Consider the following 114,004-nt stretch of genomic DNA (forward strand, 5'->3'; position numbering starts at 1 on the left):
CCGCTTCTCAGCATCGAATGGGCCCGCGATCACCGCTCGCCGCCGACATGGGCGGAATGGGCCGCAAGCATCGGCGCGGTGCACCGCAGAACATCCGGCGAAGTGGCCTTTTCCCTGTCGAGCGCGGCGATCGATGCGGCGGCCAACGGAAGGGGCTTTGTGCTGGCGCAACTGTCGATGGCTGCCGACGATATCGCGTCGGGCAGGCTCGTCGCCCCGTTCGACAAGCGGATCAGGCTGCCGGAACCTTATTTTTTGGCTTGGGATCGGGCCATTCTTGAGAAGCCTTTTGGTCCTGAGCTGCGAGCCTGGATTGTTTCGATTTCCAAGCGACTGGGCGCAACCTTAGCCGGATAGTCGAACACCGATCTGGAGACACAAGTTTGCATCTGCCGAGTTCGCGCGCACCAGCGTCTTAAGAGATCCAGACATTGATCGGCGGTGTGCGGTCCCACGGATTGCTTCAGTTTGCCCTAAATATCTCGACAAAAGTCCGCTTTTTTCGCCCTTCTTGCACCGCTAGCCGTCGGGCGGCTTTGCGACCCAAAACAGCAGCGTTCGCGCCCTCAAGTCAACAGGGGTTCACTCAACTTCCCCGCTGTACGAGATCCCGGCGAACTCGGAGCCCCTGCTTGAGCAAATCCCGACGTACACGAAGTCCTGGCCCCGCCCCACCATCGTAACGCCGGCTTCCTCATCAGCGTCCTGTAACCGGCGGCGGGTCTCCAACGTGACCGTGTCGTCATTGCCTGTAACAATTAGATCAAAAGTTTTCTGGCCTGCGAGAGGCGGCCTGCTGTTTTGCTCGAATCACTTGCGATGGAAGGTGCGGCGTTTCGGTGGCAGCCCCAGCGCGCTTTGAAATGGGATAATCCCTCGCAGATCGCCTTTGCAACGGGGATACCAATCTCGGATCGCGAAAGATCGGCGAACCAGACCTGCGAACCACAAACTTCGCCGATTTCATTCAGCAGGTCGGTGACGTTGCTTTCGCCAGCGCTTTCCAGGCCGTCGGCAGGCTTGCCGATGGCGAAACGAAAGTTGCGCACGTCAGCGAAACGCTTCCAGCGGGTCATCCGACGATCGTCATCGCTCATCGTTTTATTACGGGGCCGTTCTGCCCTTTCGGCATGGGCCTGCATCGCAGCTTCGGATTGTATCAATTCCAAAAACGCGGACCGGGCGGCAGCAACCATATCGAAGCTGCACCCGAAACCCACCGCCATATGCTCGCCACTGTCTTCGCAGCTGATCGCCGCCGTCACGATGGCCGTGCGGAAGGACGAGATATCGAGAAGCCAGAGCCTGCGTCCCGTTTCTTGGCGATGCTGCTGGATGTGAGACGCCAAGCCTTGGTCATCAAGCCGCGCGATATCCAGCCGCTTTCTCAGGGAGCCTCGGTGCCACCATATCCCTGTGGCGTCTCGTTCGACGAGTTCAAGCAAGGCGCGGGTTCTTGCATCGGCCCGCGTTGTGCCAGCGGCGCAACCATTGGTGTCGACGTTCAAGCTGCAATCGCCATATGCGACGTCACCAAAGCGGCCATAGCAGAGAAACGCCGGACAAAGCGCGACCCTATCGTCATGGAAGCTGCGAACGGACGCCCATAGCTGGGGATTGTTCAGATGATCCGTTGAAGGGATACTGTCCCAGCCACGCCACACTCTGTTGAGCCGATCGCGATGTCGGATCTGTTCCAGCGAAAAGCCCAACACCTGAATCGCATCGATCCTCATTCCATCGCCTGGAGAGCCGATGCGTGCTGACGCCGTGATGTCTTCGGCTCTGCAGGCCCAGCTGGAAATCTCCGCGGCCTCTCCGAGGCAAGACAGCACGGCCGTGCCGGCATCAAAGCCTTTGCCACTTGCTGTGAATCGTTTCTCATTCCCTTCGAATGGAGCAATGTTGGACATAGCCAGGAATCCACCCGGAACATCGAACACTTCAACGCCAATGTCGTAGCGTGTCGCGAAGTGCAAAAGGGGCAGCCCATTCTCGGGCGCAGCGACAAGGGTCGCAGCCAGATTCTCCAAAACATCCAAATCATCTTCACTCGACTGGCGGTCCCAGGTCGGGTCGTCTTGGTTCACCGTCATCGGCCGGTCGTGATGCATCAGCAGAGCAAGCGTTATCCAATGCGACCCGCGCAACAGCATGTTGGCTCTTTCAATATCTTGGCTTCTGCTGTTTACGTAGGGTAAGCGGTGGGCGCCCGTTGGCGACCGAGACGATAGCCGGCGGAGTTGACAATTTCCACAGACGGTCTGGCGATTAGGCTAATCGGCGGTTTCGAGCTTCGCAAGGGCTCGGAGACGTTCTCGTTGGGCAAGCGGAAGGCCTGCGCGATTCTCGCCTATCTGTTACTGAGCGGCAGGTCACGCGAGACGCGCGGGCGACTGGCGGCATTGCTTTGGAGCGAGCAGGACGAGGAGCATGCGCGCGGATCACTGCGCCAGTGTATAAAGGATCTCCGACGCCTGGCAAGCGAGACCAGGCTTAATTACCTCGCGGTCGACAAGCTCGTCCTGGGAATCGATCCGACTGCAATCCGTTCCGACATCGATGAGCTTGAACGTGCGCTCGACGACCGCAATTATGACGGTGCGCTGCTCCTGCTGGCCAAAGCCAGGGATGGACTTTGCGCCGGGTTGGACGATTGCGATCCTGTCTTCGACAACTGGCTGAGAATGCAGTCGACGATGATAACCGACAGGCTGGTGACACGGCTCGCAGCCTGGCTGGCGGCCGAGACAGACCCGAGACAGCGCAAATCCATCGCTGCGTGCATCCTGCAACTTGATCCGTTTTTCGACGATGCCGTGGTGGAGACCATTCGGAGGGTCTGTGAGGAAAGCGGTTATGCCCGCGCCCTAGCGTTCTTCGACCGCTACGCGGCCGAACTCAAAGCGGACATGGATCTGCGACCACCGGCAGAAATCCTCCACCTTCTAGAGGCGCTCAAGCCGGGCAACGACGGTGAAAAGCGGGCGGCTGACCCCGACCTTGCGCAAGGCGATCACGACAGCCGCATCCCAGGGAAGCCGACAATCGCCATCATCATTGCCAGGCGCGAAGCAGAGAACGAGCACCTGCAATTTGCCTTGGCGACAGAGCTTCTGGCTTCGATTTCCCGATTTAGGCATTGGACAGCCGTGTCAACGGAGTTGCAAGCCGGCGAATTCTCACTGGATCAGATGCATCAGGCGGCAGGCGAACACGTGGATATCGGCGTCCTCATCCGTCTGATCGACACGGATGGACCAGCAGTGTTCCAAATTACCTGCTATGACTTCCTGCAAGAAGGAGAAGCCTTCGTTCTCACCGTTCCGTCGGATCCGTCTTCCTGGCGCTCGGCCTTCAATGAAGTTTGCGCACGCTTTTCCGCGCGCCTGCAGATTGCCTTGTCCAGTGCCAGGCTGCATCGCATATCGCAAGCTTCCCCGAACCATTTCTCGGCCTATGATTGCTGGCTGGACGGACAGCGGCTTTCGATCATGTGGCGAAAGGACACCGAAGAAGCTGCCATCGCCCGCTACGAGGAAGCCATCCGGCTTGATCCCGATCTGTCCTGCGCCTATTCCAGCCTCGCTGCGGTGCTCAACTCGCGTTGGATCGTCGTTCCGGGTGCATCGTCGATCGAGCAGGATCTAAAGCGCGCATTCGAACTGGCCAAGCGTTCGGTCCTGCTCGACCCATTCGACCACCGCAACCAGGTAAATCTGGCCTGGAGCCACCTTCTGGCGCGACGCTGGGAGCTGGCCGATTTTCACTTCAGCCTTGCACATGAGCAAAATGCCGGGAACCCCGCGACGTTGATTGCCTACGCGCTGGCCAGCTCCTTCATGGGTGATCATCAACGGGCATCGGAGCTTTCGAAGCGCAGTTTCGACCTCAATCCCATGCCCGACGCTCACTATCATGGCTACCAGGCGACCATTGCCTTTCTCGCCAATGATCTGGAGGGGTGCGTGGCCGCTGCGGTCAAGAGCGATCAACTGTTCGCCGACATCCACGGCTGGTCGGCGGCGGCACTTGCGTTGCTGAAACGCAACCGCGAGGCCGGGGATGAGTTCAGACGTTTTCTACGCAACCTAACGGCGGCGTGGCAAGGGCCGGGTAGGCTTGACCGCGCTGTCGCCGTGGAGTGGTTCAAGACCGCTTTTCCGATCCGGTTACCAGTCGATCAGGAGAAGCTGGCCCGTGGCATCGAATTGGCAGCCCAGTCGGGCTGACACGGCCGAACCGTTGCTCGCAATTGCGCCGGGTTTCACTTGCAGCGTGACATCACGTAGTCGCCGAGGCGCTTATGATATGCGCTCAAACGGTTTTTCTTTATTTGATCGGGCGGGCCGGCGTTCGGGTCGAGATTGTAGTGATCGGGAAATGTATAGTCCTCACCGGGTCCATCCGCCGGCGCAATGGTGGCGATCGTTTGCTCGACGTCGCCGGTGAAGGGAAAGGCGATGTTCACGATCAGGTCTTGGTCGAAGTATGGTTGGATGGTGATCTCCTCCCAGGTTTTGTCCCTGGGCGTCATGAACCCACGCAGCAGGTCCTTCATCGCCTCCTGATCTCCACTTCTGAAGATCGCTTGCTTGGCCGGATCCTTGATCAGGTCTCGGATGAATTCGCCAAGCGCCTCGAACTGCACATCTTTGAACTTCACCATGTCCACTTCCCCCGCTAAACCAGATTGAGCACTGTAGCGCTGCCGTTATCAGCGCTATTGAAAACCCTGACTGCCGAGCAGGCCGCCAAGCACTTCATCCGATACCTTCGCAGTATCATTGAGATCGAGCAGTCCTGCCAGCGTTTTTGGCTCTACGTCCGGAATGAGCCTGCGAGAGGTGATATCCGTATCGGCAGCCTTGAACAGTGCGGATGCGATCGTGGCGGCCACCACATAGGAGCCAACTGGGCCAAGATGGCTGCCGTCATTACCAAGAACGGACGCCTCCTGGATGATATAGTAGGAGAGAGGTGTTTGCCTCAGGAACTCCGGGTACCGTTGCAAAGCGGCCCGAAGTCGGCCGGCGTTGTAGACGTAACGTTTGGCGCAGGCGGCCGTGGGAAGCATGTCATTGCCCGTCAGGACCGGCACATCGATATTGTTGTCGCCCAGGGCGGTCTTCACCGCACCGGCCACGTCCTGCCCGGATGGCAAACCAAGGTCGTAACAGCGCCAGCAATCCATGAAGGCAACCGGCCGGACTGTGCCGTTCAATTCCGCACTCAGGCCGGCAATCGTCAGTTCTTTCGACAGGAATGGTCCTATGCGCCGGGCACTTTGAGCTTTCGACGGGGTGTCGGCTGAGGCAAACCGGTTCCAGTCGACAATCCAGTTCTCGGGTATTGGAATCTCCCCACCCGGGCGCAGGCTGGAAAAGGACAGCATTTTGCGCAGATTGGCTGGTTCTTCGACCGACCTGTCGTTCACGACATAGAACTGCCGGACCATGGCGTGGGCAAAGCGCGACGCACCGAAGGTGAATTCCAAAGGCAGCGCATTGAAAGTCTCAAGTGCCGAGACTCCGGCGCCAAGAAAATCGTCACTGGCGAAAAAATGGTCCCATATTTCCGGAGCCAGAACTTTTCTCAGATAGTCGTTGATGATCACAGTGCGGTAAACCGAGGTCAGATAGATCCTGGCACGCTTGTAAGCTTCTGCTGGGTCGGTGCCGATGCCAAGCAGTAGATCCACGATCCTGTTGTGGATGCCCATGAGTGTGCAGAGCAGTTGCGACAGGACAAGATTGTCGTCGTTTCGCGGATCCGCCACCAAGGGCCGATAAGGCGATCGTCGACCCTCGACACTGATAAACTTGCCCGAGAAGTCGATGCGCGGCAAATCACGGCCCTGCATGGTCTTACCGTCGACTGGAAGCATACTGTCTTTCATGCAAGGCAAGCCGATCGGAAAGCGGCAGGCCGACAGGTCCGCCCCATCCGCAACATCGTAGAGATGGGCGTCGACGATTGGCCCCCGCCCATAGAGCCCCGAAAGGTCAAGGCTTTGCGAGGACGCGTTCTTCAAATGATGGGTTTTGCCTGTCGGCTTGGGCAATCCGAATATTTGGCTGAAGACGATGTCATGGAACACGAATTGGCCGAAATAGGTAAAACCGGCTGGCGTAGGGCTGAGATCGCTGCCTTCAAGTCCATCGGTCGGGCCGACCATTTCCGCCGTGATGTCCAGCAAGCCTGCCTTGGTGCGGTCGATGGCGCTCTCGTCTTCGGTTGCGTCAAACAAGGCGATCGGCATGTCTGCCAGGGACGGGAAGAGCCTGATGCCTCGCAAGGTCGGCTTGTCGTTGAGGCCGTCGTCTGAATGCTGGTTTGACCGGTTCGGCACGTTAGCGGCTTCGAAGGAGGACGTTTCGCCGTGGAGCATCGAAGTAGACCTCGTTTTCCAGAAGGATGAATGCGGCCAGGCGAGTAGCTTGGCATGAATCCGAGAGTAGAAACAGACTTGCCCGTCGGTGGTTTGAATGGCGCGGCCCCAGAGCAGAACGACATTGCCGAGGCGATCATGACACTGACGGATCGAGCTTCGGGCCCGCCGAGACGGCGGTGAACAGCACACAGGACAGAATGACGCACGCACCCAGAAGCCCGTCGGGCGAAAGCCGTTCACCAAGCAGAGCGGCAGCGGAAATGGCGGCGAACACACCCTCTCCGCTGCAAATCACCGCCGCATGGGACGAAGTGGTGTAGCGCTGTGCAGAAGTCTGCAGGCAAAAGCCGACAGCGGTCGAGAACACACCAAGCATGATGAGTTCTGGCCATGCTGCCATAATTGCCTGAAATGTCATTGTGCCCTGCAGGGCGAAAGGTAGCGTGGCAACGGCCGTCCCGATGAACTGTGCGGCCGCCGTCGCGAAGGGATGGCCATGTGCCTGCACATGCCGCCCGAGTTCGACCGTCCACACTGCAAAACAGATTGCAGTCAGGACGGCGAAAGCGTCGCCGGCGGTTGCCGAACCATTGAAGCCGCCCGCCAGGAGAGCCGATCCCACGACCGTCAGAATTGCGACGAATAGGATCAGTGCACTTGGACGCTCCCTCATGATCAGCCACGCGGCGATCGGCGTGATAACAGTGGAAGCGCTGATAAGGAGGCTCGAGTTCGTCACCGTCGTGCTGACATAGGACAATTGCTGGACCACACAGCCGAGGGCAAAAAGTAGAACCACTCTCGCCACACTTGGAAACCAGCCGGTGTTGGTTTCGGGGTCGCGCTCCCGCACCGCGAATGGCAACGTCACCAGTCCGGCGATCACGCTGGTCAGGAAAACAACCGCCATGGGATCGAGGTGGGCCAGTATGGTCTTGTGGGACACATTGCCCACTCCCCAAATGAGCGCAGCAAGCATTAGCAAGGAATTTGCCTTGAATCTGGACATGATTGATCGCATCACCACAGCGGGCAATGGCTCCAACGGTTTGTGATCGGGTTTGAAAGCGATGATCGGGGCCGACGGACCCCGTCATTGTCGAGGTGGCTGGTGTTGCGCGGAAGAACGCGTCTTTTGGTTCGCGATCTATCCGGGGCCAGCACTCGATATATGTGATCTGCGCAAGACGGGGATGGTGGGCAGCAGGACGGGCTTTGGCGGTTCGTTCTGCTCGAAACTGACGCTGCGCTGAAGAAGCGGAAGGATGGCCTCCGGGGTTGCCGAAACCATTTGCGTGCATCGGGTTGACGAGTTCATGAAGCCAGCCTCAGACATGCTCTCGAAGACGCCGAGAAGTGGTGACCAGAAGCCTTTGAAATTCGCCAGGACCAGCGGCTTGCAGTGCCTTTCCAGCTTGCGAAGCGTCATGACCTCGGTCAGTTCCTCAACGGTTCCGATGCCGCCAGGCAAGGCTACAAATGCATCCGCGTAGTCAAACATGAGCTGTTTGCGGATACTCATGTCGGGAACTGAAATCGTCTGGCATCCCGATAATAGCATTCTCATCCGCTCGATCAGGAACTGCGGGGTGATCGCGATCACGGTTCCACCCCCTTCTGCTGCGGCAATAGCCACCTGGCCCATCAGGCCATCACAGCCACCGCCATAGACCAGGCGAATACCTGCTGCGGCTATCGTCTCGCCAAGGATGGTGGCGCAACGGGCGTGGTCGGGATCGTTGCCAAGCATGGCGCCGCCGAAAACGCAGATCGTGCCGATGCGTCGCTGCAAGGGATAGGAGCGGCCGATCTGTTCTGCGGAATTGTCGGATGATGATCCAAACATGGTGTCTCTCCAAATGAGGTTGGAATAGCGAAGCTTGATCAGCCGGCGGAATGATCGCGGGCTGCGCGAGGTTGGCTCGATCGGAACAGAAGCAGGTCAGCCCAGGACCAGAGCAGGTAACAAACGAGAAGGCTGGCGGGCGTAGACCAATGCTGTGGCTGTTCGACTTCGAATTTGAACAGCGATGCACAGAGTTCTGTCCCGGCGGCGATGAGGGCCGGCAGCCGGCTGAGAAGGACCATGACGCGAAACGGGTCGGGGCCGTATTCCGACAAGTTGAGGATCCGGACACCGGGTCGGTGGCAAGCACTGCCGAATTTTCCAACGGAATGAAGCAGGCCCGATGTCAACGCCAGCAACGGATGGCCAAGTTCAAACAGGGCCAGGCCAAGGCAAACGGCACCAACGCCGGACAGGAAATCACCCAGGCGGTTGAGATTTTCCCTAGGCTTGAGACGCCCGTTCCAGGCGCGATGGTAGATCTCGCCGCTGGCGAAGAAGATCGCCGTCGCCGAGGTCATTGCGATCGCAGCGAAATTGCCGGTCAAATAATGGCTGATGGCGGCCGGCGCGCCTGTCCAGAGGAGTTGGTTCAGATCGCCGGATACGAGAATCTGCGCCGTAATCCCCTGACAAAGACCAATGAGGTTGCCGACATTGTAGGCTCCCCCAGGGCCAGACATCCGTGCCGTTAACGCGCTGCGCCAAGCAAGGAGGCGCGGAGACCGGACCGTGAAGGATGAGGCTGTTTCGCGAGCTGAAATCTCGACTGGGGCTACACGCAGCGGCTTATTGATGTTGAGCGTCATGTCGGGTTCCTCCCTTATGACGCATGCTTTGCAGTGCTCCGCGTGATCTCAACGTGAATTGCGCTGGAATGGGTCCGTCCAGGCTAACAGGCAGATCGCATTGGCGGTCCCTGCAAGGTGACGGTTGATCTACTTCTCTCAATTGCCTCGGCCAGCCTTATCCCGCGGCGAGCTTCTGTGTCGGCGGGGCCTTGCAGCCCTGGCCGACGACATTGTCTAAGCGGGTCGCCTGCCGAGCCTCCATTGACAGCCATCCGGATGCACGGACCGCGAAGACCGGAAATCATCTCTCGACGATCATGCGAAGACACCGGGGAACGATGATCGTTATTTCACGCTGAATTACGCTGAGTTGCCCAACATCACAGCCGCAACGCCAGACTGACATCCGCAAAAGGCTGAGCGGTCGAACCTGAACCTCAACTGAATCCAAGGATGGAATTCGATCATGCTACGCAGCTTGACGAAAACATTCACCGCCATCTCGACAATCGCGGTTCTCATGGCACCTCTGATGACTCCCAATGCGGCCTACGCGAACAGCACCACCGTTCCGCGCAAATGCATAAACGGCGTGGCAAGGTGCGCATCTCGCTATCCAGCAAGCTTTCGAGACCACCCATTTCAATTCAGCGGGACAGTGCAACGCACCTTACTCCCGAGGTTGGCGCAACGCTCTCCGGGTCGGCATCCATCTCAAGCTCCTTCGAACGCCCGGCTTGTCTGAGGGTCTTCACAAAATGTTACGTAAGGGAACGTTCGCGCCTGACTCTTCTTAGGCAATCGAGGCGGTTGTCGCCTCGTGCATTGTGAAGGAGAAGAAGAATGCCCAATCAAGGTGGTAGCCACGAACAGCATGTGAAGGCAGGCCAGCAGAGCCACAAGAATGCCGACAATAAAAACCGTCAGCAACAGCAGGCCGCTGGTGGTGGTCAACGGCAGCAGGGCGATGGATCCGGCATGCGTGGTGGAACCCACGAACAGCACGTGAAAGCTGGCGAACAAAGTCACAAAAACCGCTGATCGCGGGTGATTTCAGCAGACCCACCCCGAAGTATCGGGGTGGGTCTGATTGCATCTGAAAGAGGTGCTATCGACGACGCTGCGGTTGGAGTCGCGAAAGTCGCCCCGGCGACTTTGCCGGGGCGACTTCAGTCAGGACGCCCAGTCAGGCAGCTTGCTCCAGGGCGCGCTCATTGACACCGCCTTCGCCCAGCCCGGAAAGCGCTTCGTCCGTCGCGACCTCCTCTTTCAATGTCTCGTTGAGGAGCTTGACGACGTCGCTCTTGCCAAGCTGTTCAGCCCACGCGACCAACGTGCCGTAGCGCGCGATTTCATAATGTTCGACGGCCTGTGCCGCGCCGACCAGCCCAGCATCCAGGGCTGGGTCGCCCTTGTATTCGTCGAGAATTTCCGACCCTTCCTCAAGAATGCCGTCGATCGCCGGACAGGTTTTGCCGCGAGCCGGTTTGTCCATAAGTTCGAACACTTGCTCGAGCCGATCAACCTGGCCTTCGGTTTCCATGCGATGTTTCTCGAAGGCCGCAGCCACCTCCTCGGATTCGGCGCCCTTTGCCATCTTCGGCAAGGCCTTGAGTATCTTCTTTTCAGCGTAGTAGATGTCCTTCAGCCCATCGAGGAACAAAGCCTCCAGTCCCTTGGTCGTCGCTCTTTTTGCAGTCGCCATGATTTGTCTCCCTTGGATCGTCGTGAAAGCTCACCGGCGGTGTAGCCATGGACTAACTTTCCATGGAAGCAGTTGTTCCCTGGGGGCGACGTGGAAGGGCAGCGCGTCGAACACCGCTTTTATCGAGGGCCGATCGACATCAAAAGGCGATGGACGATGACGGTGTGAGAACCGCCGGCAGGGGGGACGGAAAGCACCGGGGTTCGTCGCGCCGTATGGAGTAGATGGTGAAAAGAGATACTTCCGAGGGGTTCATATACGAAATCATATTTACATATAAAACAAATCATGATGATCTTGCTGTCGTGCAACGGCGGCTAAGGTGGTCGGTTCCGGCGTCCGTCGCCGAGCCTGAATGCCAGCAGATGATCGTGCACAATGAAATCAAAGATGATGTCGCGGTCGAGTGAGCCGTGCATTGGTCGGATGTAGGGAGTGCGGCATGCCCTTTGATGTCATCGTTGTCGGAGCCGGCGCAGCCGGGGCTGTCCTTGCCGCCCGGCTCACCGAAGATGCGGGCACGAACGTGCTTTTGCTGGAAGCGGGGCCGGACTTCCGGAGCGGCGAGCAACCTGCCGAGATGGCGAGTCCAAATCCCTTCAACCTGCTGCTTCCCGATCATTTTCAGCAACAGTATATGTACCCCGACCTGATGGCTCGCCGCACCAAGCGGCAGGAACACCGGGTCTACTGGCGCGGCAAGGGGCTTGGCGGTTCGACGGCCGTCAATGGGCAGATTGCCATTCGCGGCGTGCTCCATGCCTTCGACCGCTGGGAGGAAATCGGATGCAAGGGCTGGTCGGGAGCCGACGTGCTGCCCTTCTTCTGCCGGCTGGAGGATGACCCGATCGCGGCTAATTTTCACGGCAGCGATGGCCCGATTCCGATCTACCGCGCGCCTGTCGAAAGCTGGGGAAGCGTCGACAAGGCCATGCGCCAAAGCGCGATGGCCCTCGGCCATCCCTGGCATGACGATCTCAATGCTCCGGATGCCGAAGGGGCTTGCACCTATCCCATCAACAGTCGAGCCGGCAAGCGCGTGTCGGTCAATGACGGCTATCTGGAAGCTGCCCGCGACCGGCCGAACCTCACCATCATCGGGCAGGCGACGGTGGACAAGGTGCTTTTCGATGGCAAGAAAGCGATCGGCGTTTTGGCCATCGTGGCCGGTCAGGTTCGCAAATTCGAGGCGCCGCTGGTCATCGTCTCGGCCGGCGCCATCCACTCTCCAGTCATCCTGCAGCGCTCGGGCATCGGTCCGGCGGCTCTCTTGAATCGAAAGGACATCGAGGTGCTTGCCGATCTGCCGGTCGGCGAAGGTTTCTTCGACCATCCTTATTGCCGCATCGAACTGAAGCTGAAGCCGGAATTCAAGGCGACCGATGTCGACGCGCGGCATACCAACTGCTGTGTGCGGATGAGTTCCGGTGTGCCGGGTGCCGAGCGCGACGACATCCTCTACGTCGCCATGAACCATGGCGGTATCGGCGTGGAGTCCGACAGCGCCCAGTTCGGCGAGGCCATGGTCAATCTGATCCTGATGGAGGCCAAGAGCCGGGGCACCGTGCAGTTGCGTTCCGCCAATCCCTTCGACCAGCCGATCGTGGAAGAGAACATGCTGGACGATCCAATGGATCTTCAGCGCATGCGTATCGCCTATCGCCACCTTGGCGAGATTGCCCGGCAGGCGCCGATCCAGGCGATCGCCGAGCGCGTCCTGCTGGGGGATTCCGATCTGCCTTTGTCATGGCTCGAAACGGCAAGCGACGAGGAGGTCGACAATTTCCTGCTGGCGCAGTCTTCCGATGCGCAGCATGGGATCGGCGGCTGTTGCATGGGTAGGCCCGGTGAGGCCGTGGTCGATCCGGAATGCCGGGTCTACGGTTTTGAAGGGCTGCGGGTTATCGATGCGTCGATCATGCCGCTCGATTGCCAGGCAAACACCAACCTGACCTCGATCATGATTGGCGAGAAAATGGCCGACAGCCTGCGCCGGTCCATCTGACAGCTCGCTGCCGAACGGCATACGGTCGCACGGGAGGCCCGCGCAAAAGGCGCGGGCCTTGAATGTCAGCGAGTGACGTCCACGGTAATCGTCTTCAGGTCGCACATTTCCATCAGCGTGTGCCGACCCCCGGTGCGGCCGAGGCCGCTCTGCGTCCCGGCGGCGCCGCCGGCAGGAATATGCGGCTCCCAATAGCAGCTCATCTCGTTGATGTTGACGATACCGACCCTCAGGCTTTCAGCAAAGGCAAAGGCGTTCTTGATGGTGCTGGTGAAGACCGCGGCCGACAGGCCGTAGGGGCTGGACGCCGCAAGTTCCATCGCCTCCTCGTCGGTCTCGAAGGTCAGGACGGGTGCAACCGGCCCGAAGGATTCCTCGACGTTGAGCAGGCTTTCCCGGGTCAGTCCTGTGACGATCGACGGCTCGAAATAGAGATTGGTAGCAAAACCCGACGCCACATTGCCGCCGGTGACGATCTCGGCGCCACGAGCGCGGGCGTCCGCAATGTGGCTGAGCACCTTGTCGACGGCGACCGCATTGTTGATCGGCCCCATCGTCGTCGCGGGATCGAAAGGGTCGCCCATTTTCACCTTCGCGGCCGCTTTCACCAGACCTTCGATAAACTGGTCATGGATGGATTTATGCACCAGCACACGTTCGGTGGCCGTGCAGATCTGCCCGGCATTGGCAAAGCAGCCGGCCCCCACCTGGGCGGCGGCCATGTCGATATCGGCATCGGCTAGCACGATGGTCGGACCGTTGCCGCCCATTTCGAGCAGAAGCGGCTTGCCCGCGCCACGCCGGGCGATCAACGCGCCGGTGGCGGAACTGCCGGTGAAGCCGATGGCATGGGTGCCCGGATGAACGACGGCCTCGTCGCCCACCTCCGCACCATCTCCCAGAACGAGATTGATGGCGCCGTCCGGCAAGCCCGCCTCGATGAAGCATTCGACAAGTGCCGTGGCAATCAGCGATGTCGTCGGCGCCGGCACCCAGACAACGGTGTTGCCCGTTGCGACGGCCGGTCCGAGATAGTAGAGGCAGGGCAGGGCGAGCGGGAAATTCCACGGCGTGATGATGGCAAAGATGCCCTTCGGCTGCAGGAAGCTGAAGGCGCGCTTGTTGGCATCGGCCAGGGGAAACGCCGCCGTCTCCAGCCACTTCATCTGCTCTGCCGCATTGCGGAAACCGAGAGCTGCCGCCGATGCTTCGGCCTTTGCCTCGCTGTGGAAGGGCTTACCCTGTTCCAGGCAGAGCAGGTGGGCAAGCTCTTCGGCGCGCCTGTCGATCGCGTCGGCGATGCGCATGCACAATTGAGCGCGTGCGAAGGTTCCCATCTTGCGCATGGTCTCGCGTGCGCCTTCGGCGGCTTTCACCGCGCGACCGACATCGGCGCGGGTGGAAAGGGAGAGATAGCCGAGATGCTCGCCCGTCGAAGGACTATCGATTTTCAGGAATTTGCCCGAGCTGCCGGCAATCCACTCGCCGCCGATGCGGTTGATGCCGATGCGGGCGGCTGCTTCCGGCTCCGAGACGATCGCCATGCCACGCAGGTTGGGGCCTTCGAGAGAAGATTTGAAATGGACTGTCATCATGCGTTCCTTTGGCCGAATTCGGATTGGATGTTCAAAATGGCGGCGCGGCTGCGTTCCACGGCTGCGATGAAAAGTCTGCTGCCGGCCTCCGCGCTTGCCTGCGATGGCGTGCCGATGACGCCGTTGTCGCGGATGGCTTCGAAACGGCGCCAGACGGTGACGGCCGGCGCGGCGTAAAGGTGAGGATCCGGCCAGGATGGCGGAGTGCCGCCTGGCGGGATGAGATCGCGGCGAACGCTGTCGCCAAGCACATGCATCATCAACGACGTTTCAAGCGCGCAAGCGTGACCGGTGCCTGTGGCGGCATCGGGCAGGGCCTGCGCCGCCACGTCGGCGATGAGATCGAAATACGAGAAACCCGCGGTGACGATGCCACGCTTGCCAAGGGTGGTGATCGCCACCTGGATGGCGGCGCGGTTTCCGCCATGGCCGTTCAGCATGACCGGCAGGAAGCCGTCTTCGGCAAGGCAGGTGCAGAGATCGACGAGAACGGCGATGAAGATCTGCGGGCTGAGGCTCATGGTGCCGGAGAAGGAGCGATGATGCTCGGACGAGCCATAGGCGAAAGGTTCGGCGACACGGATGGAGGCCTGTCCTTCCGCCGCGGCGAGCGCAACCGCTTCCGCAAGCCAGCAATCGACGCCGAGCGGCAGATGCGGGCCATGTTGCTCGACAGCGCCGAGCGGTAGAATGACGACGGGTTTATGCACGCCGGCTGTCGCGTGTCTTTCCGTATCCGGGGAGGTCATCAGCGCAAAGCTGGATCCAGGCGGGATCGGCAAGGCCGGAGCTGGCTCGTTCATCGTGCTGCCTCGACAAGCCGGGCCTTGGCGTAGGTCATGCCGGAATCGGCCAGGAGAGCGACCATGATGATTGCTCCCTTGTAGAGTTCGAGGCTGGACGGGTCCGTGCCGAACACCCGAAGCGCCGTCGTCAGCAGGCTGACGATCAGCGCGCCGACGACCGCGCCCCACACCGTTCCCCTGCCGCCGAAAATACTGGTGCCGCCAAGTACGGCCGCGGCGATCGCGTCCAGAAGCAGCGAGGTCCCGCCGATGTTGGGCGTCACGACCGGCACCCGGCTGATCATGATCACGGCTGTCAGGAAGACGAAGATACTGGAGGCGCAATAGACGAGGATCGTGTGTTTCGTCACCGGGATGCCGGCAAGTTCCGCGGCTCCGGCATCCGACCCGAGCGCATAGGTACGCAGCCCGAAACGGCTGTGCCGCATCAGGATTGCTGCTACGGCGACGATCAGCAGCGTTGCGAAAATGACATTGGGAATGCCGAAGCTGCGTTCGATGCCGACCGCGCGAAGCGTCGGATCCTTCAGCATCAGGACGCCTTTGGAGGCAACGGCAAGCGTTGCGCCCTGCAGCGCGACCATTGTGGCCAATGTCGTCACGAAGGGCGGTATCTTCAACAGTGCGATAACGGCGCCGTTCGCGAGGCCGATCACCACCATCACGGCAAAGCCGACGAGCAAGGCAAGCGGCAGGCTGGCGCCGCCGTCGATCAGGCTGGCGATGAAGACGGCACAGAAGGCGACGCCGACGCCGGCGGACAGGTCGATGCCTGCCGTCAGCAGAACGATCAGGGCGCCAAGCGCCAGTATGGCGATCGGGGTCGCCTGGGCGACGATGTTGATGAGGCTGGCGGTTGAAACGATGCGGGCGTCGATGAGCGCGAAGATCGCCAGCAGGATGACCAGCAGGATCAACGGCGAGAGGTCGAGAAAGCGCCTGCACCAAATGTTCTGTTGGCGGGTCATGAGGGTTCTCTCATCGGATGTGCCAATCTTCGACCGGTTCGCGCAGGCCTGATTTGACGCTGCGCAGGATTGCATCATTGACGGCGACGGCGCGCAGGGCGTCGTCGAGCGGCATCACGAAAGGGGTTTCGTCGCGAACCGCGGAAATGAAGGCGTCGGGCTGCGACCACTGTCCATGCGATAGGATACGTAGACCGTGGTCGCGCACGTCGAGATCGATCATGCCTTCGGTGCCGATGATTTCCGTGCGTGCCCAGATGCCGGTCGGAATGGTCGGTGGCAGCGTCCAGCCGAAGTAGAGCTGTCCGCTCATTCCGTTCGACAGCTCGACGGTGGAGAAGATCGCATCTTCGGATCGAACCCCGAGCGAAGGCATGAGCTTGGCGACCGGACGGGAGTAGACGGCGATGATGTCCGAACCCGAGATCCATTGCAGCGCATCCACGTCATGCACGCCGAGGTAGAAGCAGACGCTCGAATTTCCGTTCATGCGAAGACCGACTTCGCGATTGGTGAACCGGCCGCTGCTGCCGTGGATCGGCTCGCCGATCCGCCCGGATTTCACCGCTGCCGCGGCTTCGCAATAGCGCGGGTCGAACCGCAGGATGTGGCCGACCAACAGACGCGCGCCGTTTCTCTCCGCCGCTTTCGCAATCGCCTTGGCAGCGGAAAGATCATGAGCCATCGGTTTTTCGAGCAGCACCGGCTTGCCGGCATCGAGCAGAGTGCGGCAGACGTCTTCATGCAGCGTATCGGGTGCCGCCACTATGTAGGCGTCGACGGCATTGGCAGTCAGCGCGGCGGCGGCATCGGTGAAATGCCGGACGCCGAAATCGGACGCGGCCTTGCTTCCCGAGGCAGCGTTCGGATCAACGAATGCCGACAGTTCCGCGACAGGGCTGGCGGCAACCACCTGCGCATGCAGGAGGCCCATGTAGCCGGCACCGACGATGGCGATCTTCAACTTGCTCAAAGGGTTTCTCCTCACAGGCATGGTGCAAGGTTGGATGCTGGCCGGGGTGAGCAGGCTGGTGGTGTGATCGTGCGATCACCAAAGGCCAGCGTCATTACGTCTTCTTCCGTCGCCCCACGCGCCAGCGTGCCGACAGAGTGGCCTTCGCGCATGACGACGATGCGGTCGGCCACGCCGAGAACCTCGGGCAACTCGCTCGACACCATGAGGATCGCCGCGCCTTCGGCCTTCAATCTTGCGATCAGGTGATGGAGTTCGGACTTAGCGCCGACGTCGACGCCGCGCGTTGGCTCGTCGAACAGGATGATCTTCGGCTTGGTGGCAAGCCATTTGCCGATGACGACCTTCTGCTGATTGCCGCCCGAAAGTTCGATGGTCATCTTGTCGGGCTGGGCCGGCCGCACGCCGAGTGAGCCGATGAGATCGCGCGCGAGAGCCAGGATGCGGCGAGGTCTGAGCAGGCCGAAGTGACTGTTGTCGCGAATCCAGGCGAGGGACAGGTTATCCCTGATCGACATCGTGCCGACGAAGCCTTCCAGATGCCGATCTTCCGGTATGTAGACGATGCCGGCGCGATTGGCGGCCTTGGTGTCGCCGCCGGTCTGCTGCCCGCCGAAAATTCTGAGCGTGCCGCCATGCATGGGATCGAGGCCGGCAATCAGCCTGAGCACTTCGGAGCGGCCGCTGCCCATCAGGCCGGCGAGCGCGACGATTTCGCCCCTGCACACGCTGAGCGTGGCCGACTTCAAGAGCTTGCCATCGGAAATGTTGCTGATCTCGACCGCGGTTTCGCCGACTTGCGCTTCGAGATAGGGGAAGATGTCGCCGACATCGCGCCCGACCATCATGGCGACGATCTCGGCCTCGCTGGTCTGGCTGGTCTGGCGCTCGCCGATGAAGCGTCCGTCACGCAGAACGACGACGCGGTCGCACTGGCTGAAGATCTCTTCCATCTTGTGCGAGATGTAGAGGATGCCGGCGCCGCGAGCTCTCAGCCTGTCGATCAGGTCGTAGAGCTGGTCGCGCTCGCGGTTGGAGAGCGCGCTGGTCGGCTCGTCCATGATGAAGAACCAGGCATCGGACAGAACGGCACGGGCAATTTCCACCATCTGCCGGTGCCCGACGGAAAGCGTTCGCAGCTCCGCGGCAATGTCGATATCGAGCGACAGCTCGTCCATGATGGCCTTCGCATCGCGCCGCATCCGGGCCCGGTCGAGAAATCCCAGGCGGGTGTGCGGTTCGCGGCCGATGAAGAGATTCTCCGCCACCGTCAGGTCCGGCGAAAGGCTGAAATGCTGATGGATGACGCTGATGCCCTTGGCATCGCTGGGGGAGTGGAACTGGACGGCGTTGCCGTCGATGACGATCTCACCCTCGTCCGGGCGATGCAGACCAGAAATGCACTTCACCAGTGTCGATTTCCCGGCCCCGTTCTCGCCGGCAAGTCCCACCACCTCGCCAGCCGAGACGGCAAAGCTGACACCGTCGAGTGCCTTGACGCCCGGAAAAGACTTGCCAAGCCCGCGCAAGGCGATGCTGTGTTTGCCGACCGATGTTGCGGCGGTGTTGCGGGGCGACGGGGTGGACTTGCGGCCACCGGTCTTGAACAAGGCGGCGACACTCTCCGGCTGGCTGGTGAGAACGGCCACCAGAATGAGGCTCGCGGTCACGAAATAGATCAGGATCTGCGGCACCTGCAGGAAGGACAGGCCGGTGTTGATGACGCCCAGCAGCAGCGCCCCGATCGCCGTTCCCCAGATCGAGCCCTGGCCGCCGGAGAGTTTCGTGCCGCCGATGATCGCGGCTGTGATGGCTGTAAATTCAAGGCCGGTGCCGGCAAGCGGCTGTGCCGAACCAAGGCGGCCGATGGTGAGGATCGCGCCGAGCCCGGCTGTCGCACCGGCAATCAGGTAGACGGAGATGCGCACGAGGTCGACGGGAACCAGAGAGGCCCGCGCCGCCCCCGCATTGCCGCCGATCGCATAGATCCAACGCCCGTATACCGTTCGATTGAGCACGAACCACCAGAGGCCCAGGCAGATGGCGGCGATGATGACGGAGACCGGCAGCAGGCCGATTGTCTCGCGTCCGGCGAAAAGCAGGACCGGATCGGCGACCGCGATGCTGGATGCGCCGGAGAGACTGAGCGCCAGGCCGCGCGCGAACGCCATGGTGGCGAGCGTTGCGATGAAGGGAGAGATGCCGGCAAAGCCGATCAGCGCTCCATTGAGCAGACCTATCGCGGCACCGCCACCGATCGCGGCGAGAAGGCTCAGGCTCGCCGAGCCGGTTGCCGTATAGGCAAGACCCGCGGCGATGCCGGAACAGGCGAGGTTGCTGCCGACGGAAATATCGATGCCGCGCGCGATGATCACGGCCGTCATGGCAAAGGAGATGAGGGCGATGACCGCACTCTGCTGCGCGATGCTGACAAGGTTGCCGGTCGACAGAAAGCGCGGATCGATCCAGCCGAAGACGGCGATGGCGACCAGCAGCACCGCGATGAGAACCGGTTCGTTGCGCCGTAGTAACGGAGAGGTCCAGGACTGGAACATGGGTCGGTCCTCTTATCGAGCATCATGCGCGGTCACCACGGAAGCGGCGACGGCGATCGTCAGGAAAAGGGGACGCCGGATGACATGTCATCCGGCGCTTGAGCCGCTTTAGGCTGTTACTTTGCCAGGGTCATGGCGGTCGCCGGAACCTTGGGACCGAGTTGCTCGGTATAGTTCTTGGCTTCCACCGCCTCCTTGTCGGTGTTGATGTATTCGAAGGTGAGGCCATCCGCCTTGAGCTTCGCCGCCGTCGCATCCGAGGTCACGAAATAGGTCGGCATGTAGAGATCCTGCGGCAGCTTTTCGCCGTTGGCCAGGCGAGCGGCAACGGCGATGTTCCAGTAGCCGACACGATAGGCGCCGGTCAGCACGTCCATCACCATCTTGCCGTCGTCGATCAGCGGCTTCATCTCGGCGTCGCCGTCATAGCCGCCGTAGAGCAGCTGGGTTCCCATCGAACTGGCAACGGAATCGGCTGCCAGGCAAAGGCTGTCGGAGATGCAGCCGATGGCCTTCAGGTCCGGATAGGTGGTGAGCCATGTCTGGGCGGCATTCGTTGCCTTGGCTGCGTCCCAGCCGGTCGGCTCGATGCCGACGACCTTGATGTCCGGAAACTCCTTTTTCAGGGTTTCGACAAAGCCTTTTTCGCGCGTGTCGGACACGAAGTTGCCACGCGAACCGACGAGCAGGGCGACTTCGCCCTTGCCGCCAAGCGACTTGCCGAGCGCGCGGGCAACCATCGACATGTTGTCGTAGTCCGGATAGAGCGTCGAATAGTTCGAGCCTGCCTCGACCTTGTTGCCCATGGTGATCACCGGAATGCCGGCGGCGGTGGCTTTCTGGATCACCGGAATGACCGCGTTCTTGTCGATCGGATCGATCAGGATCGCGCTGACGCCCTGATTGATGAAATTCTCGATGATGCTGACCTGTTTTTCCAGGCTACCCTCGGCACTCTGCCAGGTGGATTTCACCCCATAGTCGGCGGCAGCCACGTCGCCGGCTTCCTTCATGCGGACAAAGAAGGAGTTCTGCAAGTCGATTGCCGCAAGTCCAAGAACCTTTTCCGCGGCAAGCGAGGGCGTTGCGATGGCGAGTGCAAGCAGAGCAATGGATGCTTTCAGGGAAATGCGCATGTTTCAGTTCTCCTCTTGTTGCGACAGGACGATTCTTCGCCTCTTTTTCATGTCCCGCACGACGACCGTCCCAGCGACAGGCATTCCGGCGGTATTCCGCGGCACTCGTGCCGTATCCATGTCGGGCCGCGTCTTGCGTGGACCGGCCTTTCTCGACCTCAGCCGTTCAGGCCTTCGACACCGGCGCCGCAGACAAGCCCGGCGATGCGGGCGCCGCGCGGTGGCTTGAAAGCTCCGCTCATCAACGCGGCCAGCGATGCCGCGCCGCTGAGGTCGGCGGCGATGCCGAATTCGAACCAGAGCAATTCAGCGGCTTTCTGCATGTCCGCATCCTCGACAAGGACGATGTCGTCGACGTGCTTGGCGACGATCTCGTAGATACTTTCGTCCGTGCGGCCGCAGGCCATGGTCGCCACCTTCGTCGTTATCTCGGGCAAGCGAACGACACGGCCGGCAGTCAGGGAGGCGTGAAGGGTCGGTGAACCGGTCGGCTCGACACCAACGATCCTGGCGTCGGGTTTGACGTGCTTCAGGACTTCGGACATGCCACTGATGAGGCCGCCTCCGCCGATCGCGACGATGTAGATGTCGGCATCGGGAATCTGGTCGACCATCTCCAGCGCCACGGTTCCCTGGCCGGACACGATCTGCGCATCGGCGAAGGGATGCATGTAGAAGGCGCCGCGCGCTTTTGCCTCGGCCAATGCAGCCTCATGCGCTTCATCCCAGACCTTGCCTTCGAAGCGAACGTCAGCGCCCCATTTGCGCAGCTTTTCCGCCTTCAGCGGGCTTGCATTGTTCGGCAGGTAGATGGTGGCGGGAGCGCCGGCCCGGGCAGCCACATAGGCGGTGGCCAGGCCGTGATTGCCGCCGGATGCGGCGACCAGTCCGTTTTCGATCCGGCCCGGCTCGAGCGTTTTCACCCGGTTCGTGGCGCCCCGGATCTTGAAGGAGCCGCTCACCTGGAGGCATTCGAGTTTCAAATAGACATCATTTTGGAGGTTCGCGCCCGTGGCATGGTCGAGCTTGACGACCGGGGTGCGCCGTATGAAGGGGGCAATGCGCCGGGCAGCCGCCATGATGTCTTCATGGCTCATCGGTCAGTGCCTCCGGATATTCGTTGGCCAGCACGAAACAGCAATTCCCCGGGCGCACGCGGCCGGGTTGACGCTTGGCGAAAACGATGCCGTCGATGGGGTGAAGGAGATCGATGGGCGCGCGCGACGGCGTGTGGAGGAAGTGAATGCGTCCGGCAAGGTCGCCTTTGCTGACGGCACTGCCGAGCGGGCTCAAGGGTTCGAAGACACCGTCCTCCTCGGAAAGCAGATAGCCTTCGCTTCCGGGCACCTTGAGCACGCGTGCGTTGGCGCCAGGGGCAATGTCAGGCGCGCCCTTCAGGACGCCTGCATGTTTCAGCACATTGCGGATGCCCCTGCGGCAGATGGCCAACGCATCCGGACTGACAAGGCCGCCGCCGGCCATCTCGCTGCCGATGACGATCAGCCCCTGGTGATTGGCGGACGCGGTCGAGGTCCGGGTTTCACCGAGATTGTCGACCATGACAACGGTCGGCGCCCCGAAGGCGAGCGTCGCCTTGATGTTCTTGCGATGCCCCTGCGCGGTCGGGGAGGGCTCGATGATCGCGCTCGGCAGGATCATCAGGGACGAACCGCCGGAGTGGAGATCCAGGAAATAGTCGGCCTTCGGAAACAGGATGTCATGCACATAGGCCGCTATCTGGCTTGTCAGCGTGCCGTTGAAATCGCCTGGAAAACTGCGGTTGAAATTCAACCCGTCGATCGGGGAGGTGCGGGTGCCGGCCTCGACGGCCCGAATGTTGATGGCCGGAATCGCGATGATGCGACCGGCTATATCCCGTGGTTCGATCTCGCGCAGAAGCTCGCCGAGCGCGATCGGCCCCTCATATTCGTCGCCATGGTTGCCGCCCTCGATCAGGACCGTCGGACCGTCGCCGTTCTTGATGACGGCGAGCGGAACGCGGACCGTGCCCCAGGCATCGTCGTGCGGCGATTGAGGCACATGGAAGAAGCCGATCTGCTTGCCCTCGCGATCGAAATCGACCGACGTGTAAACACTGTTGTTCCGGGGCGTGATGGTCGCGCGGACAGTGTTTGCTGGTCTCTGTACGGTCATTGGTCGGCCTCGAAATTCATTGTCCCCGTCATCATGACAGTTTTATATATGGTGTCAAGTTTGGATATAAAACCAATGGCAATTCCGATTTCTTGTCTCTATCGTGCGTGGACCACCGGGGATTCTTCGAATGGCAGATGACGCAAAAGAGAGTGGCAAACCGACCTATTCGGCCCCGGCGCTGACGAAGGGTCTGGATGTCCTGGAGCTGCTGGCGGAGGCGCGGGCGCCCTTGACGATGAAGGAGATCGCGGAAGGCCTCGGTCGTTCGAAGAATGAGATTTTCCGGATGCTGATCGCGCTCCAGGAGCGTCAATATATCGAGCGCAACGCCGAGACCGACGCCTATTCGTTGACCGACAAGCTTTTCAAGCTGGGGCTGCACACGCCGAGCGCTCAGGATCTCATGTCCGCCGCAATGCCCGAGCTGACGCGGATTGCCGGGGACTCAAATCAGTCGCCGCACCTGGTCGTCTTCAATCATGGCTTGACCGTCGTGACCGCGGCCGTTCCCGGCGGCGAGGACATGGCGTTCACGCTGCGCCTCGGCTACGGCCGCCTGGCCACCGACGCGACCTCCGGCCATGTGATCCTTGCCTTCCAGCCGCCAAAGGTCGCGACGCGGATGATCGACGAATGTGCGGCACATTCGCCGGCGCCGCTGGATCGAGAGGCGCTGGAAAAGCAGCTTCGTACCATCCGCGCGGACGGTTACTGGATGCGCGAGAGCCGTGATTTCGTCGGCATCACCGATATCTGCTGTCCGGTCATCGGACCGGACGGCAGCGCCGTCGCCTCCATTATCGTCGCCTATATCAATCGCCATACGCGTGAAAGCCGCCATGCCTTTACTCTGGAGGTCCTGCGTGCTGCCTGCGATCGCATCTCCATGAAGCTGTCACCGCGGGTTCGCTGAGGGGTCGTGGTGCGCTGACGGCGCAGACGAGGCACCGCCCGCGGGACGTTTGCACCGGATTGATAATACCAGTATGGGTCCAGTCAGGAATGTTTTGATCCTGGGTGCTTCTCGCGCGGGAGGAAGAGCAATGACAACCGTGAACCTGATCGGGCTTGTCAGTCGGGAGATGGAAGCGACAGCCTCCGATGTGCCGCTTTACCGACGGTTGAAATCGGCGATCGAGGCAGCGATCCGTTCCAACGCTTTGAAGGCCGGCGCGGTTCTGCCGGGCGAGCGGGTTCTGGCGGAAGCCCTGTCGATCTCGCGTGTCACTGTGAGAAAAGCTCTGGCGTTGCTCGAAGAGGAAGGGCAGCTCAATCGCCGGCATGGTTCCAAAACCGAGATCGGGTCGCGGGTCGAAAAATCGCTTTCGACGCTGACGAGCTTTTCGGAGGACATTCTGGCGCGCGGCCTGAAGCCTGGATGCCTATGGCTTTCCAAACAGATAAGCCGTCCATCGCCAGCCGAAATGATGGCTTTGGGTATTGCCGCAAACACCAATGTAATCCGCATGCGCCGCGTGCGGACGGCCGATGGCGCGCCGATCGCCGTCGAGGTCTCGGCCGTGCCGGTTCGCTTCCTTCCTTCGCCCGAGATGGTTCAGGACTCCCTCTATGAAGCGCTAGATGCACGCGGCTTCCTGCCTCAGAGGGCAATCCAGCGCATGCGCTCGCGCGGCGCATCGCTGGAGGATGCAAGACACCTTCATTGCGAGATGGGCGCACCGCTGCTGATGACCGAGCGCCGCTGCTTTCTCGCCGACGGACAGATCGTGGAATACTGCGAGACACGCTACAAGGGAGACGTCTACGACTTCGTCTTCGAGCTGCAAAGATAATACCAGTTATGAACTGGTTGTAATCTGGTATTTTCCATTTATCGTGATGGCGACAGGGGAGTGCCGACGTGCAGCGGGAAGACATCGCCAACAGTCTCATCGTGTCCTGCCAGCCGGTTCCCGGCGGCCCGATGGACAGTGCGCAATTCGTGACGGGCTTTGCCAGGGCCGCTCTTGAAGCCGGAGCCAAGGCCCTGCGCATCGAATCCGTGCCCTATGTCGCGGCCGCCCGCCTGGCCGTCCGCGAGCCGATCATCGGTATCGTCAAGCGCGATCTGACCGACAGCCCCGTGCGCATCACGCCCTATCTGGCCGATGTCGAGGCGCTGGCCGAGGCGGGCGCCGATATCATCGCTTTCGATGCGACGGACCGTGTCCGTCCCATTCCTGTCGAAGCGCTTGTGAAAGCCGTCAAGGCCAGGAACAAGCTGACCATGGCCGATTGCTCTTGCCTTGACGATGCGCGCCGGGCCCTTGCCGCGGGTGTCGATTTCGTCGGCACGACGCTTTCCGGCTATGTCGGCGGGCCGGAGCCGGAGGATCCGGACATTGCCCTCATCGCTCAAATGCGAACCCTGAGCCCCTACGTCATCGCCGAAGGGCGTATCCGGTCGCCGGAGCAGGCGGCCGCCGCCGCGCGCGCCGGCGCCTGTGCCGTGGTTGTCGGATCGGCGATCACCCGTACCGAGCACGTCACCTCGTGGTTCCACCAGGCGATTTCCGGGGCCTATGCGGCAAGGGGCACGCAAACCGTGCTTGGCCCAACCGTGCTGGGCATCGACATCGGGGGAACCAAGACCATGGCCGCGCTGGTCAGCGGCGGCAAGGTGGTCGAGGACATGATCGTGCCTACCGCGCGAGAGGCTGGACCCGACGCCTGGCTGGCATCCCTTGCGCAAAGCACGTCAGCCTGGTCAAGCCGCTTCAGTCGTATCGGTATTGCGGTGACGGGGCTGGTGCACGATGGACGCTGGTCGGCGTTGAATCCGGCGACGCTTGGCATTCCCGACGGCTACCCGCTGGTCGAAAGGGCATCCGCTGTTTTCGGCAAGCCCGTCTGTGCGTTCAACGATGCCCAGGCAGCCGCCTGGGGCGAATACAAATTCGGCGCCGGGCAAGGTTGCGACATCGTCTTTCTGACCATCTCGACCGGAATTGGCGGCGGCATCGTTTGCAACGGCCGATTGCTGTCCGGTCTTGCCGGTCACTTCGGTCTGATCCGTGGTTTGTCTGCAGACCAGGCCCCACTCGAAGACAGCACCTCCGGCCGCTGGATCGCTTCGCAGGCCCTCAAAGCCGGCTTCAAGGCCGATGCCGCCGATGTGTTCGGGCGTGCGCTGAAGGGCGAGGCCTGGGCCGACGCCATCGTCTCGCGGAGCGCCTCGCGGGTCGCGACGCTGTGCCGGGACATTCAGATGATGTTCGATCCGAAATCGATCGTCATCGGCGGCAGCATCGGTCTTGCCGATGGCTATCTCGACCGGGTGCGCGCGCATCTGGGCGAGGTTCCACCGCGCCTTTCCTCCAATCTCGTTGCGGCGAAGCTCGCGGGCCACGCCGGCGTCATCGGTGTTGCCGATCTTGCCGAATGGGCAAGGTAGCGGCGCCGCCGGTCATGCCATGCAAAAATCATCAAAAAAGAAGGGAACGATCATGAAATTGAGCAGGACGTCTTTTGCGCTTATGGCCACCCTCCTCGCGGGGACAGCTTTGCCGACCTTTGCCAACGCAACCGTGACCGTGCTCGGCTGGCCTGGCGGGTCCGAGGAAACCGCACTGCGGGCAACCGTGGAAACCTATAACAAGCAGGCAAGCGATGCCGACAAGGTGGAGCTGCTGTTCTTCAACCGGGAAGGCTTTTACGACAAGCTGCAGGCTGACATGGCGGCCGGATCCAGTGCCTTCGACGTGAACCTCGTCGCCACCTACTCGCTCGGTCGCTACGCGCCCTATATGGAGCCGGTCGATCTTGGCACGGACGCGGTCAAGGTTTTCGGCGAATCCGTTCTCAAGACGATGCAGTTCGACGGCAAGCAATACGGCGTGCCGACAGACCTTTCGTTGCACTTCATGTACTACCGCAAGGATCTCATCGACGCCTTGATCGGGGATGACGCCGCCAAGAAGACCTATGGTGAAATCGCCCAGAAATATCTCGGCAAGCCGCTGCAGCCGAAAGACCCGGACAGCTGGACCTGGGACGACTGGGCGGCCACCGCCCTCTATTTCACCAAGCAGGTGAACCCCGACAGCCCGGTGCGTTATGGCACGGTCCTGCAGATGAAGAACCTGCTGTTCAACATGATGGTCTTCCAGTCCCTGCCGCGCTCCTACGGCGGCGACTGGATGAACAAGGACGGCAATGTCACGGTGGATTCCGATGCCTACAAGACAGGCCTCGAACTCTACAAGAAACTCTATGATGCCGGTTCTTCGCCCAAGGATTCGCTGAGCTACGAATATGCGGAAACCAACGCGGCCTTCGCATCCGGCCAGGCCGCGACGGCGCTGCAGTGGAATGCCGCGGCGGCGGATCTGACCAGCACCGAAAAATCCCCGGCCGTCGCCGAGGTGACCGGGATCGTCGCGCCACCGGCAGGTTCCGACGGACGCGCCGATCATATCCACGGCCTTGGTTTGGGCCTTAACAAGAACGCCAAGAACAAGGAAGGCGCCGTCAAGTTCCTGAAGTGGCTCGCCACCGAGGATGCGGCCTTGCTCTATGCGCGCAGCGGCGGTTCGCCGGCATTATCTCCCGATGTCGTCGCCAAGGTTGCGAAGGAACGTCCCGACCTCGTCAAGCTCGGCGAATTCGCCAGCAAGTACGGCTATGTCATGACCGGAGCGACGTCCGCGAGTGCGCTCCCGGTCTATGAACTGCAGGCAAAGGAGTTCACCGGCTACTGGTCCGGCCAGCAGAGCCTCGAGGATGCGCTCGCCCACACCAAGGCGGGCATGCAGGACCTTCTCAAGAAATGAACCATTTGCCGGACGCCGGGTCGAGGCTCGGTGTCCGGCGCGTTTGGCGGATCGACATGGCCCTTGTGACACGTGCCGAAGGCAGGATGTATCTGACGCCGCTGGTCGGCTTCCTGCTGCTGTTCCTCGGCTTTCCGGCGATCGTCAACCTGATCTATTCCGTTTCGACCGTTACATTCGAGACGCTGCGCAGTCCGGTGTTGAGTGGTTTCGCCAACTATGTCGCGGTGTTGAACGACCGCGAATTCTGGAGCTCGGCCTGGTTCTCTCTGCGCTTCGGTATTCTTACCGCATCAGCGGAATGTCTGATCGGTCTTTTCCTTGCCATCTTCCTGGCGCCGCTTCTGAGCAAGCGCCCAGTTCTGATGGCGCCGTTGATGCTGCCGCTGATGGTCGCGCCGGCCATGGTCGGTCTCATGTACCGGCTGGTGCTGCATGAATTCGCGGGCCCCGTCCCCTACTATCTCTTCGAATGGTTTGGCGACAGCCCGGCCTTCCTCGACATCGACAATGCCTTCCGCACCCTTGTCGTCGTGGAGACGCTGCAATGGACGCCTTTCGCCTTCCTGCTCTTCTACATGGCCTATTCGGCCATACCGCTCGACGTGCGCGAAGCCTCCTCGCTCGATGGCGCATCACCGTTTGAGATCGTCCGGTGGATCGACCTGCCATTGATGAAGCCGACGCTGGTCATCGCGTTTTTCATCCGTTTCATCGACGGTTTCCGGGTGTTCGACAATGTCTATGCATTGACCGGCAGTGGTGCAGGAGGTTCAACGACGTCCTTGTCGATCTACATCTACCAAGCCTTCTTCAAGGAAGGGGCTATTGGCAAGGCGGTCGCCGCCTCGGTTGTCCTGTTCATGGCGTCGTTCATCGTTCTCCACTGCCTTAACCGGCTTGCCGGCCGCAGGAAGCGTTGACGATGGCCGGGGCACTGCGCTGGATCGTTTTTGCCATCGCCGTGCTGGCGATGAATTTCCCCATTATCGTGACGCTGATCACATCGCTCAAAAGCCAGCGCGAGCTTTCGACGAACCCCGGTTTGTGGATCAGCCAGCCGACGCTCGACAACTATCTGGAGGTCCTGACGCAGACCAGCCGCTTCAACATCTATGCCTATCTGCTGAACAGCACCGTGGCGGCGCTGATCGGAACCGGCCTTGCGATCGTGCTCGCGTTCCCGGCTGCCTATGCGATCGCGCGCAGCGAGGCGGGAAAGCGCTTGGTCCTGCCGATCGTCATCAATCTTCGCGCCGTGCCGCTGATCATCTTCGCGATCCCGCTTTACATGATGTACCAGTGGCTGGGCCTGCTCGATACGCGGATCGGGCTCGGGCTCATCCTGACCATCGTCAACGCGCCGCTTGCACTCGTCATCCTGGTGAACGCGATTTCAGATGTACCAGTCGAACTCGACGAGGCGGCGAAAGTCGATGGCGCAAATTCCTTGCAGGTGATGATGATGATCGTCCGGCCCGTCATCCGACCGGCGCTGGTCACAACCTTCATCTTCGGCTTCATCACCGCCTGGAACGAATTCCTCTTCGGCCTCATGCTGACAACCAGTCGTGCCGTGCCGATGACGGTCGGCGCATCCTTCTTCTTCGCCGCGAGCGGCGGTGGCGTGAAATGGGGAACCGCTTCCGCGGTCATGATGCTGGGCGCCTTGCCGCCGGCATTGCTGGGTCTTGTGATGTATCGGCAGATATCGGGATCCATGACCGCTGGGGCGGTCAAAGGCTAAAGCAAGAAGAAGTTCGTCTTTCCGACAAATTGGACAACCCAATCCGACAGCGCCAGCGCACTTGTCAGGCCAGGTGACTCGATTCCGAAAAGACGGATCAGCCGTCCGGACGGATCAGCCAGAATGTCGAAATCGCCGAACTGCAACCCGTTCGTTAGGCCGTAGCCCACAATAGCTCGGCTCCAGTTCCCCCTCTCTCAGCCCCGGCCAATAGATGGCGCGTAAAATGGTGTGGCCTCGGGCTGGCCGAGGAAGGAAGAAATGGTGCAGCTTGCTGATGGCGAAATCGCGATGGCGCAGACGCAGCGCAGTCTGGTTAGGTCCAGCCTAAGCCGAACTACTGAAAATCATAATTTGTGCAGCGCACCCAACGTGCTTTGCTCCGCCATCGGCTGAAAGAAAACAAGAAAAGAACGTCAGGCGACAGGCTTCGGCGATGCCTCCGGAGCGGGTTTCGTTCGGGCCGGGATAACGCCCGACTTCAGAAAAACAGGGGAACGTGATGACGACAATAATCTCGAAGTTTCGCCGGGCCGCGCTGGTGGCCGGCATTGCGCTCAGCGCCATATCGGTGAGCCTCCACGCCGAAGCTGGCAGCTTGAAACTGGGCATGACGACCTGGGTGGGGTACGGACCGCTCTTCCTTGCCCGTGACATGGGTTACTTCAAGGAAGGTGGGCTCGATGTCTCGCTTGAGATCATCGAGGAAGCATCGCTGTATATGGCGGCTGTTGCCGCCGGCGAGCTCGACGGCAGCGCCTCGACCGTCGACGAGATCATGAAGTATCGTTCGAAGGATGTTTGCTTCAAGTCGGTCTATGCGCTGGATGACAGCCATGGCGGCGATGGCGTGCTCGCGCCCAGCGGGGTCAAGAGCATCGCCGACCTCAAAGGCATGGACGTAGCGCTGAACGAGGGTTCAGTGTCGCAGTTCTGGTTCAATATCCTGCTCAAGCAGGCCGGTCTCACCCAGGCCGATGTGAAGATCACCAACATGACGGCAGACGATGCCGCCGCCGCCTTCATGGCCGACCGCATTCCCGTTGCCGTCACCTGGGAACCGCATCTGACGCTGGCCAAAAAGGAAAACAAGGGACAGGTGCTGATCGACTCCTCCAAGACACCCGGCTTGATCGTCGATGTGGTGGCGCTCAACTGCGACTACATCACGAAGAACCCCGGAGATGTCGAGGCGCTGGTGAAGGGCCTCTACAAGGCCAACGAGTTCATCAAGGAGAATCCTGAGAAGGCGTATGAGGTGATGGCCAAAGGCGTCGGCGGCTGGCTGAAGGATCCGAAGGACTTCGCTTCCTCGGCCGCTGGCGTGAACTTCTACGGTAAGCAGCGCAATGCCGAATTCTTCGCCGGTGGCGAGACTGGCGAAGCCGGCAAGCTGATCAAGCTGGGCGGCGATATCTGGGGCGGCTTCGGCAAGCTCAAAATGGACGTCAAGTATGACGACCTCGTCGATACATCCTTCCTTGGGAAGTAGCTTGGCCTTGGAAAGTAGCTTGGCCTGCGAAGTAATTTGACCTTGCAAAGTGATTTGGCTGAACCGGAGGCGGACCTCGCGCCTCCGGTCCAAGCGGCCCAAAAGGGTATCCCGTGACACTAGCACCGAACACGAGCTCTCTGGTCAGCAATGGCGTGACCGCGAGAGTTGAAGAAGGTCAGGCCGGTCGATCCGTCCTGAAAGTCATCGCCACACCGTTTCGGGCTGTGCCGCGCTCTCTCTCCATTACGCTCGGCTTCATGGTCTGGATCGCCGTCATCGGCGGCTGGTTCGCGCTGACCTATTCCGGAGCGGTCAAGGAAATGTTCCTGCCTCGCCCCGAATCCGTGTTGTCCACCACCATCAGCATGGCGCTTGACGGGTCGTTGTGGGAGCATGTTTTCGCCAGCGTCCAGGTGGTGTTGATCGGCTTCGTCCTTTCGAGCATCGTTGCGGTGCCGCTTGGATTGACGATGGGCACCTATCGCATCGTCCAGGCCGTTCTCGAACCGTTGGTCAATTTCATACGCTATCTGCCGGTGACGTCCTTCGTGCCGCTTTTCATCCTGTGGATCGGCATCGGCATCGAGCAGCGCGTTGCCGTCATCGTCTTCGGCGTCTTCTTCCAGCAGCTCGTCATGATCGCCGACAGCGCTCGCAGCGTCCAGCGCGACCTTGTCAACGCAGCCTATACGCTCGGCACGAAACGAGGCGACACGGTCTTCCACATCGTCTTTCCGGCCACGCTTCCGAGCGTGCTGGATGTGCTGCGCGTCACCATGGGCTGGGCCTGGACCTATCTCGTCGTGGCCGAACTCGTCGCCGCCCGCAGCGGACTTGGCTACATCTCGCTCAAAGCCATGCGCGGCTTTCAGGTCGACGTGATCTTCATGGCCATCGCCATGATCGGCATCCTTGGTCTTTGCACCGACCAATTGTTCCGGGGCATCCGCCGCCTCGTCGCTCCCTGGGCCAATTGAGGAACACGCACACATGGACGCCCTGAATCTTACGACGAAACCAAAGAGTTCCGACATAGGCATCGACAATGTGGTCCTGCGCTACGGCAAGGGTGACAATGCGGTGCTGGCGCTGGATGGCATTTCCTTTCACGTCGTGCCCAACGAATTCTGTGTGATCGTCGGCCCATCCGGCTGCGGCAAGTCGAGCCTGCTTTATCTCGTCGCCGGTCTTGAGGAGCGCACCGGCGGCATGATCGTAGTCGGCGGCAAGCCTGTTACCGAGCCGGGCCCGGATCGCGGCATGGTGTTTCAGGCATATACGCTGTTTCCCTGGCTTACGGTGGCGCAGAACGTCGAATATGGCCCGAAGCGGAAGGGCATTGCGCCGGCCGAGCGCAGGGTCATTGTCGAGCATTTTCTCCACGAGGTCGGTCTGGCAAAGTTCGCCAACCATTACCCGTCTCAGCTGTCGGGCGGCATGAAGCAGCGCGTTGCGATTGCGCGAGCGCTCGCCAATGATCCGGACGTGCTGCTGATGGATGAGCCTTTTGGAGCGCTCGACAGCCAAACCCGTCACAGCATGCAGAAGCTTTTGCTGAGGATCTGGGATCATTCCAAGAAGACGGTCCTATTCGTTACCCATGACATCGACGAAGCGATCCTGCTGGCGGACAGGGTGCTCGTCATGTCCGGCCGGCCCGGTCAGATCAAGAAGGAAATCCGCGTAGGCCTCCCGCGTCCACGCAGCATGGATCTGGTCATGGAGCCGAACTTCATCGCCATGAAGCGGGAGATCCTCGAGCTCCTGAAGAATGACGAAGACGACGAGCACTAATGCATGTCGCTCAAAAGTGACCTCGGTTTTGGGCAGACGACATGCATGAAACAGACATCGGCAGTCTTCGGTGTGGATGACGAAACGGGCAAGGCATGAGCATCGAGGCGGCGGAATTTGACTATATCGTCATTGGCGCGGGTTCGGCCGGCTGTGTCTTGGCAAACAGGCTGAGCGCAGACCCGGCAGTTCGTGTCTGCCTGATCGAGGCGGGCGGCAGCGACGACCGCACCAGGGTGCGCGTGCCGGCCGGCATTCTCTCGCTCTACGGCAATCCGAACTTCGACTACGGCTACAAGGGCGTGCCGCAGCCGCTGCTCAACAACCGCCGCATACCGGTCAACCGGGGCAAGGTTCTTGGCGGGTCGAGTTCGATCAACTCGATGGTCTATATTCGTGGCGCCGCGCAAGACTACGATGAATGGGCAGCGCTTGGCTGCGCCGGGTGGTCCTATGCCGATGTCCTGCCGGTCTTCAAGAAATTGGAGCGGAACTGCCTGTTGCAGAGCCCCGCCTATCACGGATTCGACGGCGAATTGCTGGTCGACAATCCGCGCGATCCCAACGTGGTATCCAGCCTGTGGGTTGAGGCGGGCAGAGGCGTAGGCCTGCCCGAGAACCGCGACTTCAATGCCGGTGGCCAACTCGGCCTCGGCATCTACAACGTGACCCAGAACAGAGGCGAGCGCTTCTCGGCCTACAGCGCCTTTGTCCGGCCGGTTCTCGGCCGCTCGAATCTGCGGATATTGTCAGGCGTCGAGGTTCTTGATCTGGCGATTGAACGCGAGCGCGTCACCGGCGTCAACGTGATCAGGGAAGGCGCAACCCAACGGTTGGGGTGCCGAGCGGAGGTCGTCCTCAGCGCGGGTGCGATCGGATCGCCGCGCATTCTGCTTGCTTCCGGCGTCGGCCCGGCCGGGGAGCTGAAAGCAGCGGGGATTGAACCGGTCGCGAACCTGCCAGGCGTCGGTAAGAACTTGCGCGACCATGTCGATGGCATGATCACGGTGCGATCGAACAGCCGCAAGACGCTCGGCCTTTCACTTGCCAATCTTCCGGCGATGCTGGCGGCGCCGTTCCAGTATTTCGCCCGGCGCAAAGGCATGCTGACGACCAACTATGTCGAAGCCGGCGGCTTTGCCAGGACGAAGTATGCCGGGAGCATACCCGACATTCAGTTCCACTTCGTGCCGGGCTATCGCAGCCATCGCGGTCGGCTCGTCGAATATGGCCACGGCTATGCCGTGCACACCTGTGTGTTGAGACCGGGGAGCGTCGGCGAAATCACGCTTCAACGCGACGGCACCCGCCGCAATATGCTCATAGACCATCGCTTCTTCAGTGACGAACAGGATGCCCTGACCCTCGTCGAGGGCATAAAGGTCGCGCGTTCGATCCTGGCTTCGCCGGTTTTTGGCGGCATCCGCGGACCGGAAATCCTGCCTGGGCCCGACGTGAACACCGATGACGAGATTCTCGCCTATCTGCGTGCCGAGGCTCTTACCGTCTATCATCCGGTTGGCACGGCCAGGATGGGCAACGACGCCATGGCGGTGGTTGATCCCGCCGGTCTCAAGGTGCGCGGTTTCGACAATCTGCGCGTCGCTGATGCCTCCGTCATGCCGACATTGATCGGGGGCAACACCAATGCGCCATCCATGATGATTGGCGAAAAGGCGGCTATGGCAATACTGGCGTAGCCGTCTGCGCGCGGCCAATTCAGCATTTAGGAACAAGCTAACCACTGCCACATGAAATCGTAATTTTCGCTGCCCGGTCCCTCCAGTAAACCAACGATCAGACCTCCGCCGCATGCGCAGAAACTCTCGGGGAGAGCCAGAAAGGGCCGCTGAATGCCAGTCGAAACAGTAGACACGCTTGTTGTTGGCGGCGGCCAGGCGGGGCTGGCGATGAGCGAGCATCTGAGCAAGTGCGGCGTGCCCCATCTCGTGCTGGAGCGGGACCGCATCGCCGAACGCTGGCGTAGCGAGAGATGGGACTCGCTGGTTGCCAATGGTCCCGCCTGGCATGACCGTTTTCCCGGCATGGAATTTCCCAATGCCGGTCCGGATGCCTTTATCGGCAAGGAGAAGGTCGCCGACTATTTTGTCGCTTACGCCGACATGATCGCTGCCCCCATCCGTTGCGGCGTGGAGGTCAGGAAAGTGGAAAGGCTTGTCGGCCGTCCCGGCTTCCGGATCGAAACCTCGGATGGCGTGATCGAAGCCAGGAGCGTGGTTGCCGCCACCGGCGCTTTCCAGCATCCGGTCATCCCGGCCGTCGTTCCCGGGGACGCCGGACCTATGCAGATACATTCCAGCGCCTATCGCAATCCCGGCCAACTGCCCGCAGGCGCGGTGCTGGTGGTCGGCTCCGGGTCTTCGGGGGTGCAGATCGCCGACGAACTCCAGCGTGCGGGACGGCGGGTTTATCTCTCGGTCGGGCCGCACGATCGGCCGCCGCGGGCCTATCGCGAACGTGACTTCTGCTGGTGGCTGGGGGTTTTGGGCAAGTGGGACGCGCAGGCGCCTGCGCCCGGCACCGAACATGTCACCATCGCGGTCAGCGGCGCGCGTGGCGGCCAGACGATCGACTTCCGGCGCCTTGCCGCGCAAGGGATGACGCTGGTTGGCCGGACCGAATCCTACAGGCACGGTGTGATGACTTTCGCACCCGATCTGGCCAAGAATATCGCGCGCGGCGATGCGAATTACATGTCGGTTCTGGACGAGGCAGATGCCTATGTCGCCCGCAACGGCCTCGACCTTCCCCCGGAGCCCGAGGCCCGCAAGATCGGCCCGGACCCGCGATGCATGACCGATCCCATTCTCGAGCTGAACCTGTCGGAAGCCGAGATAGGTTCGATCATCTGGGCGACGGGATTCACCGTCGACTACAACTGGCTGAAGGTCGATGTGTTCGACGAAAGGGGCAAGCCGAAGCACCAGCGCGGTGTGTCGACCGAGCCCGGCATCTATTTCCTCGGACTGCCTTGGCAATCGCGCAGAGGGTCGAGCTTCATCTGGGGCGTCTGGCACGACGCGCAGCATGTGGCCGACCATATTTCCACGCAGCGCAAATACCTGGCCTACCATGCGTCCGCGAAGCGCGAGACCAAGGTGGCATAGACACGGCACCTCAAACGGGATGCCCCGACCTCGAGCCTGATCCGACGGAGACCAAGATGGCGCATACAAGAATTCGAAAGTTCAACACCAAGGACACTTATCCCGAGCAGAAGCTCGACAATGATCTGTGCCAGGCGGTCGTTACGCGGGGCGGCAGGACCGTCTATCTGCGCGGCCAGTGTCCGCAGGACCTCGACACGGCCAAGAACATCGACAGCCATGATCCGGTCGAGCAGACGCACAAGGTCATGCAGAACATCCGCCAGCTGATCGAGGAGTGCGGCGGCACCATGGAGCACCTGGTCAAGGTGGTGGTCTACATCACCGATGTGCGCCATCGTGAGGCGGTCTACCGTACCATGGGCGAGTATATCAGAGGCGTGCATCCCGTCTCGACCGGCCTTGTCGTGCAGGCCCTGGCGCGGCCGGACTGGCTGGTCGAGATCGACGGCACCGCCGTCATTCCGGACTGATTGCGATGACCTTTTCCATTGTCGCGCGGTGCGGCCGCACCGGCATGTTCGGGGTCGCGGTGTCCTCCTCGTCGCCTGCTGTTGCGGCGCGCTGCGCCTATGCGCAGGCGGGCGCCGGGGCCATTGCCAGCCAGAACGTCACCGATCCTACGCTTGGACTGCGCGGTCTCGAATTGCTGGCGCGCGGCGCGTCCGCGGCGGAGGCGATTGCCATATTGAAGCGCACCGGTGCCTATCCCGAATACCGGCAGGTGCTGGCTGTCGACGCCGCTGGAGCGACCGCGATCCATTCGGGTCCCAAAGCTCTTGGCATCTGGGCGGAGGCGCGAGCTGACAATGTCGCTTGCGGCGGCAACATGCTGGCCCATGATGGCGTGCCGCAAGCGATGGTCGAGGCTTTCCTGGCGTCGGAGGGGCATCTCGGCGACCGCCTCATCGCGACTATGCGCGCGGCGCTGACAGCCGGCGGCGAGGCTGGCCCTGTCCATTCCGCCGGCATGAAGCTGGTGCGTGAGGTGGCGTGGCCGGTCGCCGACCTGCGCTGCGACTGGACCGACGATTGTCCTATCGAGCAACTGGCGGCGCTGTGGCAACTCTACAAGCCACAGCTCGATGCCTATGTGACCCGCGCGATCAACCCATCCGATGCGCCGAGCTACGGCGTGCCGGGCGACGAATAGTCAAGACAGGGGTCACCTGCGATGAGTGAACTCAGCCACAAGGACTGGATCGGCAAGGCGTCCGCGATCCGTTTTCGTGACAAGGCGTTCATCGACGGCAAGACGGTCGCGGCGCGTTCGGGCCGGACCTTTGCCAGCGTCAATCCGGCAACGGGCGAGGTGCTGGCCGAAGTGGCGTCCTGCGGCGAGGAAGACATCGATCTGGCGGTTGCCGCCGCTAGGCGCAGCTTCAACGCCGGCGTCTGGTCGCGCACCAGCCCGGCGCACCGCAACGAGGTGTTGCTGCGGCTGGCGCAGCTGCTGCGCGACAACCTGCATGAACTGGCCCTGCTTGAATCGCTGGACATGGGCAAACTGGTCAGGGATGCGGCCTCGGTCGACGTCCCCGGTTCGGCGGCGATCTTCCAATGGTATGGCGAGGCCATCGACAAGATCTATGGCGAGGTGGCGCCGACCGGCGAAGGCGATCTGGTGCTGGTGCGGCGCGAGCCGCTTGGCGTGGTCGGCGCGGTGGTGCCGTGGAACTTCCCGCTCGACATGGCGACCTGGAAGTGCGCGCCGGCGCTGGCGGCGGGCAATTCGGTGGTGCTGAAACCCGCCGAGCAGTCGCCTCTGTCGGCCCTGCTCCTGGCGGAGCTGGCGATGGAGGCGGGCCTGCCTGCCGGCGTGCTCAATGTCGTGCCCGGCCTTGGCGAAACCGCCGGCCAGGCGCTTGGCCGCCATATGGATGTGGATTGCCTCGCCTTCACCGGTTCGACCGCGGTGGGCAAGATGTTCCTGCAATATTCCGGGCAGTCGAACATGAAGCAGGTCTGGCTGGAGACCGGCGGCAAGAGCCCCAACCTCGTCTTTGCCGACTGCGGGGATCTCGATGTGGTGGCCGATATGGCGGCCTTCGGCATCTTCTTCAACCAGGGCGAGGTCTGTTCCGCCAATTCACGCCTGCTCGTCCAGCGCGGCATCAAGGATGCCCTGGTGGAGAAACTGGTGCAGCGTGCGGCGGCCACGCAGCCCGGCGATCCGCTCGATCCGATTTCGAAAATGGGCGCGATGGTCGATAGTCGCCACGCCGCCAATGTCATGCGCTTCGTCGAGGCCGGTAAAAAGACCGCGCGCCTGGTCGCGGGCGGCGACATGGTCACGGTCAATGGGCGCGGCAGCTTTGTCCAGCCCACCATTTTCGACGATGTCACGCCTGCCGATCCGATTGCCCGCGACGAGATCTTCGGGCCGGTGCTTTCGGTCATTGCCTTCGATGACGAGGCCGACGCGATCCGCATCGCTAATGACAGCCCCTACGGGCTCGCCGCATCGCTGTGGACCGACAGCCTGTCGCGCGCGCACCGCATCGCCGGGCGGCTGCAGGCCGGCACAGTTTCCGTCAACAAGGTCGACGCTCTGAGCCCGATGACGCCGTTCGGTGGTTTCAAGCAATCCGGCTTCGGCCGCGACCTGTCGCTGCATGCGCTCGACAAGTACACCGCGCTCAAAACGACATGGATCAAATACTGATGGGCGCCTAAAGCGCATCGCGATCGAACGGATTCAAGCGATGCGCTTTAGGCCTTTGCTCCATGCATGTCGTTTGCGCAAAACCGGGGCCACTTTTGCGCGACATGCATTAGGCTTGATCGAAGCCCTCAAACCGGCAACATAGCCAGCCATGCCGCTACGCTTCACGCTCAGACAGCTGGAATATTTCGTTGCCGTGGGCGAAGCCGGCTCCATCGCCAAGGCGGCCGAGCAGGTCAATGTGTCGCCGCCATCGATTTCGGCCTCGATCGCGCAGTTGGAAACCGAGTTCGGCGTCCAGCTTTTTGTCCGCAAGCATTCGCACGGCCTCTCGCTCACCGCCGGTGGCCGCATCTTCCTCAAGGAAGCCGCCCGGCTGCTCAACGATGCCGATGCCTTGCATGACGTCGCCGGCGATTTTGCCGAGAAGGTGCGCGGCCCGCTGGCGGTGGGATGCCTGCTGACCTTTGCGCAGATCGTGCTGCCGGCGCTGCGCATGCGGTTCGAGCGCGCTTATCCCGATGTGCGCGTGCGCCAGTTCGAGCGCAATCAGGGGCAATTGCTTGAGATGCTGCAGCGCGGTGAAATCGACCTCGCCCTGACCTACGATCTCGAACTGTCGCAGGACATGACCTTCGAGCCGCTGATGTTGGTGCCGGCCTATGTCATGCTGCCGGCGGGCCATCGTTTCGCGGCCAAGGCGTCGATCACGACGGAGGAACTGGCCGACGAGCCGATGGTGCTGCTCGACCTGCCGTACAGCCGCGAATATTTCCTGTCGGCATTCCACCAGCGAGGGATCCGGCCCAATATTGCCGAGCGCACCGGCGACATTGCGGTCATGCGCTCCATGGTGGCCAACGGCTTCGGCTACGGCATCGCCAACATGCGGCCGCTCAACACGCTGGCGCCGGACGGCAAGCCGCTCGTCTTCGTGCCGTTGGACGGTGACCTCCGGCCGCTGACCATGGGCGTCGCCTTGCCCAATTCCGAACATCGTACGCAATCCGCCCAGGCGTTCATCGACCACTGCCGGCATTTTGTCGTCGAGCAAGGTGTGTTCGGCGCCGAGCGGGCCGTCGGCCAGGCAGCGCTTCCGCAGAAGTAGCGCCCGCTTACGCCAGTTGCTGGTCGGCAAGCCGCTTCAGCAATTTTTCCAGCATGTCGTCGCAGCGGCGCATCTGCTCGACGCTGACGAATTCGTCCGGCTTGTGCCCTTGCGCCATCGACCCCGGTCCGCACACGACCGTCGGCGTGCCGAGATCGCGGCTGAACAGGCCGCCTTCCGTGCCGAAGGCCATCTTGATGGTATTGTTGGCGCCGGTCAGCGATTTGACGAAGGCGACGGCTTGCGAACTGGCTGGCGTGTCCAGGCCGGGATAGGTGTTGGTGATGTCGATGTCGATTGCTGCCTCGGGCGCGATAGTCGAGGCTTCGGAAGCAATATGAGCAGCCTCCTTGCGCAGGCGGTCGAGAATCTCGTGCGGGTCGTCGGCTGCGACATTGCGGATTTCGAAGTCGACCTGGCAAAGGTTCGGCACGATGTTCAGCGCCACGCCGGCGTTGATCTTGCCGACATGGACGGTCGTGTATGATATGTCGTAGTCGCCGTCGCGGGCGCCATCGCGCATCAGCCGGTCCTGTTCGCGGCGCAAGGCGGCGACGAAGTCGCAGCCGAGATGGATGGCGTTGAGCGCCAGCGGGGCCAGCGCCGAATGGCCTTCGCGCCCCTTGCAAAGCGCGCGTGCGGCAAGCTTGCCCTTGTGCCCCGTCGCCACCTGCATATCGGTCGGCTCGCCGACAATGCATAGCAGCGGCCGATGCGGGGCCGCTTGCAGCATGTCGATTAGGCTGCGCACACCGATGCAGCCGATCTCCTCGTCGTAGGAGAGTGCCAGGTGCAGAGGCGTCTTCAGCGTCATTTTCGCGGCCTTGAGGCACGCGGCGAGCGCGCAGGCCACAAAACCCTTCATGTCGGCCGCGCCGCGTCCGTAAAGCTTGCCGTCACGGTTCGTCATCTCGAAGGGCGGCAGCGTCCAGGCCTGGCCGTCGACGGGAACGACGTCGGTGTGACCGGACAGCATGATGCCGGAAGCATCAGTCGGTCCGATGGTGGCAAAGAGGTTGGCCTTGTGGCCGTCCTCGCTGTGGATGATCTGGCTGGCAGTGCCGTGCGCGTCTAGCAGGTCCGCCACGTAGTTGACGAGGGCGAGGTTCGAGTCGCGGCTCACCGTCGGGAATGCGAGCAGCTTTTCAAGGATCTGGGTGCTGTCCATGCGTCTTGTGCCTCATTGGCCGTCGGTACTTCTAGCATCGCGTGGCCGGGGCCTTGAAGTCGCATTTGGCTCAGTCGGGATTCAGCGGATGCTAATCCGGATGTGTGCGATTAGGCGCGGCCTAACCGGCACAGAAGAAATCTGTTGTTTTCCGGCGCTTGCCGCAACTTATGAATGGTCTCACGGCATCAACCCACTGGGCCGGCCGGCTTGCGTCACGCCTCGAAACCATGATCGGGCGTGCTGCAGGGCGACGCTGGCAGGAAGGCACGTTCCATGCGCGATCCGCGCTATGATATTTTGTTCGAGCCCGTGAAGATCGGTCCGGTGACCGCCAAGAACCGCTTCTATCAGGTGCCGCATTGCAATGGCGGCGGCTATCGCGACCCTTCGGCCGCGGCCGAGATGCGCCGCATCAAGTCGGAAGGCGGCTGGGGCGTCATCTTCACCGAGCAAACCGAGATGCACCACACATCCGAGATCACGCCCTTCATCGAGCTCAGGCTGTGGGACGATGCCGATATTCCGGCGCTGGCGAAGATGGCCAAGGCAATGCACCAGCATGGCGCGCTGGCCGGCATCCAACTGGCCTACTCAGGCATCAACGGGCCGAACCTCTACACCAAGGAAGTGCCGCGCGGGCCGTCGGCCCTGCCGATCCGCACCTTCACCAACGATCCGGTGCAGGCGCGCGCCATGGACAAGCAGGATATTCGCGACCTGCGCCGCTGGCATCGCAATGCCTTCAAACGGGCGAGGCTCGCGGGCTTCGATTTGGTGTGCCTCTACGGCGCGCATGGCTTCGGCATCATCCAGCACTTCCTGTCCACGGCCACCAACCAGCGCAGCGACGAATATGGCGGCTCGCTGGAGAACCGCTCGCGGCTGATGCGTGAGCTGATCGAAGAGGGCAGGGACGCTATCGGCGACACGTGCGGCCTGACGCTGCGGCTGTCGCTGGACGAGATGATCGGTGAGCTCGGCTTTGCCAATTCCGAAGTGCGCGACATGATCGAGATGCATGCCGATCTGCCCGACCTCTGGGACCTGGCGCATGGCGCTTGGGAGGACTGCTCCGGGCCGTCGCGGTTCAAGGAGGAGGGCGCGCAGGAGAGCCTGGTGTCCGGCATCAAGAAACTGACCTCGAAGCCGGTCGTCGGCGTCGGTCGCTTCACCTCGCCGGATGTGATGGTGAAGATGATCAAGTCCGGCACGCTGGATTTCATCGGCTGCGCGCGCCCATCGATTGCCGATCCCTTCCTGCCGAAGAAGGTGGAGGAGGGGCGCATCGAGGACATTCGCGAATGCATCGGCTGCAACATCTGCATCACCGGCGACATGACCATGTCGATCTCGCGCTGCACGCAGAACCCAACCTTCATGGAGGAATGGCGCAAGGGCTGGCATCCCGAACGCATGCAGGCCAAGGGCGATAGCGACAGCGTGCTGATCGTCGGCGCCGGCCCGGCCGGGCTGGAGGCGGCGCGTGCGCTCGGCCTGCGCGGCTATCAGGTGGCCATCGCCGAAGCCGGCACCGAACTCGGCGGCCGCGTGGCGCGCGAGTGCCGCTTGCCTGGTCTCTCGGCATGGGGACGCGTGCGCGACTACCGCCAGTACCAGATCAGCCAGATGTCCAATGTCGACGTCTATTTCGAAAGCCGATTGTCGGCGCAGGAGATACTGGACTTCGGCTTTCAGAACATTGCGCTTGCCACCGGCTCGACATGGCGCCGAGACGGCGTGGCGCGCGCGCATGTCGTGTCGATGCCGATCGACCCGGCCATGCCGGTCTACACGCCGGACGATCTGATGGCCGGCACTGTGCCGACCGGCAGTGTCGTGCTGTTCGACGACGACCACTACTACATGGGTGGCGTTCTGGCCGAGCTGATGGCGCGCCAGGGCGCGAAGGTGACGCTGGTGACGCCGTCGGCCTATGTATCCGACTGGACCCGCAACACGCTGGAGCAGGGCGCCATCCATCGCCGGCTGGCCGAACGCGGCGTCGAGATCGTGCTGAACCGGACTGTGACGCGCATCGTGCCGGGCGGTGTTATCACAGTCTGCGCCTATACAGGCGCCCGGAGCGACATCATTGCCGACGCGGTGGTGCTGGTGACATCGCGCCAGCAGGACGATGGTGTCTGGCAAGGCCTGAAGGCGCGGCGGGACGAATGGGCCGACAGCGGAATCCGCTCGATCAAAATCATCGGCGATGCCGAGGCGCCGGGTCCGATCGCCTGGGCAACCTATGCCGGCCACCGCTTCGCGCGCGAGCTGGATGAAGCCGATATCGGCGACGCACTGCCCTTCCGCCGCGAGGTCACGGCGTTGGCCGCGGAATAGGGCGCCTGCGGTGCGGTCAGCGAATATCGGATTGTTCAACCATACCGCATTGCACAATTCCTTCGCTTGGTCACAATGCAGGCATGGTTCGAACCGCACTCGCCGTCCTGGTGATCGATGAAAACCGCATCCGCGCCGCGATCATCGAGGCGGGGTTGCGCGAGGCCGGCCATGAGCGGGTCACTGTCATCCATGATGTGACCGGCATTGCGCGGCGGATCGCCGAGATCGAGCCCGATGTCATCGTCATCGATCTCGAAAACCCGAATCGCGACATGCTGGAAAACATGTTCCAGCTGTCGCGTGCCGTAAAACGGCCGATCGCCATGTTCGTCGACCGCTCCGACCAGGCCTCGATCGAGGCGGCGGTCGATGCCGGCGTTTCGGCCTATGTCGTCGACGGTCTGCGGCAAGAGCGCGTCAAGCCGATCCTCGACATGGCGGTCAGCCGCTTCAACGCTTTTTCGCGCATGGCGCGCGAACTGGAAGAGGTTCGCGGCGAGCTCGAGAGCCGCAAGGTGATCGACCGCGCCAAGCGCATCCTGATGAAATCGCGCGGCCTCTCCGAAGAGGCCGCCTACACGCTGCTGCGCAAGACGGCGATGAACCAGAACCGCAAGATCGGCGACATCGCCCAAAGCCTGGTGACTGCCGCGGGGCTGCTGGGACCGGCGGAGGACGAATGAGCATGACTGCCGAGCACCAGATCACCGCCGGCTTCATGCCGCTTTTCGACAGCGCCGTGCTGGTCGCGGCGGGCGAACTTGGCTTCGCCGCGCAAGAAGGCATCGATCTGAAGCTGCACCGCGAGACATCCTGGGCCAACATCCGCGACCGCATCGCCATCGGCCACTTCCATCTCGCGCATATGCTGGGACCAATGCCGCTCGCCTGCAATCTCGGGCTGACGCCGCTGGCCTCGGAAACCATCGTGCCGTTCTCGCTCGGCCTCGGCGGCAATTGCGTCACCATCTCCAATGCCGTTTGGGCCGGTATGGCGGCACACGGCGCCGAGGCCGACCTAGACCCGGCGCGCGCCGGTGCCGCACTTGGCGCGCTCATTCGCGAGCGCGCTGCGGCCGGTGGCGATCCGCTGCGCTTTGCCGTGGTGCATCCGCATTCCGGGCACAATTACGAATTGCGCTACTGGCTCGCCGCCTGCGGCATCGATCCGCGCCAAGAGATTGAGATCGTCATCGTGCCGCCGCCCTTCATGGCCGATGCGCTGGCCGCCGGCCGCATCGACGGCTACTGCGTCGGCGAACCCTGGAACAGCGCTGCGGTGGCCGCCGGCACCGGCCACATCGTCACCGTCAAGGCGCGGATATGGCGCAACAGCCCGGAGAAGGTGATCGGCGTGCGCAAGGCTTGGGCAGACGAAAACCCCGAGGCCTTGGCGGCGCTGCTGCGCGCGCTGCATCACTCGGCGCGCTGGTGCCAGGATCCGGCCAACCATGGCGAACTGGCCGGGGTAATGGCGCAGGCCGGCTTCCTCGGCCTGCCGCCGACCGTGCAGATGCCGATCCTGACCGGCCATCTCCAACTGGGCGGCGGTGCGGAGCGGACCATCGACGACTTCTTCCTCCCCTTCGATAAGGCGGCGAACTTTCCGTGGAAGAGCCATGCGCTGTGGTTCTACACGCAGATGGTGCGCTGGGGGCACGTGGCGCACACGCCTGAAAATCTCGCCATCGCCCGCGATTGCTACCGTCCCGACCTCTACCGTTCGGCGCTGAAGCCGCTCGGCGTCGCGCTTCCCGGCGCCAATTCGAAAGTCGAGGGTGCGCTCCAAATTGCCACCGCGGTCGGCGCGACAGGCGCCGGCCTTGTGCTCGGTCCGGACGGTTTCTTCGACGGTCAGATCTTCGATCCTGACGAGATCGATGCGTACATTACCGGCCAGAAATTTGCCGAGATTTAGGCCTGATCATTTCCGCGCCATCCTTGTGCATTGCACAAAAATTGTGCGCGCGATTGCCCTAATGAACAATCTTTGGCCTTCCGGCCATAGGGTTCAGTGCGCCGGCGATCAGCGCAGGCTGCTGATTTCATTGGCCTTTTTCACCTCTCTCAAAACTGGCACGGTTCCTGCTTTGAAATAGACAGGCCCTTTGCGGGTCACGGAACAGGCGTCCAATGGCGGGCGCCACAGGCAAAGCTGCCGCTCAGGTTCATGCGCGCTCCCGGTCACCCGGACGCGAAGACCTGGCTGGCGGCTTTTTTGTTTTGATCAACACGCAATCGACGACGCGGATCTCAAGCCGCGCCCAACCGGAGACGACGATGACGAAACGGATCAGGACTGGAACGACCCTCAAAGACATGACGCGCCGCGATTTTCTGGTCAGCAGCGCGATGACGGCCGGCCTGTTCGTGGCGGCCCGCAAGCTCTTCCCTTCCGGCGCCTATGCCGCGACCGCCACTCCGGAGGTCACCGGCGCCAAGCTGGGCTTCATTGCGCTCACCGATGCGGCCCCGCTGATGATCGCCAAGGAGAAGGGGCTGTTCGCCAAGTTCGGCATGCCTGACGTCGAGGTGCTCAAGCAGGCCTCCTGGGGTGCGACACGCGACAATCTGATGCTCGGCGGCGCGGCCAACGGCATCGACGGCGCCCATATCCTGACGCCGCTGCCTTACCTCATGCACACCGGCAAGGTGACGCAGAACAACCAGCCGATGCCGATGGCGATCGTGGCGCGGCTCAACTACGACTGCCAGGGCATTTCGGTCGCCCAGGAATATGCCGGCACCGGTGTCGGCCTCGACGCCTCGAAGCTGAAAGACGCCTTCGCCGCCAAGAAGGCGACCGGCAAGGAAATCAAAGCCGCCATGACCTTCCCGGGCGGAACCCATGATCTCTGGCTGCGCTATTGGCTGGCCGCCGGCGGCATCGATCCCGACAAGGACGTCTCGACCATCGTCGTACCGCCGCCGCAGATGGTGGCCAACATGAAGGTCGGCAATATGGACGTGTTCTGCGTCGGCGAGCCGTGGAACGAGCAACTCGTCCACCAGGGCGTCGGCTTCACCGCCGCCACGACAGGCGAATTGTGGAAGGGCCATCCCGAAAAGGCGCTCGGCCTGCGCGCCGAATTCATCGAGAAATATCCGAACGCCACCAAGGCGATCTTGATGGCCGTCATGGAAGCCCAGCAATGGTGCGAGGCCACCGAGAACAAGGACGAGATGGCCGCCATCATCGGCAAGCGGCAATGGATGAACGTGCCCGTCGCCGACATCATCGGCCGCCTCAAGGGCGACATCAACTATGGCAATGGCCGCGTCGCCAACGGCACCGATCTCTCCATGAAGTTCTGGAAGGGCGGCGTCTCTTATCCGTTCAAGAGCCATGATGCGTGGTTCCTTGCCGAGAACATCCGCTGGGGCAAGTTCGCGCCGACCACCGACATCAAGGCGCTGGTCGACCAGGTCAACCGCGAGGATCTGTGGCGCGAGGCGGCCAAGGATCTCGGCGTCGCGGCAGCCGACGTTCCGGCGTCGTCGTCGCGCGGCGTCGAGACCTTCTTCGACGGCAAGATTTTCGATCCGGCCAACCCGTCCGCCTATCTCGACAGCCTGAAGATCAAGGCATCGGCGTAGCCTGATCGCAAGCGGCGCGCATGCGCCGCTTGCGATCACTACCTGCCCCCAAGGAGTTTTCCCCAGACATGTCGATCCAGACTATCGAGGACACCAAGGTGAAGGCCTTTCCCGCCAAGCCGGCGGAGGTCATCGCCTTCACTGCCAAGGCACGGCGCCGCTTCGAGCCGCTCGCCATCGCCGGCAAACTGGCGAGTGCGCTGGTGCCGCCCATCATCGTCATCGCGCTGATGCTGGTCGTCTGGCAGATCGCCTGTTCGTCGCCGACATCGAGCCTGCCGCCGCCGACCCAGGTGTGGAACGAGGCTTACGACCTGATAGCGCATCCGTTCTTCGACAATGGCCCGCAGGATATAGGTCTGGCCTGGCGCGTGCTGATCTCGCTGCAGCGCGTCGCCGTCGGCTTCGGCCTGGCGGCGGTCGTCGGCGTCGCGCTCGGTGCGCTGGTCGGCCAGTCGATCTGGGCGATGCGCGGCCTCGACCCGGTGTTCCAGATCCTGCGCACGGTGCCGCCGCTGGCTTGGCTGCCGCTGTCGCTGGCGGCGTTCCGTGATTCCAGCCCGTCGGCGATCTTCGTCATCTTCATCACCTCGATCTGGCCAATCATCATCAACACCGCGGTCGGCGTGCGCAACATTCCCGAGGACTACCGCAACGTCTCGCGCATCCTGCGGCTCAACCAGTTCGAATTCTTCGTCAAGATCATGGTGCCGGCCGCCGCGCCTTACATCTTCACCGGCTTGAGGATCGGCATCGGCCTATCCTGGCTCGCCATCGTCGCCGCTGAAATGCTGACTGGCGGCGTCGGCATCGGCTTCTTCATCTGGGATGCGTGGAACTCGTCGCGGCTGCCCGACATCATCGTCGCGCTCGCCTATATCGGCGTCACCGGCTTCTGCCTCGACCGGCTGGTCGCGGCGGTCGGCGCCTTCGTCACCCGCGGCACAACAGCAAAGTGAGGAGAGGGGCGATGACGGCCTATCTGAAGCTCGACCATATCGACAAATCCTTCACGCGTGGTGCCCAGGTCAGCGAGGTGTTGAAGGACATCAGGCTGACCATCGACAAGGGCGAATTCGTCTCCATCATCGGCCATTCCGGCTGCGGCAAGTCGACCCTGCTCAATCTGATCGCCGGGCTGACCAAGGTGTCGGCCGGCGCCGTGCTGCTCGAGGACAAGGAGGTCGACAGCCCTGGACCGGAACGCGCCGTGGTGTTCCAGAACCACTCGCTGCTGCCGTGGCTGACCGTCTACGAAAACATCAACCTGGCGGTGTCGAAGGTCTTCGGACGTTCGAAGAGCAAAGTCGAGCGGCATGACTGGATCATGCGCAATCTCGACCTCGTGCAGATGGCGCATGCCAAGGACAAACGCCCGGCGGAAATCTCCGGGGGCATGAAGCAGCGCGTCGGTATCGCCCGGGCGCTGGCGATGGAGCCGAAGATCCTGCTGCTCGACGAGCCGTTCGGCGCGCTCGATGCGCTGACGCGGGCCCATCTGCAGGACGCGGTGATGGACATCCATTCCAGGCTCGGCTCGACGACGATCATGATCACCCATGACGTCGACGAGGCGGTGCTGCTCTCCGACCGCATCGTCATGATGACCAACGGTCCGGCGGCGACCATCGGCGAAGTGCTTGCCGTGCCGCTGGCGCGGCCGCGCCGGCGCGTCGAACTCTCTTCCGACCGGACCTTCCTGCGCTGCCGCGAGGCGGTTCTGAAGTTCCTCTACGAACGCCACCGCTTCGTCGAAGCCGCGGAGTAGCACCATGAGCGAAAGACTTGTCATCATCGGCAATGGCATGGCCCCCGGGCGCATGCTGGAGCACCTGCTGGAACAGGCTCCGGGCCGCTACACCGTCACCATCTTCAACGCCGAGCCGCGCGTCAATTACGACCGCATCATGCTGTCGCCGGTGCTGTCGGGCGAGAAGGCCTATGAGGAGATCATCATCCATGGCGACGGCTGGTACATCGCCAACAACATCACCCTCTACAAGGGCCATAAGATCGTTGCCATCGACCGGACGGCGAAGACCGTCACCTCGGATCACGGCGTCACCGAGCCCTACGACAAGCTCGTCATCGCCACCGGCTCGGTACCGTTCATCATTCCGGTGCCGGGCCATGACCTGCCGGGCGTGCTGACCTATCGCGATCTCGACGACGTGCAGGCGATGATGCTCGCTGCCCAGTCGCGGGCCAAGGCGGTGGTCATCGGCGGCGGCCTGCTGGGTCTGGAGGCGGCGGCGGGCCTCAACGCGCAAGGCATGGACGTCACCGTGCTGCATGTCATGCCGACTTTGATGGAGCGCCAGCTCGATCCGGCCGCCGGCTATCTCTTGCAGCGCGCGGTGGAGCAGCGCGGCATCAAGGTCATCACCAAGGCCAACACCCAGGCGATCACAGGCAACGGCAAGGTCGGGCAGGTGGAACTTGCTGACGGCACCATTATCCCAGCAACGCTTGTGGTGATGGCCGTCGGCATCCGGCCGAATTCGGCGCTGGCCAAACAGGCCGGCATCGCCGTTAACAGGGGCATCGTCGTCGATGCCGGCATGCGCAGCAACGATCCCGACATCTACGCGCTCGGCGAATGTGCCGAGGTCAACGGCCAGGTCTATGGCCTCGTCGCGCCGCTCTACGAGATGGCGCGCGTTGCAGCCAGCCAGCTTGCCGGCGACGAAGCGGCGGCCTTCGTCCATATGGACACGCCGACCAAGCTCAAGGTCACCGGAATCGAACTGTTCTCGCTCGGAGACTTCGCCGATGGTGACGACCGCCAGGAGATCGTGCTGCGCGATGCTTCGGCCGGCGTCTACAAGCGGCTGGTGCTGAAGGACGACCGCATCATCGGCACCGTGCTCTATGGCGAGACGGCCGACGGCGCCTGGTTCAACGACCTGAAGAAGAAGCAGACCGACATATCGGAGATGCGCGATACGCTTATCTTCGGCCAGTCCTACCAGGGGGGTGCCCCGCTGGACCCTATGGCGGCCGTTGCAGCCTTGCCGGATGATGCGGAGATCTGCGGCTGCAACGGCGTTTGCAAGGGAAAGATCACCGGCGCGATCACGGCCAAGGGCCTGACCTCGCTCGACGACGTGCGCGCCCATACCAAGGCCTCGGCCTCCTGCGGCTCCTGTACCGGGCTGGTCGAGAAGCTGATGGTGCTGACCATCGGCGACAAATACAATCCAGCGGCGGTGCAGCCGATGTGCGGCTGCACGACGCTCGGCCATGACGAGGTCCGCCGGCTGATCATCGCCAAGCGCCTGAAGACCATTCCCGCCGTCATGCAGGAACTGGAATGGACGACCTCCTGCGGCTGCGCCAAATGCCGGCCGGCGCTCAATTACTATCTCGTCTGCGACTGGCCGGACGACTACGCCGACGACTACCAGTCGCGCTTCATCAACGAGCGCGTCCACGCCAACATCCAGAAGGATGGCACCTATTCGGTGGTGCCGCGCATGTGGGGCGGGGTGACCAATGCCGCTGAACTGCGCGCCATCGCCGACGTTGTCGACAAGTTTGAAATCCCGATGGTCAAGGTCACCGGCGGCCAGCGCATCGACATGCTCGGCATCCGCAAGGAAGACCTGCCGGCGGTGTGGGCCGATCTCGGCCAGGCCGGCTTCGTCTCCGGCCACGCCTATGCCAAGGGGTTGCGCACGGTGAAGACCTGCGTCGGCTCGGACTGGTGCCGCTTCGGCACGCAGGATTCGACGGGCCTCGGCATCCGCATCGAAAAATTCATGTGGGGCTCGTGGACGCCGGCCAAGGTCAAGATGGCGGTGTCGGGCTGTCCGCGCAACTGCGCCGAGGCGACCTGCAAGGATGTCGGCGTCATCTGCGTCGACTCCGGTTACGAGATCCATTTTGCCGGTGCGGCCGGCCTCGACATCAAGGGCACCGAAGTACTCGGGCTTGTGAAGACTGAGGACGAGGCGCTGGAGCATATCGTGGCGCTGACGCAGATGTACCGCGAGCAGGGCCGCTACCTCGAGCGCATCTACAAATGGGCCAAGCGCATCGGCATCCCCGAGATCAAGCGCCAGATCATGGACGATGGCGACAAGCGCAAGGCCTATTACGAGCGCTTCGTCTTCAGCCAGAAATTCGCCCAGGTCGACCCGTGGTCGGAACGCGTTTCCGGCAAGGACAAGCACGAATTCCGGCCAATGGCTTCGGTCGGTTTTGCGCAGGCGGCGGAGTGAGCGTCATGAACTGGATATCGATAGGCTCTCTCTCCGACATCCCTCGCCGCGGCGCGCGCTGCGTCGCCACGCCGGAAGGAAAAATCGCGGTCTTCCGCACCCAGGACGATCAGGTCTACGCTATCGACGATCATTGCCCGCACAGAGGCGGACCGCTCAGCCAGGGCATCGTGCACGGCACGGCGGTGACCTGTCCCTTGCACAATTGGGTGATTTCGCTGGAAACGGGCAAGGCGCTCGGCGCCGACGAGGGCGCGGTGCGCACCATTCCGGTGCGGATCGAAGGCGAGCATCTGTTCATTGCGCTGGAAGCGCTGGCCAGCCGCGCGGCTTGACCCCATGGAGATCGATGAAGCGCGCGAGGTGAGGACCACCTGCCCCTATTGCGGGGTGGGCTGCGGCGTGCTGGCGAAGGTCGCCGCGGACGGGCAAGTGTCCGTGCGCGGCGACCCCGACCACCCGGCCAATTTCGGCCGGCTCTGCTCCAAGGGCTCGGCACTGGCCGAGACCATCGATCTCGACGGCAGGCTGCTTCATCCGGAGATCCACGGCCGCCGCGCCGGCTGGGACGAGGCGCTCGACCTCGTCGCCTCGACCTTCTCGCAAACCATTGCCGAGCACGGGCCCGATGCGGTCGCCTTCTATGTCTCCGGCCAGTTGCTGACCGAGGACTACTACGTCGCCAACAAGCTGATGAAGGGCTTTGTCGGCTCCGCCAACATCGACACCAATTCGCGCCTGTGCATGGCCTCTTCGGTCGCCGGCCACCGCCGCGCTTTCGGCTCCGACACCGTGCCCGGAACCTATGATGATCTGGAGCTTGCCGACCTGATCGTGCTGGTCGGCTCCAATCTCGCCTGGTGCCATCCGGTGCTCTACCAGCGCATCGCGGCTGCCCGGGAAAAGCGGCCGGAGATGAAGATCGTGCTGGTCGACCCGCGTCGCACCATGACCGCTGACATTGCCGATATGCATCTGGCGATCGCGCCGGATGGCGACATCGCTTTGTTCACTGGCCTGCTCGCCTATCTCGGCCAGCACAATGCGCTCGACCGCACCTATATCACGACGCACACGACGGGCTTCGGGCAAGCGCTTTTCGCCGCCTCCGCGCTGGACCTGGCTGGCGTCGCTGCTGCCACGGGCCTGAGCGAGGACGAGCTTGACCGGTTCTACAGCCTGTTCGCGGCGACCTCCAAGACCGTGACCGTCTACAGCCAAGGGGTGAACCAGTCGTCTTCGGGCACCGACAAGGTCAATGCCATCATCAACTGCCATTTGGCCACCGGCCGCATCGGCAAGCCAGGGGCAGGGCCGTTTTCGGTGACCGGCCAGCCCAACGCCATGGGCGGGCGCGAGGTCGGCGGCATGGCCAACATGCTGGCCGCCCATATGGAGATCGAAAACCCCGATCATCGCGACCGCGTGCAGCGCTTCTGGAACGCGCCGGCCGTTGCCGGAAAGCCCGGCCTGAAGGCAGTCGAGATGTTCAAGGCGGTTGCCGACGGGCACATCAAAGCGCTGTGGATCATGGCCACCAACCCGGTCGATTCGATGCCGGACGCCGATGCCGTCGAAGCGGCGATCAAGGCGTGCCCGTTCGTGGTGGTGTCGGACGTGCTGGCCCGGACCGATACCGTCCGCCACGCCCATGTCCGGCTGCCCGCCGCCGCCTGGGGCGAGAAGGATGGCACCGTCACCAATTCCGAACGCCGTGTGTCGCGCCAGCGCGCGTTTTTGCGCGTGCCCGGAGATGCGCTGCCTGACTGGCGGATTATTGCCGAGGTGGGCAAACGGATGGGGTTTGGTGAGGCGTTTTCCTACGCGTCGCCGGCGGAGGTGTTTGCCGAGCATGCCGCGCTGTCGGGGTTCGAGAATGATGGTGCGCGGGATTTCGACATCGGGGCTTATGCCGGGGTTGATGGGGAGGGATATGAGGCGCTTGAGCCGTTCCAATGGCCAGCGCCGAGCCAAGGCGCCCCCCTCTGGCCTGCCGGCCATCTCCCCCTCAAGGGGGGAGATCGGCTGTCATGGCCGTCTTCGCCAATTCACAACGTCGCAAAGCGAAAGCGGTCGGCGAAGCTGCCAATCTCCCCCCTTGAGGGGGAGATGGCCGGCAGGCCAGAGGGGGGCGCTCAAGCTGGAGGTTGGCCAGAAGGGGTCGGCACGACTGGGCTCCAGGCTCGCTTCTTCGCCAACGGCAACTTCTTCACACCCGACCGCAAGGCGCGCTTCATCGCCATCCGTCCCACCACGGAAATCCGCACCAGCCCCGATTATCCGCTGATCCTCAACACCGGCCGGATCCGCGACCATTGGCACACCATGACGCGGACGGGGAAAAGCCCGCGTTTGTCGCAGCATATCGCCGAGCCCTTCGTCGAGATCCACCCGGCGGATGCGCAGCGCTTCGGCATCGGTGACGCCGACATAGCGCGCGTTTCCAGCCCGCGCGGTGATGTGCTGGTGCGCGCGCTGGTGACGGCGCGCCAGCGCCAGGGCAGCCTGTTTGCGCCGATGCACTGGACCGATCAGTTCTCGGCAAAGGGCCGGCTCGACACGCTGACCGCGCCGCTGACCGATCCCATTTCCGGTCAGCCGGCGCTGAAACATGTCGCCGTCCGCATCGAGAAATTCGCGGCAAAGGCCTTTGGCTTTGCGGTGGCTCGGCAGCGGCCGGAGCCTAATACTGCGCCCTACTGGGCCGTGGCCAAGTGCAAGGGCGGCTGGCGGGTCGAGCTTGCCTTTGCCGATGACGACATCGACTGGGCGGGCTTTGCCGGGTCGCTGTTCGGTACGTCATTGGGTGCCGAAATATCAGCTTATCACGACCGCGACGCCGGCCAGCACCGCATCGCCGCCTTCGACGACGACCAACTGTCAGGCGCCTTGTTCGTCGCGCCCGGCCCGGTCGCCGTGTCGCGCGGCTGGGCGGCGGAACAGTTGAGTGCCGATCATGTTGATCGGCGCAGCAGGCTGGCGATCGTGGCCGGGCGGCCGGGCGGGATCGACGTCGATCGCGGCGCCATCGTCTGCTCCTGCTTCGGCGTTGGCGCCAACCAGATCGCGGAAGCGGTACGCCGCGGCTGCGGCAGCGTTGCGGCAATCGGCGCGGCCCTGAATGCCGGCACGAATTGCGGCTCCTGCCGCGCCGAGATCAGGGTCATCATCGACGCACAGAGCCTCCAAGCAGCCGAGTGATCGTCCTGACCAAAGGGGCCTGCGCGACGGTGCTGGTTGGGCTATGGTGGCTCAGGCGTGCTACGTCGCGCACGAATCATCCTCAGTCAGGGTCATCCAATGGCAAATCCTCCGCGCCGACCGACAAATCCGATGGCGGCCGCCGAGGCGGCTTTCAAGCCGATGAAGAGGCCGGCTGCCCCGGTCCGAGAGCCCACGGCCGCTCCAGGCGTCAGAGAGCTTGTTTCGATCCGAATCGACCGCGCCGTGCTGGACCATTTCCAGGAGGATGGACCCGGCTGGCAGGACCGCATCAACGACGCCTTGCGGCGTGTGATAGAAGGCAAGCCGATCGTTACCGGGGGTGATCGTTCAGACGACGAGTAGCGGCTGTTCCAGCCGGCTCACGCTTCGAAGTGCAGGATATAGAGCTTGCGCGTTTTCTCGTGGATCGTCCATTCGCCTTTCCAGCCTTTCGGCAGCACCAGCATTTCGCCCGGACCGACGTCCTCGCTGCGGCCATCGGGACCATGCAGCGAGACCCGGCCTGACACGATGTGGCAGGTTTCGGAATTGGTCTCGCGCGAGGCCGTGAAGCGGCCCGGCGTGCACTCCCAGACGCCGACTTCCAGTGCGCCATCCGGCGAGGTCCACAGCGTCGTCGAGGCTTCGAACTGATCGCCGCTGATCGAGGTCGGCTTGGGCTCAGGCTCGCCGAGGTCGATGGAGGCGAGGTGGGCGAAGGTCTGGAAGTCGGTCATGGCAGTCTCTCAATGTCCTGTGATGCGGTCGGCGATTGCGGCCAGTTTCGACGTGTGCTGGAGGCCGGCTTCCTCGCGCTCGTCGGCGACGCGATAGAGCTGATACATCGAGTGGACGCCGAGCCAGCGCATCGGCTCTGGCTCCCATTTGCTGACCTTTCGGTTGACCCAGGGCAGGCGGGTCAGTTCGGTGTCGCGGCGCAGGATAAGGTCGCGCAGCGTGCGGCCCGAAAGGTTGGAACTCGAGACGCCGAGCCCGACATAGCCGCCGGCCCAGCCGATGCCGGTCTGCGGATCGAGCCCTGCCGTCGTGCACCAGTCGCGCGGCACGCCCAGAACGCCGCACCAGGCGTGGTCGATGCGAAGCCTGGCTGTCTGCGGCAGCAGCCGGGTGAGGATGGCGTGCAGGCTTTCGATCGTCGCCTGCTGCGTCTGGCCGCGTACATCCGTTTGCGAGCCGTAACGATAGGGTACGCCGCGTCCGCCCATGGTGATGCGGCCTTCCCTGGTGCGCTGCGCATAGCAATAAGCGTGCGCGGAGTCGCCCAGAAGCTCATGGCCCTCCCAGCCGATCTCGTCCCACAGTAATTGCGGCAGCGGCTCGGTGATGATCTGCGCGCTGTTGAGCGGCAGCCAGAGCCGTTCATTGCCTGGTATGCCGGCCGTGAACCCTTCCGTGGCACGGATGATGATCGGCGCGCGCACGGTGCCGCGGTTCGTCGTGACCTTGCCCTTCTCGATGCCGGTCACGGTGGTCTGCTCGTAGATCGGCACACCGAGCCGCTCGACGGCTTCGGACAGGCCGCGCACCAGCTTGGCCGGCTGCACACGCGCGGTGCCGTGGTGGATATAACCGCCAAGCACATTCCTGATGTTGATGCGGGCCTTGGCCTCTGCCTGGCCGATCAGGCTGACACGCTCGCTCGGCACGCTCCAGCCGATCGCATCGGCATAGGCGGCGTTGATCCGTTCGAGCTGCGGCGGGTTCGTCGCCACCGTTAGATTGTCGACGCGGCGGATGTCGGCATCGATGCCTTCGGCTTCGGTCACCTTGATCACTTCGTCGACCGTGCCATGCATGGCCGTTTCCATGTCGATGACAGCGCCGCGCGTCGAGGTCTGCAGATATTTCTCGCGCGACCAGCTGAAGCCGCCGGACAACCAGCCGCCATTGCGGCCCGACGCGCCGAAGCCGGCGAACTCCCGCTCGACGATGGCGATGCGGATCGATGGATCGGCCTTCTTCAGGTAATAAGCCGTCCACAGGCCGGTGTAGCCGGCGCCGACGATGCAGACATCGGCTTCGAGATCGCCCGGAAGCGGCGCGCGATAGGCCGGCAGGCCGATGTCGGCATACCAGAACGAGACGTTGCCGTTGACTTTGGCGTCCATGTCTAAAAATCCTGCGGGGAAAGAGCGATCAGGTCATCGTCATGTCGGCGCGATCGTCGTCGGCAAGAAGTTTTGCATCGACGACCGACCAGCGCAGATCGACCGTGTCACCAATCGAGAACGGTGTGGCTTCCAGCGACGAGCGTACGATGGCGACCGAGCCGTCGCGCAACGTCACCTGGTATTTCGAGCCGGAGCCCAGATAGATCGCCTCGCTGACTTGACCGGTGAGGCTGTTCTGCCCGGCGGCGGGAGGCGTGTTGGTGCCGGCAAGCAAAAGCTTCTCCGGCCGCAGCAGGACCACCGGTTTGCGGCCGCTGGCGAGCTTGCCGTTGGCCACGATCTTCTGGCCGGCGATCGTCAGGCTGGTCTCGCTTCCGGACGTCTGGGCGGTGCCACGCAAACTGGTCGATTCGCCGATGAACTTGGCCACGAACAGGGTCGTTGGCTCGTCGTAGAGCTGGCGGCCGGTTCCGACCTGTTCGATGCGGCCCTGATTGAAGACGGCGATGCGGTCGGACAGGACCAGCGCCTCTTCCTGGTCGTGCGTCACATAGACGAAGGTGGTGCCGAGTTCGCGGTGGATGCGCTTGATCTCCAGCTGCAGCCATTCGCGCAGTTTCTTGTCGAGCGCGCCGAGCGGTTCGTCCATCAACAGCAGCGGCGGATCGAAGACGATGGCGCGCGCCAGCGCCACGCGCTGCTGCTGGCCGCCGGAAAGTTCGGAGGGATAGCGATGCGCGAAGTCGGCCATCTTGACCATGTCCAGCGCGCGCACGACGAGACGGTCGCGCGCCTGCTTGTCCATGCCGCGCAAGGTGAGGGGATAGGCGACGTTCTTGCCGACCGTCATATGCGGAAACAGCGCGTAGTGCTGGAAGACAACGCCGATGTTGCGCTTGTGGGCCGGCAGGGCGACGATGCTTTTGCCGCCAACGGCGAGGTCGCCGGAGGTGAGGTCGGTGAAGCCCGCGACGACGTTGAGCGTCGTGGTCTTGCCCGAGCCGCTGGGGCCGAGCAGCGTCATGAACTCGCCCGGCTCGATATGCAGGCTGACATCGTCGAGTGCGGTGAAATTGCCGTAGCGCTTGGTTGCGCACTTGATGTCGATGGCCGCGCCGCGTTTCCTCGCAGTCATCTCAACTCCTCGTCGATTTCGAGCTGATGATCAGCCCGGCGCTGATGATCAGCGTCGTGGCAATGAAGATGATGGTTCCGACGGCCGTCACCGTCGGATCGGCGTCGCGGGTGATGCTGGTGAAGATCTGCACCGGCAAGGTCTTCAGGTAGGGACTGGTGATGAACAGCGCGACGATGATCTCATCGAAGGAGGTGACGAAGGCAAACAAAAGCCCGGACAGGATGCCGGGCGCGATCAGCGGCAAGGTCACGGTGCGGAATGTGGTGAAGCGGTTGGCGCCGAGACTTGCCGCCGCCGTCTCCAGCCGCGCGTCGAAGACTTCGAGGCTTGCCGACACGGCGATGATGACGAAGGGGATCGCCAGCATCGTATGTGCGATGACGAAGCCGGTGGTGGTGCCGACGAGCTGGTAGTCGAGATAGACGGCGTAGATGCCGATGGCCAGCACCACGCCGGGCACGATCATCGGCGTGATCAGGATGGCGCGCAGCAGGCCGGCGCCGGAATGTTTCATGCGGCTGAGGCCGAGCGACGCCAGCGTGCCGATCAGCGTGGCGGCGACGGCGACGAGGCCCGCGACCCTCAGCGAATTGAAGAAGCTCGACAGCCAATCGGGGTTGGTGAAGAAATTCTCGTACCATTGCCAGGAGAAGCCGGACGGCGGGAAAGCGAGCGACTTCTTCTCGTTGAATGACATCGGGATGATGACCAGCGTCGGCATCACCAGCCAGACGGCGACCAGCAGGCAGAACAGACCGAGCAGAAGGCGGGATGGTGCCAGTCTCATGATCTGGACGCCTGCTTGTGGCGCTGGCGCATCAGCGGGGCGGCGAGCGCTAGAAGCACGAAGGTCGCGACCAGCAGCACGACGCCCATGGCGCCGCCGCGGCCCCAGTTGAGCAGGCTGAGCACCTGGCTCTGCACCAGCGTCGACAGCATGGTGCTGCGCGGGCCGCCGAGCAGGGCAGGCGTGATGTAGAAGCCGAGCGACAGGATGAAGACGATGATGGCGCCGGCGAAAACGCCGGGCAGCGACAGCGGCAGATAGATTTGCAGGAAGGCGCGTGCCGGGCGCGCACCAAGGCTGCGCGCCGCCTGCACGAGGCGCAGATCGATGCCGCGCATGACCGAATAGAGCGGCAGGATCATGAACGGCAGCAGCACCTGCGCCATGCCGATGACGACGCCGGTCTGCGTGCGGATCAGCTTCACGCCGTCAAAGCCGAGCAGCCTGATGACCGAATTGATGATGCCGGAATCCTGCAGCAGGATGACCCAGGCCAGGGTGCGCACCACGCCGCTGACCCAGAACGGCACCAAAACGCACAGGATGAGGACCAGCCGCAGGCGCGGTCCGACCGCCGTCATGAGATAGGCATAGGGGTAGGCGGCGATGACGCAAACGATGGTGACCCAGGCTGCGATGGAAAAGGTGCGCCACAGGACGGTGACATTCACCGGGGTGGAAAAGAACCAGACATAGTTCTGCAAGCCCCAAGATGGGTCCGAGAAGCTGCGCAGCGTGACGGTCAGCAAGGGATAGCCCATCGCGGCGATGAGCAAAGCCAAGGCGGGCATCGCCAGCAGCGAAGGATAGGCAGCAAGGCGCGGGCGCCGCTGCGGCGCCCGCACGGCACCTGGCGGCCGAGGATGATCACCCCCGGCCGTCGGCGTATGCGATGTCTGGCTCACGCCGTCACCTCAGCGGTAGCCGGCTCAGTTGCCGGCCATCAGCGCTGTCCACTTGTCGGACGCGGCGGCGAAGTTGGCGACCCAGAACTTGATGTTCTGCTGATAGCCGAGCTTGGCGTGGTCCGGCGTGTTGGTCAGAAAGGCGGCGACGGATGCGTCGACCTTCGGCTGTGCCTCGTTGTTGATCGGCGAGTAGGAGGTCTGCTCGGTCAGGATCTCCTGCGACTTCTTGCCGAGATAGGCGTTGATCAGCGCGTAGGAAGCGTCGGTGTCCTTGGCGCCGACCGGGATGGTCAGCTGGTCCATGACGACCAGCCAGTCCTTCCACACCGGCGTGTAGGCAGCGCCGTTCTTGACCGCCGTCATGGCGCGGCCGGTCCACATGATGATCATGTCGGCCTCGCCGGATTCGGCGAGCTGCTGGGATTCTGCGCCCGTCTTCCAGAAGATCGTGTCGGGACCGATCGCCTTGATCTTGGCGATGCCCTTGTCGATATCGGCCGGCGTCATGGCGTCGACCTTGCCGCCGTCTGCCAGGATGGCCTGTTCGATCAGGCCGCCGAGCGGGCTGCCGCTGCCGTCGATGGCGCGGGTGCCGGGAAATTTCGCGGTGTCGAAGAAGTCCTTCCAGTCCTTCGGCGGATTGTCCTTGTACGTGTCGTTCTTGTACATCAGGACCATGCCGTAGTTCATCGCCGGCACGCTGCACTCGCCGACCTGTCCGGGCGGGATGTGCGAGATGTCGAGCTTGGTCAAATCCAGCTTCTGGAACAGTTTTCCGCAATGCACGAAGGGCGGAAAATCGTCCGTATCGACGACATCCCAGGTCACATTGCCTGATTCGACCTGCGCCTGGAGCTTGGCGATTTCGGTCGGCCCATCATTCAAAAGCTTGACGCCGCTCTTGTCGACGAATTCCTTGAGGGCGGCGACCTGGCCGTCCTGGTAGATGCCGCCATAGGAGACGAAGGTCAGCGTCTTTCCCTTCAGCGAGCCGTCCACCACGGTCCCGGCCGGCGGCGCGTTCTGCGCGTGAGCGGCGGCCGCAAGCAAGGCCAGTGCGGCGGCGCCGACGAACCCGGCCAATCTTGATCTGCTTCCCATTTTCTAACCCTCCGATGGCTCGCTGTTTGATTTTGGTAGGCCGGGCGCGAGCGTTTTCCGGGCTACATATTGGTCGAGGTCGACGGCGCCGCTGGTCGGCGGCGCAATGATCCACAGCACTTCGGCCACCGTATCGCCGACATTGATCGTCCGGTGGGGCGTCGAGGTCGAATATTCGATGCTATCGCCCTCTTCGAGGGTGAAGCTCTCCTCGCCGAGCGTCAGTTGCACGCGTCCGCGCAGCACGAGGAACATCTCGCTCGCGTTGCCGTGCGTGTAGGGCACGTCGCCGGTCGAGCCGCCGACGGCGAACTCGCCGCAATAGACTTCCATCTCGCGGATCGGCCGGCGCGACAGCAGCGTCTTGCGGTAGCCTTCGCTGGTCGGCAGCGCCGGCCGCTCGCTGCGTGTCAGCACCGCGTGCGGCGACACTTCGCATTCGTCGAAAAGATCGGCGAGGCTGATGCCGAGCGCATTGGCAATCAGCATCAGCGTGCTGGTGTTGGCGCCGGAAAGGCCGCGCTCGAGCTGGCTTAGGAAACTGGCGGTGGTGCCGATCATGTCGCCGAGCTGGCGCAGCGTCAGGCGCCGCGTGGTGCGATAGGCCTTGATCCGATCGCCCAATACCGTCGAGCGGCGCGCTTCGGCGCTGGTCGCGGCATTGTCGTTGAGTGCGTGATCCGCAGCGATTTTCATGGCGATCTCAGGGTTCACTTAACATGCTATTAAGTGGGGCGTCCTGGCAAGCGGATTCGCCTGGTCACCTGAAAATCATCGATGGACCTGCAGAGGGCATGATCGGCCGACCGGCAACCCGGTTCAGCTCGATCACTGGATCATGAAGCGCGAACTGAATGGCAGGCTTGCCGCGCCGACGGCCTTCGGGCTGATGGTGACGCGCGCCGGCAGCGCTTCGATGCCGGGGAATTCCCGGCCGATGTCGTCGCACAAGGCCTCGGCAATCTTTTGCGGCGCATAGCTGGACAGGACGACCGTCCTGAACTCGACAAACTGGGTCAGCGCGGAGATCGACGCTTTCAGGCGGTCGGAACACTCGCCCAGCCATGCGCTGTAGGCCTCGCCCAGATCGGGCCACTCAGGGCTGCTGCTCCAGATGATTTCGGACGGGCGCCCGCGCATGGCCAGTTCGCTCTCCAGGCGCATCAGGCCGTGATCGAAGCTGGCGCTGGAGTTTCCCTTGTAGATCTGGTGGTTGAGGATGAGCCTGCTCTGCAGCCGTGCTCCGAGATAGAAGAACAGATAATCGTTGAGCGGCTTTGCGACGCCGAACATACTCTCGCCGCCGGCCGCAGCGGTGATGTCGTTCTGCACGAAAACCGGCAGCTTGATCTGTTCCTCGATCTCGGCCTGCAAGGCCTTGAGCGAGGTGCTCGATCCGTTGCGGGTTGCAGCCATCGTGTCGACATCGTCGGGAACCGCCAGGCCGATGCCGGCAACCCGGCTGCGCGCCTCGACCGGCAGGCTGGTCATGGCTTGCCCGATCGCGCCGAACAGATCGCTGCTTTGCGGAAACGGATTGGCTTCATCCGCCGGCAACTGCGTGTGGAAGCGCACCGTGCCGATGAAGTCGATGAGCGCGATGTCGATCCTGCGCCGGCTGAAGCCGACGCCAACCGCATAGGCGCCCTCCGGGTTGAGTGAAAGCGGGATCGTCGGCGGCCCGACGCGGCCGCGCTGCGCCTCGCCCTGCGAGACCAGGCCCTCCTGCTCGAGCGAGCGAACGATGACTGAAGCCGTCTGCGCCGACAGGCCGGTCTTCTCGCCGATTTCCATCCGCGAAATGCCTTCGTTCTGAAGCAGCAGGGACAGCACCAGCCGCTCGTTGTAGCTGCGGACGCTCAATGCATTCAGCCCGCTCGCACGATCGGCGATGCGCAAGGGATTGGGTGGTGCGAATCTCATGTCAGGCAAAGGTCGCCCCGTCGGTAAGAGCGCGTTGCCTGGCGGCGGTATGGTTGCTCATGTCGAGCGGCTCCAGCCGATGGCATCGACCGCGCGGGCGAGCGCGGTGCCCAGCAATCTGTGCGCCTCGGCATCGATGTGAAAGCCGTCCGCCTCGCTGCACGACACCACCGAGCCGGCATCGAAAAAGTGCAGTTCGAGCGAGTCCGCCAGAACCTCGAACTCGAGCGCGAGCAGGCGCGATTTCTCCGGCGCGCCGGCGAATATGGACTTCCATTCCTTGACGTCGTCCTGCATCGGCGGTGGCGCCACGATCATGATCTCGGGCGTCGAGCCGCCCGGACCTGGCGCCAGCTCCTTGATGTCGTAGACGAGGCAGCCGATCCCCATCGCCACTTCCGACGGCGGCTTGTTGAAGCGGATCTTCAGATCGTTGGTGCCGAGCATGATGATGACGAGGTCGAGCGTCGCATGGCTCTGCAGGCAAGGACGAAGATAGGTTCGGCCGTTCTTGTGGGCGCCCTCGATCGGGTCGTCGTGGACGGTGGTGCGGCCGCTCAACCCCTCCTCGATGACATACCAGTCAGGGCCCAGCTGAGAACGCAATATGCCCGGCCAGCGTTCACCCGGACCATAGCGCTCGAGCGGCCCCCTGCCGGGGATCTGGCCGTGCGTGTTGGAGTCGCCGTAGCACAAGACTGATCGCATGTTTTTCCCGCCGGGACAGACTGCGCGCCGAAGCCGGCGAGCGCCATTCATGATGGATAGTGGAGCGGCGAAAGGCAAGCAAGGGAATAGTCATTCAACCTGACTAACTATTGACAGGGCGAATCCGCTGTGCTTCTAAAGTGCCCGGAGGAGTTCTCGACCGTCATCATCGTCCAGCAGAAGTTGGGCTTCGACACGCATGTGTTCGGGGGCGGGAGAATTGCGCGCATCGGTCGGTTTGTGACGGGGGCATGCATTGGGAGAGCGTCTCGTGGCCATACGAATTTGTAGGCCGGAGCAACCACAAGGAGGAGTGTTCAATGTTAGGATTGCTGAAAACCGTCGGCCTGGGGATGCTCGTTGCGTCCACGCTTGCCGTGACGTCCCTGGCGCATGCGCAAGACGTCAAGCTGATGGACGGCGTGGCGCCGCGCCCCGACGACACGCGCATGACCGCCGCCGGTGCGTTCAAGAAGGACCCGCCCTGGGTCATCGGCATGAGCGACTTCGGTGTCAACGCAAACACCTGGACGGTGCAGGTGGCGCATGAGGCGGAGAACGCCGCGGCCAAGGACAAGCGCATCTCGAAATTCATCCTGCTCGATGCCGGCTTCGACCAGAAGAAGCAGGTGGCCGATATCGAGGACCTGATCGCACAGCATGTCGACGCCATCATCGTTCAACCGGTGACCAGCACGTCGGCCAATGCCAGCATCGCCAAGGCGGTCGCCGCCGGCATCCCGGTCATCCTTCACACCGGGCGTATCGATTCCGACGCCTACACCACCGAAATCCAGGGCGGCGCCGAGCACTTCGGCAAGGTCATGGGCGACTGGCTGGTGAAGACCGTCGGCGACAACGGCAAGATCTGGGTCCTGCGTGGCCTGGCCGGCCATCCGGAAGACACCAACCGCTATAACGGCCTCCTGGAATCGCTCAAGGGCACGCATGTGCAGATCATTGCCGAGGAGCATGGCGACTGGCAGTACGACAAGGCCAAGAAGCTGTGCGAGACGCTCTATCTGAACAATCCGCAGGTCGACGGCATCTGGTCGTCCGGCGCCGACATGACGCGCGCCTGCGTCGATGTCTTCAAGCAGTTCGGCACACCCATTCCGCCGATTTCGGGCGAGGGCAACAATGGCTATTTCGGCCAGTGGATTACGGATGGGTTCAAGTCGATCTCTCCGGAATACAGTCCCGCCCAGGGCGCTGCCGGCGTGCGCGCTGCCGTTGCCCTTCTGGAAGGCAAGCAGCTCTACAAGCGCTATGTCTACAATCCCGACGGATGGGACCAGGACAAGGCCAAGAAATACTATCGCGATGACCTGACCGCCAATGTCTGGTGGCCAAGCGAACTGCCGGAAGACAAGCTCAAGGAATATTACGGCAAGAAGTGACGGCGCCGTGGCTGGCGGGGAGTGGACAAACATTCCCCGCAGGCCGTTCCATGTGTCGAATCCGGTTCGTTCGAGGGTTTCGTGACCAATCTTGTCGAGATGTCCCACATTTCGAAGGCATTCGGAGGGAGCAAGGCGCTCCACTCCGTTTCCCTCGACCTCAAGGCGGGCAGCATCCACGCCCTGATGGGCGAGAACGGTGCCGGCAAATCGACGTTGATGAAGATTCTGGCGGGCGTGCATCAGCCCGATTCCGGCGAGATCTTCATGAGCGGTGAGAAGCTCGATCTGAAGTCGCCGCGCGCCGCGCTCGATGCCGGCATTTCGACCGTTTTCCAGGAGCATTCGCTGCTGCCCAATCTGTCGATCGCCGAGAACATGTTCCTCGGCCGGGAGCCGACGACCCGGTTCGGCTCGATCGACTATCCCGCGATGAAAAGGCAGACCGCCAGGGCGCTTGGCGAACTCGGCCTCACGCTCGACCCGTCGCAACTCGTTTCCAGCCTGACGATCGCCGAGCGGCAATTCGTCGAGATCGCGCATTGCATCCAGGCCGACGCCAGCGTGCTCATCCTCGATGAGCCGACGGCGGCTCTCAACGCGGCCGATGTCGATGTGCTCAACCGCAACATCCGCCGGCTGCGCGACAAGGGGAAAGCCATCGTCTACATCTCGCATCGCATGGAGGAGATCTTCGAGTTGTGCGACACGGTGACGGTGCTGAAGGATGGCGCACTGGTCGGCACCAGGACGGTGTCCGAGATCACCACCGACGAACTCATCGCCATGATGGTCGGACGCGAACTCCAGGACCTTTTTCCCGATCGTACGGGCGATGTAGGCGATGAGATCCTGCGCGTCGAAAACCTCAAGATCACCGAGACATCGCAGCCGCTGTCGCTGACTTTGCACAAGGGCGAGATCGTCGCCCTGGCCGGGCTGGAAGGGCAGGGCCAGCAGCGCTTCCTGCGATCGCTGATTGGCCGCTACCATCCCTTCGCCGGGACGATTTCTATCAACGGCAAGGCGCTGAAGATGCCGCTCCCGGCGTCGGCGGGCGTTCGGTATTTGCAGCAGCTGAAGGTCGGCTTCGTTCCCGAGGACCGCAAGGAAGAGGGGCTCTTCCTCGCTTTGCCGATCGCCCACAACATCGCCATCGGATTGCATTCGAGGCGCCCTGAACTTGCGCCGGCGCGGCCATATCGAAACGTCATCGCCCGCATGATGGAGGTCATGAACATAAAGGCGGCGGGCCTGTCGGCTGCGGTCGGTTCGCTGTCGGGCGGCAACCAGCAAAAGGTTCTGCTCGGCCGCTACCTTGCCGCCGATCTCGATCTTCTGCTGGTCGAAGAGCCGACGCGCGGTGTCGACATCGGCGCCAAGTCCGAGATCTACCATCTTCTGCGGGACTTCACCGCGAAGGGCGGCGCGGTGCTGGTGCTCTCGCGCGAGACGATCGAGCTGATCGGGCTCTGCGACCGCATCTACGTCGTCCATCACGACACGATCGTGGCCGAAATGCCGGCAGCGCAGGCGAGCGAACACAAGATTCTCGACGCGGCCCTCATGGGCGGCTCCACGCGCCAGCATTAGGGGCCTGCCATGGTTCGTTCGGTTTTCAACATCCTGAATGGCCGGAACACGCGGCAGGGCCTGTGGGGCCTGCCGCTGCTGGTCGCGTTGCTCATTTCGCTGTGGCTGACTGTCGAGACGACGCAGTTCGCCACGGCCGAAAACCTCTTCAACCTGGTTGCCCAGGCGATGCCGCTGATCATCGCGGCGATCGGACAGCTCGTCGTCGTGCTCATCGGCGGGCTCGACCTGTCGGTCGGCTCGGTCATCAGCTTCACCACCGCGGTGCTGGCGCTCGACCAGCCAGCGATTGTGTTGATCCCGGCGGTCCTCGTGCTGGCGGCAGTCATCGGGCTGATCAACGGTCTGGCGATCACCCGTTTCAACGTCCATCCGATCATCGCGACGCTGTCGACGCAGTACATCGTGCTCGGCATCACGCGCATCCTGCGGCCCGTCTCCGGCGGCACGGTGCCGGAGATCGTCATCGATGCCGTCTCGGGCAGTTTCCTCGGCATTCCCTATCCGGTTTTCTGGGGCATCGTCGTGATCCTGGCAGCGTGGAAACTGCTCTACGGATCCCGGTATGGGCTGCATCTGTTTGCGATCGGCGGCGGCATCGCGTCCGGCGCCGAGAGTGCTGCCCGCAATTTCGGCGTCTCCGACCGCCGCAACATCATCCTCGCCTATGTGATCTGTTCCTGTTTCGCAGCCGTTGCCGGTGTCTTCCTGGCCGGGCGCATCGTGTCGGGCGATCCGAATGTCGGGCTGCTTTTCGAACTCGATACCGTCACCGCCGTGGCGCTTGGAGGCACCCAGCTTTCCGGTGGCATAGGCAGCCTGCACGGCACCGTGATCGGCGCGCTGGTCATGGCGCTGCTGGCCAATGGCATGAACCTCGCCAACGTCTCGCCGTTCGTCCAGACCGCGATCAAGGGCGGCATCCTGCTGGCGGTGGTCGGGCTGCAATCCCGCAAGAAGATGGGGCTATAAAAGATGGCTGCCGTTCTCGCAAATCCGATCGCCCGGCGCCTGCTGCGCATACCGCCGTCCTATTTTGTCTTCCTCGTGCTGCTGGCCACGCTGTGGATCGCACGACCGAACATGCTCAACCTCAACATCATGGGTATCTTCGTCAGGCAGATCGTCCCGCTCGGCATCCTGGTTCTGGGGCAGCTCGTCGTCATGCGGGTGAAGTCGATCGACCTTTCCGGCGGCGGCATCATCCTGCTCATCAACTATTTCATTTCGTCAGGCACTTTCCCCGGCGCGTCGATGCCTTTCTTCGTCGTGCTGGCGCTCGGTACCGGCCTCGTCATCGGCCTGTTCAACGGCTTCATGATAGGGAGCCGGCGGGTGTCGGCGGTCATCGTCACGCTGGCGGTCAGCATCATCCTGGTCGGGCTGGTGCAGTTCCTGTCGAGCGGCAATCCGCCCGGCGATGTGCCGAAGCTGTTCAACGACCTCTACAACACGAAATTCCTGTCGGTTCCGACGCCGGTGCTGTTCTGGGTCCTGCTGACCGCTTTGGTGTGGCTGCTGCTGTCGCGGACCGTCTTTGGCCGCTACGTCGCCTCGGTCGGGGAGAATGCCGAAGCCGCGCATTTTTCCGGCGTGCCGGTCCAGCGCACGGTGATCCTTGCGCACACGCTCGCCGGCCTGATCGCGGCGATCGCGGCCCTGGTGCAGACCGGTTCGATCGCCGTCGGCAGCGTCCGTGTCGGCCTCGACCTGCCGATCCTGGCGGTCGCGGCAACGATCCTCGGCGGCGTCGTCTTCGGTCGCGGCGACGGTGGCGTCTGGGGACCTTTCTTCGGGGCGTTGTGCTTTGCTCTGCTGTTCGTGGTGATGACGGTGCTCGGCATCGACGAGCCCGGCAAGCTTATCGCGCAGGGCGTCATCATCCTGGGTGCCGCGATCTTCTACGGAGTGCGGGTGCGAAACCCCTGACCTGAGACGGCGAAAAGCAAGCCGACCGGCGTTCGCCGGGACTGACAAATCCACGCGTTCAGACAATTGCAAACAGATGGAGAACATGGATGTCACCGCCAAAAAACATCATGTGCTACGGCGACTCGCTGACCTGGGGCTGGGTTCCGGTCAAGGAGGGGTCGCCGACCTACCGCTACCCCTATGACCAGCGCTGGACCGGTGTGATGGCGGCGGCGCTGGGAGGGGGCTACCACATCATCGAGGAAGGCCTGAGCGCGCGCACGACCTGTCTCGACGACCCCAACGATCCGCGCCTGAACGGCGCCAATTACCTGCCCTCGGCCATCGCCAGCCATCTGCCGCTGGACCTGGTCATCGTCATGCTCGGAACCAACGACACCAAGTCCTATTTCCGCCGGACGCCTTATGAGATCGCCAATGGAATGGCGAAACTGGTCGGGCAAATCCTGACCAGTGCCGGCGGCATCGGCACCCCTTATCCGGCCCCCAAGGCGCTGGTCATTGCGCCGCCGCCGCTGACCCCGATGCCCGATCCATGGTTCGAGGGCATGTTCGGCGGCGGGCACGAAAAATCCAGGGACCTGGCCAGGCAGTATAAGGCGATGGCGGATTTCATGAAGATCGATTTCCTCAATGCCGGCGATTACCTCACCACGGACGGTGTCGACGGAATTCATTTCACCGCCGCAAACAACGCCGATCTGGGACGCGCCGTCGCCGACAAGGTCAAGTCGATCCTCGAGCCGGGCCAGGTCAGCACCGCCGCTTGAAGCCACCACGCCCGTCGGCTTGCGGCACACAGGCCCACGGCGCAGGTGTGTCGCAGGTTCCTCCGGCGATGCACATCGATGCGGGGCCGAACGATGCGTTTGGCCCCGCGTTGATATGGCGCCCGGCACCGGCAGATGTGCGTCGATCTAGGGGCTTGGCCTCGGAACATCATCGGCCGATGCTTTGGTTTGACGATCGAAGACGACCGCCAGGCCGTTCTTGACGGCAAGTGAGGCGACCATGTCGTCGAGCTCGCGATCGGGAATGGCGGGTTTGAGGACCTGCCGGATGGCCCGATAGGCCTGCTCGGTCGACACATAGTCATAGCGCTTTTTACGCGCTTCCACATATTGCTCGATGAGAATGCCCAATCGGCGGGCGGCTATGTCATCTGGCTGCTGCAAGGGAGCCTCCTCAAGCGTCGATCGTTTGCAGACCCCTCGGATGTAAAAACCCACGCTGCGAAAGTTAAGGCCTGCGGCTGGTCCGAAGCCAAATAAATACGCTGTGGTCATCGACGATCCGCACGGCAGCCAAGCCAAGCGTCGGTCAAGGCCTTGGGCGAAATAGGGCGGCAGCGATCGGCTCCCAAGCGCGGAGCGATCCGCCCAGACGTGCATTCACAACAGCGCCGACAGAGCGGCCATGAAGTGGTCGTTTTCCGAAGTCGAGCCGATGCTGACACGCACATAGGTGTCAAAGCCCTGCTGCTTCCACGGTTTGACGATGACCCCTTGCCGCAGCAGGCCTTCGACGAAGACGGAGGCATCCTGCCGGCAGTTGAAGAACAGGAAATTGCCTCTGGAGGCGGCGACGTCGAGGCCCTTGCTCGCCAGGAAAGTCTCGACGCGTTTTCTCTCCGCCCTGGCCAGAGCTACGACCCTGGCGAGGTGTTCGTCATCGGCCAGCGCCGCGAATGCTGCGGCCTGGGCCATGCCGTTGGCGTTGAAAGGCGTGCGGACGCGGTCCAGCAGCGCGCGCAGCTCCGGGTCGCCGACGATGCCGAAGCCGATCCGCAATCCGGCCAGGCCGAACGCCTTGGAAAAGGTCCGAAGCACGATCCAGGGCCGGTCGAGCTTTCCCAGGTAGGGCAGGGATGACGCATAGTCGTCGCCCTTGGCATATTCGGCATAGGCTTCGTCGATGACGATCAGCGTCTCGTCGCTCGTCGCATCCAGAACCCTCGACAGATCGCCGCCGGAGAGCCAGCTGCCGACCGGGTTCATCGGGTTCGAGAACAGCAGCATGCGCGGCCGTTCGCGCACCGCCTCGACCAGCGCATCGACATTGATGGTCAGATCGTCGTTGACGACAACGCGCTTGACGGTAGCGCCCACAACGTCGTGTAGTCCTCATGCAGCGGAAACGACGGATAGAGCGTGACGACGGCGTCGCCCGGCCGCAACACGGCGCGGCTGATGACGGAGAGAAGATCTTCGGAACCGTTGCCGAGGATAATCTGGTCCTCGGCGACGGCATATTTGTCGCCGATCGCCTGGCGCAGCTTGCGCCCGGCAGGGTCCGGATAGAGGCGGAACATCTCGGAGCCGGCATGCATCGTGGCGGCGAGGCTCGGGCTGGGCCCGAGCGGGTTTTCGTTCGAGCCCAGTTTGGCGATTCTGGCCGGTGCGTATCGTTTCCGCACCTCGTCAATGGTCAGTCCGGAATTGTAGGGCGACAGGCAGTTGACTTCGGTGCGGACCATATCCGAGGCTTTCGACACGGGCTGGCTCCTCTGCGGTGGATTTCGTCATCCGTACCGCAGCTGAAATGCTTTGTATATGCTTGTATATGTAAGCTGACCTGATAGTCTCTACGCCGAAGCGGAAACCGACACCGACCAGGAGGATCACATGCGCAACGCTTCTCTCTTCGATCTCTCCGGCAGGAAGGCGCTTGTCACCGGCGCCAGCCGTGGCATCGGGCGCAGCATCGCCGAAGCGCTGAGTGCTGCCGGCGCCGACGTCGCGGTCACGGCGCGCAGCCTGGCCGCGCTGGAGCACACGACGGTCGCCATCCGCGCGGCCGGTGGGGTGGCGCATGCCGTCGCTCTCGACGTCACCGATGTCGGCCGCTGCCGCGCAGCCACCAACGAGGCTGCCAGCCTGCTTGGTGGTCTCGACATTCTCGTCAACAATGTCGGGATGGAGGAGGTGCGGCCCTCGCTCGATGTCGACGAGGCGCTGTGGGACAGGATCGTCGACACGAATCTGAAGGGAGCGTTCTTCTGCGCCCAGGCCGCCGCGCGGCAGATGCGCGACGCCGGCCGTCCCGGCACCATCATCAACCTGTGCTCGCTGACGTCGGAAGTCGGAATCCCAACCGCGGTGCCGTATGGCTCGTCGAAGTCCGGCCTGCTCGGCATGACGCGGGCGCTTGCGGCCGAGTGGGCGGAGCTTGGCATAAGGGTCAACGCCATCGCGCCGGGCTATTTCAGGACGGCGATGACGGACGTTTTTTACAACAACGAGGCATGGCAGCACTCCATGCTGGCCAAGATCCCGCAGCGGCGTTTCGGTGATCTCTCCGACCTGCATGGCATCGCCGTGTTCCTCGCTTCGGATGCGGCGGCCTACATAACCGGCCAGTCCATTCCGGTCGATGGCGGCTTTCTCGCCTCGATCTGATGAGGCAGGTTTATCTCGGTAGTTTCGACGGGAAGGATGATGGAAAAATCGCTGGCGACCGTCACATAGACATGTATATACTTTTGCCCAAGTGAAGCCTCTCGACGGCTTTGATCCTTGTTCAGGGTCGACCTGTCGGCCCGCAGCATATGGCCGGCCTGCGCCAGCCGTCATTGCGTTCCAAGAGTTCCAGGAGAACGAGCAGCCATGTCCGACATCAGCTTCCACGATTTGTCATCCATCGATGCCGACCAGCGCGCCAGTCTGCTGAAGCGCGCCGAGGCCGATCTGACGGTCTTCGTCGAGAAGGTCCGGCCGATCATCCAGGCCGTCAAGGACGAAGGCGACGCCGCCTTGATCCGCTTCGCCAGGGAACTCGACAAGGCCAATGTCGCCGAGGGCGAGCTGCAGGTGTCGGAAGCCGAGTTCGACGCGGCGTTCGACAAGGTGGAAAAGGACGTCGTCGAGAGCATCCAGTTCGGCATCGACAACATCAGGCATTTCCATGAGGAGCAGAAGCCGGAAACGATGTGGCTCAAGGAAGTCCGGCCGGGCGCCTATGCCGGCGACCGGTACACGCCGATCGCTTCCGTTGCGCTCTACGTGCCGCGCGGCAAGGGTGCTTTCCCATCGGTGACGATGATGACGTCGGTGCCGGCGGTGATTGCCGGCGTGCCGCAAATCGCCATCGTGACGCCGCCGACATCGGATGGTTCGGTGGACGCGGCAACGTTGGTCGCCGCACGCCTCGCTGGCGTCGGAACCGTCTACAAATGCGGCGGCGCTCAGGCAGTTGCCGCCGTCGCCTACGGCACGGAGACGGTGAAGCCCGCGCTCAAGATCGTCGGCCCCGGCAGCCCCTGGGTGGTGGCGGCCAAGAGCGTGCTGTCGTCGGTCATCAACACAGGCCTTCCGGCCGGGCCGTCCGAAGCAATCATCTTTGCCGATGACAGCGTCGACGGCGGGCTTGCTGCGCTCGACCTGTTGATCGAAGCCGAACACGGGCCGGATTCTTCGGCCTATCTGGTGACGCACAGCCGCAAGATCGCCGAAGCCGCATTGGCTGCAATCCCGGAGCACTGGTCGCGGATGACCGAGCAGCGTGTCGAGTTTTCACGCGCGGTGCTGACCGGCAAGCGCGGTGGCATCGTGCTGACCGCGTCGCTGGAAGACAGCTACCGCTTCATCAACGACTATGCGCCCGAACATCTCGAGATCCTGTCGAAGGAGCCGTTCGCGCATCTCGGGCGCATCACGGAGGCGGCTGAAATCCTGATGGGGCCGCACACGCCGGTGACGCTGGCCAATTTCGTGCTTGGACCCAATGCGGTGCTGCCGACCAGCCGTTGGGCGCGGACCTACGGGCCGCTTTCGGTGACGGATTTCGTCAAGCGCTCGTCGGTCGGCTATGTCACCTCGGTGGCCTATCCGGAACTCGCTCTGCACGCCCGCAGGCTCGCCCGCTACGAGGGCTTCAGCTCGCATGAGAACGCGGTCTCGGAGATCCGCGACCGCTATCTTGCCGGCTAAGCGGAACCGATCGCGATGAAGGCGGCACGACTTTACGGGCCCGGCGATCTGCGCGTCGAAGACATCGCGACGCCGGGCGCGCCGGATGCAGGCTGGGTGAAGCTGAGGGTCGATGCCGCCGGCATCTGCGGTTCGGACCTGCACAATTTCCGCACGGGACAGTGGATAAGCCGGTCGCCTTCGACGGCCGGCCATGAACTCACCGGCACGGTGACCGCCATCGGCGCGGGCGTCGACGCCTTCGCTATCGGTGACAGGGTTGTCGCCGATTCCCGCTTCTGGTGCGGAGACTGCGCGCAATGCCAAGCCGGCAGGCGTCATCTCTGCGCGTCACTGGGCTTCGTCGGAGAGGTCTGCGACGGCGGTTTTGCCGAACAGGCGGTGCTGCCTGCACGGCTTTTGCATATCATCGGTGCCGGGCTCGACGAGCGGGTCGCGGCAATGGCCGAGCCGCTGGCGGTGGCGCTGCACGCGGTGCGGCGCCTGCCGAAAACGACAGGCTCCGTGCTGGTCGTCGGTTGCGGGCCGATCGGCGGTCTTGCCGCCCTGCTGTTGTCGCGGACCTTCGCCGGCACCGTGCTGATCGCCGACCGCAACCAGAGCCGCTGTGCCCGGGTGGCGCGGGTGACGGGTGCCCGGATCGTCGATCTGAGCCGGGACGCCGTTGCCGCCGCAACTGCCAATGCCCCGCTGCTCGCGGCCATCGAGGCGACCGGCAGCGTCGCGGCGCTCAATCAGCTGCTCGGCGTTCTCGATCCCGGCGGTACGATCGCCATGGTCGGCATCTTCCACGGCCGCCTCGACATTGATCCCAATACGCTGGTCGAACGCGAAATCGGGTTGCTGGGATGCCATGCCTTTGCCGACGAACTGCCCGAGGCCGTGCGGATGCTGGGTGAATTGAGCGAACCGCTGCTGGCGCTGATCGACCAGGAGATCGGCCTGGATGACATTCCGGCTGCCTATGAGCGGCTGTTGGCGGGGCGCAGCGACGGCTTGAAAACAATTATCCGCATGCGGCAACCTGTCGAGTCGTGATTTCCGATGAATCGCCGGAAAGGACTTTTGAAATGATCACTTTGCCCGACACCGCCAGCCCTCTTTACGAGAAGGTGAAGGACTACATCCTGGCAAACATCGGAACGGGCCGGTGGGGCAAAGATCGCAAGCTGCCGTCCGAGAATGAGTTGGTCGCTTCACTCGGCGTCTCGCGGATGACGGTTCACCGGGCGCTCAGAGAATTGACCTCGGCCGGGTTTCTGATCCGCCTGCAAGGTGTGGGAACCTTCATCGCGCCACCGCGGCCACAGTCGACGCTGATCGAGATCAACAACATCGCAGCCGAGATCGTCGAGCGCGGCAACAGACATCGTTCCGAAGTCCTCGTCCTCGAAACCATCATGCCGACAAAAGAGCTGGCGCTGTCGTTCGAATTTCCAAAGCGCGTCTCGATCTATCATTCCGTCGTCGTCAATTTCGAGAACGATCTGCCGGTGCAACTCGAAGAGCGCTTCGTCAATCCGAGCCTTATCCCCGACTATGACAAGCAGGATTTTTCGAAGACGGCGACCTATGACTACCTCATGCAGAAAACCCCGGTGACCGAGGTCGAGCATATCATTTCCGCCATCCCGGCGGATGCCGAGACGGCGCGGCATCTGGGCATCGATGTCGGCGCCTGCTGCCTTTTCCTGCACCGCCGGACATGGACGGGCGCGGTGGTGGCGACGATCAGCAAGCTGACTTATGCCGGCAGCCGCTACTCGCTCGGCAGCCGCTATTCCCCTTCAAAAAGCAGCTGACGGAAGCAGGTCGAATGCAAGAGCGACAGATGACGCCGGCGCCGAGCCGCACGGCGCGGATCCGGGCACTCGCGCAGCATGATGTTGCCGAAGCACAAAGCGCGCTGGCGGCATTGCTGGGCGACCTGTTCGCGATGCGTCCCCGCAATGTCCGCATCAACTTCGATAAATACAGCCTCAATTCGTTGAACGGCTTCTTCGAGGACGACGGCAAGGCCTACTTCTTCAAGTTCCATCAGGAGGAGCGGGAAGAGGCGATGACGGGCGAGTATTACCGCGCCGAGATTCTGTCGCGCGCCGGCCTGCCGGTTGATCAACCCGTGCATATGTCGGTCCAACCGGGCGAGCAGATCCTTGTCTATCGCCGGCGCACGGATCCGAGGTTTTCGGATGTGCTGTTCGCGCTGGATGCGCAGGACGACGCCGGCAAACGGCGAGAAGCCGTTCTTGCCGAGCGCGACCTGTCGGCCAGGCTGCTCAAGGTCTATCTCGAAACGCTGCATCCGGTAACCGTCGAGGACGTGGCGGCGGAACCGATCCACAGGCTGTTTCATGAGCGGCTGATCGATGCCGACACGCGCTTGCCGCCAGGCGGCCGGCTGGCCGATTTCTATGTCGGCAAGCCGTTCGTCTTTCCCGGTGCCGAGCTGGATTGGGATAGGTTTTCCCGGCTGAAATTCGTCATCAATGGCGAGCAGTACACCGACAGCGTCGGTGAGCTTTTCGATGCCGCCGCTGTGCGCTTGCGGCCGGACCGGCTTACCGATGCAGGCGGCGTGGTCGCGCATGGCGACGCCCACAACGCCAATGTCTGGTACACGGCGAAGGCGGGGAGGGCGGAGCTGTCCTTCTTCGATCCTGCCTTTGCAGGCTCGCATATCCCGACGCTGCTGGCGGAGGTGAAGGCGACGTTCCACAACATCTTCGCCCACCCGTTCTGGCTCTATGATCCGGCGACCGCGACCGAGGCTTTTCGCGCCCATGCGCGGCTGGACGGAAACCTGCTCCATGTCGACACGGACTGGGACCTGAGCCCCGTCCGCCGCGACCTGCTGGAGGTCAAGGCCACAGCGCTGTGGCGGCCACTGCTGCTTGAGCTCAAACGGCGCGGCATGCTGCCGGCCGATTGGCGCGCGGTGCTCCGGGCCGGTCTCTTCCTGTCGCCGACGCTGGTCATGAACCTGCGCGCCGGCGCACGCAGCCACACGCCGGTTTCTTCCCTTATTGCCTTTTCGGTGGCGGTCATGGTCGGCAGCGAACCTGTTGCCGGAACCGATCGGGTGACCGATTTTCTAGACCGGATCGATCCCGGAGAGCGTAAAAATTGAGTCTTTCCAACTTGTATATGCATGTATGTATTTTAGTCTTGACATCCGCTCCCGCTGACGCTGAAATATCCGCGCACTTCACCATGAAGTGGCAGGTAAGACGCCGAGGCACAGTGCCGCAAGAGCAGAAACCCGCAGTCTCACCGGACCGGCTACCTCAGTCAGAAAAAGCGGTCCGATCATCAAGGGGAACAAGGATGATGCGTAACCTAACAGGACAATTTCGCGCGCTCGTGATGGCCGCCGCCATCGGGCTCGCCGCCGCCCCGGCGGCCTACGCGGCCGATGCGGCCATTCCCACCACGCCCGAGGCAGGAGCGTTCAAGATCGGCATCGAGCCCTGGCTCGGCTATGGCCAGTGGCATGTCGCCGAGGCCAAGGGCCTGTTCAAGACGAACGGGCTGAGCGACGTCCAGATCGTCAACTTCGCCGAGGACAAGGACATCAATGCAGCACTTGCAAGCGGCCAGCTCGACGCCGCCAACATCGCCACCCACACGGCGATGGGCATGGTTGCGGCCGGCCTGCCGGTGAAGATCGTGCTGCTGCTCGACGTCTCCATGACCGCCGACGCGATCATCGCCGGCAAGGACGTCACCTCCATCGCAGACCTCAAGGGCAAGCAGGTGGCCTTCGAGGAAGGCACGACGAGCGACATCCTGCTCAAATACGCGCTCACCAGGAACGGCATGTCGATCGACGATGTGAAACCGGTTCCGATGCCTGCGTCCGACGCCGGCAGCGCCTTGATCGCCGGCCAGGTGCCGGTCGCGGTGACGTATGAACCGTACCTCACCGTCGCCATGGCGCAGAACAAGGACCTCAAGCTGCTGTTCACCGCCGGCGAGGATCCCGGCCTGATCAGCGACGTGCTGGTGGTGCGTGACGAGGTGATCAAGTCGCGGCCCGGCCAAGTGCTGGCCATGATCAAGAGCTGGGACGCAGCGCTCAAGGACTACAATGCCGATACGCCCGGTGGGCGCGCCATCATCGCCAAGGCTGTCGGTTCGGACGTCAAGGACCTCAACACCGCCTTTGACGGCGTGCGTTACTACTCACTCGCCGAAAACAAGGCGGCGCTGACCGGTGATTTCACCACCAAGACCTTCGCCGATGTCGAAGCCGCCGCCAAGAACGCCAAGCTGCTGCAGGCCGATGTGACGCCGGAGCAGATGATCGACCCGTCATTCGTCAAGGCGGCGGAATGACCAAGGCCGGATCGCGGTGGTGACGCAGATGCCCGGGGAGCGTCCCGCTCAAACGGATCCGGCTCGTCCCACGAAACAGGCGAGGCGTCGCCGATCCTCCGGCATCGGCGTGCCCATCGCCAGGTCGCGCTTCCTGGTGATCGCGGTGGCCGTGTTCGTCGGGCTCGGCCTTGCCTGGTGGGCGGCGACCGGACTGGGGTTGGTAAAGCCGATCTTCCTGCCATCGCCGGGCAGCGTCGCTATGCAGATCGCCAAGCTCGCGGCCGACGGCACGTTGTGGCTGGACCTCAAAGCCTCGATGTACCGTATCTCCATCGGCTTCCTCATCGCCTCGGCCCTGTCGATACCGATCGGCGTGCTGATCGGCAGTTTCCGTTCCTGGGAAGCGGCCATCGAGCCGCTGGTGGATTTCATCCGCTACATGCCGGTCGTCGCTTTCGTGCCGCTCTCCATCCTGTGGGCCGGCACCGGCGATTCGCAGAAATTCCTGATCATCTTTATCGGCACGTTCTTCCAGCAGGTGCTGATGATCATGGACAATGTAAAACGGGTTCCAGCCGATTTCATCGGCCTTGGGCGCACGCTAGGCCTGCCGGATCGCAAGATCCTGACGCGCATCGTCGTGCCCAGTGCCTTGCCGGGCATCTGGGATACGCTGCGCATCAGCCTGGGCTGGGCATGGACCTGGCTGGTGCTGGCCGAACTCGTCGCCGCCACTTCGGGGCTCGGTTATCGCATCACCGTGTCCCAGCGCTATTTCCAGACCAACACCATCATCGGCTACATCCTGCTGCTCGGCCTGCTCGGCCTCATCACCGACCAGGTGATGAAGGCGCTGGAAAAGGTGCTGTTCAAGCAAGAGGGCCGCTCGCAATGAGGTCCAGCCGATGAGCCCCAAATTGCGGATCGCCGGTCTCCACAAGAGCTTCGGCACGGGCGAGCGGCGCACGGAAGTACTGCGCGATATCAACCTCGATCTTGCCGACAACGAGTTCGTCTCCCTGGTCGGCACGTCGGGCTGCGGCAAGAGCACGCTGCTGTCGATCGTGGCCGGACTGCAGGACTTCGACGCGGGCGATCTCAGCATCGATGGCGCGCCGATCCTGCAGCCTGGTCTCGACCGTGGCGTCGTCTTTCAGTCCTACACGCTGCTTCCCTGGCTGACGGCGCGGCAGAACATCGAGTTTGCCCTCAAGGCCGCTGGTTACGATCGCCCGACCTGCCGCAGGATCGCGCTGGAGCATCTCGAACTCGTCAAGCTGTCTGGTAGTGCGGACCGCTATCCGGCCGAACTCTCGGGCGGCATGAAACAACGCGTCGCCATTGCGCGCGCGCTTTCCTACCGGCCCAAGATGCTGTTGATGGACGAGCCCTTCGGCGCGCTCGATGCCTTGACCCGGCATCAGATGCAGGAATTGCTGACCCAGATCTGGGAGGAACACAGGTTGACCGTCCTGTTTGTCACCCATGATGTGGAGGAGGCCGTCTATCTGTCGGACCGCATCGTCGTCATGGGCATCGGCCCGGGACGTATCACGCAGACATTCAACGTGGATATCGAGCGCCCGCGCCGCGAAGAGGTGATGGAAAGCCCTGTATTCATGGATCTGCAACGCGGCGTGCACAAGGCCATCCGCGAGGGGTCAAGACGCCCGGAAATGGCCTAGGCGCCTGCGGTCGTTTGCAGGTCCAATCACGTCGCCTTGCCGACTGCCGCGTCCAGTTCCAGCTCGCCTTCGGAAATGTCGTCGAACGAGGCGTAGTTCATGTTGTAGAGGCGGGCGTAGAGGCCTTTTCTTGCCATCAGCTGTTCGTGGTTGCCGCTTTCGACGATCTCGCCGTTCTGCAGCACGATGATGCGGTCGGCGCCGCGGATAGTGGCCAGACGGTGGGCGATGACCAGCCCGGTGCGGCCTTCCAGCAGCGTGATCAGCGCCTTCTGGATCAGCATCTCGGTGTAGGAATCGATGCTGGCCGTGGCTTCGTCGAGCACCAGGATCTTTGCATCCGCCACCAGCGCGCGCGCGAAGCTGATCAGCTGGCGCTGGCCCAGCGAGAGATTGCCGCCGCGCTGCTCGAGTTCGGTATCGTAGCCATCTGGCAGGTTCTCGATGAAATCGTGCGCGCCGACGGCTTGTGCGGCTCGGACCACCTCCTCGCGGCTGGCTGATGTCTTGTGGTAGCGGATGTTTTCCAGCACCGAGCCGGAAAACAGGAACGGCTCCTGCAGCACCATCGCGACCTGATCGCCGAGCGAATCCTGGGTCAGGTCACGCACATCATGGCCGCCGACCAGAACCTCACCCGACCAGACATCGTAGAAGCGGTGCACCAGCGCCATCGAGCTCGACTTGCCCGATCCGGTCGGACCGACCAGGGCCACGGTCTCGCCCGGATTGACGCGGAAGGAGATGTTCTTCAGCACCGGCTGGTTCGGCCTATAACCGAAAGTGACGTTCCTGAACTCGACCGAGCCGTCCATGTCGCGCGACAGCGCCACCGCACCTTGCCTGTCGCTGACGTCGACCGGTACGTCGAGCACTTCGGAGATGCGCTGGCCCGAAGCCATGGCGCGCTGCATGACGCTGTACTGCATGGTCAGCGAGCGGATCGGGTCGAAGAAGCGCTGGATGTAGAACAGGAACGCCACCATGACGCCGATGTCGAGGCTGTGCGAGAGCACCATCGACCCGCCGACGACGATGACAGTTGCCATGGCGATGCCGGTCAGCGTGTCGACGATCGGCACCATTACCTGCGCGTATTTCGCCGACCTCAAATGGGCATTGAGGTTGGCCAGCACCTTTTCGTCGTAGAGGTCGAAATTGACGTGCTGGCGCTCGAGGCTCTGCACCGTGCGCACGCCATGGATGCCTTCGGCCAGTGCGCCGTTGGCGATCGAGTTGGTTTCGTGCGCGGCCATGAAGGCGACCTTGGCGCGCGGCAGCCAGAAAAGGCGCACGATGAACAGCACCGGCATGGTCGACAGCGTCAGCAGGCCCAGCCGGAAATCGAGCCACAAAAGCACGCTGACAATGCCGAACAACAGCACGATGTCGCCTACCGACATCACCGATGTTTCGAGGAATTCCTGCATCGAATTGACGTCGCCCTGCAGGCGCGACATCAGCCGCCCGACCTCGGTCTTGTCCATGAAGCTCAGCGAGACCCGTTGCAGATGGCTGAACATGGCGCGGCGCAGGTCCGACAGCACGTTTTCGGCCACCTTGCCGACGACGCTTTCCTGCACATAGCTGGCAGCATAGTTGATCAGGATGATCACGGCGAAAGCGCTGATCGCGGCGATCATCACCGATTGGTCGAGCTTGCCAGCCGTCATGCCGTGGTCGATGGCGTAGCGGATGACCAGCGGGATCGCCAGTTGCGTCAGCGTGAACACCAGCACCGCGGCGACTGAGATGAAAATCCGGTTCTGATAAGGCCTCACGAAGCTCCAGATACGCCGCACGATGCGCGGGTCATAAGCTTTGCCGAAGACCTCTTCGTCGTCGCGGTGCGAGCCCACGACCGCCTTTGTCGGTGGCCCGCTGGTGTCTTCCTTCTCGTCGTCGGCCGGTGTCTGCATCACGCGGCTCCCGCCACGGGCCGCTCATCGTCCGGCCGCAACTGCAGGTCATGGAGCGCGCGGTAGCGTCCACCGAGCGCCAGCAACTCCTCATGCGTGCCGCGCTCGACGATCCGGCCGCCCTCGACGAACAGGATCTGGTCGGCATGCATCAGCGAACTCAGCCGGTGCGAGATGATGAGTGTCACGCGATCCCTGGCGAAGCGTTTCATCGCTGCCCGGATACGCTGTTCGGTGCCGGCGTCGATGGCCGCGGTGGAATCGTCGAAGACCAGCACGGACGGCCGCAGCATCAGGCTGCGGGCGATGGTCAGGCGCTGCCGCTGGCCACCGGAAAGCGACGCGCCGCGCTCGCCGACGACTGTGGTGTAACCGGCTGGGAGGCCCATGATGTAATTGTGCAATTGGGCGTACTCGGCTGCCTGCCCGATGCGGGTCTCGCGCGCCCAGGGATTGCCGTAGGCGATGTTGTTCTCGATCGAGGTGGTGAACAGGAACGCGTCCTGCTGCACGACGCCGACCGCCTTGCGCAACGATTGCAGCGTCACCTTGCGGATGTCCTGGCCGTCGATGGTTATCGCGCCTGAGGTGACGTCGTAGAAGCGCGGGATCAGGTGCGCGATGGTCGACTTGCCGCTGCCTGGCGGGCCGACGATGCCGATGGTCTCGCCGGACCTCGCCTCGAAGGAGATGCCCGACAGAGTCGGCCGGTCGCCCGCGCCCTCGTAGCGGAAGCCGACATTGTCGAAGCGCAGCACGCCATCGGTGACGACGAGATCCTTGGCGCCGGGCGCGTCCTCGATGTCGAGTTCGGCGTCGAGCAGTTCGAATAGCCGGCTGCCGCAGGTCGAGGCGCGCGCGAAGGAATTGACCATCAGCCCGAGCTGGCGCACCGGCATCTGCAGGATGGTCATGAAGGTAAGGAACTGGGCGAGCGTGCCGACGCTGATCTGACCCGCGATCACCTTCTGGCCGCCGAACCAGAGCACCAGCCCCATGGCGGCCAGGAAGGAAAAATTCATGGCGCTGGTGTTGGAGACGCGGATGTCGACGCGCTGATTGGCGAGGTCCAGCGCATCGCGCTTGGCGCGGTCGAATTTTTCCAGCTCATGCCGCTGTGCCGCAAAGGCCCGCACGACGCGGATGCCGCCGAGGTTCTCATCCATCACCCGGCTCAGCACAGACAGCCGCTCCTGCAACGTCAGCCAGGTGCTGCGCAGTTTGAGCTGGGTGACCGAGGACCGCCAGGCAACGAACGGCACGAAGCTCAGGCTGAGCAGCCCGAGCATGAGATCGGTGCTGATCAGGAGATAGGCGCCGACGCCGATCAGCACGCCGAGCAGCACCACACGCAAAATGCCGGTGGAGAAGAACATGCGCACGCCGTCGAGATCGAGCAGGCCGAGCGTGATCAAATCGCCGGTGTGGACCCTGTCGTGGTAGGCGAAGCTCAGGCGCTGGACCTTCTCGTAGAAGGCCAGCCGCAGTTCATAGCCGGTGCGATGACCGACGGCCTCGCCATAGTAGTTCTGCGCCATGGTGAAGAGGCCGCGCAGGATCGAGACGACGAGCAGCGTCAGCGCCGTGTTCCACAGCGCCTGTTCCGCCGCAGCGCCGGCGCCTGCGGCCATCACGCCTTGCGCCTGGTCGATGGCGCGTCCCAGCAGGCGTGGAATGAAAAGCTGCAGCGTCGCGGCGATGAAGGTCGAGACGATGGTGATGGCGACCTGCCAGGGATGGCGCAGCGTCATGCGCACGATGCGGAGCAAGGTGCTAAGGCCCTTGCCCCAGGAGGCTTCCGCCACATGGGCAAACGATTTGCCGCGCTCCGATGCGCTGCTGGTTGCTTGCGTGTTCAAGGAAAATATCCAAACCAATCCGGACGTTAGCCCGGACTAATAAAGCAGACTCAATGTGAGCGGTTGACTTGGCGCTATGTTACGCGGGTCTGGCTTGGCCCTTCAAGAGCCAATGCCGGCATCGCACTGTGCCTGAAGGAAAGCGAACATGCGGCTGTGACCTGGCTGGCACCAGCGGCGGAATCCTGCCGATCTTGCCGAAGGGCGTTGGCCGGACGAGGCCAGCACCTAGTGTACGCAAGCGCCGGCCGGACGGCATGCGACCTTCCATCCGGCCGGAATCCGGTTTGCTAGGCAGGTATCAGGACGGCGATCCGATGCACGCCGACCTCCTTGCTTGTATTTGTCGCCTCGTCGGTCTTGCCTTTGGCGCAGGTGTACATGTCACCCGTCTTGAGCTTGAATTCCTTGTCGGCCTTCTTGATCGTGAACGCACCTGAAGCAATGGTGCAGATCATATCGTTGTCCATCACCATCTGAGGCGCGTGTGCGCCGGGCTGAAATACCACGTCGACAATTGCGATGCTCTTGTAGGCGGGAATGTCGGAGTTGCCGGTGCTGACCTCAACCACCCTGACACCGGGCGCAATCTCCTTGCCTTCCTTCGGGCCGTATTTCTTCGCTGATGCCGCCAGGGTGAACAGAGGCGTTATCGCGACAGCCATCACACCGAGAGCAATTGCAGACCTGCGATTCATGGTTTTCATTGCATCCTCGCACGTCTTCGTCACGAAACGAATGTGCATGACAGTTATATATTAGCACAAATGAATGTACTTGTATGCGAGGAAGCGGCCCAACCACGGCGGCAGGAACTCCGCAGCAGCCGTCGGAGAGGTTCCAGACATCGACGATCTGCTTGCCGCTAAAACCCTGCCACTGCTGCGGACCTTCGGGCGCTCAGACACCCTTGCCGTGCCGCCAGCAGGCGATCAGATGCCCTGCCGCGGTCTCTCGGGCCGGCGGCTCCGTCTTTCGGCAGTCGAGCAGGACCAGCGGGCAGCGGTCGGCGAAGGAGCACCCCGTATTCGGGACGCCGGCCGACTCGATCTCGATTGGAGCGGATAGTCTCGGCGCAGCTTCGTCGGAGGACGCAGCCAAAAGCAGGGCCGTATAGGGGTGGTTGGGGCCGCGAAAAATCTGGTCGGAGGAGCCGGTTTCGACCAGGCGTCCGCGATAGAGCACGCCGATCCTGTCGGCCATGTAGCGCACCACCCTGAGGTCGTGGCTGATGAACAGATAGGTCGTGTCCTTGTCGCGCTGCAGGTCGTTGAGCAGGTTGAGAACGGTCGCCTGGACGGAGACGTCGAGCGCGGAAGTCGGTTCATCGAGCACGACGACCTTCGGCACGCCGGCGAAGGCGCGCGCGATTGCCGCCCGCTGCCGCTGGCCACCGGACAGCGAACGCGATTTCTGCTCGGCCGTGGCGCCGGCGAGGCGAACCGATTGCAGCAGGTCGCCGACGCGGGCTCTCACCTCGCTGCGGCGCAGGCCGGCGAGCCTGCGCAGCGGGCGGCCGAGGATCGTGCCGATCCGCTGGCGCGGATTGAGCGTGCGATCCGGCGACTGGAAGACCATCTGCACGTCGCGGCGTTCGGCAAGGTTTCTCTTCTCGACGCGCGGCGCGACCGTCCTGCCGAACAGTTCGACCGATCCGGCGCTTGGCGTCTGCAGACCGGTGACGATCCGTGCCAGGGTCGACTTGCCAGAACCGGACTCGCCGATCAGCCCGAAGGTCTCGCCCTGGCCGATGTCGAGATCGACGTGGTGCAGCACTGGCTGGCTGCCGAAGGCATGACTGATGCCTTTGCAGGCGATCGCGATGCGGCGTTCTTTTGGCAGGCCGGCGTCTTCGCCTTGGACTATTGGGTGCGCTGGCACGCCGTCCGTCTCCGCCAGTCTTCCGTCCCGCTTGGTGTAGTTGAGCGCCGGGATCGAGGCGATGAGCGCCTTGGTGTAGGCGTGAGAGGGGTTGTCGAAGACATCGCTCGCAACGCCGCTTTCGACCACGGTTCCCGCCTGCATCACCGCCACCCGGTCGCAGGAGCGGCGGATCATATTGATGTCGTGGCTGATCAGCAGGATGCTGGTTTTGTGATCCTTGCGTAAGTCGGAGAGGATGGCGATGATCTCGGACTGGACGCTGGCGTCGAGCGCCGTCGTCGGCTCATCCAGCACCAGCAGCGATGGGTCGAGCGCAATGGCAATGGCGATGTTGGCGCGCTGCTGCATGCCGCCGGAGAGTTCGTGCGGATAGAGATCCAGCACCCGCTCCGGATGGCTGACCCGGACGCGGCCGAGCAGTTCGGCGGCGCGCCCGCGCGCCTCTTCGAGGCGAACCGGGCGATGCCGCATGACCGTCTCGGTGATCTGGCGGCCGATCGTCATGCTTGGATTGAGGGCAGCACCGGGATGCTGGTAGACGGCGGCGATATGATTTCCCCTGAGCCGGCGCAGCTGCTCGGCGGAAAGGTCGCGGATTTCGCGGCCCTGGAATTCCAGCGCCGACGCAGCGATGCGGGCGTTTTTCGGCAGATAGCGCAATATGGCGAGCGCCACCGAGCTTTTGCCCGATCCCGACTCGCCAACCAGGCCGAGCGCTTCGCCTTCGCCGATGTGCAGTGACACGCCGCTGACGGCGGGATGCGATCCCTTGCGCCCGTCATAGGCCACGGACAGCTGGTCTACGTTCAGAACCGAGGAGGACATGGGGACTTGAAACCACTTTCTTCCAGCGCCGCCATCGAGGGCAATCGCTTCCGCTTTCGCAATACATTATCTTTATAAAATTACTCGAATTAAGCCGGAGCGCAATCTACCTTTCTCGCATCAGCAGAGATTGTCGCCGTCTGCCGAGGCAGCGCGACGGTCTCCGGAGCAGATCTGGAAGGAGGCCCGGCATGGCTCGAGACCACATGATCCTCAGCGCATTCTTCTTCAACCCGCAGGGCGATCATCGGATGTCGTGGCGCCACCCGAGGGCGCCGGGGCGGGAGGTACTGGATTTCGAATTCTACCGCGATCTCGTGCAGGCGGCCGAACGCGCCAGGATCGACACCATCTTCGTCGCCGACCACGTGTCGATCTGGGATTCAGTCAAGAGCGGCGTCGCCCATTACGCCAATGCCCGCCTCGAACCGCTGACGCTGCTATCGGCGCTGGCTAGCGTGACCAAGCATATCGGCCTGATCACCACGGCGTCGAGTTCCTACAGCGAGCCGTACAATGTGGCGCGCATGTTCGCCTCGCTCGACCATATCAGCAAGGGCAGGGCGTCGTGGAACGTCGTCACCTCGGCCATGGATGAGGAGGCGCGCAATTTCGGCCGAGACGGCAATATCGAACATGCTTTCCGCTATGAACGCGCGGCCGAATTCCTCGATATCGTCAAGGCGCTGTGGGACAGCTGGGAAGACGAGGCGCTGCTGATCGACAAGGCGTCAGGCCATTTCGCCGACCCCGACAAGGTCCATCCCATCGATCACAAGGGCAAGCACTTCAAGGTGCGTGGGCCGCTCAATGTCTCGCGGCCGCCGCAAGGCCATCCGCTAATCGTCCAGGCCGGCTCGTCCGAAGATGGCAAGAACTTCGCCACCGCCCAGGCCGATGCGCACTTCGCCATCTACAGCACCAAGGAGGATGGCATCAAATACCGTCAGGATATCAACGAGCGGCTGGCCCGCCACGGCAGGCGGCCGGAGAGCTTCAAGATCCTGCCCGGCATCCTGCCGATCGTCGCCGCCTCCGAAGCGGAAGGCCGGGAAAAGCAAGAATACCTGCAGACCTTGCTGCCGGATCAGGTCGGCATCGACCTTCTGTCGAGCTGGAGCGGGTTGGACCTGTCGCTGTTCCCGCCGGACGGGCCGCTGCCGCCGCTGCCGGACGAAAGCACGTTCAATGGCGGGCGCACATCGCTCAACCGGGTCAAGCAGTGGGCGAAGCAGAATCTCAGCCTGCGCGAGATCGCGCGCAAGCTCGCCAACAGCGGTTCGGTGCCGACGGTTGCCGGCACGCCGGTACAGATCGCGGACCAGTTGCAGGACTGGTTCGTTTCGGGTGCCGCTGACGGCTTCAACCTGATGTTCCCGCTGCTGCCAGAAGACTGGGTGAATTTTGCCGAACAGGTGGTGCCGGAGCTGCAGCGGCGCGGCGTCTTCCCGACCGAATACGGGCCGGGAACGCTGCGCGACCGTTTCGGCCTGGCGCGGCCCGCCAACCGCTTCGCCGAGCAGCGCGACAATGCGCGTGCCGTGTCCTGACCGGAAGAACGATCATGACCGTCGCACCAAGATTGCAGCCACGCGAAGCGACCGCGCCGCAGCTCGTCAATGTCCTGCACAGCCCCAAGCGTGTGCGCGTCAAATTCGGCGGCCGCACCATCGCCGACAGCCGCAACGTGCTGGTGCTGCGCTCCAACCATTTCCTGCCGATCTATTTCTTCCCGCCGTCAGCGGTCGACCCATCGGTGCTGAAACCTTCGCTGCATCGCGAGCCGCATCCGGTCGGTGGCGAGACCGCCTATTGGGATATCGACAGCGGCGACAGGCGCAGCGCCAACGCGGCGTGGTCGTTCGTGTCGCCGCCGGATGAAAACCTGGCGCCGCTGGCCGGCCGCATTGCATTCACCTGGAAGGCCGTCGACCAGTGGTTCGAGGAGGAAGAGGAAGTCTTCGTCCACGCCCGCGATCCCTATGCACGCATCGATGTTCTGCAAAGCTCGAGCCATTTGCAGATCTGGTTCGACGGCGAGCCGATCGCCGACAGCCACCGCCCGGTGCTGCTGTTCGAGACGCATCTGCCGACGCGTTTTTATCTGCCCGCGGAAGACATCCGGCTGGAGCGGCTGACGGCGTCCGTCACCACGACGCGATGTCCCTACAAGGGCATCGCCTCTTACTGGTCCGGCCTGCTGAGCGACGGTTCGGTGCGCCCTGATATCGCCTGGAGCTACCGGGATCCCATTGAGGAAATGCCGAAGATCAAGGGCCTCATCGCCTTCTATCCGCAGGCCGTCGACCGCATCCATCTCGACGGCGAGCCCGTCGCATAGATTTTCAATCTTCATTTCAAAGCAGGGTTTCAAAATGACCAGACGCAGAGATATCGACGCAGTTCGCAATCTGTCGGGGGACATCTGGAATGTCGCCGTCGACGAACATCAGGGCGGCTTTCTCAAGCGCCGCGATCTCCTCAGATATGCCGCACTGCTCGGCCTGACCGGCTTTGCCGCCTCGCAGGGGTTGGGAGGCGCGCGCGCCGCGGCTGCCGGCGGCGGCACGGTTCGCGTCGGGCTCGGCCAGCCGACCAAGGCGATCGATCCGGTTTCGGTCACCGATCCGGCCAGCATCGGGGTGATCAGCCAGGTCGGCGAGTATCTGATCCTCGACGATCCGAAGGATGGTCTGCAGCCGAAGCTGGCTCTGTCCTGGGAGGCCAACGAGACGGCCAGCCGCTGGACCTTCAAATTGCGGCAAGGGGTAAAATTCCACGATGGCCGCGCGGTCACCGCCAAAGACGTTGTGGCGAGCTTCGAGCGGCTGGTCGATCCGGCCAGCGGCTCGTCGGCGTTGTCCGCCTACAAGGGCATCCTGTCCAAGGGCGGCGCCAAGCTGGTCGACGACGAAACCGTCGCCTTCGATCTCGACGGTCCGAACAGCAACTTCCCGTTCTATGTCTCCTCCGACGTCTACAATGCCGTCATCCTGCCTGCCGACTATGCCGGTGATTTCGAGAAGACTTTCAACGGCACCGGCCCGTTCAAGCTCGAATCCTTCCGTCCCAAGCAAGGCGCCAGCTTCGTGCGCAATGAGAATTACTGGGGCGACAAGGCGCTGCCCGACCGGATCGAGATCAAGTTCTTCGACGACGAGCAGGCACAGGTGCTGGCTTTGCAGGCCGGCCAGCTCGACGTGATCCCAAGCACGACGCGGCTGGAGCTGGCGATCGAGGGCAATCCCAACTTCAAGCTGCTGAGCGTGCAGGCGAGCTCGCACGACCAGGTGCATCTCAGGACCGACCAGGCGCCGTTTACCGACAAGCGCATCCGCCGCGCGCTGGCGCTCACGATCGACCGAGAGGCTGTGGTCAAGGGCCTGCTCAAGGGCCGCGCCATCGTCGGCAACGACACGCCGTTCGCGCCGATCTTCCCCTCGGCCGATCCATCGGTGCCGCAGCGCAAGCAGGACATTGCCGAGGCCAAGCGGCTGCTTGGCGAGGCGGGCGTGCCCAACGGCTTCGAGGTGACGCTGACCACCGAACGCGCCTATGACATTCCCGACTATGCGGTCATCATCCAGAACTTCGCCAAGAAGGCCGGCATCGACGTCAAGCTCAATGTCCTGCCGCAGGACGCCTATTACGGCTCGGCGACGTTCGGCAGTTCGCCATGGCTGGATTCGGTGCTCGGCATCACCGACTATGGCCACCGCGGCACGCCCGACATCTTCCTCAACGCCACGCTAAAGAGTTCGGGAGCTTGGAACGCGGCACATTTCAACAACCCGGCCTATGACGCGCTGCTGCTTGACTACTCGAAGGCGCGCGACCTGCAGGCACAGCGCCTTGTTGCCCGCAAGATCCAGACCTTGCTGCTCGACGAGACGCCGGCGATCATCAGCTACTTCTCGCAATACAGCCGCATCGTCAGCTCCAAGGTCGAGGGCGTACGCTTCACCGCGATTTCGCATCTCCTGCTCGACCGCGTTTCCTTCGTCCAGGCATGATCGCGACATGCTGACCGGTCGCATTCTGTCAGCGCGTGTGGGCACACTTGTCCTCACCCTGTGGCTGGTCAGCATTCTGGTGTTCTTCGCCGGGCAGGTCCTGCCCGGCGATGTGGGCCGTGTCATGCTCGGGCCTTTTGCCGACGCGCAAGCGGTGGCGGAACTGAACAAGCGGCTAGGCGCCGACCAGCCGGTTCTCGTCCAGTATTGGCTCTGGTTCAGCAAAGCGGTCACCGGTGACTTCGGCACCTCGCTGTCGATGCGCGGGCCGGTGGCGCCCTTCGTGCTGGAAAGCCTCAAGCGCTCCGCGGCGCTTGCCGGGATTATTTTGCTCTTCCTCGTTCCGCTCGGCGTTGGTGCCGGCGTCATCGCCGGTCTCAATGCGGGCCGCCTCATCGACCGGCTGATCGTGATGGCGGGCGTCTCCTTCGGCATTGTGCCTGATTTCGTTTCCGGCCTGATGCTGCTCATCGTTTTCGGCCTGTGGCTGAACTGGTTCCCGATCTCCGGAGTTGCGCCCGATGGCGCGGGCTTCTGGACGCATGGCTATTATCTGATCCTGCCGGCGCTGCCGCTGGTGCTGAACCTTTCCGGCTATATCGCCCGGATGACGCGAGCGGGCGTGATCGAGGCGATCGCCGCCGATTACACGCGCACCGCCGTCCTGAAAGGGCTCGAGCGGCGCGAGATCATCTTTCGGCACGTGCTGCGCAATGCGCTGACGCCGACCGTCGCGGTGCTGGCGACGCAGACCGGATACATGCTGGGTGGGCTGGTGGTGATCGAGGCGTTGTTCGGCATCCAGGGACTTGGCAATCTGGTCCTGAACGCGGCCAAGGCCCGTGATTTCCCGATGCTGGAGGCAGGCGTATTGGTGATGGCGGCCATCTTCGTGCTGTCGGCGGCGGCCGGCGACCTCTTGCTGGCGCTGCTCGATCCGCGGCAACGCCGCCGGACCTCGCCATGACGGATCTGGCCGAGTTTCCCGCACCGCAGCTCGCCGTGGCGGGCTTTTCGACAATGCGCCGGATTCGCAGTGCTTTCGCCGGATTGCCGCCGTCGGTCGTGGTCGGATTGCTGCTGCTTTTGTTCTGGGTCGCTTGCGCCATAGCAGGCAACCTCTTCGTTCCCTACGATCCCTATGCCGAGGATTTCCTGGCGACGCTGACGCCGCCCGATGCGCTGCACTGGTTCGGGACCGATCAGCTCGGCCGCGATGTGCTGTCCCGCATCATCGTCGGTTCGCGCGACATCCTGCTGGTTGCGCCGCTGGCGACGCTGGCCGGGGTTGCCGCCGGCAGCATCATCGGCCTGGTGCTCGGCTATTTCGAGGGCCTCACTGATGCCATCGGCGCGCGGCTGCTCGATACGCTGATGGCGTTTCCGTTCATCGTTCTCGTCACCATGACGCTGGTGGCGATCGGCCCGTCGAACCTGACCGTCATCCTGGTGATCGGCATCGCCTACGCGCCGCTGGTGGCGCGCACCGTTCGCGCCGCCGTGCGTGAGCAGAAGCAGCGCGACTATGTCAGCGCCGCGCGCCTCGGCGGCGAGGGCGCGCTCGCCATCATGTTCCTGGAGATACTGCCCAACATCAGGGAAACGATCCTCATCGAGCTCGTCACAAGGCTGGGCTACGCGTTCTTCTCGATCGCGACGCTGAGCTTTCTCGGCCTCGGCATCCAGCCGCCATCGGCCGACTGGGGACTGGCCGTCGCCGACGGCTATGGCTTCCTGACCGGCGGAAAATGGTGGGTCGTCGTCTTCAATTCTGGGGCAATCGTCTCGCTGGTGATGGCGACCAACCTGATCGCACAAGGCATTGGCGCCTTCGAGAATAGCGATGCATGAGCCTTGATCCGGGCGCCAAAAAATCTCTTTTGCATTGAAGCCTGACGCGCATCCTTATATCGCATGACTATGAAGAAAATCGGTTTCCTGTCGTTCGGGCACTGGACGCCCTCGTCGCAATCGCAAGTGCGCTCGGCTTCGGACGCGCTTTTGCAATCCATAGAGCTGGCTGTCGCCGCCGAGCAGCTGGGCGCGGACGGCGCGTATTTTCGCGTGCATCACTTCGCCCGCCAGCTCGCGTCGCCGTTCCCGCTGCTGGCGGCGGTCGGCGCCAGGACCAGCCGTATCGAGATCGGCACCGCGGTCATCGACATGCGCTACGAGAATCCGCTCTACATGGCCGAGGATGCCGGTGCTGCCGACATCATCGCCGGCGGGCGCCTGCAGCTCGGCATCAGCCGTGGCTCGCCCGAGCAGGTGATCGATGGCTGGCGCCATTTCGGTTACGCGCCGCCGGAAGGCAAAAGCGACGCCGACATGGCGCGGCATCATGCCGAGGTCTTCCTCGAGACGCTGCGGGGCGAGGGGTTCGCCCAACCCAATCCGCGGCCGATGTTCCCCAATCCGCCCGGCCTCTTGCGCCTCGAGCCGCATTCGGAGGGTCTGCGCGAGCGGATCTGGTGGGGTGCGGCTACCAACGCCACGTCGGAATGGGCAGCCAAGCTCGGCATGAACCTGCAGAGCTCGACGCTCAAATTCGACGAGAGCGGCAAGCCGTTCCACATCCAGCAGGCCGAGCAGGTCCGCATCTATCGCGAGGCCTGGAAGGCAGCCGGCCACAAGCGCGAGCCGCGCGTCTCGGTCAGCCGCAGCATCTTCGCGCTGGTCGACGATCGCGACCGTGCTTATTTCGGCCGCGGCAATGAGAGCCGCGACCAGATCGGCTTCATCGAGGAGAACACCAAAGCGATCTTCGGGCGCAGCTACGCGGCCGAGCCGGATGTGCTGATCAAGGAATTGGCGCAGGACGAGGCGATCGCCGAAGCCGATACGCTGCTGCTCACCGTTCCGAACCAGCTCGGCGTCGACTACAATGCGCATGTCATCGAGGCGATCCTGACCCATGTCGCTCCAGCGCTGGGCTGGCGCTGACGCCGGATCGATCAGGGCCGAGTTTTCCAGGGAGGTACACAGTGCCAAAGAAGGCCTTGATCGCCTGGGGCGGCTGGGAGGGCCATACGCCGGAGCAGAGCGCGAAGATCGTTCGCACCTTGCTTGAGCGAAACGGCTTCGACGTCACGCTGGGTGAGGGCACGGCGATGTTCGCCGGTCCGGAGCTTGCTTCCTTCGATCTCATCGTGCCTGTCATCACGATGTCGATGATCGAAAAGGCCGAGTTGCAGAACCTGACGCTTGCGGTTCGCGGGGGAAGCGGGCTCGGCGGTTTCCACGGCACGATGGGCGACAGTTTCCGCAATGAGCCTGACTATCAGTTCATGACCGGCGGCCAATGGGTGGCGCATCCCGGCAACATCATCGACTACACTGTCGCGATCACCCGGCCGGACGATCCGATCACAAAAGGCATCAGCGATTTCGCCTACCGATCGGAGCAATATTACATGCATGTCGACCCAAGCAATGAGGTGCTGGCGACCACCACCTTCACCGACGCGCATTTTCCGGGGATAGGCGGCGTTGTCATGCCGGTCGTCTGGAAACGGCGCTATGGGGCGGGGAAGGTTTTCTACAGTTCCCTTGGTCACACGGCGGATGAGTTCGCGGTGCCGGAAATGGCGCTGATGGTGGAGCGGGGTTTGCTTTGGGCGGCGCGGGGGTAGAAGCAGGCGAAGTTCGTGAAAATCTGATGGAATTCACAGGAAATCTACGGAGATATCCAATGAACGATTCCAGTTGGTCCGCTTCCGAAAAGAAGCTCGCCCGCCACGCCTTCGATAAGGCTCTTGAGGCGGCCCTCGCAAAGACGATGGCCGAATTCAAGAGCAAGGCCAGTGCGGTGACGGTTCCCTCCCAGATGTGGGAGCTGGAAGCCTATTTGCGTGAACAGCGGCGGGATATCGACCGGACGTTCGACTACCGCTATTCGCAGCTCCTTTATGTCTTCACTCATCTCATCCGAGCAGGCTGCCTCGATGAAAAGCTGCTTGCCGGTCTGTCGCAAGACAAGCGGGATGTCATTCGGCGGGACCTTGCCTTTGCGGCGGGACGCCCGGCCAGCGGATGACGACGGCAGGGAGTGCGGCCGCGTCCCAATCCCTGCCATGCTGGAAAGCGGCCGTTGTCGTACTACCATCCCGTCACATGGCGAGGGGGATGAGATGGACCATCAGCGTACTGTTTTTCTGATCGGAGCAGGTTCCGTTGGTGACGACGAGCAAGCCGTGTTCACGCTGCACGTGAACGGCGCTGCCTGCAATCTGAAATGCAGTTATCGGGACAAGGTGATCGAGGCAGAAGAGGAAGACTTTTTCGAGGCTCTGTTCCAAATCCGTCAGGCACTCGAAGTCGATGGCCTGCTACCCTTCTGTTACGGAGCAAGCGCCAATGTTTATCCGGAAAATACCGTGATGGAGAAAAGTCGCGGATTGATAGCCTGCAAGGTGAAGACGGGGCAATTTCCGCAAGAGAGCGATCTGGTCGACATATTTGATGATGGCGTCGACGTGGTTCCGGTTTTCGTCCATATGCAGCAGGAATTTTGGGAAGAATGGCTGACTTCGCTGCCTTCCTAGCTGCTGGCGTTCATCCAATCCCGCCCGTAACCAGATAGGCGCCGGCGCTGCGCCCATCCTCCAGCCGCACAATAGCCGTCACGATCGAGCCATACGAGCCACGCCAGACGCTGTGGAACCGCTGGTGCTCTGCGGCCGGAACCAATGCCTGTCCACAGCAGCGCGCTCCGCTTCGCTGCATGGCGACAGGCTCGCCGTTGACATGCACCTTGACGCTGGCGTTTTCCGCCTCGGCGTCGATCGGCAGGTCGAGGGTGATGGTGATCTCGTCCTGATCGCCGGTCGTGCGCGTCTCGGCGGCAAGCGCGATGACGAGCGGAGGTGCCTTGCCGTTACCGGTTTGCGTGGGCCGGCGGGAAAATACATCTTCAGTCAGTTCCGGCGTGCGTGGGGGCAGGGTGCGGCGCCGGGTCGACAGTTCGTAGTCGCCGGCCATGCGCAGCAGCCTTTCGTCATCATAGGCCTTGCCGGCGAAAGTCAGGCCGACCGGCATGCCGATATCGGCCATGGTTCCCATCGGCACGGTGACGGTGGGGATGCCGAGATGGCGCCAGACCAGATTGCCGTTGGCGACCCAGGTGCCATTGCGCCAGGCAAGGACGGCGGATGCCTCGTCGATGTCTGCATCGGCCGGTCCGACATCGGCGGCGGCGGGCAGCACCACGGCGTCGATGTCTTGGCCGTCCAGCCAGACCTCGAAATCGATCCGCCTTGTTGCTTCGAGGCCCTTCAGTCCGTCTTCCAGCGTTGGAATGTCTGCGAACGGCGTGACGCCGAACCGGGCCCGTTCCACATATTCTCTCAGATCGAAGCCGCCCTCATAGCGGTCGGGCAGCGTGCCGGGCGGCTGCGGGAAGATCTTTGGGCCGTCGACGGAGACGAGATCGGGCACGGCCGGGTCGGCATTGGCGCGCAAAAAGTCGTCCCAGCCCCAGATGCTGAGATCCCAGAGTTCGCGCTCGGCGAAGTCCTGCGGCACCAGCCCGCGCTCGACCATGGTGCGCGCCCCGGGGCGGTCGCGCTCGTAGTTGGAGACGACGGGGAAATCGACCTCGATCACCTCGGCGCCAAGCCGCTTGAGATCGGCCGCTGCCTGCTCCCACAGGGCAAGCACCGAGGCGCGGGTTTCGATCGGCGCATCGGCCTCGCTGTCGCGGCCGATATACATTCTGGGCACGCCCAGGCGCTTGCCTTTCAACGACCCCGCCAGTGCGAGATCGGTATAACGGGGCGGCCGCACATCGGAGCTTTTCGGCAGCTTGACCCAAGGCTGCGCGCGCCAGAAATCGCCTCGCGCCTCGGGATCGTCGGCGACGATCACATCGAGCAGTTCGAGCATGTCGGGCACGCTGCGCGTATGCGGCACGACGACATCCATGGTCGGCACCAGGGGCCAGTTGCCGCGCACAGAAATGACGCCGCGCGACGGCGTGTAGGCGACCAGCGCATTGTTGGTGGCCGGCGCGCGGCCGGACGACCAGGTTTCCTCGCCAAGCCCGAAGGCGCAGAAGCTGGCCGCTGTCGCCGTGCCGGAGCCATTGGACGAACCCGATGCGAAGGCGGCGGTGAGATAATCGCCATTGTACGGACTTTCGGCGCGGCCATAGACGCCGCGCTGCATGCCGCCATTGGCCATTGGCGGCATGTTGGTCAGCCCGATCAGCACCGCACCGCCGGCGCGCAGCCGGGCTATGGTGAAGGCATCCTCATTGGCAATGAGATGCTCGAAGGCCGGCGAGCCGGCGGCCACCGTCAGGCCTGCAACCTTGTAGCTGTCCTTGGCGGTGTAGGGGATGCCGTCGAGCGGTCCGAGCACGGCGCCGTTGCGGCGCCGCTGGTCGGAGGCCGCCGCCTGCTCAAACATGTCAGGGTTGAGCACTGGGACGGCATTGAGGCTGATGCCGTGCCGGTCGAAATGCGCGATGCGCCTGAGATACGCCCCGACCAGTTCGACGCTGGTGACGGTGCCGTGATCGAGCGCGCGGCGCAGTTGGTCGATCGTCGCTTCGACGAGGTGAAGGCTGGCGTCGGTCATCACGGATCCCACATTCCCACGCATCATGGATGAGCGAGGCCGCAGGCTTCGGCAAGAGCCTATCGCGGTCTTCTCGGAACTTTTGTCCGGCTGGCGGTTTTGGATGTATGGTGCGATTCCGGAATGGCCAGAAGGGTGTGCCGATGACCACGAAATGCGTTGCGATCCTAGCTCTCGCGGTTGCTACGGGCGCGAGTCTTTGCGCCCCGGCCTTGGCTGGCGACCGGCATCACGACCGCCGGGTCCACTCCGAACGCTACGTTCCCGCCGAAGGCGATCTCATCGATATCCTGTTCGGCGGCCCGCACTACTACGATCAGCAGTTGGTGACGACGGCGGCTGGCGCGTGCTCCTACCATCGCGTTGGACCCGACGCGAATGCATTGAACAAGATCAACGATCATCACTGCGGGAAATAAGGCAGTAGGGCAGTAGGGCAGTAGGGCAGTAGGGCAGTAGGGCAGTAGGGCAGTAGGGCAGTAGGGCAGTAGGGAGCGCCTCAACGCTGGCCGCTCTCCTTCATACGCTCGATGATTTCGGCCATCAGCGCCAGGTCGCGGCGGGAATCGGCGAGGTCGGTCAGCGGCTTTGTTCCTTCGGCGATGTGGCGGTGGAAAATCTCGAGTTCATTCGAGAAAGCATCGCCGTAGAGAGGGCCGAAGGCTTTCGTCACCGGGCCGAGCGGGCCGGCATCGGTGACCTCCAGCCGCGTCGGCAGGCTGCGGATGTAGGGCGTGTCGTAGATGATGCGCACGCGCCTGGTGTTGGAGCGCACCTCGATCATTGCGTCGAACAGGCCGAGATCGTCGACCACCGCGTCGTAGAGACAAGCGAAATGGCCGTAGTCGAAGGTGACCGATGTGTTGGCGCCGCCATTGGTGCGGTGCGCGGCCAGCACGCGCGCCGGCTCGCCGATCAGCCCGCGCATCGCTGAAATGTGGTGCGAGGAAAGCGCCGTCAGCCCGCGATAGGCGCGCACCAGGTCGGCCGGCGCGTCGGCACCGACGACTTCGCGGATCAGCGCGTCGCGCTCCTTGGCGCCACGCGCCAGCAGGGCCGGGTCTATGTCGTTGGGATAGAGGACGTTCTGGCTCTTCTTGAGGAAATGCCGGCCCTCCGAGATCAGGTCGAAGATGCGGACATGGGTGATGTCGGCGAAGGCCGGCAGCTCGTCCCTGGCGGCCAGATAGGCCGGCGCGTAGCGGCGCATATAGCCGACGAACAGGGTCTTGTCGTAACTCGGCATCAGCGCCAGCAGATCGTCGATCTCGCGCACCGTCAGACAGGCAGGCTTTTCCAGCAGGATATGTTTGTTGGCAGCAATCGCCGCGTGCACGAAGCGGCTGTGGGTGTCGTCGGATGACAGCACGAACACCGCGTCGATGTCGGGTGACGCTATTAGCGCCTCGGCCGTCTCGAAGGTTCTTGCCGTCGGGTGTTGCGAGGTGCACAGCGCCACCAGGCTGGGCGACACGTCGTACACGCCCGCGATCACCCAGCGCTCGCGCTGATCGCTCAGCACCGGCAGATGGATCGACTGGGCGACCTCTCCAAGACCTATAAGTCCGACACGAATTGGTGCCACCGGCAAACTCCCTTTGATTTCAAGTCTGATGCTGCAGGACTATGCCGCGCCGGTGACCAGCGCGACGAGCTCGTTGCCTGATGTCTCCGAGGCGCGCACAGTCGCCGCCATCTTTCCCGCCCGCATCACCCAGATCTGGTCGGACAGGCGGCGGACCTGATCGAAATTGTGGCTGACCAGGATGACTGAGACCGACTGCTCGCGCAGGCGCCGGATCAGCGCCTCGACATTGGCCGTCTCCTGCACGCCAAGCGCTGCCGTCGGTTCGTCCATCACCACCAGCTTGGCGCCGGAGCCGACAGCGCGGCAGATCGAGATCGCCTGCCGCTGGCCGCCCGACAGGCGCCGCACACGCTGGTTGATCGACGGCACGTTGATCGACAGGCGCGACAGCATGGAACGGGCCTCGCGTTTCATCGCCTTGCGGTCGAGGAAAGCGAAGGGACCGATGCGGCGCACGATCTCGCGGTTGAGGAACAGGTTCTGTGCGACCGTCAGTTCGTCGATCAGCGCCAGGTTCTGGTGCACGGTCTCGATGCCGGCCTTGCGCGCCTCGTCGGGATTGGCGAAGGGCCGCGCCCGGCCGTCGAAGAACAGATTGCCGGCGTCGGGCTGATGCACGCCGACCAGGCTGCGGACCAGCGTCGACTTGCCGGCGCCATTGTCGCCGATCACGGCGGTGACCTCGCCGCGGCGGGCCTGGAAGGCGACGTCGGTGAAGGCGCGGATGCCGCCGAAATGCTTGCTCAGCCCTTCGCAGGCGATGATCGCCTCAGCGGCGGGGATGTGATGGGGAGCGCTCATTTCTGATACCGCATGATCAGCGCCGCCAGCACCACGATGGCTCCCACGGCAAGCGGTTGGTAGAAAGCCGACACATTGAGCAAGGTCAGGCCATTGACGAGTGCCGTGAGCATCAGCGCGCCGATGGCGGGCCCAAGAATGCTGGCGCGGCCGCCGAACAGGCTGACGCCGCCCAGCACCACCGCCGCCACCGAATTCAAGAGCAGGCTGGTGTTGATCTGCGGTTCGGCCGAGCCGATGCGGGCGACCAGGAGAATGGCCGCGATGCCGGCGCAGAGACCGGAAATCGTATAGGCGGCGATCTTGACCCGGTTGGTGCGGATGCCGAGCGCGCCGGCACTTTCGGCCTGGCCCCCGGTGGCCAGCAGATGCACGCCGAAGCGCGTGTGGTAGAGCGCGATATGGGCGACGATGACGGCTGCGATCGCCACCCATACGGGATAGCCGAACGGTCCGAACGAGCCGGAAGCGAGCCTGAGCAGGAAGGTCGAGCCGACCATGGTCGGTTCACCGCCCGACAGGATGAGGCCAAGGCCAGTGATGCCCGACAGCGTGCCGAGCGTCACCACGAAATCGGGGATTTTGCCTGCTGTGATGATCAGCCCGTTGAGGAAGCCCACCGCGCTGGTGGCGAGAATCGCGAGCACGCAGGCGATGAAGATGCCGTGGCCGGCGGCATTGACGAGGCCGAGGATGATGGCGCCGAGCATGACGGCTGCCGCCAACGACAGATCGATGCCCGAGGTGGCGATGACGAAGGTCTGGCCGATCGACAGCACGACCAGGATCGCAGCCGCCAGCAGCAGCGCCTGCAGATTGGCGACGCTGAGAAAGACCGGCTGGGCGATGCCGAAGACGATGACGAGGCCGACCAGGCCGACGACGGATGCCCAGTCGGCCCAGAAGGAGGGATCGAGGAGGAGAGCCGCCAGGGAGGGACGGCTCTCCTCCGCACCCGCCGAATCGGCGGCGGGCGCGTTGTCTGCAGGTGTGCTCACTTCAGCATCTCGCGGAAGGGATCGGGATAGTCGCCGCCGGGACGCGGAAAATTCTTTAGCGACGCTTCGGCATTGTCCTTGTTGATCAACAGCACAGGTGCCGGCACGTTGGCCGGCAGTTCCTTGCCCTTGGCCGCGACCGCACAGGCTTCGACGCCCATGGCGCCGACGACATAGGGGTATTGGGCGACGGTGGCGGTGAGTTCGCCTGATGCGATCGACTTCAGCGCATCGACAATGCCGTCTAGGCCGATCACCTTGACGTCCTTGCCCGACGTCCGCACGGCGCGCTCGACGCCAAGGGCCATGATGTCGTTGGCGGCGAAGAAGCCGGCGAGGTCCGGATGGGCGGCGAGGATATCGGTGGCGGCGGTCAACGCCTTTTCGCGATCCCAGTCAGCGCTGACCATCACCACGATTTCGAGCTTGCCTTCGACGGCCTGCCTGAAGCCCTTGATGCGGGCGTTGGAGCCGACATCGCCGACGATGCCGGCGACCAGCGCGACCTTGGAACCCTTAGGCACCAGCTTCAGCATCTCTTCGCCGGCCAGCACGCCTGCGGCGACGTTGTCGGTGCCGATATAGGTCGAGACGGCAAAGCCGGCGGCCTTGGCCTGCTCGGGGTCGATGGTCGAGTCGATGTTGACGATCGGCTTCTTCTTTTGGGCGACCGGCACCAGCGCCTGGACGAGGTTGGAGACGCTGATCGGGTTGACCAGGTAGCAATCGAAATCCTGCATGGCCATGGCGGTCAGGCGGTCGGCCTGGCCGGTGGCGTCACCCATGTTGGCGGCGGCCTGGACGCTGACACTGACGCCGTTGGCCTTGGCCTGCTCCTCGATGCCCTTCTGCATGGTCTGGAAGAATGGATTGTCGAGGCCTTTGACGATGGCCGCGACTTTCGCCGTATCCTCGGCCTGGGCGGGTGCCGAGACGATGGTTGCAAGCATGCCGGCGCCAAGCAGGCTCGTGCCGAGTTTCAGGCAATTGAACATGCGCATGGTTTTTCCTCCTCCTGATTGTTTATGGGCTGCATCAATGTCGCCGTCCGGCGACTGCAATGTCCGACGGCGCGCAAGCGACCCCGGCCCCTGGCGCGACGATCCGCCAACGGACTGCTGCCAGCCTGCGGATGTGCGGACTGCAGCCCCGGTTCGGGCGCTTTTCGATGTCAGGCATTGCTCCTCCCAGAGCGCCGGCCGATGCCATGCCGGCATTTGCGCATGTTTTATAAAAAATTGACACGCGTCAAGATTTAAAATGTGCGTAGCGATTTTTGATTGCGCGCCCTGCGGGCATGACTGTCCTGCCGGCATGCGCTACAACCAAGGCGCGAAAAAAACTGCCAGCCTAGGGAACCACTAGGGGGATGTCCGCGTTGGTCGCTACTTTTGTGCAGAGGGAGGTTTGGGGTGGGGCGTTTCGAAATCGTGGAAGAGCCAACGGGTACGTTTTCGATTTTCGACACCGTCACGGAATTGCCGGCAACGGCCAAAGGGGGCGTGTGCATTGGGCTTTATCGGCACGAAGTGCCTCTGGCACTGCTTGCAGCGGTTGAAACGGTCCAGCCCGGCCATTTTTCGCTCCTGCCCTCATTGTCGGTGTTGAACGACTGGCGGGCTCATCGAGACGATCTGCTGGCATGAGCAAAGCTGCCCGATGTCGCATCAAAAATCATACGGTATGGGAAATCACGCCCTGTTGTCGAAAGCGGCGGTGAGGCATGGAAAGCAAGGGGAGGTTGCAGTGCGTTGGGAGGTGAAGCAATGTCTGATCAGGACGACCTGATCCGAGCTGCCATCGGACGGCTGCTCGCCGAGAAGACAGGCGCCGCCGTCATATCGATGAGAGAGAGCGTCACCGAGCTTCTGGCGCTGACCGGTGCCGCACTGGACGAAAGACTCCAAGACCTGCTGCTGGAAATGGCCGAAGTCCGCGGCATGATGGTCGCTCTCGACTTCTGAACATATCCGGCTGGGATGCCGCAGCATGGACCGGCAGCGCTTTCATCGCCGGCAGCCTCTAACCTTACTGCGTCCAATATCGGGCATCGCATTTTAGGCCGAAAGCGGACAGGCAGCTTTCCGCCCGATCGCCAGTATTGCCGGCATGTCGCGGATCGTCGCCGCGACAGCGCGCCTCGCCAAACCTTGGCTCTTTTTCCGACCCTCAAACGTCTTAGCTACAGTGAAGCTAAGGAGCAGGGTCGATGAGCCTCAGGAATAAAGAAATCGTGGTCACCGGTGGCAGCCGTGGGCTTGGCCTCGGATTGGTCGAGGCGCTGGTCGAACAGGGCGCCAGCGTGACCGTCGTTGCCCGTGGCGTCGAGGCGCTGGATGCGGTCGGTGCGCGGCTTGGGGTCGCCACTATCCGCGCCGACGTTGCGGAGGAGGGCGCGGCCTATCGCATTCTTAGCGAGGTTCGTCCTGACGTCGTGGTCCTGAATGCTGGTGCCACGCCCCGGATGGGCCGGTTGGACCAACTGAGCTGGGAAGATTTTTCAATCGCCTGGGAAACCGACGTCAAGGCCGGGCTATACTGGCTGCAGGCGGCGCTCAACCTGCCGCTCAAGCCGGGCAGCCGTGTTCTGGTGGGATCGAGCGGTGCCGCCGTCACCGGGTCGCAGTTGTCGGGGGGCTATGGCGGCGCCAAGCGCATGCTGTGGTTCATGGCGAAGTACGCCAATGGCGTTTCGCTGGAGAAGAAGCTCGGCATCCGCTTTCAGGCGATCGTGCCGCGGCAGATGATCCTCGGCACCGGAACAGGCGATGCGGCGGCCGGCGCCTATTCCGGATCCATGGGCATCACGCCCGAACAATTCGTCACCCGCTTCGGTGCGCCGATGCCGCCCCGGACCTTCGGCGACAGGGTGGTTTCCGTGCTGGAAGACCCGCAATATGCGGAGGGCATCGTCTTCGGCCTCAATGGCGACGCGGGCGTAACCGTGATGGAGGGGGCTGCGGCTTGAGCGAACGAGATCCTGCCGTGGACCGCGACCGACGGGAAGGGCTGCTTGCCCTTGCCGCCGCGATGCGGCCAGAGCTGCACCGCTATTGCGCGCGCCTGATGGGCTCGGTCATCGACGGCGAGGATGTCGTGCAGGACACGTTTGCGCGGGCCTTCGTTGCGCTGAATGAGCTGGGCGAGGTGCCGCAGCTCAGGCCCTGGCTGTTCCGCGTCGCCCACAACCGTGCGCTTGACCTGCTGCGCAGCCGCGCGATCCGCGCGGCGGAGCCTATCGAGGCGGCGCTTGAAATTGCCGACGACACCAAAGCCGACCCGGTGGAGACGCTGATGCGCAGGCAAGCTATACAGACCGCAGTGTCGCGCTTCGCGGAGCTTCCGCTGCTCCAGCGCAGCGTCGTCATCCTCAGAGATGTGCTCGACGAGCCGCTGGCCGAGATCGCTGCTTTGCTCGGCATCACGGTCGATGCGGTGAAAGGGCACTTGGCGCGCGGCCGCGCCCGGCTTAGGGAAGTCAGTGCGCAGGCCAGTTCGGCTCCCGATGCGCGTATCGCGTCGGCCGCCGTGGTCCGTTATGCGACCCTGTTCAACCAGCGGGATTGGGACGGCTTGCGCGCCCTGCTTGCCGACGACGTCAGGCTTCATCAGTCCCTGCATGCGCCGCGCTCGGGTGCGGCGGATGTCGGCGTGTTCTTCACGATCTACGCCAAAAGCGACCGCGTGTGGCTGACGCCGGCCTGGCTCGACGGCCGCGAGGTGATCGCTGTGTTCGAAAGCCATGCCGACCAGAAACCGCGTCATTTCATGTGGCTGGAGTGGCGAGAAGGTCAGATCAGCTTCATCCGCGACTATCGCTATGTCAGCTATGTTACCGACGATGCCGAGCTGGTGCTGGCCAAGGACGCCAGGTCCTTCGGTCGCGGCACCGGGCACTGAAGAGCGGGCGCGCATCTGACCATCATACGGGCGGTGCTGTTCCTGCCAAGGGGCCGATGCGGGGCTGGGCGTCACACCGCATGAGAATAACTTTGACGTGCCCACGCGTGGTACGCCCTTAACTCTGCTCGATCAGCGCGCGCGCCGCAGCTTTCCCTGCCGCAAGGATACGATCCGACAATTCCGTTCCCTCCACGGCACGGGCCAGCTGAAGCGTGCCAATGAGGGTCGCAAAGATAGCGAACGCAACGCCCTCCGGATCAGGAGTTTGCGGCGGCAGCTCTACCGACACCTGGTGCACCTGGGTCAGCAAACGCTCGGTATAAAGCTGACGCGTTTCGGGTGGCTCACGGGCGATTTCCGCCAGCAAGGCGGCAGAGGCGCAGCCCTTCCCGGGGTTATCCCGATGCGCCGCCGACAGATATGTGTCTATGGCCATTGCCAAGCCGCCGGAGGCCAATGCTTGCCGTATCTCGTCGGACTGATCCTCGAGAGCTGCAGCGACCGTTTCACGGACAAGCGCCGCCTTTGATTGAAAGTGGGGATAGAAAGCCCCGTTCGTCAGCCCGGCGTCGCCCATGATGGTTGCCAGTCCGGACGCCGCTATGCCGTTTTTCCGAAAGCGTTCCGCGGCGACCTCCAGGATCCGGCCGCGCGAGGCGTCCTTCCTGCCCTTTTCGTAGCGCATGGCTGCTATTCCTTTCTGCTATTGCATTATGATCATAATCTGATATTACGACTGTAATTTAACAGATGCAAAAAAGCTAGCCCCCATGAGTTTGGAGCACGAAATGAAAACGAATGCCGGAAAAACCGCTGTTGTGACCGGAGCCTCTTCGGGCATCGGCCGCGCCAGTGCCGAAGCCCTTGCGCGGGCCGGGTTCACCGTCTTCGGAACCAGCCGGCGCAAGGCCGGCAACGATCCGGACGGGGTGACCATGCTGATCTGCGACGTGACCGACAGTGAGGCCGTTGCCGCACTCGTTTCGACGGTGCTCTCGCAGACCGGCCGGATCGACCTCTTGGTCAATAATGCCGGGGTCGGCCAGCTTGGAGGCGCCGAGGAATTCTCGATTGCCCAGGTGCAGGCTCTGTTCGACGTCAATCTGTTCGGCGTCATCCGCATGACCAATGCGGTGCTGCCGTCGATGCGGCAGCGTGGCGAGGGGCACATCATCAATATCGGCTCTGTGCTGGGACTGGTGCCGGCGCCGTATTCAGCGCATTATTCGGCGGTCAAGCACGCGCTTGAGGGCTATTCGGAATCGCTCGACCACGAGGTTCGCGCCTTCAATATCCGCGTTTCGGTCATCGAGCCGGCATTCGTTCGTACTGTCTTCGACCAGAACGGGATCCAGCCGGATTCGCCGTTGCAGGAATACGATCAAGCCCGAGCTACGCTGGAAGCGCTGCTTCGCGACGTGATGCCTGTCGCCGACCGGCCGGAAGTGGTGGCGCAAGTGGTCGTCAAGGCAGCGACCGATGCCCGTCCGCAACGGCGCTACACCGCCGGCAAGGCTGCGCGCCAGGTCAGCCTGCTGCGTCGCTTTGCTCCCGCTGGGATATTCGACAAGAGCCTGCGGAAACAATTCCGCCTGCCCGTTTGAACGCAGCGAGCAGAGGATTTCACGCACATGCGACACACCAAAATCACTCTCAGAAAGTCACTGCCATGAAGGCATTCGTCGTCGACAAGTACAGCAAGAACGGCACTCTGCGGCTAGCCGAAATGCCGGAGCCGAAACTCGGGGACAGCGATGTCCTGGTCGAGGTCCACGCAGCGGCGGTGAACCTGCTCGATTCCAAGGTCAAAACCGGAGAGTTCAAGCTGATCCTGCCCTATCGCCGGCCCTTCATCCTGGGTCACGACGTGGCCGGGAGGGTTGTGCGCGTGGGATCGAAAGTCCGCAAATTCAAACTCGGCGACGACGTCTATGCGCGGCCGCGCGATGGCCGGATCGGAACGTTCGCCGAGTTCATAGCCATGGATGAAGCCGACGTGGCCCTGAAACCCGGGAACCTCAGCATGGAGGAGGCGGCCTCGATCCCGCTGGTCGGCCTGACCGCCTGGCAGGCGCTCGTCGAAAGGGCCAAGCTGAAGAAGGGACAGAAGGTCTTCATTCAAGCTGGTTCCGGCGGCGTGGGGACATTCGCCATCCAACTGGCAAAGCATCTCGGCGCGACCATTGCGACCACCGCCAGCGCGGCGAGTGCCGGTCTGGTCAAGGGGCTCGGCGCCGATATCGTCGTCGACTACAGGAAAGACGATTTCGAGAAAGTCCTTTCGGGCTACGACGTCGTCTTGAACAGCCAGGACGCCAAGACACTTGAAAAATCACTGAATGTGCTGAAACCGGGTGGCAAGCTCATCTCCATCTCCGGCCCACCGGATCCCGACTTCGCCAGGGAGAAGGGACTGAACGTGGTGCTGAGGCTGGTGCTTCGCCTGCTGAGCCGCGGTATTCGAGCGAAAGCCAAGCGCCGTGGCGTGACGTTCTCGTTCCTTTTCATGTGGGCGCAGGGCGAGCAGCTGAGCAAGATCGCATCGCTCATCGAATCCGGCGCGATCCGCCCGGTCGTCGACCGGATATTTCCCTTCGAGGCGACCAATGAGGCGCTGGCCTATGTCGAAACAGGACGCGCCAAGGGCAAGGTCGTCATCAAGGTCAGATAGCAACTCAGCCGCGATCGAGGTCAGCCGCGCCGGGCTGCGTCGATCGCCGCGACGTCGATCTTCGTCATCTCCATCATCGCATCAAAGGCGCGTTTGGCTTCCTCGCCGCCGGCCGCCATGGCCTCGGTCAGCGTGCGCGGCGTGATTTGCCAGGACACGCCCCATTTGTCCTTGCACCAGCCGCACACGCTCTCCTGGCCGCCATTGCCGACGATGGCATTCCAGTAGCGGTCGGTTTCCTGCTGATCGTCGGTGGCGATCTGGAACGAGAAGGCCTCGTTCTGCTTGAATGTGGAGCCGCCGTTCAATCCGATGCAGGGAATGCCGGCGACGGTAAATTCGACCGTCAACACGTCGCCTTTCTTGCCGGACGGAAAATCGCTCGGCGCACGGTGAACGGCGCCCACGCTGGTGTCGGGAAAGGTCTCTGCGTAGAAGCGCGCCGCAGCCTCGGCGTCCTTGTCGAACCAAAGGCAAATCGTGTTCTTCGGTATCTTTGGCATTGCATGTTCCTTTCGGCGTTGGAGTTGGCGGAGGTCAGCCCAGGAGATTGCGTGCCGTGCGCATGAAGATCCTCGACCCGATCGGGATCAGGTCGTCGGGAAAGTCATAGTCGGGATTGTGCAAGGCGGGGTGCCGCTCGCCCGCACCGAGGAAGAACATCGCCGACTTGGCACTATGGCCGAACAGGCCGAAATCTTCCGAGGCGCGCATCGGCAGGGCCTCTTCGCCGTGCGATACGCCCTCTTCATCGAGCGCGCGCCGCAGATGCTCCACCGCGTCCGGCGCGTTGACGCTGGCGACGAAGATCTCGTGATAGTCCCAGCGGGCGGTAAGGCGATGCTCGCCGGCGATCCTGGCGACCAGTGCTTCGGCAGCAGCGCAAAGGTTCGCCATGCGCTCGTCACGCCGGGTGCGCAGCGTTGCCCACACCTGCGCATGAGCAGGCGCGATGCCGAACACGGCCTCGCCCATCGCGGCATGGGTGACGGTCAGCATGGAGAAGTCGTCGTCGGCGAAGGTTCCGCGCCCGAGCGCCGGCAGCGCCGGCATCAGCTCACTGATCGCCAGCATCGGCGAGGTGCCGGTCTCCGGCATGGACGAATGGGCGGTCTTGCCCTCCAGCACGATGCGCATGCCGCGTGACGCACAGTTGACCACGCCGGGCTTGAGCCGCACCTCGCCGAACGGCACGCCAGGCAGGTTGTGCAGCGAGAAAGCGAAATCCGGCGCGATCTCGCCGAAGCGGGGATCGGCAACGACGCCGGCTGCGCCATTGCCGGTTTCCTCCGCCGGCTGGAACATCAGCACGACGCGGCCGCTTGCAGGCCGCTCGCGCCCCAACTGCCGGCCGAGGGATGCCAGGATGGCGGTGTGTCCGTCATGGCCGCACATATGCGACTTGCCCGGCACGCGCGACGCATGCGGCACGCCTGAAAGTTCTTCGATAGGCAAGGCATCGAGTTCCGAACGGAACAGCACCGTCGGCCCTGCTTTGCCGCTGTCATATGTGACCGCGACGCCGTGCCCGCCGAGCTGTGTCAGCACCTTGTCCGGCCCCGTATCGGCGAGGAAGGCGACGACCTCCTTTGCCGTCTTCTCCTCTTCATTCGAGATTTCCGGATACTGGTGCAGCTGGCGCCGCCACGCCGTCAACTCGACGATGTCTCGGTTGGTCAGAGTCATGCTTTTTCAACCTCCGCTGCATTCTTCATCGACACGTCCAGGCACAGGGGTGCCGCAATGATGAATTGCTAGCGACAAAGGGCAGTTCCCGCCACAGTCCAAGTTTCAGGCTTCGGCAGGCCAGAAACGGCCGTTCTCCCGGCCATCCGCAGCCTATTGATTGATCTCGGGCTCGACGAGCTTTGCCAGGTTTCTGAGCGATTCCTGCCAGCCGAGATAGCAGGCCTCGACCGGAATGACGTCCGGAATGCCGGCCTGGGTGATGTCGATTTCAGTGCCGACCGACACTTTTTTCAAGACCACGGTCACCCGTATCTCGCCGGGCAGGTTGGGATCGTCGAACCTGTCGGTGTAGAGCAGGCGCTCGCCCGGAACGAGTTCAAGGTATTCGCCGCCGAAGGCGTGGCTGTCGCCGGTGGTGAAATTGCGGAACGACATCTTGAACGTGCCTCCGACCTTTGCCTCGAAATTATGGACCGTGCAGGTGAAGCCGTTTGGCGGAAGCCACTTGGCCAGCGCGTCCGCTTCAACGAAGGCGCGATAGACCTTTTCCGGGCTGGTCGTCAGAACGCGGTGCAAACGTACGGTGCCGGGCATTGCTGGATCCTTTCATGAATGCCTGTTCGATACCCCAAGGACGGACGAAGCCTAGCCAGTCCGACATTGGTTTGCGAATTTTTTGACGGGAGGCGGCCTGCCTACGCCGCGGACATGCGTTCGACCCCGAGCTATCAACACGAAGCTCGGGCGAGGCGGCGGATGAACTGCACCGGCTTCGGAGCTGGCGCTCACCTGCTAAATCGCGTTCCTGAGCCATCTTGTTGTTCGGGCGTGTTTTTGTCGATTGCCGCGAACGGCCGCGCGTCCCCGTCAATGCTTCGAACGCCGCCAAATAGGGCAGCGCGTCTTTGCCGTCCATGTGCCGATCATTAGAATTTGCATCTGATCAGAGTTGATTTCCTATCAAGCCGTTAATGCGGCCATGCTGTTAATCAGCATTTGCTAATGAGTCTTTCGAACCTGAGGCAAGCAATGACCAAGAATCTCGGCAATGCACGTCATACGCCGGCGAAGGACCCGCAGGTCTCCCTTCTGGGCAAAGCCGCGCCGGCGCTGTTTCCGCTGGTCGTGGCGGCACTGGGTTACATGGTTGGCAAGCAGTTCTTCGGCATCTAGGCGCGAAGTTCCGTTCCCTCAAACGTCTCGGCGGACCGACCATTTCAGCGCGCGGGCCGCCGTTTGGTTGCAGCGGCGTGTTGCCGGGCATCAACGTCAAACATGCACGTCGCCAAAGGACAGTTCGCCGTCGTTATCGGCCGTGAAAAAGACGATGGCAAGCAACCCGACATAGAATGCGGCCACGACAACCACGATCGCCACACCGGGAACGGGGCCAAGGGCGGCGCTGTCTACGGCTTCGCGAAGCGAACCGGCAAAGCCGGTCCTGACGCCCACGGTTTGAAGGCTGGGCGTGGATATCTTGAGCACCCAGGCCAGCAAGAGGATCAGGAACAGGTAGATGTAATTTCGCCGCAGCCGACGGGCTAGCGCGACGCGCTGCGACAGCAGGAACTTCGGCGCGCGTAGGCCTTCCCCGACGATGAGCAGCCAGTCCGAGGCAAAGTCGGGCTGTGGGGAAAAGATCTGCGCGAAATAGTGGCGCTCGAACTGGCGTACGCGCGCCCGATAGAAATCGAAGAACCGATAGCGGCGCGCCTCGATCCATAGCAGCAGCAAGATCAGCAGCATGGCGAAAAGCAGCACGCCGTGATGCGCACTGGCCGTCGACAGCGATACCGAAAGCAGCGCCGCCACCACCGTGATTGCCCAGTTGGTTGTCCTGTCCAGCCGGTCGCGCCATCCCGCCATGCGAGCGATCTCGGCGCGGTGAAAATGCGACAGCGTGTTGACACGCTCCGCCGATGAAAGGACGGGGCCAGCGGGCTGTGCCGACGCGTCGTTCATGGCATCCTCCGGCAAGGAACAGAACGGCCTGCCAGCGGCATTGTTCCCTGTCCTCGAGACCGCCGATCCAGCCGACCAGCCGCGCGTTGACGCCGAGGCGGCTCCGGTCCAGCAGACATCAAGCCGGCGGTTGACCACTGTTTCGCGACATGCCGATCGAAGGGCACGACTGATGTGGACAGCACCGGTGACGCAGGCACCTGCATGCACCAATCACATTACATTACGAGGTCTTGACCCACCCGCGACGGAGTCCAAAATCCTCCGCACCAGTGCCGACGAGGCGCCGGCTTCACGGGCGCCGCGCGGGTCAGGGGCGGTGGCCCTCGGGCAGGCTCAGGTGCGCGAGCCCCCGCCACTGATCCAGGCGTTCCCAACTGGACGGGAGCGCCAATGGCGCAGACGCGCATCGTCCGAGCATGGCAACCAGAGCATGCAAACGAACGATAGACAGGATCAAGAAAGGAGCAAATGCAATGACCATTCGTGATCTGATGCCATGGGGTCGCGATCCAAACCAGGTTCCGACCCTCTCAGGCGACCGCGATCAGGACCCATTCATGAGCCTGCATCGCGAGATGAACCGCCTTGTTGACGACATGTTCCGCGGTTTCGGTTCACGTCTTCCATCCTTGGGCAGGCTCTCTTCAGCGGGCGGTGGCTGGCCTAGCGTGGAAATCTCGGAAACGGACAAGGAAATCCGCGTGACCGCCGAGATACCCGGCATGGAGGAAAAGGACATCGAGGTGTTGCTCGATGACGGCGTCCTGACGTTGCGCGGTGAAAAACACGCCGAAACCGACGACAAGGAACGTCAGTTCTCCGAGCGATTCTACGGCCGCTTCGAACGTCGCATTCCGATCGGCTTCGAAGTCGAAGAAGACAAGGTCGCTGCCGATTTCCGCAACGGCGTGCTGTTCGTCACCTTGCCGAAATCCGAGAAGGCACAGAACAAGATGAGGCGCATCCCCATCGGCGGCAAGAGCACCAAGCACTAGAATGATTGGATGCCGGGCGGGAGGGTCACCCGCCCGGCATCGGCCGTTGAATTTTGCGCCGGTCACATGGACCCTTGAGAATCCCTCTGCCTTCGGCAACATGACGGCGACGGTAGAGGGTATGAAATGAACCAGCCGATTTCTGCCATATCGCCGCGCAAGTCCGTGCCGCGCAACACGCCGATGGCGCTGACCGAGGCGTTGGTCGCGCGCACTATGCGTGCTGTCGAGGATGCCGGGCTGACGCCGGGCATGGTTCACATGACCGATGCCGACTATGCGCGTATCCGCGACGAGGTGCTGGCCGGCGCTCCGGCCGGGCCGCTGAAACTATTTGCCTATGGCTCGCTGCTGTGGAAGCCCGCCGGCGAGGTGAGGGGCGGAGGACGCGCGGTGGCCAGCGGCTGGCATCGTTCGTTCTGCTTCACGGTGCAGCGTTTTCGCGGCACGGTCGAGCAGCCCGGCTTGATGATGGCGCTCGATCGCGGCGGCCAGTGCCAGGGCGTGGTGTTCGAGATCGCGGAACCGGTGGCGGCCAACCTCGAAGCGCTGCTGCGCCGCGAAATGACCATCCTGCCCGCCGTCAACGTGCCGCGCTGGCTGCAGGTCAGGACCGAAGGCGGCCCATGTCGCGCGCTTGGCTTCGTCGTCGATCCCGCCAATCCGCGTTATGCCGGCAAGCTCGACAAGCAGGCGATCGCGGCGACGCTGGTGACAGCCGTCGGTCATTGGGGCTCGGGCGCGCAATATCTATTCGAGACGATCCGCCACCTCGAAGCCTGCGGCATCCGCGACCGCAATCTGTGGCGGCTGCAGGAACTGGTGGCGGAAGAGATCGGGCTGACCGTCGCCCAGAAGTGATCCGCCCAGAAGTGATCCGCTCAGACGCGGCACGCTTCAGTCGTGTTTGGCTCCGGATGCTTGCAGGCCACAGCACCTTGCGAAGCAAATCTCTGATTTCGGAAGTCTCCGCAGTGAAGGTTTAATGAATTGAAAACAGTTCTGGGCCAACGATGACCTGAACACCGGCGCAGGACACGGTGCGCGTGGGCCAATCATGAAATCCTCGACCGGAGAGCACTACCCAGCGCTGGATCATGTTCGTGGCCTGGCGGCTTTTCTTGTCTTTACCTGGCATTTCCTTCATGCTTCTCCTGAAGGCCCCGTGCCTTATGACTTCGTGCCGGCTCTTCCTATCTTCAGCGTTCTGGATGAAGGGCATACTGGCGTTTCCCTGTTCATGGCGCTTTCCGGCTACCTGTTCGCCAAGCTGCTCGATGGAAAGCAGATCAACTATCTGCCCTTCTTTGCCAACAGGGCCCTCAGGCTGCTTCCGCTTCTCCTGGCCATGCTATGCATCGAGGCCTGCCGCAGGTACGTGGCCGGCCAGTCCCTCGACGGGTATTTCACGGGCGTCGGATTGGGGTTTCTTTTTCCCACCCTCCCGAACGGCGGCTGGTCGATAACGATCGAAGCGCACTTCTACCTGTTGCTGCCGTTCTTGCTGATGGTATCCAGGCGGTTTGTGTTCGCGCCCTTGCTGTTCATCGCGGCAGCCATTGTGCTGAGGTCCGTCCTGTATGTGCAGATCGGCGAAGTGCAGTCGGCGGCGTCCGCAACCATCATAGGCCATGCGGATCAGTTCCTGGCCGGCATTCTTGCCTTTCACCTGCGTGCCCACGCGAAGAACCAACACTGGCTGGCGCTGGCCGTGCTCATGGCTTTTTCGGGGTTCTTCTGGTGGTTCGATGCAGCCGGCGGATTTTACCAACTGGGCCGCTATCCGTCGCCTCATTGGATATGGATCATCCTGCCGACCCTGGAGGCGGCAGCCTATTCATTCGGCATCGCCTACTACGACACGAGCTTTTCGAGAAAGCGAACAAGCCCGCCATTCAGGGTACTGGAGAAGGCTGGGGCCTACAGCTATTCGATCTATCTTCTGCACCTGTTCTTCGTCATGCAATTGGCAGCGTTCATAGACACGAATGTCATGAGCATCAGCAATTTCTACGTCGCATGCCTCTGGTCCGCATTGTGCTTCGTGGCGACGATCCCGATCGGCTATCTCAGCTATACCTGCGTCGAGGCGCCATTCCTGCGCCTGCGTCTGCGCTATATGGACCAAAAGCCCGAAACCGCGGCATCGACCGCGGCTGAGCTTGGATCGGTCATCGCCGATACACCGACCTCGTTCAGCCGTCCCTGAGCCATACCAGCATCTCGCCGGGCTCGCGGTTGTCCCAGGCGAAATAGGGAATGGCGGTCAGTCGCGTCTCGGCGGTGGCCGGCGGCTCGGGCCTGTAGAGCCCGTCCTGCCAGCCGTCGGAGACATCGGCAAGTGCCGCGGTCGACAGCGTCACCACGCCGCCGAGAAGTTCCGGCCGGTGCTGCGCTTCGATGGTGGCCGTCCGCGGCAGCGTCAGGCGATGCGGCTGGCTGTCATTGTCTGATGCCTCGAAGCAATAGATCAGCGGGCCGCGTGACAGCGCGACGCGACCAGCATCCTGGCGCACCTGCGGGTTGGCATAAAGCCGCTCGATCGGCATTTCGAGATCGAGCCGGACATTGTCGCCCTTTTTCCATGTCCGCTTGATCGCGGCGTAGCCGTCGCTGGTGATATCCGCCAGCCTGATGGCTTCGCCGTTTATCTTCAACCCGGCACTGGCGCTCCAGGCGGGAATGCGCAGGTGCAAAGTGAACTCGACCGGCGCCCGCGGTTCGAGCATGATGTCGACGGCGCCGTCCCAGGGATAGCTGCTGACCTGCGTCAGGCTCACCGGGACGCCCGATATATCGAAGCGCGCGGTCGAGTCGCCATAGAGGTGGACGGCCAGCGCATCGTCGGCCAGGCTGTAGAAATAGCTGCCGATCGAGGCGACCATGCGCCCGATATTGGGCGGGCAGCACGGGCAGCGGTGCCACTTCCACCTGTTGTGCTTGCCCCGGCTTTCCAATGGATTCTCGTAGAAAAACAGCGAGCCGTCGAGCGACAGGCCCGAGATCGAACCGTTGTAGAGGGCGCGTTCCATCATGTCGGCGTAGCGCGCGTTCGGCCCCATGCCGAGCATGCGGCTGGCCCAGAACACCAAGCCGACCGCCGCACAGGTCTCGGCATAGGCGCTTTCGTTGGGCAGGTCGTAGTCGCTGGTGAAGCCCTCATTGTGCGCCGACGGCCCCAGTCCGCCAGTGATGTAGAGACTCTTGGTGGTGAGATCGTCCCACAGAAGGTCGAGTGCTGCTCGCAGCGTATCATCGCCATATTCGGTCGCGATATCGGCCATGCCGGAATAGAGGTACATCGCCCTGACAGCATGGCCGACGACCTTGTTCTGTTCTCGCACCGGGATATGCGACTGGCTGTATTCATAGGTCTTGAAATGATAGGCCTTCGGGTCGGCGCCGCGGGCGCGGGCCTCCTCGTCGAAATAATGCGGCTGCTGACCGCGCTGGTCGATGAAGTATCTGGCCAACTCCATATATTTCCGCTCGCCGGTCACCCGTGCCAGCTTGACCAGCGCCAGCTCGATCTCCTCGTGGCCGCAATAGCCCTTCTTCTTGCCGGGCTCCGGGCCGAGT

The 114,004-nt window shown here is 62.8% G+C and carries 104 protein-coding genes and 1 pseudogene (2 of these 105 cut by a window edge); 62 read left to right on the forward strand and 43 right to left on the reverse strand.

Annotated features, from left to right (window positions below; translation table 11 throughout):
• Positions 1 to 357 carry the final stretch of a LysR substrate-binding domain-containing protein gene (locus EN990_RS01315; protein ID WP_013530419.1) on the forward strand. 561 nt of this gene lie to the left of the window's left edge, so only the last 357 of its 918 coding nucleotides appear in the window; its start codon lies beyond the left edge, outside the window; its stop codon occupies positions 355 to 357.
• 401 nt (positions 358 to 758) lie between these two features.
• Here EN990_RS01315 and EN990_RS01320 read toward each other — a convergent pair whose 3' ends face one another.
• The gene (locus EN990_RS01320) at positions 759 to 2,156 is read right to left on the reverse strand and encodes a YcaO-like family protein (protein ID WP_127388232.1); all 1,398 of its coding nucleotides are present in this window, start codon (positions 2,154 to 2,156) and stop codon (positions 759 to 761) included.
• 165 nt (positions 2,157 to 2,321) lie between these two features.
• Here EN990_RS01320 and EN990_RS01325 point away from each other — a divergent pair, with 165 nt between their 5' ends.
• Positions 2,322 to 4,232 carry a hypothetical protein gene (locus tag EN990_RS01325; protein ID WP_127388233.1) on the forward strand — a complete coding sequence of 637 codons (1,911 nt, stop codon included), beginning with the start codon at positions 2,322 to 2,324 and terminating at the stop codon, positions 4,230 to 4,232.
• Positions 4,233 to 4,267: 35 nt separating this feature from the next.
• Here EN990_RS01325 and EN990_RS01330 read toward each other — a convergent pair whose 3' ends face one another.
• The 5 genes from EN990_RS01330 to EN990_RS01350 all read right to left on the reverse strand — a co-directional run bounded on the left by EN990_RS01330 (position 4,268) and on the right by EN990_RS01350 (position 9,049).
• Complete coding sequence (locus tag EN990_RS01330; RefSeq protein ID WP_013530422.1) at positions 4,268 to 4,669, reverse strand: hypothetical protein; 402 nt, start codon at positions 4,667 to 4,669, stop codon at positions 4,268 to 4,270.
• Between the two features lie 54 nt (positions 4,670 to 4,723).
• Positions 4,724 to 6,391, reverse strand: coding sequence for a peroxidase family protein (locus tag EN990_RS01335; protein WP_127369012.1), 1,668 nt, complete (start codon positions 6,389 to 6,391; stop codon positions 4,724 to 4,726).
• A gap of 136 nt (positions 6,392 to 6,527) precedes the next feature.
• Entirely contained in the window at positions 6,528 to 7,403 is an 876-nt protein-coding gene (locus tag EN990_RS01340; RefSeq protein WP_245460968.1) for a DMT family transporter, read from the reverse strand.
• Positions 7,404 to 7,541: 138 nt separating this feature from the next.
• Positions 7,542 to 8,240 (reverse strand): TIGR00730 family Rossman fold protein, encoded by a 699-nt coding sequence (locus EN990_RS01345; protein ID WP_063172726.1) that lies wholly within the window; start codon positions 8,238 to 8,240, stop codon positions 7,542 to 7,544.
• Positions 8,241 to 8,278: 38 nt separating this feature from the next.
• Positions 8,279 to 9,049, reverse strand: a complete 771-nt coding sequence (locus EN990_RS01350; RefSeq protein WP_127369013.1) for a hypothetical protein — start codon at positions 9,047 to 9,049, stop codon at positions 8,279 to 8,281.
• A gap of 825 nt (positions 9,050 to 9,874) precedes the next feature.
• On the opposite strand from EN990_RS01350, the gene EN990_RS01355 reads away from it, so the two are divergent.
• Positions 9,875 to 10,072 (forward strand): hypothetical protein, encoded by a 198-nt coding sequence (locus tag EN990_RS01355; protein ID WP_013530427.1) that lies wholly within the window; start codon positions 9,875 to 9,877, stop codon positions 10,070 to 10,072.
• Between the two features lie 145 nt (positions 10,073 to 10,217).
• Here EN990_RS01355 and EN990_RS01360 read toward each other — a convergent pair whose 3' ends face one another.
• Entirely contained in the window at positions 10,218 to 10,736 is a 519-nt protein-coding gene (locus EN990_RS01360; RefSeq protein ID WP_013530428.1) for a ferritin-like domain-containing protein, read from the reverse strand.
• Positions 10,737 to 11,178: 442 nt separating this feature from the next.
• Between EN990_RS01360 and EN990_RS01365 the strand changes: the two genes are divergently transcribed.
• Complete coding sequence (locus EN990_RS01365) at positions 11,179 to 12,741, forward strand: GMC family oxidoreductase N-terminal domain-containing protein (protein ID WP_127384591.1); 1,563 nt, start codon at positions 11,179 to 11,181, stop codon at positions 12,739 to 12,741.
• Positions 12,742 to 12,806: 65 nt separating this feature from the next.
• On the opposite strand, the gene EN990_RS01370 is transcribed toward EN990_RS01365, so the two are convergent.
• From EN990_RS01370 to EN990_RS01405, 8 genes are all read right to left on the reverse strand, one after another.
• On the reverse strand, positions 12,807 to 14,333 hold the full coding sequence (locus EN990_RS01370) for an aldehyde dehydrogenase family protein (RefSeq protein WP_063173762.1): 1,527 nt from the start codon (positions 14,331 to 14,333) through the stop codon (positions 12,807 to 12,809).
• Positions 14,333 to 15,139 (reverse strand): creatininase family protein, encoded by an 807-nt coding sequence (locus tag EN990_RS01375; protein WP_013530431.1) that lies wholly within the window; start codon positions 15,137 to 15,139, stop codon positions 14,333 to 14,335. Before EN990_RS01375 ends, EN990_RS01370 begins: the two co-directional genes overlap by 1 nt.
• Positions 15,136 to 16,110: an ABC transporter permease gene (locus tag EN990_RS01380; RefSeq protein WP_024503985.1), complete on the reverse strand. Its 975-nt coding sequence runs from the start codon at positions 16,108 to 16,110 to the stop codon at positions 15,136 to 15,138. Before EN990_RS01380 ends, EN990_RS01375 begins: the two co-directional genes overlap by 4 nt.
• A gap of 10 nt (positions 16,111 to 16,120) precedes the next feature.
• Complete coding sequence (locus EN990_RS01385; protein ID WP_127368991.1) at positions 16,121 to 17,083, reverse strand: Gfo/Idh/MocA family oxidoreductase; 963 nt, start codon at positions 17,081 to 17,083, stop codon at positions 16,121 to 16,123.
• An 11-nt stretch (positions 17,084 to 17,094) separates the two neighbouring features.
• Positions 17,095 to 19,638: an ATP-binding cassette domain-containing protein gene (locus EN990_RS01390; RefSeq protein WP_127368992.1), complete on the reverse strand. Its 2,544-nt coding sequence runs from the start codon at positions 19,636 to 19,638 to the stop codon at positions 17,095 to 17,097.
• A gap of 116 nt (positions 19,639 to 19,754) precedes the next feature.
• Positions 19,755 to 20,774: a sugar ABC transporter substrate-binding protein gene (locus EN990_RS01395; protein ID WP_013530435.1), complete on the reverse strand. Its 1,020-nt coding sequence runs from the start codon at positions 20,772 to 20,774 to the stop codon at positions 19,755 to 19,757.
• Between the two features lie 158 nt (positions 20,775 to 20,932).
• The gene (locus EN990_RS01400) at positions 20,933 to 21,871 is read right to left on the reverse strand and encodes a threonine/serine dehydratase (RefSeq protein ID WP_013530436.1); all 939 of its coding nucleotides are present in this window, start codon (positions 21,869 to 21,871) and stop codon (positions 20,933 to 20,935) included.
• Positions 21,861 to 22,928, reverse strand: a complete 1,068-nt coding sequence (locus tag EN990_RS01405; protein ID WP_127368637.1) for a succinylglutamate desuccinylase/aspartoacylase family protein — start codon at positions 22,926 to 22,928, stop codon at positions 21,861 to 21,863. Before EN990_RS01405 ends, EN990_RS01400 begins: the two co-directional genes overlap by 11 nt.
• Positions 22,929 to 23,058: 130 nt before the next feature.
• On the opposite strand from EN990_RS01405, the gene EN990_RS01410 reads away from it, so the two are divergent.
• From EN990_RS01410 to EN990_RS01435, 6 genes are all read left to right on the forward strand, one after another.
• Positions 23,059 to 23,844, forward strand: coding sequence for an IclR family transcriptional regulator (locus EN990_RS01410; protein WP_013530438.1), 786 nt, complete (start codon positions 23,059 to 23,061; stop codon positions 23,842 to 23,844).
• Positions 23,845 to 23,974: 130 nt separating this feature from the next.
• Positions 23,975 to 24,724, forward strand: a complete 750-nt coding sequence (locus EN990_RS01415) for a GntR family transcriptional regulator (protein ID WP_027160933.1) — start codon at positions 23,975 to 23,977, stop codon at positions 24,722 to 24,724.
• A gap of 68 nt (positions 24,725 to 24,792) precedes the next feature.
• Positions 24,793 to 26,325: a putative N-acetylmannosamine-6-phosphate 2-epimerase gene (locus EN990_RS01420; protein WP_127368636.1), complete on the forward strand. Its 1,533-nt coding sequence runs from the start codon at positions 24,793 to 24,795 to the stop codon at positions 26,323 to 26,325.
• Between the two features lie 82 nt (positions 26,326 to 26,407).
• Entirely contained in the window at positions 26,408 to 27,703 is a 1,296-nt protein-coding gene (locus EN990_RS01425; protein WP_245460931.1) for a sugar ABC transporter substrate-binding protein, read from the forward strand.
• A gap of 56 nt (positions 27,704 to 27,759) precedes the next feature.
• Positions 27,760 to 28,626: a sugar ABC transporter permease gene (locus EN990_RS01430; protein ID WP_127368634.1), complete on the forward strand. Its 867-nt coding sequence runs from the start codon at positions 27,760 to 27,762 to the stop codon at positions 28,624 to 28,626.
• Between the two features lie 2 nt (positions 28,627 to 28,628).
• Entirely contained in the window at positions 28,629 to 29,450 is an 822-nt protein-coding gene (locus EN990_RS01435) for a carbohydrate ABC transporter permease (RefSeq protein WP_024503976.1), read from the forward strand.
• Here EN990_RS01435 and EN990_RS35345 read toward each other — a convergent pair.
• Positions 29,447 to 29,620 carry a hypothetical protein gene (locus tag EN990_RS35345; RefSeq protein ID WP_164752743.1) on the reverse strand — a complete coding sequence of 58 codons (174 nt, stop codon included), beginning with the start codon at positions 29,618 to 29,620 and terminating at the stop codon, positions 29,447 to 29,449. The two genes, EN990_RS01435 and EN990_RS35345, sit on opposite strands and share 4 nt — an antisense overlap.
• A 332-nt stretch (positions 29,621 to 29,952) precedes the next feature.
• Here EN990_RS35345 and EN990_RS01440 point away from each other — a divergent pair, with 332 nt between their 5' ends.
• The 9 genes from EN990_RS01440 to EN990_RS01480 all read left to right on the forward strand — a co-directional run bounded on the left by EN990_RS01440 (position 29,953) and on the right by EN990_RS01480 (position 39,640).
• A complete protein-coding gene (locus EN990_RS01440) occupies positions 29,953 to 30,942 on the forward strand; it encodes an ABC transporter substrate-binding protein (protein WP_013530444.1) in 990 nt (329 codons plus the stop codon).
• Positions 30,943 to 31,055: 113 nt separating this feature from the next.
• Entirely contained in the window at positions 31,056 to 31,922 is an 867-nt protein-coding gene (locus EN990_RS01445) for an ABC transporter permease (protein WP_024503974.1), read from the forward strand.
• 13 nt (positions 31,923 to 31,935) lie between these two features.
• A complete protein-coding gene (locus EN990_RS01450; RefSeq protein ID WP_013530446.1) occupies positions 31,936 to 32,739 on the forward strand; it encodes an ABC transporter ATP-binding protein in 804 nt (267 codons plus the stop codon).
• Positions 32,740 to 32,834: 95 nt separating this feature from the next.
• Complete coding sequence (locus tag EN990_RS01455) at positions 32,835 to 34,439, forward strand: GMC family oxidoreductase N-terminal domain-containing protein (protein WP_013530447.1); 1,605 nt, start codon at positions 32,835 to 32,837, stop codon at positions 34,437 to 34,439.
• A 153-nt stretch (positions 34,440 to 34,592) separates the two neighbouring features.
• Positions 34,593 to 35,867: an NAD(P)/FAD-dependent oxidoreductase gene (locus EN990_RS01460; RefSeq protein WP_127384588.1), complete on the forward strand. Its 1,275-nt coding sequence runs from the start codon at positions 34,593 to 34,595 to the stop codon at positions 35,865 to 35,867.
• Positions 35,868 to 35,923: 56 nt separating this feature from the next.
• Positions 35,924 to 36,340, forward strand: a complete 417-nt coding sequence (locus tag EN990_RS01465) for a RidA family protein (protein WP_013530449.1) — start codon at positions 35,924 to 35,926, stop codon at positions 36,338 to 36,340.
• Between the two features lie 5 nt (positions 36,341 to 36,345).
• Positions 36,346 to 37,020: a DUF1028 domain-containing protein gene (locus tag EN990_RS01470; RefSeq protein ID WP_013530450.1), complete on the forward strand. Its 675-nt coding sequence runs from the start codon at positions 36,346 to 36,348 to the stop codon at positions 37,018 to 37,020.
• Positions 37,021 to 37,041: 21 nt separating this feature from the next.
• Positions 37,042 to 38,532, forward strand: coding sequence for an aldehyde dehydrogenase (locus tag EN990_RS01475; RefSeq protein ID WP_127384587.1), 1,491 nt, complete (start codon positions 37,042 to 37,044; stop codon positions 38,530 to 38,532).
• A gap of 151 nt (positions 38,533 to 38,683) precedes the next feature.
• Positions 38,684 to 39,640, forward strand: a complete 957-nt coding sequence (locus EN990_RS01480; protein ID WP_063168703.1) for a LysR family transcriptional regulator — start codon at positions 38,684 to 38,686, stop codon at positions 39,638 to 39,640.
• 7 nt (positions 39,641 to 39,647) lie between these two features.
• On the opposite strand, the gene argE is transcribed toward EN990_RS01480, so the two are convergent.
• On the reverse strand, positions 39,648 to 40,808 hold the full coding sequence (gene argE, locus EN990_RS01485) for an acetylornithine deacetylase (RefSeq protein WP_127369730.1): 1,161 nt from the start codon (positions 40,806 to 40,808) through the stop codon (positions 39,648 to 39,650).
• Between the two features lie 276 nt (positions 40,809 to 41,084).
• On the opposite strand from argE, the gene EN990_RS01490 reads away from it, so the two are divergent.
• The 10 genes from EN990_RS01490 (at position 41,085) to EN990_RS01535 (ending at position 54,544) form a co-directional block, all read left to right on the forward strand.
• Positions 41,085 to 43,154, forward strand: coding sequence for an NAD(P)-binding protein (locus tag EN990_RS01490; RefSeq protein WP_127369731.1), 2,070 nt, complete (start codon positions 41,085 to 41,087; stop codon positions 43,152 to 43,154).
• A gap of 83 nt (positions 43,155 to 43,237) precedes the next feature.
• Entirely contained in the window at positions 43,238 to 43,840 is a 603-nt protein-coding gene (locus EN990_RS01495) for an ANTAR domain-containing response regulator (RefSeq protein ID WP_127369732.1), read from the forward strand.
• A 2-nt stretch (positions 43,841 to 43,842) separates the two neighbouring features.
• A complete protein-coding gene (locus EN990_RS01500) occupies positions 43,843 to 45,075 on the forward strand; it encodes a CmpA/NrtA family ABC transporter substrate-binding protein (protein WP_164753461.1) in 1,233 nt (410 codons plus the stop codon).
• 362 nt (positions 45,076 to 45,437) lie between these two features.
• Complete coding sequence (locus EN990_RS01505; protein WP_127384586.1) at positions 45,438 to 46,754, forward strand: CmpA/NrtA family ABC transporter substrate-binding protein; 1,317 nt, start codon at positions 45,438 to 45,440, stop codon at positions 46,752 to 46,754.
• 68 nt (positions 46,755 to 46,822) lie between these two features.
• Positions 46,823 to 47,713 carry a nitrate ABC transporter permease gene (ntrB, locus tag EN990_RS01510; protein WP_013530458.1) on the forward strand — a complete coding sequence of 297 codons (891 nt, stop codon included), beginning with the start codon at positions 46,823 to 46,825 and terminating at the stop codon, positions 47,711 to 47,713.
• Positions 47,714 to 47,724: 11 nt separating this feature from the next.
• Positions 47,725 to 48,522, forward strand: coding sequence for an ABC transporter ATP-binding protein (locus EN990_RS01515; RefSeq protein WP_013530459.1), 798 nt, complete (start codon positions 47,725 to 47,727; stop codon positions 48,520 to 48,522).
• A 4-nt stretch (positions 48,523 to 48,526) separates the two neighbouring features.
• Positions 48,527 to 50,977, forward strand: coding sequence for a nitrite reductase large subunit NirB (nirB, locus tag EN990_RS01520; protein ID WP_127384585.1), 2,451 nt, complete (start codon positions 48,527 to 48,529; stop codon positions 50,975 to 50,977).
• A gap of 5 nt (positions 50,978 to 50,982) precedes the next feature.
• The gene (nirD, locus tag EN990_RS01525; protein ID WP_024503964.1) at positions 50,983 to 51,312 is read left to right on the forward strand and encodes a nitrite reductase small subunit NirD; all 330 of its coding nucleotides are present in this window, start codon (positions 50,983 to 50,985) and stop codon (positions 51,310 to 51,312) included.
• A gap of 4 nt (positions 51,313 to 51,316) precedes the next feature.
• Positions 51,317 to 54,178 (forward strand): nitrate reductase, encoded by a 2,862-nt coding sequence (locus tag EN990_RS01530; protein ID WP_127384584.1) that lies wholly within the window; start codon positions 51,317 to 51,319, stop codon positions 54,176 to 54,178.
• A gap of 99 nt (positions 54,179 to 54,277) precedes the next feature.
• Complete coding sequence (locus tag EN990_RS01535) at positions 54,278 to 54,544, forward strand: BrnA antitoxin family protein (RefSeq protein ID WP_013530463.1); 267 nt, start codon at positions 54,278 to 54,280, stop codon at positions 54,542 to 54,544.
• A 17-nt stretch (positions 54,545 to 54,561) separates the two neighbouring features.
• Here EN990_RS01535 and EN990_RS01540 read toward each other — a convergent pair whose 3' ends face one another.
• The 9 genes from EN990_RS01540 to EN990_RS01580 form a co-directional block, all read right to left on the reverse strand.
• Positions 54,562 to 54,918 (reverse strand): cupin domain-containing protein, encoded by a 357-nt coding sequence (locus EN990_RS01540; protein WP_013530464.1) that lies wholly within the window; start codon positions 54,916 to 54,918, stop codon positions 54,562 to 54,564.
• A 9-nt stretch (positions 54,919 to 54,927) separates the two neighbouring features.
• Entirely contained in the window at positions 54,928 to 56,310 is a 1,383-nt protein-coding gene (locus EN990_RS01545; protein WP_013530465.1) for an FAD-binding oxidoreductase, read from the reverse strand.
• A gap of 28 nt (positions 56,311 to 56,338) precedes the next feature.
• Positions 56,339 to 57,448, reverse strand: coding sequence for an ABC transporter ATP-binding protein (locus EN990_RS01550; RefSeq protein ID WP_127369073.1), 1,110 nt, complete (start codon positions 57,446 to 57,448; stop codon positions 56,339 to 56,341).
• 1 nt (position 57,449) lies between these two features.
• The gene (locus EN990_RS01555; RefSeq protein ID WP_027160917.1) at positions 57,450 to 58,238 is read right to left on the reverse strand and encodes an ABC transporter permease; all 789 of its coding nucleotides are present in this window, start codon (positions 58,236 to 58,238) and stop codon (positions 57,450 to 57,452) included.
• Complete coding sequence (locus tag EN990_RS01560; RefSeq protein ID WP_027160916.1) at positions 58,235 to 59,143, reverse strand: ABC transporter permease; 909 nt, start codon at positions 59,141 to 59,143, stop codon at positions 58,235 to 58,237. The genes EN990_RS01555 and EN990_RS01560 overlap by 4 nt, the downstream gene beginning before the upstream one ends.
• Positions 59,144 to 59,167: 24 nt before the next feature.
• Positions 59,168 to 60,247 carry an extracellular solute-binding protein gene (locus EN990_RS01565; protein ID WP_023809407.1) on the reverse strand — a complete coding sequence of 360 codons (1,080 nt, stop codon included), beginning with the start codon at positions 60,245 to 60,247 and terminating at the stop codon, positions 59,168 to 59,170.
• A gap of 3 nt (positions 60,248 to 60,250) precedes the next feature.
• Positions 60,251 to 60,943: an XRE family transcriptional regulator gene (locus EN990_RS01570; RefSeq protein ID WP_024503956.1), complete on the reverse strand. Its 693-nt coding sequence runs from the start codon at positions 60,941 to 60,943 to the stop codon at positions 60,251 to 60,253.
• Between the two features lie 132 nt (positions 60,944 to 61,075).
• On the reverse strand, positions 61,076 to 62,170 hold the full coding sequence (locus EN990_RS01575) for an ROK family transcriptional regulator (RefSeq protein ID WP_013530471.1): 1,095 nt from the start codon (positions 62,168 to 62,170) through the stop codon (positions 61,076 to 61,078).
• Between the two features lie 57 nt (positions 62,171 to 62,227).
• Positions 62,228 to 62,878: an SGNH/GDSL hydrolase family protein gene (locus EN990_RS01580; RefSeq protein ID WP_023809404.1), complete on the reverse strand. Its 651-nt coding sequence runs from the start codon at positions 62,876 to 62,878 to the stop codon at positions 62,228 to 62,230.
• A 320-nt stretch (positions 62,879 to 63,198) separates the two neighbouring features.
• On the opposite strand from EN990_RS01580, the gene EN990_RS01585 reads away from it, so the two are divergent.
• From EN990_RS01585 to EN990_RS01605, 5 genes are all read left to right on the forward strand, one after another.
• Entirely contained in the window at positions 63,199 to 64,278 is a 1,080-nt protein-coding gene (locus EN990_RS01585; RefSeq protein ID WP_013530473.1) for a substrate-binding domain-containing protein, read from the forward strand.
• Positions 64,279 to 64,359: 81 nt separating this feature from the next.
• On the forward strand, positions 64,360 to 65,871 hold the full coding sequence (locus EN990_RS01590) for a sugar ABC transporter ATP-binding protein (RefSeq protein WP_127368126.1): 1,512 nt from the start codon (positions 64,360 to 64,362) through the stop codon (positions 65,869 to 65,871).
• Between the two features lie 9 nt (positions 65,872 to 65,880).
• Positions 65,881 to 66,843 (forward strand): ABC transporter permease, encoded by a 963-nt coding sequence (locus EN990_RS01595; RefSeq protein ID WP_127368125.1) that lies wholly within the window; start codon positions 65,881 to 65,883, stop codon positions 66,841 to 66,843.
• Positions 66,844 to 66,846: 3 nt separating this feature from the next.
• A complete protein-coding gene (locus EN990_RS01600; protein ID WP_063168693.1) occupies positions 66,847 to 67,800 on the forward strand; it encodes an ABC transporter permease in 954 nt (317 codons plus the stop codon).
• A gap of 89 nt (positions 67,801 to 67,889) precedes the next feature.
• Positions 67,890 to 68,573: an SGNH/GDSL hydrolase family protein gene (locus EN990_RS01605; RefSeq protein WP_013530477.1), complete on the forward strand. Its 684-nt coding sequence runs from the start codon at positions 67,890 to 67,892 to the stop codon at positions 68,571 to 68,573.
• Positions 68,574 to 68,720: 147 nt separating this feature from the next.
• On the opposite strand, the gene EN990_RS01610 is transcribed toward EN990_RS01605, so the two are convergent.
• Both EN990_RS01610 and EN990_RS01615 read right to left on the reverse strand, forming a co-directional pair.
• Positions 68,721 to 69,089, reverse strand: coding sequence for a hypothetical protein (locus EN990_RS01610; protein WP_224620654.1), 369 nt, complete (start codon positions 69,087 to 69,089; stop codon positions 68,721 to 68,723).
• 105 nt (positions 69,090 to 69,194) lie between these two features.
• Positions 69,195 to 70,279, reverse strand: a pseudogene (locus EN990_RS01615) (histidinol-phosphate transaminase).
• Positions 70,280 to 70,427: 148 nt separating this feature from the next.
• On the opposite strand from EN990_RS01615, the gene EN990_RS01620 reads away from it, so the two are divergent.
• The 8 genes from EN990_RS01620 to EN990_RS01660 all read left to right on the forward strand — a co-directional run bounded on the left by EN990_RS01620 (position 70,428) and on the right by EN990_RS01660 (position 78,736).
• The gene (locus EN990_RS01620; protein WP_127368123.1) at positions 70,428 to 71,201 is read left to right on the forward strand and encodes a glucose 1-dehydrogenase; all 774 of its coding nucleotides are present in this window, start codon (positions 70,428 to 70,430) and stop codon (positions 71,199 to 71,201) included.
• Positions 71,202 to 71,408: 207 nt separating this feature from the next.
• Positions 71,409 to 72,731 (forward strand): histidinol dehydrogenase, encoded by a 1,323-nt coding sequence (gene hisD, locus EN990_RS01630; RefSeq protein WP_063172700.1) that lies wholly within the window; start codon positions 71,409 to 71,411, stop codon positions 72,729 to 72,731.
• Between the two features lie 15 nt (positions 72,732 to 72,746).
• Positions 72,747 to 73,769: an alcohol dehydrogenase catalytic domain-containing protein gene (locus EN990_RS01635; protein ID WP_063172699.1), complete on the forward strand. Its 1,023-nt coding sequence runs from the start codon at positions 72,747 to 72,749 to the stop codon at positions 73,767 to 73,769.
• A 32-nt stretch (positions 73,770 to 73,801) separates the two neighbouring features.
• The gene (hutC, locus tag EN990_RS01640; RefSeq protein WP_013530484.1) at positions 73,802 to 74,533 is read left to right on the forward strand and encodes a histidine utilization repressor; all 732 of its coding nucleotides are present in this window, start codon (positions 73,802 to 73,804) and stop codon (positions 74,531 to 74,533) included.
• A 29-nt stretch (positions 74,534 to 74,562) separates the two neighbouring features.
• Entirely contained in the window at positions 74,563 to 75,861 is a 1,299-nt protein-coding gene (locus tag EN990_RS01645) for a hypothetical protein (RefSeq protein ID WP_164753797.1), read from the forward strand.
• A 197-nt stretch (positions 75,862 to 76,058) separates the two neighbouring features.
• Positions 76,059 to 77,069, forward strand: coding sequence for an ABC transporter substrate-binding protein (locus tag EN990_RS01650; RefSeq protein ID WP_164745972.1), 1,011 nt, complete (start codon positions 76,059 to 76,061; stop codon positions 77,067 to 77,069).
• Positions 77,070 to 77,178: 109 nt separating this feature from the next.
• A complete protein-coding gene (locus tag EN990_RS01655) occupies positions 77,179 to 77,946 on the forward strand; it encodes an ABC transporter permease (RefSeq protein WP_027160903.1) in 768 nt (255 codons plus the stop codon).
• A gap of 10 nt (positions 77,947 to 77,956) precedes the next feature.
• The gene (locus EN990_RS01660) at positions 77,957 to 78,736 is read left to right on the forward strand and encodes an ABC transporter ATP-binding protein (RefSeq protein WP_027160902.1); all 780 of its coding nucleotides are present in this window, start codon (positions 77,957 to 77,959) and stop codon (positions 78,734 to 78,736) included.
• A 26-nt stretch (positions 78,737 to 78,762) separates the two neighbouring features.
• On the opposite strand, the gene EN990_RS01665 is transcribed toward EN990_RS01660, so the two are convergent.
• The 4 genes from EN990_RS01665 to EN990_RS01680 all read right to left on the reverse strand — a co-directional run bounded on the left by EN990_RS01665 (position 78,763) and on the right by EN990_RS01680 (position 85,223).
• Positions 78,763 to 80,655 (reverse strand): ABC transporter ATP-binding protein, encoded by a 1,893-nt coding sequence (locus tag EN990_RS01665; protein ID WP_127368119.1) that lies wholly within the window; start codon positions 80,653 to 80,655, stop codon positions 78,763 to 78,765.
• Positions 80,655 to 82,514: an ABC transporter ATP-binding protein gene (locus tag EN990_RS01670; protein ID WP_127385265.1), complete on the reverse strand. Its 1,860-nt coding sequence runs from the start codon at positions 82,512 to 82,514 to the stop codon at positions 80,655 to 80,657. Before EN990_RS01670 ends, EN990_RS01665 begins: the two co-directional genes overlap by 1 nt.
• A 290-nt stretch (positions 82,515 to 82,804) precedes the next feature.
• A complete protein-coding gene (locus tag EN990_RS01675) occupies positions 82,805 to 83,221 on the reverse strand; it encodes a hypothetical protein (protein WP_127368933.1) in 417 nt (138 codons plus the stop codon).
• Between the two features lie 193 nt (positions 83,222 to 83,414).
• On the reverse strand, positions 83,415 to 85,223 hold the full coding sequence (locus EN990_RS01680) for an ABC transporter ATP-binding protein (protein WP_127368932.1): 1,809 nt from the start codon (positions 85,221 to 85,223) through the stop codon (positions 83,415 to 83,417).
• A gap of 191 nt (positions 85,224 to 85,414) precedes the next feature.
• Between EN990_RS01680 and EN990_RS01685 the strand changes: the two genes are divergently transcribed.
• The 9 genes from EN990_RS01685 to EN990_RS01725 all read left to right on the forward strand — a co-directional run bounded on the left by EN990_RS01685 (position 85,415) and on the right by EN990_RS01725 (position 93,780).
• Entirely contained in the window at positions 85,415 to 86,773 is a 1,359-nt protein-coding gene (locus EN990_RS01685; RefSeq protein ID WP_024503940.1) for an LLM class flavin-dependent oxidoreductase, read from the forward strand.
• A gap of 14 nt (positions 86,774 to 86,787) precedes the next feature.
• The gene (locus EN990_RS01690; protein WP_024503939.1) at positions 86,788 to 87,564 is read left to right on the forward strand and encodes a DUF427 domain-containing protein; all 777 of its coding nucleotides are present in this window, start codon (positions 86,788 to 86,790) and stop codon (positions 87,562 to 87,564) included.
• A 34-nt stretch (positions 87,565 to 87,598) separates the two neighbouring features.
• Complete coding sequence (locus tag EN990_RS01695) at positions 87,599 to 89,236, forward strand: ABC transporter substrate-binding protein (RefSeq protein WP_024503938.1); 1,638 nt, start codon at positions 87,599 to 87,601, stop codon at positions 89,234 to 89,236.
• Positions 89,237 to 89,243: 7 nt separating this feature from the next.
• Positions 89,244 to 90,203, forward strand: a complete 960-nt coding sequence (locus tag EN990_RS01700; protein WP_013530496.1) for an ABC transporter permease — start codon at positions 89,244 to 89,246, stop codon at positions 90,201 to 90,203.
• A complete protein-coding gene (locus tag EN990_RS01705; RefSeq protein ID WP_127385264.1) occupies positions 90,200 to 91,087 on the forward strand; it encodes an ABC transporter permease in 888 nt (295 codons plus the stop codon). Before EN990_RS01700 ends, EN990_RS01705 begins: the two co-directional genes overlap by 4 nt.
• Positions 91,088 to 91,156: 69 nt before the next feature.
• Complete coding sequence (locus EN990_RS01710) at positions 91,157 to 92,179, forward strand: LLM class flavin-dependent oxidoreductase (protein WP_164753796.1); 1,023 nt, start codon at positions 91,157 to 91,159, stop codon at positions 92,177 to 92,179.
• Between the two features lie 41 nt (positions 92,180 to 92,220).
• Positions 92,221 to 92,868: a ThuA domain-containing protein gene (locus tag EN990_RS01715; protein ID WP_127385263.1), complete on the forward strand. Its 648-nt coding sequence runs from the start codon at positions 92,221 to 92,223 to the stop codon at positions 92,866 to 92,868.
• Positions 92,869 to 92,894: 26 nt separating this feature from the next.
• Positions 92,895 to 93,272, forward strand: a complete 378-nt coding sequence (locus EN990_RS01720) for a hypothetical protein (RefSeq protein ID WP_245268615.1) — start codon at positions 92,895 to 92,897, stop codon at positions 93,270 to 93,272.
• A gap of 94 nt (positions 93,273 to 93,366) precedes the next feature.
• Positions 93,367 to 93,780 carry a hypothetical protein gene (locus EN990_RS01725; RefSeq protein WP_063168681.1) on the forward strand — a complete coding sequence of 138 codons (414 nt, stop codon included), beginning with the start codon at positions 93,367 to 93,369 and terminating at the stop codon, positions 93,778 to 93,780.
• A gap of 10 nt (positions 93,781 to 93,790) precedes the next feature.
• Here EN990_RS01725 and EN990_RS01730 read toward each other — a convergent pair whose 3' ends face one another.
• Positions 93,791 to 95,815: an amidase gene (locus EN990_RS01730; protein WP_127385262.1), complete on the reverse strand. Its 2,025-nt coding sequence runs from the start codon at positions 95,813 to 95,815 to the stop codon at positions 93,791 to 93,793.
• A 143-nt stretch (positions 95,816 to 95,958) separates the two neighbouring features.
• Between EN990_RS01730 and EN990_RS01735 the strand changes: the two genes are divergently transcribed.
• The gene (locus tag EN990_RS01735) at positions 95,959 to 96,234 is read left to right on the forward strand and encodes a hypothetical protein (protein ID WP_013530503.1); all 276 of its coding nucleotides are present in this window, start codon (positions 95,959 to 95,961) and stop codon (positions 96,232 to 96,234) included.
• An 80-nt stretch (positions 96,235 to 96,314) separates the two neighbouring features.
• Here EN990_RS01735 and EN990_RS01740 read toward each other — a convergent pair whose 3' ends face one another.
• Genes EN990_RS01740 through EN990_RS01755 form a run of 4 tightly spaced genes read right to left on the reverse strand, consistent with a single transcriptional unit; the run spans position 96,315 to position 100,203 of the window.
• The gene (locus EN990_RS01740; protein ID WP_127385261.1) at positions 96,315 to 97,400 is read right to left on the reverse strand and encodes a Gfo/Idh/MocA family oxidoreductase; all 1,086 of its coding nucleotides are present in this window, start codon (positions 97,398 to 97,400) and stop codon (positions 96,315 to 96,317) included.
• Positions 97,401 to 97,439: 39 nt separating this feature from the next.
• A complete protein-coding gene (locus EN990_RS01745; protein ID WP_127368838.1) occupies positions 97,440 to 98,204 on the reverse strand; it encodes an ATP-binding cassette domain-containing protein in 765 nt (254 codons plus the stop codon).
• Positions 98,201 to 99,202, reverse strand: coding sequence for an ABC transporter permease (locus EN990_RS01750; RefSeq protein ID WP_127368837.1), 1,002 nt, complete (start codon positions 99,200 to 99,202; stop codon positions 98,201 to 98,203). Before EN990_RS01750 ends, EN990_RS01745 begins: the two co-directional genes overlap by 4 nt.
• On the reverse strand, positions 99,199 to 100,203 hold the full coding sequence (locus EN990_RS01755) for a substrate-binding domain-containing protein (RefSeq protein ID WP_013530507.1): 1,005 nt from the start codon (positions 100,201 to 100,203) through the stop codon (positions 99,199 to 99,201). The genes EN990_RS01750 and EN990_RS01755 overlap by 4 nt, the downstream gene beginning before the upstream one ends.
• Positions 100,204 to 100,614: 411 nt before the next feature.
• Between EN990_RS01755 and EN990_RS01760 the strand changes: the two genes are divergently transcribed.
• The 4 genes from EN990_RS01760 (at position 100,615) to EN990_RS01775 (ending at position 103,102) form a co-directional block, all read left to right on the forward strand.
• Entirely contained in the window at positions 100,615 to 100,848 is a 234-nt protein-coding gene (locus EN990_RS01760; RefSeq protein ID WP_013530508.1) for a hypothetical protein, read from the forward strand.
• 120 nt (positions 100,849 to 100,968) lie between these two features.
• On the forward strand, positions 100,969 to 101,166 hold the full coding sequence (locus EN990_RS01765; RefSeq protein WP_013530509.1) for a hypothetical protein: 198 nt from the start codon (positions 100,969 to 100,971) through the stop codon (positions 101,164 to 101,166).
• A 245-nt stretch (positions 101,167 to 101,411) separates the two neighbouring features.
• Positions 101,412 to 102,170 carry an SDR family oxidoreductase gene (locus tag EN990_RS01770; protein WP_063168676.1) on the forward strand — a complete coding sequence of 253 codons (759 nt, stop codon included), beginning with the start codon at positions 101,412 to 101,414 and terminating at the stop codon, positions 102,168 to 102,170.
• Positions 102,171 to 102,232: 62 nt separating this feature from the next.
• Positions 102,233 to 103,102: a sigma-70 family RNA polymerase sigma factor gene (locus tag EN990_RS01775; RefSeq protein WP_245460951.1), complete on the forward strand. Its 870-nt coding sequence runs from the start codon at positions 102,233 to 102,235 to the stop codon at positions 103,100 to 103,102.
• Between the two features lie 118 nt (positions 103,103 to 103,220).
• Here the strand turns inward: EN990_RS01775 and EN990_RS01780 are convergent, their stop codons facing one another.
• On the reverse strand, positions 103,221 to 103,790 hold the full coding sequence (locus EN990_RS01780) for a TetR/AcrR family transcriptional regulator (protein ID WP_013530512.1): 570 nt from the start codon (positions 103,788 to 103,790) through the stop codon (positions 103,221 to 103,223).
• 103 nt (positions 103,791 to 103,893) lie between these two features.
• Between EN990_RS01780 and EN990_RS01785 the strand changes: the two genes are divergently transcribed.
• On the forward strand, positions 103,894 to 104,709 hold the full coding sequence (locus EN990_RS01785; protein ID WP_127368836.1) for an oxidoreductase: 816 nt from the start codon (positions 103,894 to 103,896) through the stop codon (positions 104,707 to 104,709).
• Between the two features lie 65 nt (positions 104,710 to 104,774).
• Positions 104,775 to 105,776, forward strand: a complete 1,002-nt coding sequence (locus tag EN990_RS01790) for an NADP-dependent oxidoreductase (protein WP_127368835.1) — start codon at positions 104,775 to 104,777, stop codon at positions 105,774 to 105,776.
• Between the two features lie 20 nt (positions 105,777 to 105,796).
• On the opposite strand, the gene EN990_RS01795 is transcribed toward EN990_RS01790, so the two are convergent.
• The 3 genes from EN990_RS01795 to EN990_RS01805 all read right to left on the reverse strand — a co-directional run bounded on the left by EN990_RS01795 (position 105,797) and on the right by EN990_RS01805 (position 108,059).
• Positions 105,797 to 106,270, reverse strand: a complete 474-nt coding sequence (locus EN990_RS01795) for a VOC family protein (protein WP_027160885.1) — start codon at positions 106,268 to 106,270, stop codon at positions 105,797 to 105,799.
• 43 nt (positions 106,271 to 106,313) lie between these two features.
• The gene (locus tag EN990_RS01800; RefSeq protein WP_013530516.1) at positions 106,314 to 107,462 is read right to left on the reverse strand and encodes an amidohydrolase; all 1,149 of its coding nucleotides are present in this window, start codon (positions 107,460 to 107,462) and stop codon (positions 106,314 to 106,316) included.
• A gap of 153 nt (positions 107,463 to 107,615) precedes the next feature.
• Positions 107,616 to 108,059 (reverse strand): SRPBCC family protein, encoded by a 444-nt coding sequence (locus tag EN990_RS01805; RefSeq protein ID WP_013530517.1) that lies wholly within the window; start codon positions 108,057 to 108,059, stop codon positions 107,616 to 107,618.
• A gap of 435 nt (positions 108,060 to 108,494) precedes the next feature.
• Here EN990_RS01805 and EN990_RS01810 point away from each other — a divergent pair, with 435 nt between their 5' ends.
• Positions 108,495 to 108,638, forward strand: a complete 144-nt coding sequence (locus tag EN990_RS01810; RefSeq protein ID WP_013530518.1) for a hypothetical protein — start codon at positions 108,495 to 108,497, stop codon at positions 108,636 to 108,638.
• Between the two features lie 96 nt (positions 108,639 to 108,734).
• On the opposite strand, the gene EN990_RS01815 is transcribed toward EN990_RS01810, so the two are convergent.
• Positions 108,735 to 109,427: a DUF2270 domain-containing protein gene (locus tag EN990_RS01815; protein WP_013530519.1), complete on the reverse strand. Its 693-nt coding sequence runs from the start codon at positions 109,425 to 109,427 to the stop codon at positions 108,735 to 108,737.
• A 476-nt stretch (positions 109,428 to 109,903) separates the two neighbouring features.
• Between EN990_RS01815 and EN990_RS01820 the strand changes: the two genes are divergently transcribed.
• From EN990_RS01820 to EN990_RS01830, 3 genes are all read left to right on the forward strand, one after another.
• Positions 109,904 to 110,425, forward strand: coding sequence for an Hsp20/alpha crystallin family protein (locus EN990_RS01820; RefSeq protein WP_127370606.1), 522 nt, complete (start codon positions 109,904 to 109,906; stop codon positions 110,423 to 110,425).
• A gap of 126 nt (positions 110,426 to 110,551) precedes the next feature.
• Positions 110,552 to 111,286: a gamma-glutamylcyclotransferase gene (locus EN990_RS01825; RefSeq protein WP_127385452.1), complete on the forward strand. Its 735-nt coding sequence runs from the start codon at positions 110,552 to 110,554 to the stop codon at positions 111,284 to 111,286.
• A 196-nt stretch (positions 111,287 to 111,482) separates the two neighbouring features.
• On the forward strand, positions 111,483 to 112,634 hold the full coding sequence (locus EN990_RS01830; RefSeq protein WP_127369946.1) for an acyltransferase: 1,152 nt from the start codon (positions 111,483 to 111,485) through the stop codon (positions 112,632 to 112,634).
• On the opposite strand, the gene EN990_RS01835 is transcribed toward EN990_RS01830, so the two are convergent.
• Positions 112,621 to 114,004: the 3' portion of a glycoside hydrolase family 127 protein gene (locus tag EN990_RS01835; protein WP_127385453.1), read on the reverse strand. 596 nt of this gene lie beyond the right edge of the window; the window shows 1,384 of its 1,980 coding nt (coding positions 597-1,980); its start codon lies beyond the right edge, outside the window; its stop codon occupies positions 112,621 to 112,623. The genes EN990_RS01830 and EN990_RS01835 overlap by 14 nt on opposite strands.

The organism is Mesorhizobium sp. M7A.F.Ca.US.005.03.1.1 (genome assembly GCF_003997975.1).
Taxonomy (GTDB): domain Bacteria; phylum Pseudomonadota; class Alphaproteobacteria; order Rhizobiales; family Rhizobiaceae; genus Mesorhizobium; species Mesorhizobium ciceri.

What these genes read in the sequence shown, in the direction of transcription:
- EN990_RS01320 (WP_127388232.1), bottom strand. Translation starts at nt 2,156, where the DNA reads ATGCTGTTGCGCGGGTCGCATTGGATAACGCTTGCTCTGCTGATGCAT.
- EN990_RS01330 (WP_013530422.1), bottom strand. Translation starts at nt 4,669, where the DNA reads ATGGTGAAGTTCAAAGATGTGCAGTTCGAGGCGCTTGGCGAATTCATC.
- EN990_RS01335 (WP_127369012.1), bottom strand. Translation starts at nt 6,391, where the DNA reads ATGCTCCACGGCGAAACGTCCTCCTTCGAAGCCGCTAACGTGCCGAAC.
- EN990_RS01340 (WP_245460968.1), bottom strand. Translation starts at nt 7,403, where the DNA reads ATGTCCAGATTCAAGGCAAATTCCTTGCTAATGCTTGCTGCGCTCATT.
- EN990_RS01345 (WP_063172726.1), bottom strand. Translation starts at nt 8,240, where the DNA reads ATGTTTGGATCATCATCCGACAATTCCGCAGAACAGATCGGCCGCTCC.
- EN990_RS01350 (WP_127369013.1), bottom strand. Translation starts at nt 9,049, where the DNA reads ATGACGCTCAACATCAATAAGCCGCTGCGTGTAGCCCCAGTCGAGATT.
- EN990_RS01355 (WP_013530427.1), top strand. Translation starts at nt 9,875, where the DNA reads ATGCCCAATCAAGGTGGTAGCCACGAACAGCATGTGAAGGCAGGCCAG.
- EN990_RS01360 (WP_013530428.1), bottom strand. Translation starts at nt 10,736, where the DNA reads ATGGCGACTGCAAAAAGAGCGACGACCAAGGGACTGGAGGCTTTGTTC.
- EN990_RS01365 (WP_127384591.1), top strand. Translation starts at nt 11,179, where the DNA reads ATGCCCTTTGATGTCATCGTTGTCGGAGCCGGCGCAGCCGGGGCTGTC.
- EN990_RS01370 (WP_063173762.1), bottom strand. Translation starts at nt 14,333, where the DNA reads ATGACAGTCCATTTCAAATCTTCTCTCGAAGGCCCCAACCTGCGTGGC.
- EN990_RS01375 (WP_013530431.1), bottom strand. Translation starts at nt 15,139, where the DNA reads ATGAACGAGCCAGCTCCGGCCTTGCCGATCCCGCCTGGATCCAGCTTT.
- EN990_RS01380 (WP_024503985.1), bottom strand. Translation starts at nt 16,110, where the DNA reads ATGACCCGCCAACAGAACATTTGGTGCAGGCGCTTTCTCGACCTCTCG.
- EN990_RS01390 (WP_127368992.1), bottom strand. Translation starts at nt 19,638, where the DNA reads ATGTTCCAGTCCTGGACCTCTCCGTTACTACGGCGCAACGAACCGGTT.
- EN990_RS01395 (WP_013530435.1), bottom strand. Translation starts at nt 20,774, where the DNA reads ATGCGCATTTCCCTGAAAGCATCCATTGCTCTGCTTGCACTCGCCATC.
- EN990_RS01400 (WP_013530436.1), bottom strand. Translation starts at nt 21,871, where the DNA reads ATGAGCCATGAAGACATCATGGCGGCTGCCCGGCGCATTGCCCCCTTC.
- EN990_RS01405 (WP_127368637.1), bottom strand. Translation starts at nt 22,928, where the DNA reads ATGACCGTACAGAGACCAGCAAACACTGTCCGCGCGACCATCACGCCC.
- EN990_RS01410 (WP_013530438.1), top strand. Translation starts at nt 23,059, where the DNA reads ATGGCAGATGACGCAAAAGAGAGTGGCAAACCGACCTATTCGGCCCCG.
- EN990_RS01415 (WP_027160933.1), top strand. Translation starts at nt 23,975, where the DNA reads ATGACAACCGTGAACCTGATCGGGCTTGTCAGTCGGGAGATGGAAGCG.
- EN990_RS01425 (WP_245460931.1), top strand. Translation starts at nt 26,408, where the DNA reads ATGGCCACCCTCCTCGCGGGGACAGCTTTGCCGACCTTTGCCAACGCA.
- EN990_RS01430 (WP_127368634.1), top strand. Translation starts at nt 27,760, where the DNA reads ATGGCCCTTGTGACACGTGCCGAAGGCAGGATGTATCTGACGCCGCTG.
- EN990_RS01435 (WP_024503976.1), top strand. Translation starts at nt 28,629, where the DNA reads ATGGCCGGGGCACTGCGCTGGATCGTTTTTGCCATCGCCGTGCTGGCG.
- EN990_RS01440 (WP_013530444.1), top strand. Translation starts at nt 29,953, where the DNA reads ATGACGACAATAATCTCGAAGTTTCGCCGGGCCGCGCTGGTGGCCGGC.
- EN990_RS01450 (WP_013530446.1), top strand. Translation starts at nt 31,936, where the DNA reads ATGGACGCCCTGAATCTTACGACGAAACCAAAGAGTTCCGACATAGGC.
- EN990_RS01455 (WP_013530447.1), top strand. Translation starts at nt 32,835, where the DNA reads ATGAGCATCGAGGCGGCGGAATTTGACTATATCGTCATTGGCGCGGGT.
- EN990_RS01460 (WP_127384588.1), top strand. Translation starts at nt 34,593, where the DNA reads ATGCCAGTCGAAACAGTAGACACGCTTGTTGTTGGCGGCGGCCAGGCG.
- EN990_RS01465 (WP_013530449.1), top strand. Translation starts at nt 35,924, where the DNA reads ATGGCGCATACAAGAATTCGAAAGTTCAACACCAAGGACACTTATCCC.
- EN990_RS01470 (WP_013530450.1), top strand. Translation starts at nt 36,346, where the DNA reads ATGACCTTTTCCATTGTCGCGCGGTGCGGCCGCACCGGCATGTTCGGG.
- EN990_RS01475 (WP_127384587.1), top strand. Translation starts at nt 37,042, where the DNA reads ATGAGTGAACTCAGCCACAAGGACTGGATCGGCAAGGCGTCCGCGATC.
- EN990_RS01480 (WP_063168703.1), top strand. Translation starts at nt 38,684, where the DNA reads ATGCCGCTACGCTTCACGCTCAGACAGCTGGAATATTTCGTTGCCGTG.
- argE (WP_127369730.1), bottom strand. Translation starts at nt 40,808, where the DNA reads ATGGACAGCACCCAGATCCTTGAAAAGCTGCTCGCATTCCCGACGGTG.
- EN990_RS01490 (WP_127369731.1), top strand. Translation starts at nt 41,085, where the DNA reads ATGCGCGATCCGCGCTATGATATTTTGTTCGAGCCCGTGAAGATCGGT.
- EN990_RS01495 (WP_127369732.1), top strand. Translation starts at nt 43,238, where the DNA reads ATGGTTCGAACCGCACTCGCCGTCCTGGTGATCGATGAAAACCGCATC.
- EN990_RS01500 (WP_164753461.1), top strand. Translation starts at nt 43,843, where the DNA reads ATGACTGCCGAGCACCAGATCACCGCCGGCTTCATGCCGCTTTTCGAC.
- EN990_RS01505 (WP_127384586.1), top strand. Translation starts at nt 45,438, where the DNA reads ATGACGAAACGGATCAGGACTGGAACGACCCTCAAAGACATGACGCGC.
- ntrB (WP_013530458.1), top strand. Translation starts at nt 46,823, where the DNA reads ATGTCGATCCAGACTATCGAGGACACCAAGGTGAAGGCCTTTCCCGCC.
- EN990_RS01515 (WP_013530459.1), top strand. Translation starts at nt 47,725, where the DNA reads ATGACGGCCTATCTGAAGCTCGACCATATCGACAAATCCTTCACGCGT.
- nirB (WP_127384585.1), top strand. Translation starts at nt 48,527, where the DNA reads ATGAGCGAAAGACTTGTCATCATCGGCAATGGCATGGCCCCCGGGCGC.
- nirD (WP_024503964.1), top strand. Translation starts at nt 50,983, where the DNA reads ATGAACTGGATATCGATAGGCTCTCTCTCCGACATCCCTCGCCGCGGC.
- EN990_RS01530 (WP_127384584.1), top strand. Translation starts at nt 51,317, where the DNA reads ATGGAGATCGATGAAGCGCGCGAGGTGAGGACCACCTGCCCCTATTGC.
- EN990_RS01535 (WP_013530463.1), top strand. Translation starts at nt 54,278, where the DNA reads ATGGCAAATCCTCCGCGCCGACCGACAAATCCGATGGCGGCCGCCGAG.
- EN990_RS01540 (WP_013530464.1), bottom strand. Translation starts at nt 54,918, where the DNA reads ATGACCGACTTCCAGACCTTCGCCCACCTCGCCTCCATCGACCTCGGC.
- EN990_RS01545 (WP_013530465.1), bottom strand. Translation starts at nt 56,310, where the DNA reads ATGGACGCCAAAGTCAACGGCAACGTCTCGTTCTGGTATGCCGACATC.
- EN990_RS01550 (WP_127369073.1), bottom strand. Translation starts at nt 57,448, where the DNA reads ATGACTGCGAGGAAACGCGGCGCGGCCATCGACATCAAGTGCGCAACC.
- EN990_RS01555 (WP_027160917.1), bottom strand. Translation starts at nt 58,238, where the DNA reads ATGAGACTGGCACCATCCCGCCTTCTGCTCGGTCTGTTCTGCCTGCTG.
- EN990_RS01565 (WP_023809407.1), bottom strand. Translation starts at nt 60,247, where the DNA reads ATGGGAAGCAGATCAAGATTGGCCGGGTTCGTCGGCGCCGCCGCACTG.
- EN990_RS01570 (WP_024503956.1), bottom strand. Translation starts at nt 60,943, where the DNA reads ATGAAAATCGCTGCGGATCACGCACTCAACGACAATGCCGCGACCAGC.
- EN990_RS01575 (WP_013530471.1), bottom strand. Translation starts at nt 62,170, where the DNA reads ATGAGATTCGCACCACCCAATCCCTTGCGCATCGCCGATCGTGCGAGC.
- EN990_RS01580 (WP_023809404.1), bottom strand. Translation starts at nt 62,878, where the DNA reads ATGCGATCAGTCTTGTGCTACGGCGACTCCAACACGCACGGCCAGATC.
- EN990_RS01585 (WP_013530473.1), top strand. Translation starts at nt 63,199, where the DNA reads ATGTTAGGATTGCTGAAAACCGTCGGCCTGGGGATGCTCGTTGCGTCC.
- EN990_RS01595 (WP_127368125.1), top strand. Translation starts at nt 65,881, where the DNA reads ATGGTTCGTTCGGTTTTCAACATCCTGAATGGCCGGAACACGCGGCAG.
- EN990_RS01600 (WP_063168693.1), top strand. Translation starts at nt 66,847, where the DNA reads ATGGCTGCCGTTCTCGCAAATCCGATCGCCCGGCGCCTGCTGCGCATA.
- EN990_RS01605 (WP_013530477.1), top strand. Translation starts at nt 67,890, where the DNA reads ATGTCACCGCCAAAAAACATCATGTGCTACGGCGACTCGCTGACCTGG.
- EN990_RS01610 (WP_224620654.1), bottom strand. Translation starts at nt 69,089, where the DNA reads ATGACCACAGCGTATTTATTTGGCTTCGGACCAGCCGCAGGCCTTAAC.
- EN990_RS01620 (WP_127368123.1), top strand. Translation starts at nt 70,428, where the DNA reads ATGCGCAACGCTTCTCTCTTCGATCTCTCCGGCAGGAAGGCGCTTGTC.
- hisD (WP_063172700.1), top strand. Translation starts at nt 71,409, where the DNA reads ATGTCCGACATCAGCTTCCACGATTTGTCATCCATCGATGCCGACCAG.
- EN990_RS01635 (WP_063172699.1), top strand. Translation starts at nt 72,747, where the DNA reads ATGAAGGCGGCACGACTTTACGGGCCCGGCGATCTGCGCGTCGAAGAC.
- hutC (WP_013530484.1), top strand. Translation starts at nt 73,802, where the DNA reads ATGATCACTTTGCCCGACACCGCCAGCCCTCTTTACGAGAAGGTGAAG.
- EN990_RS01645 (WP_164753797.1), top strand. Translation starts at nt 74,563, where the DNA reads ATGACGCCGGCGCCGAGCCGCACGGCGCGGATCCGGGCACTCGCGCAG.
- EN990_RS01650 (WP_164745972.1), top strand. Translation starts at nt 76,059, where the DNA reads ATGATGCGTAACCTAACAGGACAATTTCGCGCGCTCGTGATGGCCGCC.
- EN990_RS01660 (WP_027160902.1), top strand. Translation starts at nt 77,957, where the DNA reads ATGAGCCCCAAATTGCGGATCGCCGGTCTCCACAAGAGCTTCGGCACG.
- EN990_RS01665 (WP_127368119.1), bottom strand. Translation starts at nt 80,655, where the DNA reads ATGCAGACACCGGCCGACGACGAGAAGGAAGACACCAGCGGGCCACCG.
- EN990_RS01675 (WP_127368933.1), bottom strand. Translation starts at nt 83,221, where the DNA reads ATGAAAACCATGAATCGCAGGTCTGCAATTGCTCTCGGTGTGATGGCT.
- EN990_RS01680 (WP_127368932.1), bottom strand. Translation starts at nt 85,223, where the DNA reads ATGTCCTCCTCGGTTCTGAACGTAGACCAGCTGTCCGTGGCCTATGAC.
- EN990_RS01685 (WP_024503940.1), top strand. Translation starts at nt 85,415, where the DNA reads ATGGCTCGAGACCACATGATCCTCAGCGCATTCTTCTTCAACCCGCAG.
- EN990_RS01690 (WP_024503939.1), top strand. Translation starts at nt 86,788, where the DNA reads ATGACCGTCGCACCAAGATTGCAGCCACGCGAAGCGACCGCGCCGCAG.
- EN990_RS01695 (WP_024503938.1), top strand. Translation starts at nt 87,599, where the DNA reads ATGACCAGACGCAGAGATATCGACGCAGTTCGCAATCTGTCGGGGGAC.
- EN990_RS01700 (WP_013530496.1), top strand. Translation starts at nt 89,244, where the DNA reads ATGCTGACCGGTCGCATTCTGTCAGCGCGTGTGGGCACACTTGTCCTC.
- EN990_RS01705 (WP_127385264.1), top strand. Translation starts at nt 90,200, where the DNA reads ATGACGGATCTGGCCGAGTTTCCCGCACCGCAGCTCGCCGTGGCGGGC.
- EN990_RS01710 (WP_164753796.1), top strand. Translation starts at nt 91,157, where the DNA reads ATGAAGAAAATCGGTTTCCTGTCGTTCGGGCACTGGACGCCCTCGTCG.
- EN990_RS01720 (WP_245268615.1), top strand. Translation starts at nt 92,895, where the DNA reads ATGGAATTCACAGGAAATCTACGGAGATATCCAATGAACGATTCCAGT.
- EN990_RS01725 (WP_063168681.1), top strand. Translation starts at nt 93,367, where the DNA reads ATGGACCATCAGCGTACTGTTTTTCTGATCGGAGCAGGTTCCGTTGGT.
- EN990_RS01730 (WP_127385262.1), bottom strand. Translation starts at nt 95,815, where the DNA reads ATGACCGACGCCAGCCTTCACCTCGTCGAAGCGACGATCGACCAACTG.
- EN990_RS01735 (WP_013530503.1), top strand. Translation starts at nt 95,959, where the DNA reads ATGACCACGAAATGCGTTGCGATCCTAGCTCTCGCGGTTGCTACGGGC.
- EN990_RS01745 (WP_127368838.1), bottom strand. Translation starts at nt 98,204, where the DNA reads ATGAGCGCTCCCCATCACATCCCCGCCGCTGAGGCGATCATCGCCTGC.
- EN990_RS01755 (WP_013530507.1), bottom strand. Translation starts at nt 100,203, where the DNA reads ATGCGCATGTTCAATTGCCTGAAACTCGGCACGAGCCTGCTTGGCGCC.
- EN990_RS01765 (WP_013530509.1), top strand. Translation starts at nt 100,969, where the DNA reads ATGTCTGATCAGGACGACCTGATCCGAGCTGCCATCGGACGGCTGCTC.
- EN990_RS01770 (WP_063168676.1), top strand. Translation starts at nt 101,412, where the DNA reads ATGAGCCTCAGGAATAAAGAAATCGTGGTCACCGGTGGCAGCCGTGGG.
- EN990_RS01775 (WP_245460951.1), top strand. Translation starts at nt 102,233, where the DNA reads ATGCGGCCAGAGCTGCACCGCTATTGCGCGCGCCTGATGGGCTCGGTC.
- EN990_RS01780 (WP_013530512.1), bottom strand. Translation starts at nt 103,790, where the DNA reads ATGCGCTACGAAAAGGGCAGGAAGGACGCCTCGCGCGGCCGGATCCTG.
- EN990_RS01785 (WP_127368836.1), top strand. Translation starts at nt 103,894, where the DNA reads ATGAAAACGAATGCCGGAAAAACCGCTGTTGTGACCGGAGCCTCTTCG.
- EN990_RS01790 (WP_127368835.1), top strand. Translation starts at nt 104,775, where the DNA reads ATGAAGGCATTCGTCGTCGACAAGTACAGCAAGAACGGCACTCTGCGG.
- EN990_RS01800 (WP_013530516.1), bottom strand. Translation starts at nt 107,462, where the DNA reads ATGACTCTGACCAACCGAGACATCGTCGAGTTGACGGCGTGGCGGCGC.
- EN990_RS01805 (WP_013530517.1), bottom strand. Translation starts at nt 108,059, where the DNA reads ATGCCCGGCACCGTACGTTTGCACCGCGTTCTGACGACCAGCCCGGAA.
- EN990_RS01810 (WP_013530518.1), top strand. Translation starts at nt 108,495, where the DNA reads ATGACCAAGAATCTCGGCAATGCACGTCATACGCCGGCGAAGGACCCG.
- EN990_RS01815 (WP_013530519.1), bottom strand. Translation starts at nt 109,427, where the DNA reads ATGAACGACGCGTCGGCACAGCCCGCTGGCCCCGTCCTTTCATCGGCG.
- EN990_RS01820 (WP_127370606.1), top strand. Translation starts at nt 109,904, where the DNA reads ATGACCATTCGTGATCTGATGCCATGGGGTCGCGATCCAAACCAGGTT.
- EN990_RS01825 (WP_127385452.1), top strand. Translation starts at nt 110,552, where the DNA reads ATGAACCAGCCGATTTCTGCCATATCGCCGCGCAAGTCCGTGCCGCGC.
- EN990_RS01830 (WP_127369946.1), top strand. Translation starts at nt 111,483, where the DNA reads ATGAAATCCTCGACCGGAGAGCACTACCCAGCGCTGGATCATGTTCGT.